This is a genomic window from Nocardioides nanhaiensis, assembly GCF_039542785.1.
Classification (GTDB): domain Bacteria; phylum Actinomycetota; class Actinomycetes; order Propionibacteriales; family Nocardioidaceae; genus Nocardioides; species Nocardioides nanhaiensis.
The window spans coordinates 1,016,994-1,128,921 of record NZ_BAABIM010000002.1 but is presented as its reverse complement, the minus strand read 5'-3'; the positions used below and the strand labels follow the sequence as shown (position 1 = coordinate 1,128,921).

Below are 111,928 nucleotides of genomic sequence, written 5' to 3'. Positions count from 1 at the left end.
GGGGGGTCCGCGTCGGGGAGGGGGAGCAGGCGCACACCGAGCTGTGGACCCACGTCGCCGCGCCGGTGATGACCCGGCTGCGCCAGCCGCAGCGGCAGGTGCTCGACACCCTGGTGGACGCCGGCGTCGCGCGCTCGCGCTCGGACGCCCTCGGGTGGTGCGTGCGCCTGGTGGGCCAGCACGAGGGCGACTGGCTCGCCGAGCTGCGCACCGCCATGGAGTCGGTGGACGACGTGCGCCGGCGCGGGCCCGCTGCCTGACCGGCTCCTTGCGCGGGCCCGACGCCGGCCTGACTCGGGCCTGACGCGGGCCTGACGCGGGCCTGCGCTCAGCCCTCGCAGGCCCGGCGCAGCTCGGCGTCGCAGTCGTCGCGGCCGGCGCCGCCGTCGGCGCGGTCACGGCCCGTGCCGCCGAGCAGGTGGTCGGGACCGCGGCCGCCGACGAGTCGGTCGTTGCCGCCCTCGCCGAGGACCCACTGCTCGCCGCCCCCGCCCACCAGCACGTCGTCGTCCTGCCCGCCGTAGAGGTAGGCGAAGGTCGTGCTGCTGTAGATCCGGTCGCGCCCCGCCTGGCCGCGCAGCTCGGCCTCGGCGTAGCCGGTGCGGAAGAAGGCGATCCGGTCGTCGCCGGTGCCGCCGTAGACGATGAAGGCGCCGCAGATGCGGTCGTCGCCGCCGCCGGCCTGCACCTCGGTGCCGGCGTCGCCGGCGACGATCACGTCGTCGCCGGGGGTGCCGCGCAGGAGTCCGGTGCCCCGGATCGTCGCGGTCTCGCCGAAGCACGTGGGGGCGGCCGCGGCGCTCGGTGCGCTGGTCGCGGCGTCGGTGGGGGCCTGGCCGGTGAGCACGGCCGCCACCGCGGCCGCGGCGACGGCGGCGGCGCCCAGGGTGCGGGGGAGCAACGAGCGGTGGGTGGCCAGGTGCGTGCGAGGGGTCATGGGTTTCCTTCCCGAGGGTGCGCCGAGGTGCGCTCACGAGTAGGACGCGCGGGGGTGCCTGGTGGTTCGCTCCCATCGTCGAGAGGTTGCCAGGGGGCAGTCGCCCAACTTCTCGGCCGAAGTATCGATCGGTGAGTTCCGCGTTCTCACGTGGTCGTGGGATCGCCCCGCCTCCCGTGCGCCCCATTCACCACAACAGTCACAACGGAACCTCCGGACCCACCACGCCTCCCCGGCGCACCGTCCCTGCGGAGGGCCGGCGCCGTCCGTCGGTGGCCGCTGGTAGACAGAGCGCATGCCCGATCCCGCCGGTCCCGCCGATCCCACGGTCACCGCCGACGCCACGACCGACGCCCCGGCGGTCGAGGTCGCGCGCGAGGAGGCCGAGCGGCACCTGCGCGCGCTGGTCGGCCGCGAGGAGGCGGTGCTGCGCGACGACCAGTGGGTGGCCATCGAGGCGCTGGTGGCGCACCGGCGCCGCGCCCTCGTCGTCCAGCGCACCGGGTGGGGCAAGTCGGCGGTGTACTTCGTGGCCACGCTGCTGCTGCGCGCCCGCGGCGCCGGCCCCACCGTCATCGTCAGCCCCCTGCTGGCCTTGATGCGCAACCAGATCGCGGCGGCCGAGCGCGCCGGCATCCGCGCGGTCACCATCAACTCCACCAACCTCGAGCAGTGGGAGCAGGCGCACGCGGCGATCGCCGGCGGTCAGGTCGACGTGCTGCTGGTCAGCCCCGAGCGGCTCAACAACCCCGGGTTCCGCGACGAGGTGCTGCCCCGCCTGGCCGCCACCTGCGGCCTGCTCGTCGTCGACGAGGCGCACTGCATCTCCGACTGGGGGCACGACTTCCGTCCCGACTACCGCCGCATCGCCACACTGCTGGACGAGCTGCCCACGGGCATCCCGGTGCTGGCCACCACCGCCACCGCCAACGCGCGGGTCACCGCCGACGTCGCCGAGCAGCTGGGCCACGAGGCGCTGGTGCTGCGCGGCTCGCTCGACCGGGAGTCGCTGCGGCTCGGCGTGGTGCGGCTGAGCACCGCCCAGCAGCGGCTCGCCTGGCTGGCCGACCACCTCACCGAGCAACCCGGCTCCGGCATCGTTTACTGCCTCACCGTGGCCGCCACCCAGGAGGTGGCCGACTACCTGCGCTCGCGCGGGCTCGACGTCGCCGCCTACTCCGGCCAGACCGAGCAGACCGAGCGGCTGCGCCTCGAGGAGGACCTTGCCGCCGGGCGGGTCAAGGCCCTGGTGGCCACCAGCGCGCTGGGGATGGGCTTCGACGCCGCGCTCGGCTTCGTCGTGAACCTCGGGGCACCCTCCTCGCCGGTGGCCTACTACCAGCAGGTCGGCCGCGCCGGTCGCGGTCTGCCGCCGGGCCAGAGCGCCACCGTGGTCCTGCTGCCCGCGACCGAGGACCGCGACATCTGGGCCTACTTCGCCTCGGTCGGCTTCCCGCGCGAGGAGCTGGTGCGCCAGACCCTCGAGGCGCTGGAGTCCTCCGGGCGGGTGATGAGCACCGCGGCGCTCGAGACCCACGTGGAGCTCAACCGCACCCGGCTCGAGACGATGCTCAAGGTGCTCGACGTCGACGGCGCGGTGCGCCGGGTGCGCGGCGGCTGGGAGGCCACCGGGCAGCCGTGGGTCTATGACGCCGAGCGCTACGCACGCCTGCGCGAGGCCCGCGAGCGCGAGCAGAGCGCCATGCTCGAGTACCTCTCCACCGACCGCTGCCGGATGCTCTTCCTGCGCGAGCAGCTCGACGACCCCGAGGCGCAGCCCTGTGGGCGCTGCGACAGCTGCGGCGGCCTGGAGCTGCCCGGCGAGGTCTCCGCGGAGTCGGTCGAGGCAGCCGAGCAGCGGCTCTCCCGCCCCGGCGTGCCCGTCGAGCCCCGGCGCCAGTGGCCCACCGCGTTGGGCGAGCTCGGCGTCAGCCTCAAGGGCAAGATCCGCACGCCGGCGCAGGAGGGGCGCGTGGTCGCCCGACTCACCGACCTGGGCTACGGCACCGCCCTGCGCGACCTGTTCCGCGAGGACGGCGAGGGCACCCCGCTCACCCCCGACGCCACCGTGCCCGTCGGCCTGGTGCGCGCGGTCGTCGAGGTGCTCCAGGAGTGGCAGCCGCGCGTCTCGGCGATCGTGCACGTGGAGTCGGTGCGCCGACCCACCCTGGTGGCCGACCTCGCCGCCGGGCTCTCGCGCTACCTGCAGGTGCCGGTGGCGGGGCGCTTCGCCGTCGTCGACCCGGGCGTCGCGCCCGGCCGCGGCGCCACCAACTCACCCCAGCGGATCGCCGCCGTGCGCCGTCGTCACGCCCTGCAGCTCGACGAGCCGTTGCCCGAGGGCGCCTCCGTGCTGCTGGTCGACGACCTCGTGGCCTCGGGCTGGACCCTCACCCTGGCCGCCCACGACCTCACCGAGGCCGGCGCCGACCAGGTGCTGCCGCTGGCGCTGGCCACCCGCGCCTGAGCGGTCGGCCCGCCGACCGGCTCAGTGACCCGCCACCAGGGCCGGGTCGATCTCCCGCGTGATCTTGCGGCGCGGCAGGAAGAACGCCGGCACCAGGCACAGCGCCACGAGTGCGGTGCCCACCCAGAAGGCGTCGCCGAAGGACTGTGACATGCCGGCCAGCGCGGAGGCCACGAAGTCGCCCATCTGCGCGGGGTCCTGGGGCAGGCCGCTCGGGTCGCCCTCGAGGCTCTGGCGCATCGCCTCGGCCTCGGCGCTGCGGTTGAAGCCGTTGGTGAGCAGCACCGAGAACAGCGCGGTGCCGATCGAGGCAGCCACCTGCTGGGTGATGTTCATCAGCGTCGAGCCGCGGGCGATCTCGGCGTCGGCCAGGCTGGCCAGCGCCGAGGTCATGATCGGCATCATCGTGCCGCCCATGCCCAGACCCATCACGAACAGCGCGGCCAGCAGGTAGAGCGTCGAGGGCTCGGTGGCCGTGGCCACCATCGCGCCGGCCGAGGAGGTGTCCACCGAGATCGCGCCGGCGCCGACGCCCACCCGGGTGAACATCCCCATGCCGACGACGATCAGACCGATGCCGGCCATCACGATCTTGCCGGGGCCGATCTTGTCGGTGAGCACGCCGGCGATCGGCATGGTGAGCATCGCGCCGATGCCCTGGGGCGCCAGCAGCAGGCCGGCCGAGAGCGTCGTCTCGTCGCGGATCAGCAGGAAGTACTGGGGGAACAGCAGGCTGGCGCCGAAGAACGCGATGGCGAACAGCGACATCGCCAGCACCGCGACCGTCAGGTTGCGGTTGCGGAACAGGTGCAGGTCCATCAGTGGGTGCTCCGGCGCAGCGAGCAGGGTGCGCAGCACGAACGCGACGATCAGCACCAGCCCGACAGCCGCGGTGGCGAGCACCTTGGCCGCCCACACGGTGCCCTCCTCGGGGATGCTGGAGACGCCGTAGAGGAACAGCGCCAGGCCCGGCGAGAGCAGCAGCATGCCGACGAAGTCGAAGGTCTCCGAGGGGCTGACCCGGTCCGGGGGCAGCACGACGGCGGCGTAGACCAGCGCGGCGACGCCGATGGGCAGGTTGATCAGGAAGATCCAGTGCCAGCTGGCGATGTCGATCAGCCAGCCGCCGAGGATCGGGCCGAAGATCGGGCCGAGCAGCATCGGAACACCGAGCACCGCCATCACGCGGCCCACTCGCTCGGGCCCGGCGGCGCGGGTCATGATCGTCATGCCCAGCGGCATCAGCATGCCGCCGCCGAGGCCCTGGACCACGCGGAAAGCGGTGAGCGTCTGGACGCTGTCGGCGGCCGCGCAGAGCACGGAGCCGGCGGTGAACAGCACCAGCGCCAGCATGTAGAGGCGCTTGGTGCCGAACCGGTCGGCGGCCCAGCCGCTGAGCGGGATCACGGTGGCCAGCGCCAGGGTGTAGCCCGTCATCGTCCACGCGGTCTGCGCGGGCGTGGCGGAGAAGTCGCGCTGGAACTCCTGCTGGGCGACGCTGACGACGGTGATGTCGAGGATCGACATGATGGCGCCGAGGACGACGACGCCGGCGACCATCAAGGTGGCGCGGTCGAGCTTGTCGGAGCCGGCGCCGGCGGGCGAGCCGGGCTCGGGCGTGGGGTCCACGGGGCGGGTCGGGGTGCTCACCGGGGAAGGCTAGGCGCCGATGGTTGCTCGAGTCATCCGACTTTGGTCGCTGCGGAGCGTGGGATCGACCACTCGACGACGCCGGTGGGCGGTTGTCGGTGCCGGTCGTTACCGTCGGGTGCTCGCCGTCGGAGGAGACGGTGGAGTCGCCAGGAGGGGGTCGGGTTGAGCTTCGTGCCGCTGACCGGCCCCGCCACGCTGCGCCCGGCCATGCCCCCGCGCGAGTCGGTCGTCGTCTTCACCGACGGCGAGCGCGGCCGGCGCTCGGTCGAGCTGCCGGTGCGCGCGGCGATCCCGGTGCTGACCCGTGCCCGGGCCACGGCGGCCGAGCAGCAGCACCCCAGCGTGGCCCTGCTGGCGGGCAGCGCCCTGCTGGCGCTGCAGGTGGTGGCCAGCGGCCGCTTCGAGCCCTCGGCCGACGGCGACTCGTGGCGCACCGGCCGGCTGCACCCGCACGACCAGGAGCGGGTGCTGCGGCTCGCGCAGGCGCGCCGCCCCGCCGAGCTCGACGACGCCGGCGCCGAGCGGGTGGTGCGTGCGATGCTCGAGGCCGTCGTCGACACCCTGCCCCGGGCCACCCCGGCGGCCTCCTCGCTCACCGCGGCGCCCGTCCCGCGGCCCCGCGACGCCGCCGGCGCCCGGCCCGACTTCCAGGAGCGGCTGGCCGCGCGGCTGCGCCGTCACCGCGCCGACCCGGCCGAGGCCGCCGAGGCCGGTGGCACGCCGGACGAGCTGCCGCAGCTGGTGCGCATCTCGTTGCGGGTCGAGGCCGCGGAGGAGGACTTGCGCCTGGGCGGGGTGCGAGTGGTGCTGCAGGTGCACGACGAGCGCGACCCGCTGCACGTGTGCGACGCCGCCGAGCTCTTCGCCGAGACCGGGTCGGAGGAGCCGGGCGGGCACGGGTTCGGGCCGCGTGCCCGCACCCACGCCGCCATCGCGCTGCGGGCGGCGGCCGAGGCGTGGCCGGTGCTGGAGCGGATGCTCGAGCTGCGGGTGCCCGACGAGCTCTCCCTCGACGGCGACGAGGTCGCCGGCCTGCTCGAGCACGGCGTCGGGGCGCTGCGCGAGCGCGGCGTCGACGTGCTGTGGCCGCGCAGCCTGGGGCGCGACCTGACGGCCTCCGCGGTCCTGGAGCGTCGGCCCTCGCCGGGTGGCCCGAGGCCCACGTCCGGTGTGCGCGAGGAGCCGCTGCAGGACCCGCTGCTCGGCACCGAGGCGATCTTCGGGTTCACCTGGCAGCTGGCGCTGCACGGCGAGCCGCTCACGCAGACCGAGATGGACCAGCTGGCGGCGGCCGCCTCGCCGGTGCTCAAGCTGCGCGGCAGCTGGACGGTCGTCGACCCCGCGCTCGCCCGCAAGGCGCGCAAGCGACTGCTGCGCACGGTCACCCCGGCCCAGGCGGTGGCCGCGGCACTGACCGGCGTCGTCGAGGTCGGGCCCTCGGCGGAGGCGGAGGAGGTGCCGGTCGTCGTGGGGGCCTCGGTGCTGCGGGTGCGCGAGCAGCTGCTGGCCGCCGCCACCCGCGAGCCGGTGCCGCCGCCGGCGGCGCTGCGGGCCGAGCTGCGGGAGTACCAGCGCCATGGCCTCACCTGGCTGGCCGACCTCACCGCGCTCGGGCTCGGCGCCTGCCTGGCCGACGACATGGGGCTGGGCAAGACCGTCACGGTGATCGCGCTGCACCTGCACCGGGCCGAGCTCGCGAGGGCCGAGGGAGGCGAGCCGGGCCCCACGCTCGTCGTGTGCCCGGCCAGCCTGCTGGGCAACTGGGAGGCGGAGGTCGAGAAGTTCGCCCCCGGCACCCCGGTGCGCCGCTTCCACGGCAGCGCCCGCGACCTCGCCGGCGTCGGTGAGGGCAGCGGGGGGTTCGTCCTCACCACCTACGGCACCATGCGGCGCGACGTCGAGGCGCTGGCGCAGGTGCCGTGGGACCTGGTGGTGGCCGACGAGGCCCAGCACGTGAAGAACCCGCGTGCCTCCACCGCGCGGATGCTGCGACGCATCCCCTCGCGGGCGCGCGTGGCCCTGACCGGCACCCCGGTGGAGAACGAGCTGGTCGAGCTGTGGGCGATCCTCGACTGGTGCATCCCGGGGCTGCTCGGCAGCCGCAACGCCTTCCGCAAGGCGTGGGCCCAGCCGATCGAGTCGGGCAAGGAGCCGGCCAAGGCCGCACAGTTCGCCGAGCTGGTCGGGCCGTTCCTGCTGCGCCGTCGCAAGTCCGATCCCGGCATCGCCCCCGAGCTGCCGCCGAAGACCGAGACCGACCACCTGCTGGGGCTCACGCGCGAGCAGGTGGTGCTCTACGAGGCGTTCGTGCGCGACACGATGGAGCGCATCGAGCGCGCCGACGAGGACGCGCGCCGCGGCATGGTGCTGGCGCTGCTCACCGGGCTCAAGCAGATCTGCAACCACCCCGCCCAGTTCCTGCGGCAGTCCGGTGCGGTCCGGCTGCGCGGTCGCTCCGAGAAGCTCGAGCTGCTCGACGAGCTGCTGGCCACGATCCTGGCCGAGGACGGCGCCGTGCTGGTCTTCACCCAGTACGTGGCGATGGCGCGCCTGCTGGTCGACCACCTGGCGGCCGCCGGCGTGCCCCACCAGCTGCTGCACGGCGGCACGCCGGTGCGCGAGCGCGAGCAGATGGTGGCGCGCTTCCAGGCCGGCGAGGTGCCGGTGTTCCTGCTCTCGCTGAAGGCGGGCGGCACCGGCCTCAACCTCACCCGGGCCGACCACGTGGTGCACGTGGACCGCTGGTGGAACCCGGCGGTCGAGGAGCAGGCCACCGACCGCGCCTACCGGATCGGGCAGACCCGGCCCGTGCAGGTGCACCGCCTGGTCACCCGCGGCACCGTCGAGGAGCGGGTCGCCCAGCTGCTGGCGCGCAAGCAGGCGCTGGCCGACGCCGTCCTGGGCCGCGGCGAGGCCGCGCTCACCGAGCTCAGCAACGAGGAGCTGCGCGACCTCGTGGCCCTGCGTCCGTCCGCCCGGCCCTCGGCACGTCCCGGCTCCGGCGAGTCGGGGTGAGTGCGTGGTGAGCCCGCTCGTGCACCCGCCGCTCGCCCCGCGACGAGGCGGCGCGCGCGCCGTCAGCTGGTGGGGCCGCGCGTGGGTGCGGGCGCTGGAGGAAGCCGCCTACGGCGAGCCCGACCTGCGACGCGGCCGCGCGCTGGCTCGGCAGGGCGGGGTGGGCGGCATCGCCGTCGAGGCAGGTTCGGCGGTCGCCGCCGTCACCGAGCGGGACCGGCTGCACACCGTCCAGCTGCGGCTGCCGGTGCTCGAGCAGGAGGGCCGGGCCTCGCTGGTCGAGGTGGTCGCAGCCCAGGTGGGGCGACTCGGGGCGCTGCTCGGCGGCGACCTGCCGCACGATCTCGTCGAGCACGCCGAGGAGCTCGGCGTCGAGCTGCTGCCGTTCGGCGGCGAGCTCGAGACGACGTGCACGTGCGAGGCGTGGACCGACCCGTGCCCGCACGCCCTCGCCCTGCTCAGCCAGCTGGCGTGGCTGGTCGACTCCGACCCCTTCGTGCTGCTGCACCTGCGCGGCGTGCCACGCGAGGAGCTGCTCGCCGCCCTGCACGCCCGCGGCGACCCGGGTCCGCGGCGCCCGGGTGCTGCCGCCGGATCCCACGGGTCCGAGGACCCGGCGCTCGACGTCGCCCTGGATGCCGCCGAGCGCGCCGCGCGCATCCTCGAGCTGACCGAGGACCCCACGGCCGGCGTCGAGCACCTGCTCTAGCTGCTCTGGCTGCTCTTGCGGCGGGCTGCGTGGCGGAGGCTAGAACTCGAGCACGCCGCAGACGTTCTCCACGAGCGTGCGCCAGGTGGGGGTGAGCACCGAGCCGTACTCGGTGGGCGAGATGTCGTTGTCCTCCTGCAGCAGCCGGATGCGCTGCTCGGTGGTCTCGTCGTAGCGGCCGGTGACGTCGCGGGCCTCGAAGTAGGGCCCCGGCTCGCCGCGCTCCTCGCGGTCGTCGTCGAGGTCGACCAGCAGGCCCTGCAGCGAGCGGACCCAGATGGCGTTGCCGGGGTCGACGAGCATGCCCGGCACCAGCTCGGGGAAGGTCACCACCGGCAGCACGCAGGGGCACCGCACGTAGCTGTCGTTCCCGCTGGTCAGGTTGGTGACGGCGTCACCCTTGTTGTTCTCCAGCATCCGCAGCTCGCACGGCTCGGGCATGGAGTCGTAGGGCCCGGCGTAGACGACGTACTCGGGCACGTCGTCGGGGCGGGACCCGTAGCGCGTCGGGCAGGAGTCGTCGGTGCGCAGGTAGCGCAGCCCCAGGTCGCCGGAGTTGGCGACGGCACTGGCCAGCGGGGGAGCGGAGTCGCCGCGGGCGACCACCAGCAGCGCCTCGCCGGTGCACTCGAGGTCGACCAGCGGGATGCCGAGGTGCAGGGGGTCGTTGAACGACTCCGCGGCCGGCGTCCCGCCCTGGTCGGGGGGCGCCACGAAAGCGGTGGCGATGCCCGCGGCCGCTCCGACCACGCCCGCCACCACCGGCAGCAGGACCCTGACCCGACGCCCGCCACCCATCGGGTCAGCCTACGTCCATCCCGGCGTCCAACCCGAGCGCCCGCTCGGCCATGCCGCGCAGCAGCGCGCGCATCTCGGGGCCGGGCAGCCGGGCGCTGTGCGGGGTGGAGTTGATCAGCCCGAAGACGGCGTGCGCGGTGGCTCGCGCCGTCGCCGGGGCGAGGTCGCCGTCGAGGCGGCGCAGCTGGTCGGCCCAGGTGTCGACGTAGGAGCGCTGCAGCCGCCGCACCTCCTCGCGGGCGTCGTCGGGCAGCGCGCTCCAGTCGCGGTCCTGCAGCACGATGGTGGCGCGGCGGGTGAGCGCGAACTCCACGTGCCAGGCCACCAGGGCGCGCAGCGCGGCGGCGGCGTCGGGCGCCTCCTCGACCCGCTCGCGCCCGACCGTGAGCAGCTCGCGGCTGACCGAGACCAGGATCTCGGCCAGCATCGCGTCCTTGGAGGCGAAGTGCTTGTAGAGGGCCGGCCCGGAGATCCCGCACGCCCGGCCGAGCTCGGCCACGCTGACGCCGTGGAAGCCGCGGGCCGCGAACAGGTCGGCCGCCGTCGCGAGCAGCTGCTCGCGCCGCGAGGGCTCGCTCCCCACCACCGGGGCCTCGCGGGTGCTCACCGGCTCAGGTTAACCCGCGTTAACGCCCACCCGGCTCTCGTGCGCACGGGTGGGACGCCGACCCGTGCGCAGTCAGGACGGGTCGGCGGTCGAGCCGTGCGTACTCGGGCCGGGTCGGCGGTCGAGCTGTGCGTACTCGGGCCGGGTCGGCGGTCGAGCCGTGCGTCGTCACGACGGGTCGGTGAGGAAGGCGCGGACGCGGTCGAGGTAGCCCGGGGGTGTGAGGAGGAAGGAGTCGTGGCCGTGGGGTGAGCTGAGCTCGGCGTGCTCGGCGCGGACGCCGAGGGCGCGCAGCTGCTCGAGCAGGCGCAGGCTCTGGGCGGTGTCGAAGCGCCAGTCGGAGTCGAAGGAGGTCAGCTGGAAGCGGGTGCGGGTGCGCCGCAGGGCCTCGGCGGTGCGGGGGTCGGCGAAGGGGTCGACGTAGTCGAGCATCCGGGTCAGGTAGACGTAGGTGAGGGCGTCGAAGCGCTCGACGAAGCCCTCACCCTGGTGGCGCAGGTAGTGCTCCACCTCGAAGTCGGGCTCGAGCGACGGCGGTCCGTCGGCGCGGCGGGTGCGACCGAACTTGCCCTCCAGCGTCTGCGCGGCGACGTAGGTGATGTGGGCGGCCATCCGCGCGACCCTCAGCCCGGTGCGGGGGAGCGTGCCGTGCTCGAGGTAGCGCCCGCCGTGCCAGTCGGGGTCGCTGGTGATGGCCTCGCGGCCCACGGCGGAGAAAGCGATGTTCTCGGCGCTCAGGCGCGAGGAGGCAGCCACCACCACGGCGCGGTCGATGAAGCCGGGGTCGTCGATCACCCACTGCAGCACCTGCATCCCGCCCAGCGACCCGCCGACGGCGGCGTGGAGCCGTGCGACGCCGAGGTGCGCGAGCAGCCGCCGCTGCACGGCCACCAGGTCGCCCAGCGTGAGCAGCGGGAAGTCCGGTCCGTAGGGGCGGCCGGTGCGCGGGTCGGTGGAGGAGGGCCCGGTGGTGCCGCGGCAGCCCCCGAGCAGGTTGCTGGAGACGACGAAGTAGCGGTCGGTGTCGACCGGCAGGCCCGGGCCCACCATGGTCCGCCACCAGCCGCCCTCGCCGGCCGCGCGCGCGTCGCCGGTGAGGGCGTGGCACACGACGACGGCGTTGCCGCCGTCGTCGTCGAGCCGGCCGTAGGTCTCGTAGGCCACCTCCACCGGGGCCAGCGTGCGCCCGGAGGCCAGCACCAGCGGGTCGTCGTCGGTGGCGACGACGACCCGCCGGGTGCTGGGGGGCAGCGGGGCACCGCTGACCCGCGCGTGCCAGCTGGTCAGCGCGAGGCCGCCAGCGCCTGCTCGAGGTCGGCGACCAGGTCGTCGACGTGCTCGATGCCGATCGAGAGCCGCACCATGTCCTCGGGGACGCCGGCCGCCGTCAGCTCCTCGGGCGTGAGCTGGCTGTGCGTGGTGGTGGCGTTGTGGATGGCCAGCGACTTGGCGTCACCGATGTTGGCCAGGTGGCTGAAGAGCTGCAGCGACTCGATGAACTTCTTGCCGCCCTCGCGCCCGGTCTTGAGGCCGAAGCTGAGCAGCCCGCCGTAGCCGCGGCCGGTGAGAATGCGGTCGGCGATTGCCTTGCTGGGGTCGTCCTCGAGGCCGGGGTAGGTGACCCACGCGACGTCGTCGTGCGCCTGCAGGTACTGCGCGACGGCGAGCGCGTTCTCGCTGTGCCGCTCCATGCGCAGGTGCAGGGTCTCCAGGCCCTGCAGGAACAGCCAGGAGTTCATCGGGGTGATCGCGGCGCCGGTGTTGCGCAGCATCACCGTGCGCGCGCGGATGATGTAGGCCAGGTTGCCGACGGCCTCGGTCCACACGACCCCGTGGTAGGCGCCGTCGGGCTGGGTCAGCCCGCGGAACCGGTCGCCGTGGGCGGCCCAGTCGAAGGTCCCGGCGTCGACGATGACGCCGCCGATGGAGGTTCCGTGGCCGCCGATGTACTTGGTGGCGGAGTGCACCGAGACGTCGGCGCCGTGGTCGAAGATCCGCGCGAGGTAGGGGGTGGGTGCGGTGTTGTCGACGATGAGCGGCAGGCCCTGCTCGTGCGCGGCGTCGGCCCAGGCGCGGATGTCGACGACGTTGATCCGCGGGTTGCCGACGGTCTCGGCGAAGACCAGCTTGGTGCGCTCGTCGACGTGGGCGGCGAGCCCGGCGGGGTCGTCGGGGTCGACGAAGCGCACCTCGATGCCGAACTGGGGGAGCGTGTGGGCGAACAGCGCGTAGGTGCCCCCGTAGAGGGTGGAGAGGGCGACGATGTTGTCGCCGGCGTAGGTCAGGTTGAGCACCGCGTAGGTGATCGCGCTGGAGCCGGAGGCCGTGGCGAGGGCACCGACGCCGCCCTCGAGCTGGGTCATCCGATCCTCGAAGACCGACTGGGTCGGGTTCATGATCCGCGTGTAGATGTTGCCGGGCTCGGCGAGCGCGAACAGGTTGGCCGCGTGCTCGGTGTCGTTGAAGACGTAGGACGTGGTCTGGTAGATCGGCACGGCACGGGCGTTGGTGGCCGGGTCGGCCTCCTCCTGCCCGGCGTGCACCGTCAGGGTCTCGGGGCGGTAGGTCATGCGGCGATCCTAAACTAGATCGAAGTTGTCGACTTAAGCCTTCCACGACGTGGCGCCCGTCACGCGTGGACGAATCAGGTTAATGATCGCTAACCTGACGGGGTGAGTGAGACGACGACCTCGGCAGCCCCGGGACCCGCTGGCCTGACCGACGTGGTCGCCGAGCTGCGCGAGCGCCTGGCGCAGGTGCGGCGCGGCGGCAGCGAGGCCGCCCGGGCCAAGCACACCGGCCGCGGCAAGCTGCTGGCGCGCGACCGCGTGGACCGGCTGCTCGACCCCGGCAGCCCGTTCCTCGAGCTCAGCCCGCTGGCCGCCACCGGCATGTACGGCGACGCCGTGCCCAGCGCCGGCATCGTCACCGGCATCGGCCGGGTCCACGGCCGCGAGGTGGTGGTCGTCGCCAACGACGCCACGGTCAAGGGCGGCACCTACTACCCGTTGACGGTCAAGAAGCACCTGCGCGCGCAGCAGGTGGCGGCCGAGAACCGGCTGCCGTGCGTCTACCTGGTCGACTCCGGCGGCGCCTTCCTGCCGATGCAGGACGAGGTCTTCCCCGACCGCGAGCACTTCGGGCGGATCTTCTTCAACCAGGCCAACCTGAGCGCCCGCGGCATCCCGCAGCTGGCCGCCGTGATGGGCTCGTGCACCGCCGGCGGGGCCTACGTGCCGGCGATGAGCGACGAGACCGTCATCGTCAAGGAGCAGGGCACGATCTTCCTCGGCGGCCCGCCGCTGGTGAAGGCCGCCACGGGCGAGGTCGTCAGCGCCGAGGACCTCGGCGGGGGCGAGGTGCACGCGCGCAGGTCCGGCGTCGTCGACCACCTCGCCGACGACGACCGCCACGCGCTGGCGATCCTGCGCGGCATCGTCGACACCCTCCCCGCCAAGTCACCGGCCCCGTGGGAGGTCCGTGAGCCCGAGGAGCCCGCCCTCGACCCCACCACCCTGACCGAGGTGGTGCCCGCCGACACGCGCACGCCGTACGACGTCCGCGAGGTGATCCGGCGCGTCGTCGACGGCAGCCGGTTCACCGAGTTCAAGGCCCTCTACGGCGAGACCCTGGTGTGCGCGTTCGCGCACGTGTGGGGTCACCCCGTGGGCATCGTGGCCAACAACGGCATCCTGTTCAGCGAGTCGGCGCTCAAGGGCGCGCACTTCATCGAGCTGTGCAACCAGCGCGGCATCCCGCTGGTCTTCCTGCAGAACATCAGCGGCTTCATGGTCGGCCGGGAGTACGAGAACGGCGGCATCGCCAAGGACGGCGCCAAGCTGGTCACCGCGGTCGCGTGCTCGGTGGTCCCCAAGCTCACCGTCGTGATCGGCGGCTCCTTCGGTGCCGGCAACTACGGCATGTGCGGGCGCGCCTACGACCCGCGCTTCCTGTGGATGTGGCCCAACGCCCGCATCTCGGTGATGGGCGGCGAGCAGGCCGCCTCGGTGCTGGCCACCGTGGCGGGTCGCGCCGAGGACCCCGACGTCGACGACTTCAAGGCGCCCATCCGCGAGCAGTACGAGACGCAGGGATCGCCCTACTACGCCACCGCTCGGCTGTGGGACGACGGCGTCATCGACCCCGCCGACACCCGCCGGGTGCTCGGCCTGGGGCTGGCCGCGGCTGCCAACGCCCCGGTGCCCGAGCCCTCCTACGGCATCTTCCGGATGTGATGACGATGGCTCTCCAGACCGTCCTGATCGCCAACCGCGGCGAGATCGCGCTGCGGGTGATGCGCACCGCGCACCGCTTGGGCCTGCGCACCGTCGCGGTCTTCACCGAGCTCGACGCCGACGCGCCGCACGTGCGCGCTGCCGACGAGGCCGTGCAGGTGCCCAGCTACCTCGACGTCGAGGCGGTCGTGAGCGCTGCTCTCGCGACGGGCGCCGACGTCGTGCACCCCGGTTACGGGTTCCTCTCCGAACGGTCGACCTTCGCCGCCGCTCTCGCCGAGGCAGGGGTGGCCCTGGCCGGCCCGAGCGCCGCGGTGATGGAGCTGATGGGTCGCAAGGACGCCGCCCGCGAGGTGGCGGTCGAGGCCGGTGTCCCGGTGGTGCCGACCGGCGAGCACGCCGACTTCCCGGTGCTGGTCAAGGCCGCCGCCGGCGGCGGCGGCAAGGGCATGCGGGTGGTGCGCTCGGCTGCCGAGATGGACGACGCCGTGGCCGCGGCCAGGCGCGAGGCGGCCGCCGCCTTCGGCGACGACACGATGCTGGTGGAGAAGTACGTGGAGTCGGGACGGCACGTCGAGGTGCAGGTGATGGCCGACGCGCACGGCACCGTGCTGCACCTCGGCGAGCGCGACTGCTCGGCGCAGCGCCGGCACCAGAAGGTGCTCGAGGAGTCCCCCGCCCCCACGGTCGACGACGCCACGCGCGCCCGTCTGCACGGAGCCGCCGTCGCGCTGGCGCGCCAGGTGGGCTACACCGGCGCCGGCACCGTCGAGTTCCTGCTCGACAACGCCACCGGGGAGTTCTACTTCCTGGAGATGAACACCCGCCTGCAGGTGGAGCACCCCGTCACCGAGGCGGTCACCGGCCTGGACCTCGTGGAGCTGCAGCTGCTCGTGGCCGACGGGCGGCCCCTCCCGATCACCCAGGACGACGTGCGCACCGAGGGCCACGCCATCGAGGCACGGGTCTACGCCGAGGACGCCTTCGGGGGCTTCCTGCCGCAGGCGGGCACCACCTCGATCGTCCGCTGGCCCTCCACCGCGCGGGTCGACCACGCGCTGGGGGCTAACCAGGTGGTGAGCACCGCCTACGACCCGATGCTCGGCAAGGTGGTGGCGCATGGACCCGACCGCGAGGCCGCCCGGCGGGCGCTGGTGCGCGCCCTCGACGACACCGCGATCCTCGGTCTCACCACCAACGCCGGCTTCCTGCGCGCGCTCGTGGCCTCCGAGGCGTTCCGCCAGAACCGCATCGACACGGCCTGGCTCGACCGGGTCGACCTCGACGTCGAGGTGCCCCGGCCCGACGACGCCCTGCCCCGGCAGCTGTGCGCCTGGGTCTCGGCCATGATCGCCGCCTCCGACACCGGGCACGCCTTCGCCGCCGACGGCTTCCGGCTCGGCGCGCCGCCGGCCCCGACGCTGGTGGAGCTCGACCGCGAGGTGGTGGTCGACCGTGCAGCAGGCACCGTCGACGGCGTGCCGGTGCGCGAGCTCGCCGCCGCCGACCACGTGCTCGAGGCCGTCGTCGACGGGCGCCGGGTGCGCGCCGTCGTCAACGTGCAGGCCGACGTCGTCGAGGTGGCCTGGCAGGGGCACCGGTTCACCTTCACCCGACCCGATCGCCTGGCGGGCACCGTCCAGGTGGGCGACGGCAGCATCACCGCACCCATGCCGGGCACCGTGCTGGACGTCCGGGTGGCGGTGGGCGACAGCGTCGCCGAGGGCGACGTGCTGGGAGTGCTGGAGGCGATGAAGATGGAGCTCTCGCTCACCGCGCCGTTCGCAGGCACCCTCACGACGGTCGAGGCCACCACGGGCGGCCAGGTGCCTCTGGGAGCAGTGCTCTTCGTCGTCGAGCCGGAGTCGGACGCGGGGCAGGAGCAGTCCGCGTGACCGCCCTGCCCATGGTCGAGCCGGAGGCCGGCATGCCGCAGCGCGTGACGATCTACGAGGTCGGCCCGCGCGACGGGCTGCAGAACGAGAAGGCGATCGTGCCGGTCGAGGTCAAGGCCGCGTTCGTGGGGCGGCTGCTCGACGCGGGGCTGCCGGTCGTGGAGGCCACCAGCTTCGTGCACCCGCGCTGGGTGCCCCAGCTCGCCGACGCCGAGGAGCTGATGACCGGGCTGACGGCGCAGCTGGGCGACGCGGCGGCCGGCCTGCCGGTGCTGGTGCCGAACGAGCGCGGCCTCGACCGCGCCCTGGCGCTGGGCCTGCGCCACGTCGCCGTCTTCGGCTCGGCCACCGAGACCTTCGCCCGCAAGAACCTCAACCGCGGCCTCGACGAGCAGTACGCGATGTTCGAGCCGGTCGTGGCGCGCGCCACCGACGCGGGACTGACCGTGCGCGCCTACCTCTCGATGTGCTTCGGCGACCCCTGGGAGGGAGCCGTGCCGGTGGCACAGGTGGTGGAGGCCGGACGACGCCTGCTCGACCTCGGGGCGGCGCAGCTGAGCCTCGGCGACACCATCGGCGTGGGCACCGCGGGTCACGTCGGCCGGCTGGTGGCTGCCTTCGACGACGCCGGAGTGGGCCCCGAGCGACTCGCGCTGCACTTCCACGACACCTACGGGCAGGCGCTCGCCAACGTGCACGCGGGGCTGCGCGCCGGCGTCACGACCTTCGACGCGAGCGCCGGCGGGCTCGGTGGGTGCCCCTACGCGAAGAGCGCCACGGGCAACCTCGCCACCGAGGACCTCGTCTGGATGCTCACCGGCCTCGGCGTCGAGCACGGGGTCGACCTGGCCGCCGTCGTGGAGGCCAGCACGTGGATGGCCGGCCACCTCGGCCGCCCCAGCCCCTCCGCCGTGGTGAGGGCGCTGGCACAATCGCCGGAGTGAGCCGTCGCGTCGTCCTGCACGTGGGTGCGCCGAAGACGGGCACCACCTACCTGCAGGACCGCCTGCAGCTCAACGCGCGCTCGCTGGCCGCGGCCGGCGTGCACGTGCCGGCCGGGTCGCCGCTGGTGCCGGCGCCCCTCTTCCACTTCCGCGCGGCCCTCGACCTGCTGGGCCAGGACTGGGGCGGCCCGCCCGGACACGCCGAGGGCAGCTGGGAGTCGCTGGTGCGCAAGGTGCGACGTCGCTCCGGGACCGTCGTGGTCAGCCACGAGATCCTGGCGCCCGCACCGGCGGACGCCATCGAGCGCGCCAAGGCCGAGCTGGGCGCCGGACGCTCCAGCGAGCTGCACGTCGTCTACACCGCGCGCGACCTCGCCCGGCAGATCCCCGCCGCCTGGCAGGAGAGCGTCAAGCAGGGCCGACGCTGGACCTACCAGGCCTTCCTGCGCAAGCTCGAGCACGGCAAGCCGTGGTTCTACCGCGCCCTCGACCTGCCCAGCGTGCTGGGCGCGTGGGGCGCCGGCCTGCCGCCCGAGCGCGTGCACGTGGTCACGGTGCCCCCGCGCGGTGCCGACCGCGGCGTGCTGTGGGAGCGCTTCTGTCGGACCCTCGAGGTGGACCCCGCGGCCGGCCCGCAGGAGAGCACCGAGGCCAACCGCTCGCTCGGCGTCGCCGAGACCACCATGCTGCGCCAGCTCAACCGCCGGATGAAGCGCGCCACCCGCCGCGAGGCCGTCTTCGACGAGCTGATCCGGGAGATGCTCGCGCAGGAGACGCTGGTGCGCACCCGCTCCCAGCCCGTGCGGCTGCCGCCGCGGCTGCTGCCCTGGGCCGAGGCGGAGACCGAGCGCTGGCTGGACTGGGTGCGGGGCAGCGGCGTCGATGTCGTCGGCGACCTTGCCGACCTGACCCCGCTGCCGCTCGCCGAGGACGAGCGCTACGCCGACCCCGACAACGTGGCCGCCAAGCGCCAGCTCGACGCCGCGCTCGACGCGCTGTCCGCCATGACGACGGAGGCGGCGCGGCGCAACGACCCCGACCGGCAGATCGTGGCGCGGGCCCGCTCGGCGGCCGCCCGCCGGCTCCAGGGCTGATCCGGGGGTGACCTCGTGACGCCGACCGCCCGCGCCTGGGTGGCCCACCTGACGGCGGGTGGCACGACGCCGTGGGCGCAGTGGCGCGCGGCCGCGGACCACGCGACGGCGGATACGGGCGGCGAGCCCGACCCGGGGGGGACGGCGCGCCATCTGCGCTACCTGCCCGGTGCCCAGCAGCTGGAGCTGCTACGGCGGCTCAACGAGGCCGGTCGCCCCGGGCCCGCGCTGGCGGAGCGGGTGCTGGCCACCAGCGCACCGGGGCGCGGCATCGCCGACCTGGAGCTCGTGGGCGCCGCCCGCGACACCCCCTTCGGCCCCCGCCCGGTGGACCCCGCCGACCTCCCGGACGCTGAGCTGGTGCGCGTCGCCACGGGCCTGCTGGCCGAGGACGTCGTCGCGGGCGGTCCGGCCGCGCCGGAGCCGGGACGCCGGGCGTGGCCCTGGCGGCGTCGCTACCGCCTGGTGGGGGACCCGTGGCTCGCGGACCCCGCGCGCGCCGAGCTGGTGCGACGCCGACGTCCCCCCGGCGGGCAGCAGCCGACCGTGCACGTGGTGGGTGCCGACCTCGCCTCGATGCTCGAGCACGTCTGGAGCGCGCGTGCCCTGGTGGGTGCCGCCCCGGCGTGGCGCGACTGGCTGGACCCGCTGGTGCGACGACGCCGCGTGCCGCCGCGCATCGACCTGCCCGCCGTCGCCGGCGCCTGGGCGACCCGGGTGGGTCCCGTGCGGGTGCGGGTGGTGCTCGACCCCGCGCTCCTCCCGGGCCTGCTGGGCACGCGCGCACCGCTGCCGGGGCCGCTCCCGCTGAGCGCCGACGCGCTGGAGCTGAGCCGCCGGGTCGGTGCAGCACTGGGCCTGCTGGTGCTGCCCGAGCAGCGCACGCGCCTGCTGCAGCAGGCCTGGGCTCCGGCGCTGGCCGACCTCCCGGCGGCGCGCGGCACCGGGGTCGCGGTGCCGCAGCGCCGCCTGGCCCGTCTGACCGAGGTGGCCACGCGGATGCGCGAGGAGCTGTGCCGCGCCGACTACCCCGTGCTCGGCGACCCCGACCTGCTGCTGCCCGCGGCGACACGCCGCAGCGACGTCGAGCCCACCGACGCCGGGGTCCTGGCGCTCGCGCTGGCTATGGTGCTGGGACCCACGCCGGGAGCCAGCCCAGGATCCAGCGCGGGACCCAGCCCGGGGAACGGCCCGGCACCGGACGAGGAGGAGCGATGACGCGGCGCGTGCTGCTGCACGTCGGCACCCCCAAGACCGGCACCAGCTACCTGCAGGACGTGCTGTTCCGCAACACCCGGGCGCTCGCCGAGGCAGGCATCAGCTATCCCGCCCACCGCTTCGACGCGCACTTCCTGGCCGCGCTCGACCTGATGCGGATGCCGTGGGGGGGCCTGGAGGCCGAGGCGATCGGCGCCTGGGACGCGCTGGCCGCGCGGGTCCGCGCCCACGAGGGCACCAGCATCGTCAGCCACGAGATCCTCGCCACCGCCTCGCGCACCCAGGTGGGCCGCGCCCTCGCGTCGCTCGGCCACGGCGACGGCGCCGAGGTGCACGTGCTGCTCTCGGTGCGCGACCTGGTGCGCCAGATCCCGGCCGAGTGGCAGGAGAACGTCAAGCACCGCAGCCGGATCCGCTACGCGGAGTTCCTCGAGCAGATCCGCGACCCCGACCGGGCCACCCGCATCGGCAGCTGGTTCTGGGGCGTGCAGGAGGTGCCCGACATCCTGGACCGGTGGGGCCACGACCTGCCGCCCGAGCGGGTGCACCTGATCACGGTGCCGCCACCCGGCGGCGGCCCCGAGCTGCTGTGGCGGCGCTTCAGCCACGCCTTCGGGCTCGACGAGGTCGACCTCGACCTGCACGCCGAGCGCAGCAACCCCTCGCTCGGGGTGCCCGAGACCGCCCTGCTGCGCCGGATCAACGCCGCCGCCCACCGCGAGCTCGCGCCGGCCGACTACCGGCCGCTGGTGCGCGAGCTGCTGGCCCACCAGACCCTCTCGCAGCGCACCGGCTCTCCGCGCCTCTCGCTGCCGCCGGACCTGCACCCCTGGGTGGCCGAGCTGACCGAGCAGTGGCTCGCAGAGCTGCGCCGTCGCCGCTACGACGTCGTCGGCGACCTCGAGGACCTCGTGGGCGCGGTCCCGGACCCGCGGCGCTGGGCCGACCCCGACAAGCCGGTCGAGGCACAGGTGGCGCGCGCCGGAGTCGCCGCGGTCACGGCGCTGCTGCTGGACAACGCGCGGCTGCGGCACGAGGAGGAGCGGCTGGCCGGTGAGCTGGCGCAGGCGCACGAGGCGCTGCACCGGGCCTACCTGCGCCCCACCTACCGGCTGCGCGAGAAGCTGGTGGCCCGCCTGCAGGGCGGGCGCGCGGGCCGGGCGCTGCTGAAGGTCTACCGCGTGGCGCGGGGCAGGAGCTCCTTGGCGGCGTAGTGGCCGACCTTGCGAGTGCTCCAGCCGTCGGCGCCCAGACCCACCAGGCCCCCGACCACCGGCACCCGACGCCCCACCGTGCTGGCCAGTCGCTTGCCGGCCACGCGCGAGATGAGCTCCTGGGCCACCACCTGCGAGATCACGGTCTCCAGCGCCGTGTCGTGGCGCGGCGCGGTGGCCAGCGCCATCGGAGGTGCAGGGATCTTGCGCTGCTTGACCAGCTGGCTGACGGCGTCCTCGCCGAGCAGGCTGACCAGCACGGCGTTGCGGGTGCGCGGGTCGGCGAGGTCGTAGCCGCGCAGGTGCGCGATGCCGGCGATCATCCGGCACTGGATCAGGGTCAGGCCCGTGATGTTGGCGGGCACCGTGACCGTCATCGTGACCAGGCCGCCGATGTTGGTGAGGAAGCCCTGCGCGCCGGCGTAGCGCACGTGGTGGTCGATCACCGCGCGCACCGCCTTGTCGACGTCGTCGTCCTGCTCGCGCAGGTGGGCCTCGGCGCCGGAGGCGGCTGGAGCCAGCGGCCCGACGCCGGCGATGGCCCGCTGCAGCGCCTGGCGGACGAACCCCGTGGTGACCCCGGGGGCGACCTGGGTGAGGCGCGGGGCCAGTGCCCCGCCGATCTGGCGCCCGACACGCTGCTTGATGCTCATGGGCCCGATCCTAGGGAGGTCGCCCCAATCATGTGGCGCGCGACGGAGTGCCCCGTGCGGCCGTGATCAGCCGTGATCGGTGTCGCCGGCACGCCGTAGCCTGCCCGGGTGTCCGTCCCCTTCCCGCCGGTCGAGCCGCCCGCCACGGGCTGGCGCTTCGGCCCACCCGAGCGCTGGGATCCCGAGGACGACCTCGTGGGTGCCGGGGCCGACCTCGAGCCGGGGACCGTGCTGGAGGCCTACCGCCACGGCGTCTTCCCGATGCCGCTCGGCGGCCGCCGCGACCCGCTCGGGTGGTGGAGCCCGGTCGAGCGGGGCGTGCTCGAGCCGGGGGCGCTGAAGGTCAGCCGCTCCCTGCGCCGGGCGGCCCGCGACTACGAGATCCGGGTGGACTGCGCCTTCGAGGAGGTGCTGGGCGCGTGCGCCGACCCGCGCCGCCCCGGTGGCTGGATCGATGCGCGCATCCGCGCCACCTACGGACGGCTGCACCGTGACGGCTGGGTGCACTCGGTGGAGGCGTGGCGCGAAGGCCGCCTGGCCGGCGGGCTGTACGGCGTGGGCGTGGGTGCGCTGTTCGCGGGCGAGTCGATGTTCCACCGCGAGCGCGACGCCTCGAAGGTGGCGCTGCTCGGGCTGGTGCGGCTGCTCGAGCAGGCCCGCGGCGCGGACTGGTTGGTCGACGTGCAGTGGGTCACACCCCACCTGGCGTCGCTGGGCGTGCGCGAGGTGCCGCGGGAGGCCTACCTGCGGCGCCTTCCGCCGCTGCTGGCGGCGCCACCGGTGCCCTGGCGGCCCCCGTCGTCGCCGGTCTCCGGGCCCGCTGGTCCGGTCAGCCCGCGCCCGGAGGATTGAACCGGGGCCCGGATGGGCAAGGAGAGCCGAACGCACCTCCCCACCCGGGCCCGACGTCCCGGACCCACGAAAGGGCTCCCCATGAAGCTCACCCGTTCCCTCGCCGCCGCGGCCACCGCGGCCCTGGCCTTCTCCCTCACCGCCTGCGGCGGCGACGACGGCGCCTCCGCCCCGGACAGCGCCTCGGTCGAGGACTTCTGCGACGCCTACACCAGCTACATCGAGGACCTGCTCGACGACATCGACATGAGCGACCCCTCTGCCATCGAGACGCCCTCCGCCGAGGAGGCCGTCGACGGCATCAAGGAGTGGGCCGACGAGCTGGCCGAGACCGGCACCCCCGAGGACATGCCCGACGAGGCCCGCCAGGGCTTCGAGGACTTCATCGACGGCGCGCAGGAGATCACCGCCGACGACCTCGAGGACCCCTCCAACCTGGAGGCGCTGGAGGAGGAGTTCGGTGGTGACCCGGAGGCCGCGCAGGCGCTGACCGAGTACACGAACGAGAACTGCGGCAACCCGATGGAGGACATGATGGGCGAGATGATGGAGGAGATGCCCGACATGCCCGAGATGCCCTCGGACCTGCCCAGCGACCTCGAGCTGCCGAGCGACTTCCCCTCCGAGCTGCTCACCGAGGTCCCCACCGAGTGACGGTGCCGGACCTGCGGTAGCAACCAGCCTCGCGAGCCCCTCGGGTCACACGACCCGGGGGGCTTCGCCGTCCTCGGAGACCATCGGGCGCCCGGCGCCCTCCCACTCCAGCATCCCGCCGTCGAGGTTGACGGCCTCCACCCCGCGCTGCGCCAGCCAGCCCGTGGCGCGCGCCGAGCGCCCGCCCACCTTGCAGACCACCAGCACCTGCTGGTCGGTGGGCACCTCCGCGACCCGCTCGCCGAGGTCGCCGAGCGGGATGTGGACGGCGCCCTCCACGTGCCCGGCACGCCACTCGTCGTCCTCGCGGACGTCGAGCACGACGAGACCCTCGGGCAGCGGGTCGGGCACTCCGGTGATGGCGACGGTGGGGATGTTCACGCCGATCACCGTAGCCACCCGGCCCACCCGGCGCTGACCTGGCGCGGATGCGCACGGGTGGGGCGCTGACCTGGCGCGGGTGCGCACGGGTGGGGTGCTGACCTGGCGCTGGTGCGCACGGGTGGGGTGCTGACCTGGCGCGGGTGCGCACGGGTGGGGCGCTGACCTGGCGCGACTGCGCACGGGTGGGGCGCTGACCCGGCGCGACTGCGCACGGGTGGGGCGCTGACCCGGCGCGACGAGAGACGGGTCGGTGGTGGAGGGTTGGCTGTAACCCCCTGGGGGGTTGTACGATCAGGAGCATGAGCACCTTCACCCTGAGCCGCACGCTGCCCACCGGCTACGACGACGCCGTCGCCCAGGTGCGCGCGGCCCTGGCCGAGCAGGGCTTCGGCATCATCAGCGAGATCGACCTGGCCGCGACCCTGCACGCCAAGCTCGGCGTCGAGGTGGCCCCGCAGGTGATCCTGGGGGCCTGCCGCCCCCAGCTGGCGCACGAGGCGCTGCAGGCCGACCCCTCGATCGCGGCGGTGCTGCCCTGCAACGTGGTGGTGCGCGGCGTCGACGCCACCACCAGCGTCGTCGAGGCGTTCGACCCCGACGCGATGATGGCGTTGGCCGGAGCCGGAGCCGGAGCCGGAGCCGGAGCCGGAGCTGGTGCCGACGGCGACACCGAGTCACCGCTGGCGCGGGTGGCAGGTGACGCGCGGACCCGCCTGTCCGCCGCGCTCGACGCCCTCGCCCCCACCGACTGACACCCTCACCCCACCACCCGCGGCACCCAGAGCACCCAGAGCAGGAGCACCCCATGGACCTCGAGCCCACCGAGATCAAGGCGATCATCACGCGCATGAAGCGCGCCCACGGCCACCTCGGCAGCGTCATCCGGATGCTGGAGGAGGGCTCGGACTGCGAGGCCGTGCTGACCCAGCTCGCGGCGGTCAACAAGGCGATCGCGCGCAGCGGCTACGCCATCGTCGCCACCGGGCTGCAGCAGTGCCTGGCCGAGAGCGAGGACGGCCTGGAGAGCGTCGACGTCGCGAAGATGGAGAAGCTCTTCCTCGCGCTGGCCTGACCCGAGCCGAGCACCCGGCGCGGTGAGCCCCCGCGCGGACCCACCACGCCGGTGACGCGTCAGCCGAGCAGGCCCTGCATGGTCTCGATCTCGGCGGTCTGGCTCTCGACGATCGTGCCGGCGAGCTCGACGGCGTCCTGGTATCGGCCGTCCTCCTGCTCGGTCTCGGCCATCTCGACGGCGCCCGTGTGGTGCTCGATCATCATCTCCAGCCACAGGGCCTGGAAGTCGGCGTCCGAGGCGTCCTCCAGGGCGGTCATGTCCTCGGCCGACATCATCCCGGGCATGTCGGCGTCCATGCCCTCCATGCCCTCCATCGACTCGGCGGCCCCGCCGTGGTCGTGACCGGCGTTGACGTGGTCACGCATGGTCTCCGGGACGTCCTCGCCCCACCCGGTGAGCCAGTCGGCCATCAGCTCGATCTCGGGTGCCTGGGCCTCGCGGATCTGCTCGGCCAGGTCCTGCACCTCCGGGTCGAGGGTCCGCCCGAGGGTCAGGTCGACCATCGACAGCGCCTGGGCGTGGTGCTGGATCATGTCGGAGGCGAAGGCGACGTCGGCCTCGTTGTGCTCGGTCGCCGACACCTCGCTGGTGGTGTCGCCAGCGCCGTCGTCGGCCCCGCAGGCGACGGTCGCCGCGAGGGTGAGGGCCGCCAGCGCGGCCGCAGCGGCCGTACGCGCTCGCGAGGGGTGGGTCGGGTTCTGCCGGAAGGTGCGCATCAGTGGGTTCTCCTGGTGTCAGGTCGGGGGTGGGCGGATGACGACGTGCCCGTCCACGCGACGTCGCGAGGGCGACGGGTCGCGCGGGTGGGGCAGTCAGCCGCTCAGCACCTGACGACGGAGAAGCGCCAGACCACCGGAGGCCCGGTGGGGAGGTAGGCAGCGACGCGCCGCGCGCGGAGGGTGGTGGGGCGCGGGACCCGGGCGAGGAACCCGACCCGAGAGGTTCGGCGCAGGTGCAGGAGGACGAGCAGGAGCGCGGACGTGGCGGTCAGCATCGCCAGGCACAGCATCACCATGCCGCCGGCGTCGTGGCTGCCGCCGGTCGGTGGGTCGGGCTGGGTCGAGGCCGGAGCAGGCACGGCGCCGGTGGACGCGGCCGCGTCGACCAGGTCTCCCGGGTGGCCGTGCGCGACGAGGCCGGCGGTCGCGGCCGGAGCGCCCACGTGGTCGGGTGGGTGGGCGCCGCTGCCGGCGTGCACGGAGTGCAGGTTCAGGGCGTGCATGCCCAGGATGCCCAGCACGATCGCCGCGACCGCCGCCGTCAGCGCGAGGGCGCGCACCCTCCTCGCCGGACGCGGGGAGCGCGTCGGCACGGAGCGGATCGCCGTCGTCCTCATCGCCGCCATCCTAGGAAGGCCGCCGATCCCAGGAAAGGGCGGTCGCGCGAGCCCGGAGCGCCGGGCGCCTACTTGAGCAGCCGGCTCATCCGACGGTCGGCGAGCGGCTTGCCGCCGGTCTGGCAGGTGGGGCAGTACTGCAGGCTGGAGTCGGCGAAGGAGACCTCGCGCACCGTGTCGCCGCACACCGGGCACGGCAAGCCGGTGCGGCCGTGCACGGCCAGGTTGCTCTTCTTCTCGCCCTTGAGCTGGCTCGCGGCCAGGCCGCGCGAGCGCTCGACGGCGGCGCCGACCGTGTCGCGGATCGCGGCGTGCAGCAGCGCGACCTCGTCGTCGTCCAGGCTGCTGGCCGGCTTGTAGGGCGACATGCGGGCGGCGTGCAGCACCTCGTCGGAGTAGGCGTTGCCGATGCCGGCGATCGTGCCCTGGTGGCGCAGCACCCCCTTGAGCTGCTTGCGCCCCTCGCGCCGGAGGATCTCGCCGAGCACCGCGGGGGTGAACTCGTCCACGAGCGGGTCGGGGCCCAGGCTGGCGATGCCCCGCACCTCCTGGGGGTCGCGCACCAGGTAGAGCGCCAGGCTCTTCTTGGTGCCCGCCTCGGTGACGTCGAGCCCGGTGCCGTCGTCGAGCACGACCCGCACGGCCAGCGGTGACTTGGCCGACGGCTTCGGCGGGAGCGCCGGCACCTCCTCCTTCCACCGCACCCACCCGGCGCGGGCCAGGTGCAGCACCAGGTGCAGGCCGCCGGCGGAGACGTCGAGGAACTTGCCGTGCCGGGTGACGTCGTCGACCAGGGCGCCCTCGACCGCGGAGATCGGCGGGTCGTAGGTCTTCAGCGCGCTGAAGGCGGCCACGTGGACCTTCGCGATGGCGCGCCCGGCGAGGCGCCCCCGCAGGTCGAGGGCCAGCGCCTCCACCTCGGGCAGCTCCGGCATGCGGTGAGTCTAGGCAGAAGCCATGGACGGCGGAGGGTGGTCGGGGCGATGATGGGGCATGCCTGGTGTGCGGCCGCTGCCCCGCACGGGTGCGATCTTCACCGACGCCCGTGGGGTCGACCGCGCGCTCCGGCTCACCTGGCACGACGACGAGGGCCTGGTCGTCGTCTCGCTGTGGCGCGAGAACACCTGCACCGCCTCGTTCCGGCTCGCCGTCGACGAGGTGCCCGCGCTGATCGAGGTGCTGCGCGCGGGCCTGGACGACGCCTACGCCACCGCCCTCTCCGAGCACGTGCACCGGTTGCGGGGCCAGCGGGCCGGCTGACCGCGCTGGGGCGGTGGGTGCGGCTGGGGGGTGATCCCACGTCCACGTGGGATCACGGAACAGGAGGGCCGGAACTCTGGCCCCCCGGTTCCGTGACAAGCCCCCCGCGCCGCGCGGGAGTGGCAGGTGGGACGCGTGTGGTACCCCAGCGCACCGCCACGTGCCGCACTCCGGCGCGCCGGCAGATGTCTACGGCCAGCGCTAGACAGCCCGATACCGTCCTGACGTGGACCCGATCCGTAACCCCTACGCCCCCGGGGCCGGGCAGCGCCCGCCCGAGCTGGCCGGTCGCGACCGCGAGCTGCAGCAGTTCGAGGTGACCCTGGAGCGGGTGGCCGCCGGGCGTCCCGAGCGCAGCATGGTGCTGAGCGGGCTGCGCGGCGTCGGCAAGACCGTGCTGCTCAACGCCCTGCGCGGCCAGGCGGTGGGTCGAGCGTGGGGCACGGGCAAGATCGAGGCGCGACCCGACCAGGGCGTCCGGATCCCGATCGCCCAGGCCGTGCACGCGGCGCTGCGCGAGGTGGCGCACCGCCACCGCGACCCCGAGCGGGTCGAGGAGGCCACCGGGGTGCTGAAGTCCTTCGCCCTGCGCACCAGCCAGGCCGACCGCAAGGGCCTGCGCTGGACGCCGCCGGTCGACGCCGTCGCGGTGCGCGGCCGCGCCGACTCCGGCGACCTCGAGCTCGACCTGGTCGAGCTGTTCACCGACGTCGCGGCCCTGGCGCGCGACCTCGGGGTCGGCGTGGGGCTGTTCATCGACGAGATGCAGGACATCGCCACCGACGAGCTCGCCGCGCTGTGCGGCGCCTGCCACGAGATCAGCCAGCAGGGTGCGCCGCTGGTGGTGGTGGGCGCCGGTCTGCCGCACCTGCCGGTGGCGCTGGCGGCGTCGAAGTCCTACGCCGAGCGGCTCTTCCGCTACGTCACCGTCGACCGGCTGCCGCGCGAGATGGCCGAGCGGGCCTGGCGGGTGCCGGCCTCCACCGAGGGCGTCACCTTCACCACCGAGGCGCTCGACGAGCTCTACCGGCTCACCGACGGCTACCCCTACTTCGTGCAGGCCTACGGCAAGGTCACCTGGGACGCCGCCCTGGCCGACCCCATCGGGCCGGCCGACGTCGAGGCCGCCGCCCCCGAGGCCGAGGCCGAGCTGGCGGTCGGCTTCTTCGGGGCCCGGTTCGAGCGCGCCACCCCCGCCGAGCGCGACTACATGACGGCGATGGCCGAGCTGGGCAGCGAGACCGGCGACGAGCCGGTGGCCACTGCCGACGTCGCCCGCCACCTCGAGCGCAAGCCCCAGTCGCTCTCTCCGGCCCGTGACGGCCTGATCAAGAAAGGGCTCGTCTACTCCGCCGAGCGCGGCCGGGTGGCCTTCACCGTCCCGCACTTCGGGCGCTTCCTGCGCACCCGCGCCTGAGCAGCCGGGGACGAGCGGCCGGGGGATGAGCAGCCGGGACTCGAGAGCGCCGCTCTGAGGTAACGATCGGCCCGGATCGTTCGCGGACCGTTGCGGTCGGCGTCGTCGTCGGGTTGGCTGACCCGATGCCGACCGCCCTCGCCGTCCTCGCGGCCGACGAACCCGCGCAGACCTGGGGGTGGCTCTCGAAGACCGAGGACGTCATCAACGGCGCCTTCGAGCCGATCTCCGACGCCGTGGGCTCGGTGGTCTTCGCCACCGTCCCGATCGGCGGCACCGACGCCCCGCTGATCGTCTTCTGGCTGGTGGCCGCCGGCGTCATCTTCACCATCTACTTCCACGGCATCCAGGCCACCGGGCTCAAGACCTCCAAGGACCTGGTACAGGGCAAGTACTCCCGCGCCAGCGACCCCGGCGAGGTCAGCCACTTCGCGGCGCTCTCCTCCGCCGTCTCCGGCACGGTCGGCCTCGGCAACATCGCGGGCGTCGGCGCGGCCGTGGTCATCGGCGGCCCCGGGGCCACCTTCTGGATGATCCTGGCCGGGCTGCTCGGCATGTGCACCAAGTTCGTGGAGTGCACGCTCGGCGTGAAGTACCGCCAGGTGCACGAGGACGGCACCGTCACCGGCGGCCCGTTCACCTACCTGCCGGTCGCCTTCGCACGCTTCGGTGCCGGCGTCAGCAAGGGCATGGTCGGCCTCTTCGCCGTCGCGCTGTTCCTCTTCGGCGCCATCGGCGGCAACATGTTCCAGGCCAACCAGACCATGGCGCAGGCCCGTGAGGTCACCGGCGGCGAGGACGGCTTCCTGGGCTCCTCGGGCTCCGCGCTGGTCTTCGGCATCGTGCTGGCCCTGCTGGTCGGCGCGGTGATCCTGGGCGGCATCAACTCCATCGCCAAGGTCACCAGCCGCCTGGTCCCGACGATGGCCTTCATCTACCTCGCCGCCTGCACCCTGGTGATCCTCGGCAGCTTCGGCAACATCCCCGGCGCGATCGGCACCATCATCTCCGAGGCCTTCGCCCCGACGGCGGCCGCGGGCGGCGTGGTCGGCGTGCTGATCGTCGGGTTCCAGCGCGCGGCGTTCTCCAACGAGGCGGGCGTGGGCTCCTCGCCGATCGTGCACTCGGCGGTCAAGACCAAGCACCCGGTCAGCGAGGGCTTCGTCGCGATGCTCGAGCCGTTCATCGACACCGTCGTGGTGTGCACGATGACCGCGCTGACCATCGTCATCGCCGACACCGCCTACTACAACGACGCCGTCACGGCGGTCGCCGGCGGCGCCGACGCCCCCGACGGCGTGGTCGTCACCTCGCGCGCCTTCGAGACCTTCCTGCCGCAGTTCCCGGTGGTGCTCGCGATCGCGGTGGCGCTGTTCGCGTTCTCGACGCTCATCACGTGGAGCTACTACACGCTCAAGGCCTGGACGACGCTGTTCGGCCGCAGCACCACCAGCGAGATGATCTTCAAGGTCATCTTCTGCCTCTTCGTGGTCATCGGCTCGGTGGTCAACTTCTCCGAGGTGCTCAGCTTCGCCGACGCGATGCTCTTCGTCTGCGCCGTGCCCAACCTGCTGGCCTGCTACCTGCTGCTGCCCAAGGTCCGCCAGGAGCTGCGCGACTTCCGGGAGGGACGCCGCAACGGCACGATCACGGTCGTGCCCGAGGAGGAGCGCGCCACGACCTGAGTCCGCACGGGTCTGGACGGCGACTGCTGGGGGAGGATGTGCACATGTCGTTGCCCTTCTCGCGTCGCGTGCTGGCGCCCGCCCCCGTGCTGTGGGACCTGCTGACGACCGTGGAGGCCTGGCCGCACTGGGGTCCCTCGGTCCTGGGCGCCCGGCTCGACGACGGCTCCGCGCGCATCGGCCCGGGCAGCACCGGTCAGGTGCGGGTGCCGCCGGGTGTGTGGATCCCGTTCCGGGTCACCTCCTACGAGGAGGGTGTCTCGTGGTCCTGGTCGGTGGCCGGTGTGCCGGCGACCGGTCACACGGTCGCGACGACGCGCAAGGGCTGCCGGGTCACCTTCCACGTGCCGTGGTGGGCGCCGGCCTACGGCGTCGTCTGCCTGGCGGCGCTCGTGCGTCTCGAGCGTCTGGCCGCCGAGGACTGAGCCATGACGCCCTACCGGCCGCAGGTCGTCGCCCACCGGGGCGCCAGCCACGACAACGCCGAGCACACGCTGGGCGCGTACCTGGCCGCGCTGGAGGCAGGTGCCGACGGGCTGGAGTGCGACGTCCGGCTGACCGCCGACGGCCACCTGGTCTGCGTGCACGACGGCGACCTGCGACGCACGGCGAGCGCGCGCGGCCGCGTCTCGACGATGGAGCTCGCGGACCTCTCCGAGCTCGACTTCGCCTCGTGGAAGAACCCCTGGACCGACCTCGACGACGAGGCGCCCGACCGCGACGAGTCGCTCGACCGGGTGCTGACGCTGCGGCGCCTGCTCGAGACCGTGGCCGACCTGGACCGCCGGGTCGAGATCGCCATCGAGACCAAGCACCCCACCCGCTACGGCGGCCTGGTGGAGAAGCGGCTGGTGGCGATGCTGCGCGACTTCGGCTGGGACCGGCCCGGCTCCCCGGTGCGGGTGATGAGCTTCTCCTTCACCGCGCTGCAGCGCGTCGAACGGCTCGCGCCCGACGTGCGGCTGGTGCAGCTGGTCGACAAGGTGGCCACCTGGCGGCTGCTGCGCCGCACCGTGGGCAGGCACTGGATCATCGGGCCCGGCATCGACGAGCTCACCGAGCACCCCCGGTTGGGGCAGAGCATCGTGCGCCGCGGTCACGAGATCCACGTGTGGACCGTCAACACCCCCGAGCAGCTCGAGCTGTGCCGCTCGCTGGGGGTCACGGCCTGCATCACCGACCGGCCGGCCTACCTGCTCGACCTCGTCGACGGGCTGGAGCCGGGGTCCCGGTAGGTTCGCGCCATGGCCAAGCGATCGCGCACGAAGCCCAGCACGCAGCCCGGCACCGGTGACGGCACCGGCACCGACGCGCCCGAGGGCGCCGTCGGCCCGCGCCAGCCCTGCCCCTGCGGCTCCGGCAAGCGCTACAAGGCCTGCCACGGCGGCAAGGACGGCGGTGCCTCGGCCTTCGTGAGCCGGCCCTTCGAGGGGCTGCCCGGCGAGTGCGACATCATCGCGCTGCGCGAGCTGGTCCCGGCCGCCAGCGCGCCGCTGCAGGTCAAGGACTCCGACCGCACCGTGCGCCTGTGCTCGCTGCTGCCCGGTGCCGCGCCCGCCATGTCGCGCGACAGCGGCGAGGTGTGGGTCGGCCTCCAGGTGCAGCACCAGTTCGGCGACCCCTCCCGCGACCTCGCCGCCGTGCTGCAGAAGGCGCTCGACGCCGAGCCCGGCGTCGTCGGTCTCACCAGCGACCCCGGCCCCGGCCCGCGGCTGCAGGACCTCGTGACCAACGAGACCCTCGACGTCACGGTGCACGAGGGCTTCGACTACTGGCTCGACGACGTCGACGAGGAGGACCGCGAGGGGCTGGCGGCCGCCCTCGAGCAGGCCAACGGCAGCATCACGCCGACCCGGCGGCTGACCTCGGTCGAGGCCGCCTACTGGACCGACGTGGGCACCAAGGAGCACCTGCGCTGGGTGATGCCGGAGCCCGAGGACGCGCTGCTCGACGCGCTCTCCCGCCTGCACGTCTCCGGCGCCGACGTGATCGTGCCCGAGGCGCGCCTGGTGGGCATGTTCCGCGCCCACGGACTGCTCTGCCCGGTGTGGGACCTGCCCGTCGGCACCGGTGCCGAGGTGCTGGAGGAGCCTGCCGCGGCGTTCAAGACCGCGCTCGACGAGGCGCTCGCCGACACCTCGGAGCTCACCGCCGAGCAGCGTTCCGCACGCTCGGGCCTGGCCAACCGCCAGGTCACGATCCGCTGACGCCTCGACCACGGCGCGAGCCCGCTCGGCGCGCCTGCGCCGGCGGGCCTCGCCCGACCCCCTAGGTTCGTGGGTGTCCGGCCGCCGCACGTCCCCCCACGTCGGCGGCCGGGCTCCCCTCGCCGACCGTGCCTGGCCGGGTCATCCGCCGGGTCATCCGCCGGGTCAGCCGCTCGAGGGTCCCCGCACGGCCCAGGCACGCAGCCGCGGGTAGCCCTTCACCGAGAGCCGCCGGATCCGTCGGAAGTCGAGATCGCCGCTCTCGTCCTGGCGTGAGTCGTCGTCCTGCTCGCCGCCGGCCGAGCCGTGCAGCGTGTCGTACACCCCCTCGTCGACCACGACGGTGCCGGGCCGGGCCACCGACGTCAGCCGAGAGGCGACGTTGACCGTGGGGCCGAAGACGTCGCCGAGCCGACTCACCACCTCGCCGTGGGCCACCCCGGCCCGCACGCGGGGGAAGTCGTCGTCCTCGCTCTCGCCCCACGCCGTCAGGGTGAGCGCGATGGTGACGGCGGCCGCGGGGTCGTCGGCGACCAGGAGCACCTCGTCGCCGATGTTCTTGATCACGCGGGCGCCGTGCTCGACCGCGAGGTCGGTGGTGCGGCTCTCGAAGTGCTCGAGCCAGGCCACCAGCTCGTGCTCGCCGAGCTCCTTGCTGCGCGAGGTGTAGCCGACGATGTCGGCGAAGACGACCGAGAGCCGGTTCGTGGCACCGCCGGCGTGGTCCTCGACGCCGAGCAGGCGCGCGCCCGCGCCGGCCAGGTGGCGCCGCCACACGTAGCCCTGCAGGCGCTCGACGCGGGGGAGCACCTCGCCCGAGAGCTCGGCGAACGTGCCGGCCGGGTCGTCGCGCTCCAGGGCGACGCTGGCCAGCAGCTCGGTCTGCCACTCCGCCAGCCGCGCGAACGAGCGGCCCCAGGTGCGCACCAGCGCGGCCTGCCGCTCCGGGCTCAGGACGCCCAGCTGCTGGAGCTCGCTGGCCAGCCGCAGCGCCTCGACGTCGGCCTCGGTGAAGGCGACGTCGTCGTCGGCGGCCTGCGCGAAGCCCAGCAGCCGCCACAGCTCGGTCGCGAGCTCCAGCGGCACCTCGGCCTGCGCGGCCACCTGCGCGCGGGTGAGCGACGGAGCCGCGCCGAGCAGCCGGTGCTCGACGACGCCGGCGGCGTCGGCGAGGTCGTTCCGGTCGCTCAGGTCGGTCTGGTCGCCCAGGGCCTCGCTCACTCCGGGGCTCAGCTCTTGCGGGACTCGGTCACCTTCTCGATGGCCTCCTTGAAGGAGGGCATCTCGGCCACGAGCTCGCGCACGGCGTCGTCGGTGAGGTGGATGACCTCGAGGGGGGTCAGCGCCACGATCGAGGCGGTGCGCAGCGAGTGACCCATGATCGCGGCCTCGCCGAAGATCTCGCCGGCGCCGACCTGCGCGATCTCCTCGCCGCCCTTGCGCACCGAGACGGTGCCGTCGAGCAGGATGTAGGCCTTGTCGGCCGGGGTGCGCTCCCAGATCGGCGACCAGCCCTCGGGCAGCTTGAGGCGTCGGCCGTGGGCGCTGATGCGGGCCACCTCCGCGGGGGAGAAGGAGTCGAAGAACGATGCCATGGGGATCGTGACCAGCCTTTCGAGGGGTGATGCGGGGTCGTGCGGGGGTGCCGCGCGGTGGGAGCGTCCCGAGCCGCATGATGGCGGCTCGGTGTGCAGGTGTCCACCGTGTCAACGGCTGGGTCCCGCCGAGGTTCCGGTTCCCCGGCCGCGTCCGTCGTCACACTGCCGTGGCTGACGGCGGTCGCGCCGTGACCGGGGCTAGACGACCAGCGGCTCCCGGCTGATCGGGCAGCTCATGCAGCGCGGGCCGCCGCGGCCCGAGCCCAGCTCGGACCCCGCGATCCGCACCACCTCGATGCCGGCGGCCTCCAGCCGGTCGTTGGTCTCGTCGTTGCGCTCGTAGGCCACCGCCACCCGCGGCGCGAGGGCCAGGGTGTTGTTGCCGTCGTCCCACTGCTCGCGCTCGGCGGTCACGGGGTCCAGACCGGTGTCGATCTGGTGCAGCGCGTCGATGCCCATCGCCGCGGCGGCGGCCAGCAGGAACGGCTGCGGCTCCGCGACGTCGAGCAGCAGGTGCCCGTCGGCCTCGGGGCCGCGGTGGGTGACCGTGTGCGCCACCAGGGAGTCGGCGACGTTGGGGTAGACCACCATCTTGTCGACGTCGACCAGGGTGCAGATCGTGTCCAGGTGCATGGTGGCGCGCTCCTGGGCGATCGGGACCGCGAGCACGGTGTGCGCCAGGTCGGCCTCGAAGACCTGCCGGGCCAGCCGCTCCACGCCGGCGGGCGTCGTCCGCTCCCCCACACCGACGGCGATGACGCCGGGCGCGAGCAGCAGCACGTCGCCACCCTCGACGTGCTCGTAGTGCGAGCCGTGGATGCGCGGGCTGCCCACGAAGCGCGGGTGGCGGGTGTAGATCAGCTCGGTCAGCTCGGTCTCGCGCTTGCGCGCGGGCATGGCCAGCGAGGTGATCGCCACCCGGTCGCGCACCCACACCGAGGAGTCGCGGGTGAACAGCAGGTTGGGCAGCGGGTCGATGAGGAAGTCGTCGGGCGCCAGCAGCGAGGTGACCAGGCCGAACCCGCCGCGCACCTCGTCGTTGCGCACGCCGGCGGTGAGGATGGTCGTCAGCTCCTCGGGGGAGGCCTCGCCCAGCATCCCGTGCAGGTACCGCGCCATCGTGTCGCCGAGGTCGAGCTCGTCGAGGGCCTCCTCGATGGCGGCCGCCCGCGCGTCGGCGTCGGCCAGGGTCTCGGTGAGCAGGTCGGTCAGGTAGAGCACCTCCACGTCGCGCGCGGTCAGGGCCTCGGCGAACGCGTCGTGCTCCTCCTGCGCCCGCGCGACCCACGGGATGCCGTCGAAGAGCAGCTTGTCGTTGTTGCGCGGGGTGAGGCGCTTCAGCTCGGGCCCGGGGCGGTGCAGCATCACCGTGCGCAGCCGCCCCACCTCGCTGTCGGCGCCGTGGGGTGCGTGGTCCGGCCCGGTGCCCGGGGTGCTCGTCGTGCTCATGGCGGCAGCCTAGGGGCTGGGGGAGGGTGCCCCCGCGCCGCTCAGCCGGCGGCGGTGCGGAACGGGTCGGCGGGGTAGACGCCAAGCACCTTGACGTCGGTGGTGAAGAACGCCAGCTCCTCGAGCGCGCGGGCCAGGCCGGGGTCGTCGGGGTGGCCGTCGACCTCGGCGAGGAACTGGGTGCCGGTGAAGGAGCCGTCGACCATGTAGCTCTCCAGCTTGGTCATGTTGACGCCGTTGGTGGCGAAGCCGCCGAGCGCCTTGTACAGCGCGGCCGGCAGGTTGCGCACGTTGAAGATGAACGAGGTGACGACGGGGCCCTGACCTGCGGGCGCCTGCACGAGGTCGCGCGAGAGCACCACGAAGCGGGTGGTGTTGTGGTCCTCGTCCTCCACGTCCTCGGCGAGGATCTCCAGGCCGTAGATCTGCGCGGCCAGCGGCGGGGAGATCGCGGCCTGGGTGGGGTCGCCGGCCTCGGCCACCTCGCGGGCGGCGCCGGCGGTGTCACCGGAGATGATCGGCCGCAGCCCGCGCTCGCGGATGATCTTGCGGCACTGGCCCAGCGCGTGCACGTGGCTGTGCGCGGTGGTGATGGACTCCAGCGTCGCGCCGGGCACGCCCATCAGGTGGAAGCGGATGCGCAGGAACTTCTCGGCCACGATGTGCAGCGTCGAGGCGGGCAGGAAGTGGTGGATGTCGGCCACGCGCCCGGCGATCGAGTTGTCGATCGGGATCATCGCGAGGTCCGCCTCGCCGCCCTCCACCAGGGCGAAGACGTCCTCGAACGAGGCGCAGGGCACGGCCTCCCAGTCGGGGTAGTGCTGCACGCACACCGTGTGGGAGTTGGCGCCCGGCTCGCCCTGGTAGGCAATCCGCTGCTTCGTCACCCGCGCAGTCTAGGTTTGGGCGGTGGCCGCCCTCGCCGTCGTCTCGCTCGTGCTCGCGCTGGCCGCCCTGGCCGGGGCGCTCGTGGCGCTGCGCCGCACCGCGCGCCGGCCCGTCGGCGACGTCGACGCGCTCCCCGAGGACGTGCTGGGCCTGCGCCAGGAGGTGGCGGCGCTGACCCGCGACGCCGGGCAGGCGCTGCGCCGCCTCGCCGTCGTCCGCTACGACGCCTTCGACGACATGGGCGGGCACCTCTCGTGGTCGCTCGCGCTCCTCGACGACGCCGGCAGCGGCGTGGTGGTCACCTCGATCCACGGCCGCAGCGAGGCCCGCACCTACGCCAAGGCGATCACCGACTGGCGCTGCGAGCAGCAGCTCTCGCCCGAGGAGTCCGAGGCGATCGACCACGCCAAGCCGGCCTGACGCCTCAGCCAGCGCTCACCCCTCGCGGGGGCGCACCGACAGCAGGTCGCCCGGCTGGCAGTCCAGCACCTCGCAGATCGCCGTCAGGGTGCTGAACCGGACGGCGCGCGCTCGCCCGTTCTTGAGGACCGAGAGGTTGACGACGGTGACGCCGACCCGGTCGGCCAGCTCGGTGAGCGTCATCCCACGCTCGGCGAGCACGCGGTCCAGGTGCACCTGGACGCGGTGGTCGTCGCCCTCGTCCGTCGCGGCCTGTGTCCGCCGCGCTCCGCGCGCCACTAGCCGGCCACTAGATGGTGGCGTCGACGTCGGCCTGCAGCCGCACCGCGTGGCGCAGCAGCCCGGCGGTGGTCAGCACGCCGAGGGACATGATGGCCATGCCGAGGTGGCCGGGCGGCTCCAGCAGGATGTCGGCCCACGTGGACTCGGCGCCGACGGGGCCCAGGGCCACCTGGCGGGCGACGGCGGCCAGCACCGGCCACGCGATGGTCATGACCACCAGGAACCACCCCGTCAGCCGGACGGCGTTCGCCAGCGCGAGGCTGGAGAAACCCTCACGCCGGCCTGCCCGGATCGCCCGACGGGCCAGGAAGAGGCCGCCGAGGCCGAGGACGAGCGAGCCCACCGGGGCCACGGCGGCGGCGGCCTCCTGGGTGGGCGTCGCGTCGTCGAGGCAGACGCGCAGCTCCTCAGCGGTCACCGAGATGCCGGCGTTCTCGGCGCGGGGGGTGCGCCGGGTGTCGGTGAAGGGCACGTACCGGTTGTTGTTCGGCACCTCCAGGCAGGTCTCGCCGTCACCGAGCCCGGCGACGTGCACCTGGGCTCGCCCGCCGTCGAGCAGGCCGATGAGCCCCAGAGCGAGGAAGACGGCGAAGGAGGCAAGGGCGAAGAAGAACAGTACGGACACCACGGCGTCGAGTGCTCCGAAGGGGTCCCGCTGGCGGATCCTCAGCACGGCACGCTCCATATCGTTGGTCGATGGTATCGAGAAACGATAAGTCATCTCGTGCCCGCTGTCACGTGACTTGGGGGGCTGGGGCACCGTTGAGCCTGTGATGACCACGCTGCCGCGCCCCCGTCGCACCCTGCTCCGCCCCCTCGCCGCGCTGATCCCGCTCGGGATGGTCGCCGGCCTGCTCGCCGCGGGTCCGGGCGCCGGCGCCGCCGACCCCGAGCCCGCCCCGGCGGCCGGGGGCGTGACGCGCGGCTACGTCGTCGTCCTCGACGACGCCGGCGTCGGACGCCTGGGCACGACGGCGAAGACGCTGGTGGCCCCGCTGGCCGGCACGGTCACCGAGACCTTCGGCACCGCGCTCGACGGGTTCGCCGCGGAGCTGACGCCGGCCGCCGCCCTGGCCCTGGCCGCCGTCCCCGGCGTCGCCTCGGTCGAGCCGGACGCGACCATGACGATCGCCCGCACCCAGCGCAAGCCGATCTGGAGCCTCGACCGGGTCGACCAGGCCGAGCGCAGACTCGACGGCCGCTTCAGCTACCCGAACAAGGCCGGCCGCGGGGCGCACGTCTACGTGGTCGACACCGGGCTCTCGGGCCACTCCGAGTTCCGCGGACGCGTCGGCGAGGGGCGCAACTTCGTGGGCGGCCTGCTCCGCCGTCCCAACCCGAACGCCTGGGCCGACTGCAACGGCCACGGCACGCACGTGGCCAGCACCGCCGTCGGCACCCGCTGGGGCGTGGCCAAGCGCGCGACGATCCACGGCGTCCGCGTGCTCGACTGCCGGGGCTCGGGCAGCGTCTCCGGCGTCGTCGCCGGCCTCGACTGGGTCGCGCGCACAGCCCGCAAGCCCGCCGTCGTCAACCTCTCCCTCTCGGGTCCGCGCTCGAGCGCGATCGAGAACGCCGTGCGCGGCCTCGTGCGTCGTGGCGTCTCCGTGGTCGCGGCGGCCGGCAACAGCGGACGCGACGCGTGCCGCGAGTCGCCCGCAGCGGTGCCCGCCGCGCTCACCGTCGGCGCCACCAACCGCAGCGACGGCCGCGCGCCGTTCTCGAACTTCGGTCGTTGCGTCGACGTGTTCGCACCCGGCGTCGACATCACCGGCGCCCGCGCCGGCACCGCGAGCGGATCCCGCAACATCAGCGGCACCTCGATGGCCTCCCCGCTGGTGGCCGGCGCCCTGGCCCTGGTGCGCGCCGCCCGTCCCAGGCTCTCGGTCGCGGCCGCCGAGCAGAAGGTGCTCGCCGCCGCCACCCCCGGCACGGTGCGCAACCGCGGCGCCGGCTCGCCCGACCGCCTGCTGCGACTGGTCGACGAGCCCCCGCGTGCCGCGTTCGCATTCGACTGCCGGGCCACCCGGTGCACCTTCACCGCCAAGCCCGCCGACGACACCGGCATCCGCTCCTACAGCTGGAGCTTCACCGCCGCCAACGGTCGGACCACCCAGGCCAAGGGTCGCACCGTGACGCGGACCCTGGCCGCAGGCACCGCCCGGGCCACCCTGACCGTCGTCGACACCTCCGGCCAGCGCGCCACCCGCACCCGCAGCGTCGCCGTCGGCTGATCCGGGCCGGCCGTTCCCGGCGCCCCGGCGCAGCTCCTCCGGGCAGCGAGCAACCTTCTGGCCGAGGTCGACGTAGGTCAGGGTGTGAGCACACTGCTGCCCCTGGGAGCGAGGGACGGGATGGACGAGGACGCGTTCGCCCGACTGTTCTTCGCCCACGCCGCGAGGTTGGTCCGTCTCGCTGGCTTCCTCGGTGCCGCCGACCCCGAGGACGTCGTCCAGGAGGTCTGCTGCAACGTCCTCGGTGGCCGGGCCAGGCTGCGCGGTGAGGAGTCCGACGCCGCGCGCTACCTGACGCGCAGCGTGGTCAACGAGGTGCGCGACCGCCACCGCCGGCACCGGGTCGCGGCCGGCAAGGCGCACCTGGTGCAGCAGGACCAGGTGGTCGTGCCCTCGGGCAGCGAGGACCGCCTCGGGGTGCGGGAGGCCGTGGCCGCGCTCCCCCCGCGCCAGCGCGAGGCGGTGGTGCTGCGCTTCTGGCTCGACCTGTCCTACGAGGAGGTCGCGGCCGCGATGGGTGTCCGTACCGGGACGGCGAAGTCCCAGGTGTCGCGGGCGCTGGAGGCGCTGCGCTCCTGGTCCGCGGAGATCGACGACGAGAGGGGCACCTCGTGACCAGCGTGACGGACGACCATCACCGCGAGGAGCGGCTGCGCGCAGCCCTGGCGCGGGAGGGGGAGGCTCACGAGGTCGACGTCGCGGCGCTGTACGCGGCCACGCTGGCACGCGCGTCGGCGGGTGGGAGGCCCGCGGAGGTGCCCACCGGGGCCGGACGGCGGCGTGCCTGGCGCGTAGCCGCCGCAGCGGTGGCGGTGGCGGCCGCGGCGGCCGTGGCCGTCGTCGTGGCGCCGATCACCTCCGAGGACCGATCGGGCGAGGACCCGTCGTCACCGTCGGACGGCGTCGAGCAGGAGTTCTCCTGCCCGGTGCAGCAGCGGACCGACTTCCCCTCCGACGACGACTCCTTCCTCCCCGAGCTCAGCCCCGAGGGGCGGCCCGCGGGCGAGGCCGCGGGTGCGCCCCGGCACGAGGTCGTCCTGCGCGGCGACCGTGCGACCCTGCGCCTGGGCAACGCGGACGGGACCCTGGCCAGTCGGTCCTCCTTCGAGCGGAGCGGGGGGAGCTACCGGCTCCTGACGGTGACCAGGTGCAGCAACGATCCCGCGGCGGGCTCGTCGTCCGTGCCGCTGGTGGTCGAGGGGCTGGAGCCCGGCGCCGACGACCTGCGCGCCGAGGACGTCTCACCCACCGCGGTGCTGGTCGCCGACCGGCCGACCTACGACGTCTCGGGCCTGGAGAAGCGGACCACCGCCTACGCCGACTCCTGCGGGGCCCGCGTCTGCGTGACCGCGGGGAGCCGGACGGGCACCAGGACGGTGTCCACCCTCCCCTCGGCGCCGGTCCCCATGGACCTCACCAGCCAGCTGACCGACCCCGACGACGTGGTCGGCGTCGAGTCCGCCCAGCTGCTGGTCGCCCTGCACGACCGCGCGGGCGAGGTCAGCGAGGTGGCGTGGCGGGACACCTCCGGCGCCAGCACCGCCGTGCCCGCCGTCGCCGGCGGCCCCTGGCAGGGATCGCTCTACCTCGTGCTCGTGCCGGCCGCCAGGTTCGACGCGCTGCAGGTCGAGGGGCGTGGTGGGCGGACCGACTACGCGGTCGGGGACCTGCGCGGCTAGCTGTGGCGTCCGGGATCGACGCACCCGCGCCCGACACGCCGCCGCAGGCAACCTGAGGCGCCGCCAGGCGTCTCAGGGGTATGACGACGGACGTGAGACGACGCGGTCGGGGTGCGCTTGATCCCGGAGGAGCGCCGGAGGGGATCGGGGGCCAGGAGCTCGCCGAGCTCTACGCCGCCCACCGGCTCTCCCTGACCCGGCTGGCGATCCTGCTGGTCGACGACTGGGCCTCGGCCGAGGACGTCGTGCAGGACGCCTTCGCCGCGCTGACCACCAGGCGCGGGGGGCTGCGCGACCGCTCGGCGGCCGTGGCCTACCTGCGCACCTCGGTGGTCAACGGTGCCCGCTCGGCGCTGCGTCGTCGTCGCACCGCCCGCGCCTACACGCCGCCGCACGAGCCCGACCACGACGCGCCCGACGCCGTCGCGGTGCTGGCCGAGGAGCACCGCGAGGTGCTGGCCGCGCTCGGCACCCTCGCCCCCCGCCAGCGCGAGGTGATCGTGCTGCGCTACTGGTCCGACCTCTCCGAGGCCGAGATCGCCGCCGCGCTCGGGATCTCCCGCGGCACCGTCAAGTCCACCGCCAGCCGCGCGATGACCGCGCTGGAGACCGCCCTCACCTCCCAGGAGACCCGATGAGCACCCTGACGCCGCTGGAGGAGCGGCTCACCGCAGCCCTCGCGGCGCGTGCCGAGCAGGTGCACCCGCACCACCTGCGTGACGCCCCCGCGCCCACCCCCGAGCGCGGCGCCGAGGTGGTCCCGCTGCGCCGCCGCCGCGTCGCGATCGCGCTCGCCGCGGCCGCCGCCTGCGCCGCCGTCGCGGCGGGCGTGGTGTGGAGCGACCTGGGCGAGGACGGCCAGGACGTGCCGCAGCCCGCCCCCAGCCCCACCGTCCCCGCCGAGGTGCCCGACGACGTCGGCGCCGACTGGGGCGTCGTCGATCGCACCCGACTGGACCTCGACGGCGACGGAACGCCCGAGGAGCTGCGACTGCGTGACTCCTCTGCGGGCACCGAGGGACTCCCCGACAACCCGGCGCGGGTCGACGCTGTGCTCAGCAGCACCGGGCAGCTGGCGTACGGGACCTTCGACAACAACGGCACCTTCACCAACTTCTTCTCCCCGGCCACGATCGACGCCGACAGTGACGGCTCCGACGAGGTTGTGGTCTACCGGCCGGACGCCGAGGGCGTCGGCGGCGGGGACCTCCTGGTCGTGGACCTGGTGGGCGGCTACCTGGTGGAGGTGCCGCGGGAGGAGTCCGCCCCGCTGAGCGTCGACGCGATCACCGACGAGAGCAAGCCGCAGCGACGAGGTGAGTTCTTCGCCTTCGCCACCAACCGGTGGGTGCAGGACGGCACGCTCTACTCCTCACGCTCGGTGGAGAGCTACGCCACGGGTGGCGTCGCCACCTACTTCAACGTCCCCCGCACCTACCGCTCGCTGGCCTGGGCCTGGCGTATCGAGGAGGGCCGGCTCGTGCCGGAGCCGGTCCCCGAGGTGTGCATCGACGCGCTCGAGGACGGCGGTGGCACCCCCGCGGGCCGGGCCTGCGCCGACGGCGAGACCGACGCGGTGCCGGGGTTCTTCCCCGAGCGGCCGGCCACGGTCGGGGTGGGGCAGAGCGCCGCGTTCGACGACGTCGACTTCGACCAGCGGCCCGACACCCTGGGCATCGAGGGCCCCGGGGGCGACGTCGAGGAGGGCGAGGCAGAGCTGGTGCTCGACCTCAGCGCGGCAGGGGAGCAGCGGGTGCCGCTGCCGGCCGGCGGCACGCCCGTGCTCTACCCCCGGACGATCCAGGTCGGCATGCTCGACGGCGTCTCGCTGCTGGTGCAGCAGGAGTCCGGCGACGGCACGCAGATGAGCTACCTGGCCACCGGCGCGGCCGGGTTCGCCGAGCCGCCGACCGTGCGGCCCACGCGGGGCGCGCCCTTCGGCAGCGGCGTGCGCGCCGACGGCACGGCCTGGCGCACCTGGGTGGGCCCCGACGACGCCCTCTACACCCGCGTGGGCACCGTCGACGACGACGCCGACACCCCCGTCGTGGTGTTCACCTGGCGCTTCGACGGCGAGGCGCTCGTGGCCTCCCCGCTCGGCACGTTCTGCGTCGACGACGCCGCTGGCACGGCGCGCCGCTGCTGACCGGGCAGGGCGTATGCCGACTCGGGCCCGTGTGAGCGCGCAGTGGCGCCGACTCGGCACCGACCGGGGGGCGCTCAGCCGGTGACGAGCTGCACCAGCAGCCGTCGCAGCCGCTGCCGCGACCGCGCGGGCAGCGCGGCGCTCCAGGGCTCGCTGGCGCCCCGGGCGGCGGCGTGCGCGGCGGTGAGCAGCCGTGCCGAGGCCGGCAGTGGGTGCAGCAGCTGGGTGCGCCGGTCCTCGGGTGCGCGACGACGCTCGACGGCGCCGACCCGCTCGAGGTCGTCGGCGATCTGCACCAGGTGCGCACCGCTGACGCCGAGCGCGCGCGCCAGCTCGGTCTGCGGCACGGGGCCCAGGGCGTCGAGTGCGGTGAGGGCCCCCAGGTCGCGCGGCTCGAGGTCGAGCGGCGCCACCGCCTCGGCGACCACCCGGTGGTGCAGGGCGTGGGTGCGGGTGAGCAGGAACGCGAGACTGGCGAGCAACCGGTCGGGAGGCTGCGCCCCCGCCTCGGCGAGGTGGGGGCGCAGCAGGCGCGGCAGCAGCGCGAGCAGCTCGCTCGCACCGTTCGGGCCCAGGGGCTCACCCAGCTCGGCGTCCGCGGCGCCGAGCCTGCGGTGCCCGGCGGCGAGCGTCCGCCTCCCTGCTGGGGTGGGGGTCATCAGGTAGGCCCGACGGTCCTCGGGGTTGCGCACCCGCTCCACCAGGCCGTGAGCCAGCAGCTGGGCCGCCACGGTGGTGAGGGTCGTGCGGCTCAGCAGCAGCCGGTCAGCGACCGCCTGCTGCGAGAGCGGTGCTCCCTCATCGACCAGCGTCGTGAGCACGGCGTGGCCGTGGGCGTCCAGCGGCGGAGGGAGGTGTGCGGTGAGCACGGCGACGGCGCGTGCGTTGCCGCGCCAGAACAGGTGACCCAGGACGTCGGCCAGCTCGGGCAGCAGCACCGACGGCTCGTGCTGTTGCGACACGTGACCTGCCTCCCACCGGCAACGGCGACCTTGACGATTGCGGTCTCCAGCGTATCGTACCGAGGGTGATCGTTAAGTACGTGACGATTCACTTGATGACGAACCGCAGGGGGATCCCATGACGACAGGCACCCACGCCGCCGAGCCCACGCACCACGCCGCCGCCGGCGACACCAAGTGGTGGACGCTCGCTGCCGTCTGCACCGGCGTCTTCATGCTGCTGCTCGACATCACGATCGTGAACGTGGCGCTGCCCGACATCCAGCGCGAGCTCGACGCCACGCTCTCGGACCTGCAGTGGGTGATCGACGCCTACGCGCTCTCGCTCGCGGCGCTCCTGCTCACGGCCGGCTCCCTGGCCGACCTCTACGGCCGGCGACGGGTCTTCGCCATCGGCACCGTGCTGTTCACCGTCGGCTCCGTGGCGTGCGGTGCCGCCCAGGACATCACGCTGCTCTCGGTGGCGCGGGCCTTCCAGGGCATCGGCGGCGCCGCCATGTTCGCCACGGCGCTCGCCCTGCTGGCCTCCGCGTTCACCGGCAAGGACCGCGGCGTCGCCTTCGGAGCCTTCGGGGCCACCACCGGTGTGGCCGTCGCGATCGGCCCGGTGCTGGGCGGCGTGCTCACCAGCGGCCTGTCGTGGCGCTGGATCTTCTTCGTCAACATCCCCATCTGCCTGGTGGCGCTGGCGATCACGCTCCTGAAGGTGCGCGAGTCCGCCGACCCGCGCGCCGGTCGCCCCGACTGGCTGGGCTTCCTCACCTTCAGCATCGCGCTCGGTGCGCTCGTGTACGGCCTGATCGAGGCCGGCAAGGAGGGCTGGGGCGCCACCCGCGTCGTCGCCTGCCTGGCCGCCGCCGTGGTGCTGCTCGTCGCCTTCGTCGTCGTGCAGGTGCGACGACGCGACCCGATGTTCGACCTGACCCTGCTGCGCAAGCCCACCTTCGTGGGTGGGCTGGTGGCGGCCTTCGCCATCTCCGCCTCGATCTTCTCGCTGCTCACCTACCTGGTGATCTACGTGCAGAACGTGCTCGGCTACTCCGCGGTGGGCACCGGCGTCCGGTTCCTGTTCCTCTCCGGCGCCTCGTTCGTGGCGGCCGTGATCGCCGGCCGCCTGACCTCGCACGTGCCCACCCGCTGGCTGATCGGGCCCGGGTTCCTCGTGCTCGGGGTGGGCCTGCTGCTGATCCACGGCATCGAGCCGGGCAGCTCCTGGACGCACCTGATCCCCGGCCTCACCGTCGCCGGCGTCGCGATCGGCATGATCAACCCGCCGCTGGCCTCCACCGCCGTCGGCGTGGTGACGCCGGAGCGCTCCGGCATGGCCTCCGGCGTCAACAGCACGTTCCGCCAGGTCGGCATCGCCACGGGCATCGCGGCGCTCGGCTCGATCTTCGCGAACGAGGTGGCCGACGGCATCCGCTCCGGGCTGGCCGGAACCCCGGCCGCGGGCCAGGCCGAGCAGGTGGCCGACGCCGTCACGGGCGGTCAGCTGGCGCGGGTGCTGGAGGCGGCGCCCGCCCAGGCCCGGGCGCAGCTCTCCGACGTCGCCACCGCCAGCTTCGTGGACGCGCTCAACCACATCACGCTGATCAGCGCGGTGATCGCCTTCGCCGCCGCGGCGCTGACCCTGGTGCTGATCCGCCAGCGCGACTTCGTGCCGCAGGGCCCGCCGCCGACTCCGGCCCCGCCGGCCACGGATCAGGATCAGGGCTCCAGCACGTAGCCCAGCCCGGGGGAGGTGACCAGGTGCCTCGGCTGCGCGGGGTCCTCCTCCAGCTTGCGGCGCAGCTGCGCCGCGTAGACGCGCAGGTAGTGCCCCTCGTGCTCGTACCCGGGGCCCCACACCTCGCGCAGCAGCTGCTCGCGGGTCACCAGCTTGCCCACGTTGCGAGCCAGCAGCTCCAGGAAGTGCCACTCCGTGGGGGTCAGGCGCACCTCGGCGCCCCGGCGGGTCACCCGCTTGCGCGCCAGGTCGACCACCAGCTCGCCCACCTCCACCACGGCGGGCGCGGACTCGACGGCGGCGCCGCGGCGCGCGGCGGCCCGCAGGCGCGCCATCAGCTCGTTCATCGCGAAGGGCTTGGTCACGTAGTCGTCGGCGCCCAGGTCGAGCGCCGCCACCTTGTCCTCGCCGTGCTGGCGCGCGGAGAGCACCACGATCGGCACGGGGCTCCAGCCGCGCAGCCCCGCGATCACCTCGGTGCCGTCCAGGTCGGGCAGCCCCAGGTCGAGCAGGACGACGTCGGGGTGCTCCGCGGCGGCGGCACGCAGCGCGCCGCGCCCGTCGGCGGCCGTGACGACCTCCCAGCCGTGGGCGCGCAGGTTGATGGCCAGGGCGCGGGCCAGCGCCGGCTCGTCGTCGACCACCAGCACCTTCACGCGCGCGGCACCCCCAGCACCATCGTCAGGCCGCCGCCCGGCGTGTCCTCGGCGTCCAGCGTGGCACCCACCGACTCCGCCAGGCCCCGCGCGACCGCCAGACCGAGACCCAGCCCGCCGGGGGAGGTGTCGTCGAGTCGCTGGAACGGCTCGAACATCCGCTCGCGCCGCGCCGGAGCCACCCCGGGCCCGCGGTCCACGACCAGGATCTCCACCGTCTCGGACAGCACGTGCGCGAGCACGCGCACCGGCTCGCCCGCCGAGACCCGCACCGCGTTGCCCACCAGGTTGGCCACCACGCGTTCCAGGAGGCCGGCGTCGGTGCGCACCAGCGGCACCGACTCGGCGACGTCGAGCTCCACCGCCCCCGGTGGGTGACCGGAGACCGCCAGCGGCAGCACCTCCTCCAGGGAGAGCGCCCGCAGCGCCGGCGTCAGCAGACCGGCCTGCACCCGGCTGAGGTCCAGCAGGTTGTCGATCAGGCGCTCCAGCTGGTGGGTGGCGTCGTCGAGGGAGCCGACGAGCTCCTCGCGGTCACCGGGGGCCAGCAGCTCGAGCCCGCCGACGAGGCCGTCCACGGAGGCGCGCATGGTGGCCAGCGGGGTGCGCAGGTCGTGGCTGACGGCGCGCAGCAGCGAGGTGGAGGTGGCCTCGGCCGACTCCAGCGCGACGGCGCGGTCCTCCCGGGTGCGCAGCCGGCGGTACTCGAGCACCAGCGAGCACTGGACGGCGAAGGCCTCGAGCACGCGCCGGTCCGTGGCGCGCAGCGGTTCGCCGCAGAGCACCAGCTCGCGGTCGTCGTCGACCCGCACCCGGGTGTCGCCCTCCTCCGGGGTGGTGGCGCACGGTCCGCCGGGGCCCGGGCTGGCGGCGAGCACCGTCCACCCCGCGGGGCTGCGTTCCAGCAGCGCCACCGACTCCTGACCGAACATCTCGCGCACCCGCTCGACGACGGCCTCGGCGGTGTCCTGGCCGGTGAGCACCGAGCGCGAGAGACCGCCCAGGGTGGCGGCCTCGGTGCGTGCCCGCAGGGCCTCGCCGGCACGGCGCGAGGCGCGGTCGACCACCGAGGCGACGCCGGCGGCCACGGCGACGAACACCACCAGGGCGACCACGTCCGAGCCCCGGCTGACGCTCAGACCGCCGGTCGGTTGCGTGAACCAGTAGTTGAGGCACAGGAAGCTGGAGAGCGCCGCCAGCAGGGCCGGCAGCAGCCCACCCACGAGCGCCACGAGCACCGTGGCCGCCAGCAGCAGCAGCTCGACGACGGCCAGCTGGTCGGTCTCGGCGGTGTCGCGCAGCAGCAGCGCGAGCAGCAGCGGCAGCACCACCGCGCCCGCCCAGCCGACCACCTGCCGGCGCGGCGAGAGCGGCGAGAACAGCGCGGGCCGCACGCGGCCGGTGCGCGCCACCTGGTCGTGGGTCACCAGGTGCACGTCGATGCTGCCGGCCAGCTGCGCCACGCGGTCGCCGGTGCTGCCCGCGAACAGCCGGCGCAGGCGGGAGTGCCGGGAGACGCCGACGACGACCATGGTCGCGTTGGCGCCCGAGGCGAAGTCGACGACGGCGGCGGGCACGTCCTCGCCCACCACGGTGTGGAAGCTGCCGTCCAGGGAGTCCACCAGCTGCTGGGCGCGGGCCAGGCGGCGCTCGTCGGGGGCGCCCAGGCCGTCCGTGGCGAGCACGTGCACCGCCAGCAGCTCCGAGCCGGCGGCGCGCTGGGCCAGGCGCGCGCCGCGGCGCAGCAGCGTCTCGCTCTCGGGGCCGCCCGTGAGCGCGACGACGATCCGCTCCTTGGTGGGCCAGGGGTGCTCGATGCGGTGCGCGCGGCGGTAGTCGCCCAGCGCGTCGTCCACGCGGTCGGCCAGCCACAGCAGGGCCAGCTCGCGCAGCGCCGTCAGGTTGCCGACGCGGAAGTAGGAGGTGAGCGAGGCGTCGACGTTCTCGGCGCGGTAGACGTTGCCGTGCGCCATCCGCCGGCGCAGCGCCTCGGGCGACATGTCCACCAGCTCGATCTGCTCGGCGGTGCGCACCACCTGGTCGGGCACGGTCTCGCGCTGGCGCACGCCGGTGATGCGCTCGACCTCGTCGTTGAGCGACTCCAGGTGCTGGATGTTGACGGTCGTGATGACGTCGATGCCGGCCGCGCGGATGACCTCCACGTCCTCGGCCCGCTTCTCCCGCGCGCTGCCCGGCACGTTGGTGTGGGCCAGCTCGTCGATGCACACCACGGCCGGGGCGCGCTCCAGCACCGCCTCGACATCGAGCTCGGTCAGCTGCGCACCGCGGTGCTCCACGTGCCGCCGCGGCAGCACCTCCAGCCCCTGCAGCGCCTGCTCGGTGTACGGTCGGCCGTGGGTCTCCACGTAGCCGACCACCACGTCGGTGCCGCGCTCGCAGCGACGCCGTGCCTCGCCGAGCATGGCGTAGGTCTTGCCCACGCCGGGCGCGGCGCCCAGGTAGACCGTCAGCCGGCCGCGGCGGGGACGTGGTGGCTCCACGCCCCCGATCGTCTCACCCGGCATCCGGGCTGCCCGCCTGCGCTGCCGCCAGCGCCCGGTCGAGTGCCAGGTTGAGGGGCAGCACGTGCACCCGCGGCTCGCCGAGCACCCCGAGCGTGCGGCCGTCGGTGTGCTCGGCGACCAGCTCGCGGACGCGGTCCTCGGAGAGCCCGGTCTCGCGGGCGACCCGCGGCACCTGCAGTGCGGCGTAGGCCGGCGAGATGTCGGGGTCCAGGCCCGATGCCGAGGCGGTGACGGCGTCCGGCGGCACGTCGCCGGGGTCGACGCCCTCCCGCTCGGCCACCTCGGCGCGACGCTCCTCGATGGCGGCCACCAGGTCGGGGCTCTCCGGCCCGAGGTTGGAGCCGTAGGTGGAGAGGGTGTCCCAGCCCTCGCCGGCGGCGGAGGGCCGCGGCTGGAACTGCGCGGGGTCGGTGGTGCCCTGCCCGACCAGCTCCGAGCCGACGGCCAGCTCGGGGTCGGTGGTGTGCTCGCCCTCGGCGGTGAGCAGCGAGCCCTCGGAGCGCCAGGGTGCGGCCACCTGGGCGATGCCCGTGATCGCGAGCGGGTAGAGCAGGCCGAGCACGAGCGTGGCGGCCAGCAGCAGCCGCAGCCCCGCCCAGGTGGTGCGGGCGAGCAGCAACAGGTCCTTCACGGTGGTCCTTCTTCCGGGTGCGGTGCGGGTCGGGTGTGGTCGTGTCCGGGGGCTCAGAGGCCGGGCAGGGTGGAGACCACGAGGTCGATGAGCTTGATGCCGAGGAACGGCGTCACGAGGCCGCCGAGGCCGTAGACGAGCAGGTTGCGCCGCAGCAGCGCCTGCGCGGAGCCGGGCGAGTAGCCGACACCGCGCAGGGCCAGCGGGATCAGCGCCACGATCACCAGGGCGTTGAACACCACAGCCGAGACGATCGCCGACTCCGGTGAGGCCAGCCGCATCACGTTGAGCACCTCCAGCTGCGGGAAGGCCACCACGAACATGGCCGGCAGGATCGCGAAGTACTTGGCCACGTCGTTGGCGATCGAGAACGTGGTGAGCGCACCCCGAGTGATGAGCAGCTGCTTGCCGATCTCGACGACCTCGATGAGCTTGGTGGGGTCGGAGTCGAGGTCGACCATGTTGCCGGCCTCCTTGGCCGCCACCGTGCCGGTGTTCATGGCTACGCCGACGTCGGCCTGCGCGAGCGCCGGTGCGTCGTTGGTGCCGTCGCCGCACATGGCGACCATCCGGCCGCCCTCCTGCTCCTTGCGGATCAGCGCCAGCTTGTCCTCCGGCGTCGCCTCGGCCAGCACGTCGTCGACGCCCGCCTCCTCGGCGATCGCGTGCGCGGTGACCGCGTTGTCGCCGGTGATCATCACCGTGCGGATCCCCAGCGCCCGCATCTCAACGAAGCGCTCGCGCATCCCCGGCTTGACCACGTCCTTGAGGTGGATGACGCCGAGAAGCCGACCGTCCTCGGCCACCACCAGCGGCGTGCCACCGGTGCTGCTGACCTGCTGCACCAGCGCGTCCAGCCCGGGGTCGCTGCGGCCCACCCACGCGGTGACCGCGGAGGCGGCGCCCTTGCGCACCTGGCGCCCGTCGACGTCGACGCCGCTCATCCTGGTCGTGGCGCTGAACTCCACCAGCTCCGCGCCCGCGGGCACGGCCGGCACGGTTCCCTCTCCGGCCACCAACGTGACGACGGAGCGCCCCTCGGGGGTCTCGTCGGCCAGCGAGGAGAGCAGCGCCGCCTGTGCCAGCTCGTCGGGGTCGACGCCCTCGAGCGCCAGCAGCTCGGTGGCCTGCCGGTTGCCGAGCGTGATGGTGCCGGTCTTGTCGAGCAGCAGCACGTCGACGTCGCCGGCGGCCTCGACGGCGCGGCCCGACATGGCCAGCACGTTGCGTCGCACCAGCCGGTCCATGCCGGCGATGCCGATGGCCGAGAGCAGTGCTCCGATCGTGGTGGGGATGAGGCAGACGAGCAGGGCGGTGAGCACGAGCACCGACTGGGGCGCGTTGCTGTAGTCGGCCACGAAGTAGAGCGAGACGACCACCGCTGCGAAGACCACGGTGAGCGAGCCGAGCAGCACGCTCAGCGCGATCTCGTTGGGCGTGCGCTGCCGCTCGGAGCCCTCGACCAGCCCGATCATCCGGTCCACGAACGACTGCCCGGGCTCCGAGGTGATCCGCACGACGATCCGGTCCGAGAGCACCGTGGTGCCGCCGGTGACGGCGCTGCGGTCGCCACCGGACTCCCGGATGACGGGGGCGGACTCGCCGGTGACGGCCGACTCGTCCACCGAGGCGACGCCCTGCACCACCTCGCCGTCGCCGGGGATGCGCTCGCCGGCCTCGACGACGACCAGGTCGCCGGTGCGCAGCGTGGTGCTGGGCACCTGCTCCTCCTGCGCGCCCTCGCCGTCGGGCTTGCCGCCGGTGAGGCGTCGCGCGGTGGTCTCGGTCTGCAGCGCGCGCAGGCTGGCGGCCTGCGCCTTGCCGCGCCCCTCGGCCACGGACTCGGCCAGGTTGCCGAACAGCACGGTCAGCCAGAGCCAGACGGTGACCATCCAGCCGAGCGTGCTGGGGTCCAGGATCGAGAGCACGGTGGTGAGCACTGCTCCCAGCTCCACCACGAGCAGGACGGGGGTGGCCAGCAGCAGGCGGGGGTCCAGCTTGCGGAGGGCGCCGGGGAGGGCGGTGCGCAGCTGGGTGAGGTCGAGCATCATGCGAGGGACTCCACGATCGGGCCGAGGGTGAGGACGGGCACGTAGGTCAGGCCCACGAGCACCAGCGCCACACCGGCGAGAAGGACGACGAACAGGGGGCGGTGGGTGGGGAGCGTGCCGGCGCCGGGAGGTGCCGGCTGCTGGGTGGCGAAGCGGCCCGCCAGCGCCAGCACCAGCACGATCGGCAGGAACCGACCCAGGAGCATGCACAGGCCGAGCAGGGTGTTCCAGAACGGCGTCCCGGTGGTCAGCCCGCCGAACGCCGAACCGTTGTTGTTCGACGCCGAGGTGACGGCGTAGACGATCTCGGAGAGCCCGTGCGGCCCGGTCTCCTGCAACCCGGCCAGGCCGGCGGGCGCCGTCACGGCGACGGCGACGCCGGTGAGCAGCACCAGGGGAGTCGCCAGCACGTAGCCGGCCACCAGCACGATCTCGCGCTGCCCGATCTTCTTGCCCAGGTACTCCGGGGTGCGGCCGACCATCAGGCCGCAGAGGAAGACGGTGACGACGGCGAGCACGAGCATGCCGTAGAGCCCCGAGCCGACGCCGCCGGGCGCGATCTCGCCCAGCTGCATCAGTAACATCGCGACGCCGCCGCCGGGCGCCGTGAGCGAGTCGTGCATGGCGTTGACGGCTCCCGTGGAGGTACCGGTGGTCGCTGCCGCGAACAGGGCCGAGCCCGCCGTCCCGAACCGGGTCTCCTTGCCCTCCAGCGCCCCACCCGCCAGCTGGGGCGCCGTGCCGGGCCCCGCCATCTCGGCCCACGTGAGCAGGCCGACGCCGACGAGGAGCAGCACCGCCATCACGGCGAGCACGGCCGCACCCTGGCGGCGGTCGCCCACGAGGTGGCCGAAGGCCCACGCCATCGCGAAGGGGATGAGCAGGAGCAGGAAGATCGCCAGCAGGTTGGTGAGCGGGGTCGGGTTCTCGAAGGGGTGGGCGGAGTTGACGTTGAAGAAGCCGCCGCCGTTGGTGCCGAGCTGCTTGATGGCCTCCTGGCTGGCCACGGGACCGCCGGTCAGCATCTGGGTGCCGCCGTCGAGGGTGCGCATCGCGACCGGCGCCAGGAAGTTCTGGACGACGCCGGCCAGCGCCATCAGCACCGCGGAGACCGCGGCGATCGGCAGCAGGACCCGCACCACGCCCCGCACCAGGTCGACGAAGAAGTTGCCCACCCGGCCCTCGGCGCGGCTGCGTGCGAGACCGCGCGCCAGCGCTGCGGCCACCGCCATGCCGGTGGCGGCGGAGACGAAGTTCTGGACCGTCAGCCCGCTCATCTGCATCAGGTGACCCAGCGCCACCTCACCGGAGTACCACTGCCAGTTGGTGTTGGTGACGAAGCTGACCGCGGTGTTCCAGGCGCCGTCGGCCGGCAGACCGGCGCGGCCGAGCGAGAGGGGCAGCAGCTCTTGGAGGCGGCCGAGGGCGTACAGGGCCACGATGCCGACCAGGGAGAACCCCAGGACGCTCAGCGCGTAGACGCGCCAGGTCTGGTCGGCGTCGGGGTCCAGGCGCAGCACCCGGTAGGTACCGCGCTCCACGCGCCAGTGCGCGGGCGAGGAGTAGGTGTGGGCCAGGTGGCGGCCCAGAGGCGGCACGGCCGCCACCAGCAGCAGCACCAGCAGCAGGATCTGGCCCAGGGCGGGCAGGAGCTCGCTCACTTGTCGAGAACCCCCACGAGCAGCGCGAGCAGCGCGAAGGAGGCGACGGTGATCAGCAGGTAGAGGACATCGGTCACGAGAGTCAGGTCTAGGCCCGGCGCGGCTCCGGGCACGAACCTCTTGACGCGTCCTTGACGGGTGCCCCGCGGGCCTTGACGGGATCTGCGCGGAGGGCGCTCGGGGAGCGGTCGGGGGCGGGAAGGGCCCTCAGCCCGCCCGACGGGCCTCGCTGGCGAGCACGGCGCCCACCAGGTCGGCCAGCACGCCGTCGAGCAGGCTGCCGAGGGCGGCGGCACCCACCACCACGAGCACCACCACTAGGGCGGCGTCACCGGGGCCCACCGTGTCGCGCACGGTGGCCAGGGCGCCGCAGACGGGCGCCGGCAGCAGTGCCGCGAGCGGCGTCCACCGGCTCATCCCACGACCACCCGCATCAGCACGGCCAGGCCGTCGCGGCAGCCAGGGCCAGCAGGCCGGTGCCGCCGTTCATGCGACCTGGTCCCCGAGAGCGGCCCGTGCCGCGTGGCGCGAGGCGTCGAGCAGGGTTGCGGTCAAGGCCGCGGCGGTACGGCGCAGGGGCTCGTCGTCCCCCGGCTCCGGGGAGGGCGTATCGAAGGCGCCGAGCAGCCCGAGCAGGGTCTGCCCGCAACGGTGGTGGTCGCGGGTCATCGAGGGACCGCACGGGCGGGTGGCCAGGTGGTGCAACCGCTCGACGCCGCAGGCGCGCAGCCGCTCGAGGGCGGCGCGGGTGTCGCCGTCCGGGTCGGCGGCGTCACCGGCCACCACCACGCGGGCCAGCTGCTCCAGCACCACCTCGAGCCGCTGCAGGTCCCCTGCCAGCAGCACCCGGTCCGTGGTGGCGCGCCGCTGCCGGGAGGTGCCGGCCGGCAGCCCGAGCCCGGCGATCGTCGTCGCACGGCCCAGCCGGGCCCGGCGGCGACGTCCGGTGCGCAGCACTGCGCGGGCGCCCGCGACGTCGCCTGCGAGGGCGGCGGCCACGGCGTCGTCGAAGGCCCGGGCGAGCGCGAGGAGCACGAGATCGGCTGCCTCGCGGGTCAGCGTGGGCGTGGGGGCGAGGCGGCGAGGGCCGGACCCGGCTGCGGTGGCTGTCATGCACCCGGTCTAGGCGCGACGCCGGCGCCGCTCCAGGCTCCTTGACGACTCCCTGACGCCGGCCGCCGCGATGCTGACGTGCTCGCCCCGGGCGGGGCGGGGCGGGGCAGCGGCGTGCGGACGGCGGACTTGCGGGCCTGTTGTCCCCGCCCGCCTCAGCGAGGCACCCGCACCAGCAACCGCCCGTGGATGCACTCCATGTGCAGCTCCCGGCCCGGGCCGATGGAGTCGCCGTCGAGCTGGCGGGGTGTGTCGGCGCCGGCACGGATGGAGACGGTGCGGCCGGTCATCCGGTTGACGGTGTCGTCGGTGCGGCGGCGCTTGGCGAGCACCCGGAAGGCGACGGGGATCCAGGAGAGGAAGCGCCGCGGGTAGATCAGCACGACGTCGAGCTGGCCGTCGTCGATCGAGGCGTCGGGCAGCAGCGGCATGCCGGCCTGCAGCGAGCCCACGTTGCCGACCACGATCGTGCGGGCGCGGTGCTTGGTGTACTCCCCGCCGTCGATGGAGACCTCGACCTTGACCACCGGCGACATCAGCGACTTCAGCGCCGAGACCACGTAGGCGATCCAGCCCACGCGCTTCTTCAGGTCCTCGTTGACGCCCTCCATGATGGCGGCGTCGAAGCCCATGCCGGCCATCACCAGGAAGTGGCTCTCGAAGCCGCCGGGCGCCGGCTCGCCGTGGTCCTCGGCCTCGGGCTCGCCGCGGTCGCCGCGCACCGAGACCATGTCGATGGCGCGGTCCTGGCCGGTGAGGGCGATGTCGAGGGCGGCGCGGATGTAGAGCGGGATGCCCAGGTTGCGCGCCAGCAGGTTGCCGGTGCCGGCGGGCACGATGCCGACGGGGATGCCGGTGCCGGCCAGCTCGGCGCACACCTCGCGGACGGTGCCGTCGCCGCCGCACACGATCACCAGGTCGGCGCCCTCGATGGAGGCGCGCTCGGCCTGGCCGGTGCCGGAGTCCTCGACCGTCGTGAGGTGCCAGCGCGGTGCCGACCAGCCCGCGCCCGTGGCCATCTGGTCGACGATCGACTGGAACGCCTCGACGTCCTCGACCTTGATCGGGTTGAGCACGACCGCGAGCCGCTTCGCCGAGGGGATCGCCTCGGGCAGCGGGTCGATCTTGAGGGCGTGGCTCCGCGGCAGCGGGCTGTAGACCACCAGGCCGAGCAGGCCCAGGCCGACGCCCAGCAGCACCCCGCCGACGGCGTCGGAGGGGTAGTGGCGGCCGAGCAGCACCCGGTCCAGGCACACCACGAGCACCACCAGCGCCGCGAGCGTCACCGCCAGGCGTCGCACGACGGCGCGGCGCACGAGCATGACGACGAGCACGATCACGACCATCGCCAGCGCCGTCACCATGGTGGCGTGGCCGGAGGGGAACGACTCGGTCTCGTGCAGGCTCGTGGTCAGCTGCCACGGGGGTCGCTCGCGGTCGACGAGGATCTTGAGCCCACGGAACCCCGCGAAGGCGGCGACGGCCATGCCGACCGTGTAGACCGCGGCGCGGCGGTGGCCGCGGCTGAGCATCAGCAGCGCGGTGGCGGCCATGGCCAGCAGCACCCACTGGGCGTGGAAGACCTCCTCGACGACGCGCAGGAAGCCGCCGAGGCCGGCGTCGTCGAGCGCCCAGTCACGCAGGCCCTGGCCCTCGTCGTCGATCTCGGCCAGCCACACCCAGCCCTGGCTGACGCCGAGGGCCAGCACACCGAAGCCGGCGAGGCAGGCCAGGGCCCAACCGAGCAGCACGCGGCGCGAGCGGTCGAGCACGGGCGCTCCTCGGGTCGGGGGTGGTCGGGGTGGTCGGGGGTGCCGCGGGGGACCCGGGACAGTATGGCCAACCAGTGCCCCGCGGCCGGGATCGTGAGCCTCCCCGGCGGCGGATAGCCTCGTCACATGATCGACCCCCGCGTGCTGCGCGACGACCCCGACCGCGTGCGAGCAGCCCAGGCCAAGCGTGGGCTCTCCGACGAGGTGGTGGACCGCGCCCTGGCCGCCGACGGCGCGCGGCGCGCCGCCATCGCCGAGTACGAGGCCAAGCGGAGCCAGCAGAAGTCGATGGGCAAGCAGGTCGCGCAGGCGCAGGGTGAGGAGAAGCAGGAGCTGCTGGCGCGCACCAAGGAGCTCTCCGCCGAGGTCAAGGCCGCCGAGGCCGCGCAGGGCGAGGCGGAGGCCGCCTGGCAGGAGGCACTGCTCTCGATCCCCAACCTGGCCGCCGAGGAGGCGCCCGCCGGTGGTGAGGACGACTACGTGGTGCTCGAGCACGTGGGCACCCCGCGCGACCTGCAGGCGGAGGGCATCACCCCCCGCGACCACGTGGAGCTGGGTCGGATGCTGGGCGCCATCGACCTGGAGCGCGGCGCCAAGGTCTCCGGCTCGCGCTTCTACTTCCTCACCGGCGTCGGCGCCGAGCTGGAGTTCGCGCTCGTCAACCTGGCCAACGCCACCGCCCGCGAGCACGGGTTCACCCAGGTGGTGGCGCCCTCGATGGTCAAGCCGCGCGCCATGGAGGGCACCGGCTTCCTGGGCCAGGCCGCCGACGACGTCTACCGCATCGAGGGCCAGGACATGTACCTCGTGGGCACCTCCGAGGTGCCGATGGCGGCGTTCCACTCCGAGGAGATCCTCGACGGCGCCTCGCTGCCGCTGCGCTACGCCGCCTTCAGCCCGTGCTTCCGCAAGGAGGCCGGCTCGCACGGCACGGACACCCGCGGCATCATCCGGGTGCACTGGTTCGACAAGGTCGAGATGTTCGTCTACACCACCGTGGAGGAGTCCTTCGCCGAGCACCAGCGGCTGCTCGACATCGAGAAGTCCTTCCTGGAGAAGCTCGAGCTGGCCTACCGCGTCATCGACACCGCGGCCGGCGACCTCGGCCTCTCGGCGCAGCGCAAGTTCGACTGCGAGGCCTGGATCCCCACCCAGGGCCGCTACCGCGAGCTCACCTCCACCTCCAACTGCACCGAGTTCCAGACCCGGCGGCTCGACACCCGCGGCCGCTTCGGGCAGGAGATCCGGCCGGTGGCCACGCTCAACGGCACCCTGTGCGCCATCCCGCGCACCATCGTCGCGATCCTCGAGACCCACCAGCAGGCCGACGGGTCGGTGCGCGTGCCCGAGGCGCTGCGGCCCTACCTGGGCCGCGACGTGCTGGAGCCGGTGACCGCGTGAGCACCTCGGTCGACGGCGGTTCGCCCGCGCCCGGCTGGCGTCCCCGACTCATCGCGCTCGACATCGACGGCACCCTGCTGAAGTGGGTCGAGGGGGCCGGTTCCACCTACGAGCAGGTCGAGCCGCGACTGCGCGACGCCATCCACCGCGCGCTCGCCGCCGGTGCCCACGTGGTGCTCTCCTCCGGGCGCTCCCCGCACGGCATGACGACGATCGCCGACCTCCTGGAGCTGCGCGGCCAGCCCGACGGCGAGCCGCTGTGGATCGTGGCCAGCAACGGCGCCGTCGTCTTCCGCTACACCGCCGGCCAGCCCGCCGAGCAGCCCCTCGAAGTCGTGCACGAGGAGACCTTCGACGCCGCCCCGGCGGTGCGCGCGGTGCTCGAGCAGCACCCGGAGGCGCTCGTGGCCGTCGAGGAGCGCGGGGTCGGCTACCGCGTCTCCGCGCCCTTCCCCGACGGTGAGCTCTCCGGCGTCATGGTCGACGGGGTGCTGGAGGAGATGGTGGCCGAGCCGGTCAGCCGCGTGATCATCCGCGACCCGCAGGCCGAGGTCGACGACTTCGTCCGGCTGGCCGAGACGCTGGGCCTGCACGGCACCGACTACGTCGTCGGCTGGACCGCGTGGCTCGACCTCACACCGAAGGGCGTCAGCAAGGCCTCGGGCCTGGAGCACGTGTGCGCCACCCTCGGCCTGACCGCCGACGACGTCCTCGCCGTCGGCGACGGCCGCAACGACCTCGAGATGCTGCGCTGGGCCGGCCGCGGCGTGGCCATGGGCCAGGCCGTCCAGGAGGTGCTCGACGCCGCCGACGACGTCGCGCCCACCGTGTACGACGACGGGTGCGCCGTCGAGCTGGAGCGGTGGTTCCCGGCGTGAGCGACGCCGTGCCCGCCCTCCCCCCACTCATCAGCACCGCACGGCTGCGCCTCATCCCGATCTCGGCCACCGACGCCGCCGACATGACCGCGGGGCGGCACCAGGAGCGGTGGCACGCCGACTACCCGCGCCCCGACGACGTCGCCGTGGCAGCGCTGGTCCGCGCCGACGCCGAGCCGGCGGCTGCCAGCTGGGGTCCGCGGCACGTGGTCCTGGGCGTCCACGCCGTCGGGATGATCGGCTGCTTCGCGCCGCCGGTCGACGGCGAGGCCGACGTCGCCGTCGGTCTGGTGGAGGCCGTGCGTGGGCAGGGCGTGGCCGCCGAGGCGCTGGCGGCCCTGACGGCGGCCGCCGAGCAGGTGGGCGTGCGGCTGCGGGCCGCCACCGAGCCGGGCGACGCCGCCGGGCTGCGGCTGCTGGCGGGCTGCGGCTACACGCGACTGCGCGGCGCCACCGAGGACGGTCAGCTCGTGATGGTGCGCCCGTGACGGGCGAATCGGGGCTGCAGCGACTGCCGCGACTGGTCGCCACCGACCTGGACGGCACGCTGGTGCGCTCCGACGGCAGCGTCTCGCCCCTCACGCGCACGGTGCTGGCCCAGCTCGAGGAGCGGGGCGTGCCGGTGGTGTTCGTGACCGGCCGGCCGCTGCGGTGGGCGCGCGAGGTCTTCGAGCACGTCGGCGACCACGGGCTCGCCGTCGTCGCCAACGGGGCCCTGGTCTGGGACGTCGCTCGCGACCGCCCCCGCCTCGAGCGTGCCGTGCCGGCGCAGGTGGGGCTCGCGGTGTGCGAGGAGGTCCGTGCGGCCGTGCCCGGCACCGCGTTCGCCGTCGAGACGCTCGAGGGCATCGGCCTCGAACCCGCCTTCCGCGAGCGCTACCCGGTGCCCGGGGGCAGCGCACGGCGGCCGCTGGCCGAGCTGTTCGAGCGCCCGGTGCTCAAGGTGCTGGCCCGGCACGAAGAGCTCGAGCCGCAGGAGTTCTGGGACGCCGCCGCGGCGGTCGCGGGCGAGCGGCTGACCATCACCTGGTCCTCGGCCAGCCCGCTGCTGGAGATCAGCGCCGCGGAGGTGACCAAGGCCAGCACGCTCGCGCTGCTGTGCGCCGAGATGGGCATCGGCCCCGAGGAGGTGATCGCCTTCGGCGACATGCCCAACGACCTGCCGATGCTCGGCTGGGCGGGCACCTCCTACGCCATGGCCGAGGCGCACCCGACCGTGCTCGAGGCGGCCGACCACGTGGCCGGCTCGCACGAGGCCGACGGCGTCGCCGAGGTGCTGCGGGCCACCTTCGGCCTGGTCTGAGCCCGCCCGGTGGCCGGAGTCACCGGGCATCTGTTTGCATGGGCACCGTGACGACCCATGCTCCCGTGAGTGGTCCGCCCTCCCCGGCGACCCCGCATCCTCCGGTCCGGTGCGCCGCCGCCGGCCTCCTCGTCGCCCTGCTGGTGCTGCTCGTCGTCGGCCTCGGCGCGCCTGCCGGCGCGCAGGAGACGCCCACCGCGCCGGCCGACCCCGGCACGGGCTCCGGCTCCTCGGGCACGACCGAGACCTCGGTGGCCGACCGGGTCAAGAACGCCCGTGCGGTCTTCGTGGGCACCATCAGCACGATCAGCCGCACCGGGGAGGCGACGACGCCCTCGCCCTCGCTGGGCGGCACGGATGAGGGAGGCACCGGCAGCGCCGGCAGCGCCGCGCTGCAGCCCAGCAGCGTCACCTTCGACGCCGAGCAGGTCTACAAGCCGCGCGGCCCGCGGCTGATCACCTCCGACGAGGTGCAAGTGGCCATCGCCGGCGCCGCCACCGGGTGCACCGCAGACCTCCAGCCGGGCGAGCGGTACCTGGTCTTCGCGGACTCCAACGAGGGCCTGCAGGCACGGCCCTGCGACCTGGTGGTGGCCGACGACGCCACGCTGACCCGCGTCGAGGAGCTCACCGGCGGCTCGCGGCCGGCCGTGCCCGTCGAGCCCGAGACAGCGCCCACGGGGCTCGAGCGCGTCGAGTCCGCGGGCCCGGCCTCCTTCACCCGCAGTGCCGCCCCCGGCGTCGCGTTCGTGCTGGTGGGGGTGCTCGGCCTGCTCGGCCTCTCGGTGGTGCGCCGGGTGCGGCGCTGACGGGCGCTGACTCCTAGAGGTACATCCCGCCGCCGCTGCCGGGGCCGTCGTTGCCCTGGCCCGGCTGGGCGGGACCGCCCTGGCCCGGGGCGCCGGGCGCTCCCGGCTGACCGGGGCCACCCTGGCCCGGCATCATGCCCGGCGGCAGGGCGCGGCGGATCTGCTCGACCTGGGCGCGCGCGGCCATCTGCTGGGCGTAGATGGCGGTCTGGATGCCGTGGAAGAGGCCCTCGAGCCACCCCACCAGCTGGGCCTGCGCGATGCGCAGCTCGCCCTCGGTCGGGGTGGTGTCGTCGTCGAAGGGCAGCGTGAGGCGGTTGAGCTCCTCGACCAGCTCGGGGGCCAGGCCCTGCTCGAGCTCGTCGATGGAGGAGCGGTGGATCTCCTTGAGCCGGTTGCGGCTGGCCTCGTCGAGCGGGGAGGCCTTCACCTCCTCCAGCAGCTGGCGGATCATGCTGCCGATCCGCATCACCTTGGCCGGCTGCTCCACCAGGTCGGTGATGTTGCGCTCGCCGCCCTCGCCCTCGCCGTCCTCACCCTGCGTGGCCGCCGCCAGCGCCGAGGCCGGCATGGTGCCGATCGGCTGCCCGTCGGGCCCCACGATGACGACGTGCTGCTCGCCCTCGCCGCTCGCGGCGGGGGCGGGGGTCGGGGTGCTCTCCGGCTGCGGCTCGCTCATGGCGCCCACCCTAGCCAGCCGCACCGACTGCTCCTGAGGGGCGCGGTGCCGGTGCTGGAGTGTGCCGAGTGTGGCCTGGGAGGCGGGTGGGGCGGATGGGTCGCGACGTGTGCGCGATCGCCGAACTGACCGATCGATACGTCGCACGGTGAGCTCGGCGTCCCCACGACGACGTGGGATCGCCCCGCGTCCCCGGCCAGGCCAGAAACCCCCAGGGGTGTCCAGCGCGCGATCGGACCTCAGAGCGTGAGGACGATCTTGCCGCTGTGCGCTCCGGACTCCATCAGCTCGTGGGCGGCGACGACGTCGGTGAGCGGCATGGTGCGCTCGATGATCGGCCGCACCTCGCCCGCCCCCACCAGCGGCCACACGTGCTCGGCCACCGAGGCGCAGATCCGGGCCTTCTCGTCGGCGGGCCGGCCGCGCAGGGAGGTGGCGATCACGGCGCCGCGCTTGACGAGCAGCTTGCCGAGGTCGAGCTCGCCGCGGCTGCCGCCCTGCATGCCGATCACGACCAGGCGGCCCTCGGTGGCGAGCGCGGAGACGTTGCGGCCGAGGTACTTGGCGCCCATGTTGTCGAGGATCACGTCGGCGCCGTGCCCGTCGGTGGCGGCCTTGACCTCCTCCACGAAGTCCTGCTCGTGGTAGTCGATGGTCACCGCGGCACCGAGCTCGCGGCACAGCGCCAGCTTCTCGGCGGAGCCGGCGGTGGTGATCACCCGGGCCCCGGCGGCGGCCGCCACCTGGATGGCCATCGTGCCGATGCCACCGGCGCCGCCGTGCACGAGGAAGATGTCGCCGGCCTGCAACCCGGCCACCATGAAGACGTTGGACCACACGGTGCAGGCGGTCTCGGGGAGCGCGGCCGCGGTCACCAGGTCGGTGCCGGGCGGCAGCGGCATCAGCTGGCCCACGGGGCACACGACGCGACTGGCGTACCCACCGCCGGCCAGCAGCGCGCACGCCTCGTCGCCCACCTTCCAGTCGGTGACGCCCTCACCGACGGCGGCCACGGTGCCGCTGCACTCCAGGCCGATCACCTCGGTGACACCGGGCGGTGGCGGGTAGTGGCCCTGCCGCTGCAGCAGGTCGGCCCGGTTGACGGCGGTGGCCGCCACGTCGAGCGCCACCTCGCCGGGGCCGGGCTGCTCGTCGTCGGTCTCCATCAGGTGCAGCACCTCGGGGCCGCCGTCGGCGGTGCGCTGGACTGTCAGCATCGTGGGGCCTGACCTCTCAGTCGTCGAGTTCCTCACCGGCGTGGTCCACCCCGGCGTCGTCCGGGACGTCGTCGTCGACGTCGTCCGGATCAGGTGCCCCGGCCGGGCGATCCCAACCCTGCGCCAGGGTCTGGGCGCGCGCGGCGAGCGCCTCCACCTGGTCCGGGCGGGCGGCGGGTCCCGCGGCGACGCCGAGCAGGTAGGCGGTCACCGGCCCGGCGGCCGGCTCCACGTTCGTGCGGGCGGCCTCGACGAGGTCGGCCACGAGCGCCTCGTCCACCTCGACCTCCAGGTCGAGCACGTCACACAGCTCGTCGATCCAGTCGTGCAGGTTCACAGGCCCAGGCTGGCCTCGGACGGCGCGGCCCGCAAGCCCCTGGGCGAGGTGAGTCGGTGGGATCAGTCGGCGAGGTCGCGCAGGTCGGCCCACGTGTCGACGTCGCGGTGCTCCTCACCCTGCGCGGGCACCTCGGCGAGGTCGAGCGGTGCGAGCAGTGCTCGCAGCGCCAGGTCGTGCTGCTGCTCGCGGCCGGGGCGGACGGCGTCGAGCCGCGCGACCCGCAGCCACAGCGCCGCCTGACGGCGTCCGTCGGGCCCGACCAGCACCGCACCGTCGTGCTCGTGCGCGGCGGCGCCCAGGCGCGCGAGGGTCTGGGGCCCCAGCTGCGGCATGTCGACGGCGACGACGGCCAGCCACCGCGGTTGCCGCAGGAGCGCGTCGCGCCCGGTGAGCAGGCCGGCGACCGGGCCGCCGAACCGCGGCTCCTCGCGCACGAACGTCACGGGTCGGTCGGTGGGCACCTGCTCGCCCACCACGACCACCTCGGCGGCGTCGACGACCGTCTCGAGGGCGTGGTCGAGCAGGGTGCGGCCGCGCAGCTCGATGCCGGCCTTGTCGACGCCGCCCAGCCGCGCCGCCCGGCCACCGGCCAGCACGACGGCGCAGAAGCCGTCCCCCACGTCGTTGCTGTGCATCGCGCCCACACGGCCAGCCTGCCAGTCCGCGGGACCGGGTGGTCGGGTGCTGGCAGGGTGGCACCGTGAGCAGTGACCCGGAGCACGACCACGAGAGCCTCGAGACCGCGGACCGCGCACCCTTGCGGGTGACGCTGGTGCAGCAGCCGGCGTCGCTGGAGCCGGCCGAGAACCGCGCGGCGCTGGCGACGCACACGCCCGACGACGTCGACCTGGTGGTCTTCCCCGAGGCGTGGGCGCGCGACTTCGGCGAGGCCGGCTCCGACGTCGCGCCGTTCGCCGAGACGCGCGAGGGTGCCTTCGCCGCCGAGGTGGCCCGCGTGGCCACCGAGCACCGCACCACCGTGGTGGCCGGCATGTTCGAGCGCAGCGACGACCCGCAGCGCCCCTTCAACACCCTGGTGGCGCACGGACCCGACGGCGCGCCGTTGGCCGGCTACCGCAAGGTGCACCTCTACGACTCCTTCGGCTACCGCGAGTCCGACCGGCTGCGGGCGGGCCCGGTGGAGCCCACGGTGATCAGCGTCGGCGGCTGGCAGGTCGGCCTGATGACCTGCTACGACCTGCGCTTCCCCGAGCTGTCCCGGCTGCTGGTGCAGGCCGGCGCCGAGGTGCTGGTGGTGCCGGCCGCGTGGGTGGCCGGGGAGCGCAAGGTGACGCACTGGACGACGCTCGCACGGGCCCGCGCGATCGAGAACACCTGCTTCGTGGTGGCCGTCGGGCAGCCCGCCCCCCGCTACACCGGGCACTCCACCGTGGTCGACCCGCTCGGCGACGTGCTCGTGGAGGCCGGCCCCGAGCCCGCCGTCCTGCGTGCCGAGCTCGACCCCGAGATCCTGCTCACGGCCCGGCGCACGAACCCCTCCCTGGCCAATCGCCGGCTCTGAGCGCCGGTAGCCTTCCTCCCCGTGTCCAGCCCGTCCGAGCAGCCGCGTGCAGCCCGTCTGCACCGCGCGGTGGCGCTCGTGCTGGCGCTGGCGACCCTGCTCGCGACGGCGGTGCTGGTGGCCGCCATGGTCCCGGCGAGCCCGGCCTGGCTGACCCCCGCCTGGGCGGGGAGCGCCGGCGCGGTCACGATCTCCACGGTCTTCACCGTCGCGCTGGCCGCCCGCACCGGTGGGCGCCCCGTGGTCTTCGGCGGCCTGGCCCTCGCCCTGGGGCTGGCGGCCGTGCTGCTCGACGACGACCGGCTGAGCACCGGCGCCGCCGTCACCACCTGCGCCATCGCGGCCGTGCTGGGCGTGATGACCACCGTGCCCGCCCCACGCTTCCGCCACGCGGTACGCGAGTGCCTGCTGGCGATGCTGGTGGCGGCGGTGGGCGCGCTCGCCGTCGTCGGGTACGCGCCCGTCGTGGCGGTGGCGCGCTTCGAGTACGCCGCCTTCGCGCTGGCCCTGGCCGGCGCCTTCGTGCTCGTCTACCGACTCGGCGCCGGTCTGCACGGCCTGGGGCGCCGGGGCGTGCTCGTCGTCGTGGTGGGCGCGGTGGTGCTCACCGGCACGCTGCTCTACGCCGAGCTGCTGCGCCGCTACGGCACCCAGGACCTCGTGGAGTCGTTGCTCGACGGCGTCCGCTGGAGCCGCGAGGAGCTCGGGGCGTTCCCCCGGCCGGTGGAGTCGGTGCTCGGCGTCCCCGCGCTCGTCTGGGGATGCCACATGCGCGCGCGGCGTCGTCAGGGCTGGTGGTTGTGCGCCTTCGGCGTGGCCGCGACGGCGGCTGCGGCCAGCAGCCTGGTCAACCCGATGATCACGCTCACCGAGGCGGTGCTCTCGGTGGTCTACGGCGTCGTGGTGGGTCTGGTCATCGGCTTCCTGGTGATCCGCCTCGACCTCGCCCTCACCGGTCCCCGGGGCCGCCGCACGCGGGCCCGCGCGCCCGAGGGCGACGTCGCCGTGCGGCCCGAGCCGCCGCGTGGCGCCGCGCTGCTCTGAGCGTGCTCCTCACCGCGCGAGGCCGCGCGAGGGATCACCCGACGGTGATCTCCTCCCCGGGGTTGAACATCGCGACCTCCCCGTACTCGTTCACGGGGCAGGCGGCCAGCGGGTCGGCGAGGTCCGGACCCAGGTCCGCGAGGTAGAGGTAACCGCCGCCACCGCTGACCCGGTCACCCTCGCCGACGGCCTCGCCGTCGGGCAGCCGCACCCTGCCGGCCTCGGCGTCCCAGGTGGTGCCGTGCGGCCAGACCACGGGGTACCCACCCACCAGCAGGCAGTCGCCGGTGAGCTCCAGCGGTCCCTGGATGAGCGCGGCCATGCCGTCGCCGGCGCCGGGGGAGAGGTGCGCGACCACGGGTCCGGCCTCCGGTGCGCCCGTGTCGGCCCGCGGTCCCGTCGGCGGGTCGTCCGCCTGTCCGCACCCGGGGAGCAGGGCGGAGAGCAGACCGAGGAGCAGAACGGTGAGCAGCCTGCCCGGGAGGCTCGGCAGAGGGCGGCGTGTCGCGGCGACGGAGGTGGGACGACGGCGCATGCCGCATCGTGGCACCCCCGCGGCTGCGCCGCCCGGAGACTGCGCTGGCGGGGTACTGCGGGGTAACGGCTAGCGTGGCGGGGTGGCTCGTGAACAGGTGGTCGAGATCCGGGCCGAGATGGTCGCCAACGTCCTCTCGGTCGACGTCGAGGTGGGTGCGGCGGTCGCCGTCGGCGACACCGTCGCGCTGCTGGAGTCGATGAAGATGGAGATCCCCGTGATCGCCGAGCACCCCGGCACGGTGCGCTCGCTGGGCGTGGCGCCGGGCGACGTCGTCCAGGAGGGCGACCTGCTGGTCGAGCTGGTCTGACCCGCCGCGCAGCCCCGGGACCCTGGACGACAGGCCCCGGGACCGGCGACGGTCCGCGCAGAGGGGGCGGGATTCGAACCCGCGGTAGGTCTCCCTACGACCGCTTTCAAGGCGGTTCCGATCGGCCGCTCCGGCACCCCTCCCGGTGGTGCCAGCCTACGACGCCGGTGCGGTGGCGCGCACGGCTCGGCTACTCCGAGCCGCCCAGCTCCAGCTCGACCTCGTCGTAGGCCAGGTCGTGCACGCGCTGCAGGTGGTGGGCCACGTCGGCCAGCAACCGCTTGAGCTCCACGCGCACCGCCTCGGCGTCCGGGGCCTCGAGCACCTGGGTGCCGGCGGCGCCGAGCCGCAGCAGCAGACCCTCGCGCTCGCGGAACGCCGCACCGCCGCGGGCGGCCAACCAGCCGTCGCCGCCGGTGCCCTGGGGACCCACCTGCTCGTGGGCCAGCACGTCGCGCACGGCGGTCATCCGCTGGCGCACGGTCCAGCGCCAGTTGCCCAGCGCGACGCCGTCGCGACGCGGGGAGTCGAGTGCCCGGTCGAGCTGGGCGAGGGCGCCGTGGATGCCGGACTGCCGGGCGGGGGTGTCGGGGGGCACGGTTCACCTCCGGGGAGCCGTCGGGGAGTGCCGGCCGCGCGGCCGACTCCTCCCCGCAGCATGCCCGCGGCCCGGTCCGGCCACAAGTGGCAGCACGAAGGCGTGGGAGCGCATGTGCCGGTCGTCGGGTTGAATGGGGCCGTGGATCCCGCTGCCCCCGACGTCCCCGACGTCACCCACTACCGGCTGCCCGGCATCCTCGCCGCGCGCGTGGTCGGGGCGGCCCTGGTCGCGCTCGCCGCGCTCGTGCTGGTCGTCACGCTGCTGGTCGCCACGCTGGGTGCCACCCCGGACCTGCTGGTGCTCGTGGCGGGCCTCGGCGTGCTCGGACTGGCGGTGCTCGGCTGGTGGCTGCGCGCCCGTGCCTACCTGGTGCGCCTGGACGCCGAGGGCTACCGGGTCGGGCTGGCGTTCGGGGTCGGCGTCCGGTCCGCCGCGTGGCGCGAGGTCGCCGACGTCGGCACCACCACGCTCGCGGGGGCGCCGGTCGTGGTGCTCAACCTCGAGGCCGGCGGCCGCACGACGCTGCCGGTCGGCGCCCTGGGCGAGGAGCGCGAGCAGCTGGTGCGCGACCTGCAGCAGCGGCTGCGCCACGGGCACGGCCTGCGGCCCCTGCGTGAGTCCGGGTCGGACCGCGACGGCGGACCGGCCGCGTCGTAGTCCTGCCGCCCCGTCGTCGTCCTGCCGCCACGCCACTGCGCGCCACGCCGCGCCACGTCGCGCCACGCCCACCGGATTCGTGCACCCGGGCGCGGTGCTTGTAGCCTTACCGGCGCTGATGCTGCGCCGGCTCGCCGGAGCACGCCAGCGGGGAGGCGTCGCCTAGTCCGGTCTATGGCGCCCGCCTGCTAAGCGGGTTGAGGAGTGATCCTCCTCTCGCGGGTTCAAATCCCGCCGCCTCCGCCATCACACGACAACCTGCCGGCCGCCCTCGGGTGGCCGGCAGGTCTGTCGTAGAGCCCTCCCGTTGCATAAACTTGCAATGCAGAAAGATGAGCCAAGTGCTGGCTCGCCCCCCACCGCAGCCAGCACGCAGACTCGATCACGCGGCCTCACCAGGCCGGGGACACGCAGATCAGAGGCTGGGCCAGAGTCCGGCCGGACGAACAAACTCAAAGGTGGGAATCATGAACTTCGCTCGCAAGGTGTGCATCACGGTCGCCGCGACCGCCCTCTCCGTCGGCCTCCTGGGCGTGGCCACGCCCGCCGAGGCGCGCGACTCCAGCTGGGGTTGCGGCGGGGCCTGCAAGGTCGTGCGCTGAGCGCACCCCGCTGATCGGGGCCGGCCGGACACCGCGCCGGCGCCCGATCCCCGAACCGAGACCGGGACCCAACTTTCCCCCCACTTGTTCGGTCCCCGTGCCACCCCCCTGTGGCTGGTCTCAACAGTTGCGGGCGGTGACTCGAACCAGACTCGAGTCACCGCCCGCGACTCATTCCCACATCGACCGGGGTCCCCCGTCAAGGGGTGACCGCCGGTCACAGTCATGCCCGGGCCGGGGTCACCCGCCGTGGTCGTCCGGTTCGACGTCCTCGTGGCCCGAGAGGCCCTGCTGGCCCATCCGGTAGCCCAGCTGGAAGCGGGTGGCGGCCTCGAACTCCGTCTTCAGGTCGGCGATGTAGCCGGCGTAGGTGCGCGGGCTGACGCCCAGTCGCTTGGCCGAGACGGGGTCGGCGTGGCCCTCGATGAGCATCCGGATCGTCATCGCCCGCTGCTCGACGGCGATCTCGCGCATCATCGAGCTCTCCTTGTTGGTGAACGGCCGCGCGCGCTCCCAGGCGCGCTCGAAGACGTCCACCAGGTAGGCCACCACCGAGGGCTCGCGCACCGCCAGTGCGACGCTGAGGCTGTCGCCGGGGATGACGGCGACCCGGCGGTCGACCACGATCATCCGGTTGAAGAACTCGTCGAGGGTGCGCACCTGCGCGCCGCGCGAGGTGACGGCGGCGACGTACTTGTGCGTCACCGAGCTGCGCCGGGCGCTGTGCTGGTAGAGCGTGCGCATCGAGCAGCCGCGCTCGAGCATCGCCGTGTCACGCAGGGCAGCGGCGGCCAGGGTCTGGGGATCCCGGCCGGCCTGCGGCTGGGCGGTGAGCATCTCCTCCTCCGCCTCGGCCACGAGCGCGGTCAGGAACGGCCCGATGGCGCCCTCGTGCAGGTAGGTGAAGGGCCCGCGTGACTGCGCCATCGGCGAGCGCCGCCACGACTGCTGCAGCCCCGCGAAGGCGCGCGCCCACTCCGAGGACTCCTCGAGCAGCGTGGTGGCCCGCTGGGAGAGCGGCGAGACGACGCGGGAGGCGACGTTGCTGGGGTCCTCGGGCACCCAGGTCGCAGTCGTCTTGTCGAGCTGCAGCAGGCCCAGCTCGACGAGGAGGTCGAAGGCGGGGCGCAGCTCGTGCTCGGGCCGCAGCCGCGGGTCGTCCTCGGAGATGCCGGAGGTGCCCACGATGGTCTCGTAGAGCCCCGCGGCCTGGGTCTGGAACAGGTCGCGCTGCTCCGGCCCGTGCTCGGCCACCCCCACCCCTTCCACGGCGCGCTCCCGTGCCCGCCGGTCGGCTGGTGCTTGCGCCCGTGCCGACGATGCTCCCACACACGACCACACCCCCCACCGCATCGAGCGGTGAGGGGTGTGGTGAGTCGAACGGGGCGCTGGGAGGTCAGACGCCCAGGCGCTGCTTGAGGCCGTCGAGCTCGGTCCAGAGGACGGCCGGGAGGTCGTCGCCGAACTTCTCGAACCACTCCTGGATCTGCGGGATCTCGGCCTTCCACTCCTCGGGGTCGACGGCGAGGGCCGCCTCGAGCGCCTCCGGCGTCATGTCGAGACCGTCGGTGTCGAGCGAGCCCGGCGCCGGCACGTGACCCACGGGGGTCTCGACCGCGGCCGCCTGGCCCTCGATGCGCTCCACGACCCACTTGAGCACGCGGCTGTTCTCGCCGAAGCCCGGCCACAGGAAGCCGCCCTCGTCGTCGCGGCGGAACCAGTTGACGTAGAAGATGCGGGGCAGCTTCGCGGCGTCGTGGTCCTTGCCCATGTTGATCCAGTGGCTGAAGTAGTCACCGGCGTTGTAGCCGATGAAGGGCAGCATGGCCATGGGGTCGCGGCGCACCACGCCGACGGCGCCGACGGCGGCCGCGGTGGTCTCCGAGGAGAGCGTGGCGCCGAGGAAGGTGCCGTGGGTCCAGTCGCGGGCCTCGAAGACCAGGGGGACGGTGGTCTTGCGGCGCCCGCCGAAGAGGATCGCGTCGATGGGGACCCCGCGGGGGTCGTCGTACTCGGGAGCCAGGATGTCGCACTGCTTGATGGGCGTGCAGTAACGGCTGTTGGGGTGGCTGGACAGCTCGGGGGAGTCCGGCGTCCACGGCTCGCCCTTCCACGAGGTGGCCTTGGCCGGTGGGTTCTCCAGGCCTTCCCACCACACGTCGCCGTCCTCGGTGAGCGCGACGTTGGTGAAGACCGAGTTGCCCTTGTTGATGGTCTTCATGGCGTTGGGGTTGGTGTGCTCGTTGGTGCCGGGCGCCACGCCGAAGAAGCCGAACTCTGGGTTGACCGCCCACAGGCGGCCGTCCTCGCCGATGCGCATCCAGGCGATGTCGTCGCCCAGGGTCTCGACCTTCCAGCCCGGGATGGTGGGCTGCAGCATCGCGAGGTTGGTCTTGCCGCAGGCACTCGGGAAGGCCGCGGCCACGTACTTGACGACGTCCTGCGGGCTGGTGAGCTTGAGGATCAGCATGTGCTCGGCGAGCCAGCCCTCGTCGCGCGCCATCACGCTGGCGATGCGCAGCGCGTAGCACTTCTTGCCGAGCAGGGCGTTGCCGCCGTAGCCGGAGCCGAAGGACCAGATGGCCCGCTCCTCGGGGAACTGCACGATGTACTTGGTGTCGTTGCACGGCCAGGCGACGTCGTCCTGGCCCGGCTCGAGCGGGTGACCCACCGAGTGCAGCGCGGGCACGAAGTCGGCCTCGAGCTCGGTCATCCGGGCGAGCACGTCGCTGCCCATGCGCGCCATCACGCGCATGCTGGCGGTCACGTAGGCCGAGTCGGTGACCTCGATGCCGAACATCGGCTTCTCGGCGTCGAGGTGGCCCATCACGAACGGGATCACGTACATGGTGCGACCGCGCATGCAGCCGGCGTAGAGCCCGCGCATGAGCTCCTTCATCTTGCTGGGCTCCATCCAGTTGTTGGTGGGCCCGCAGTCCTTCTCGTCGACCGAGCAGATGTAGGTGCGGTCCTCGACGCGCGCGACGTCGATGGGGTCGGAGGCCGCGTAGAAGCTGTTCGGCTTGATCTCCGGGTTGAGCTGGGTGAAGGTGCCGGTGGAGACCAGCGCGTCGGTCAGCTCGGTCCACTCCTCGTCGGAGCCGGTGCACCAGTAGACGCGAGCCGGCTGCGTCAGGGCGGCCGCCTCGCGGACGAAGTCGAGGATGCCCTGGTGCGTCGTGGGGGCGTCGCCCACGGGATCGACGGGGGCCTGGAGGTCTGCGGTCATCAGCGGAAGTCCTTCTCGCGCGTTCGAGGTGAGGTGGATCGCGCGGCGTCGTTGTCGCGACTTGAGTGGAGTCCCGGCCCGGTGCAGCTGCGCCGCACGGCCCGCGAGTGGGCCGAGGCTAACCGGGTGGGAGAGGGCCGACATATTGGATCGATCCACGGTCCGTGGCGCGGATCACAGCGTGAAAACTCGTTCTCCGGGTTCGGTGTGGCGGCGGTCGGGACGGGCGAGGTCACCGCCGGGTGGCGGTGCGTCGGTGCCCGTTCACACGCCGCGAACGGTCACCCACGCACCCCGACCCCGGGTCGGCGGTGCCTGGGTGACCGTTGACCGCGCCTGATCGGTCACTGCGCCACCCCTGCCCCCCGGGGCGGCAGGCGGAACCGTGAAGCGGACCCAGTGGTCAGGGCCGTGCGCGCCCGCGGGGTCGAGCACCCAGCCGGCGGCGAACCTCGGCCAGAACGCCGCCGCCGCGGCGTTGCCGGGCGCGAAGGCGACCGCCCACCGGCCCGGATGACGGCCCACGGCGTGCCGGGCCAGCGTGACGCCCAGTCCGGTACGACGGGCGGCGGCGACGACGAAGAGCGCGGTGAGCACGTGCTCGGGTCGCTCGAGTGCCCGGTTGACGGCGAACGCCACCGGGTGCACCCCGGCGACGGCCAGGTGCGCCTCCCAGCCCGGCTCTCCGGCCAGCGCGGCATCGAGCCGCTCGTGGCGGAACAGCCCGTCGGCGTCCGGGAGGGCGCCGTTGCACAGGGAGACGTCGTGGCGGAAGAGGTTCCACAGCTGACGCAGCGGGCGCTCGTCGTCGGGGGTGGCTCGGCGGAGGTGGACGGGCCCGGGCGTCGCCCCGGGCGCTGATGGGTGGCACATGCACAAGAGCCTCGAGACGCCGGTGGGCGCTCGAGGCTCTGACGTCATTCTCCCACGCGCGCGGGGCGTCGGATCCGATTTCACCTCCGCCGAGCGCGTCGGCTAGTCTGCTCTGGTTGCTCGGTCAGCCCGAGCAGGCGCCTGTAGCTCAACGGATAGAGCATCTGACTACGGATCAGAAGGTTTGGGGTTCGAATCCCTACAGGCGCGCAGCACCCCGAAGGCCCAGGTCAGCTCGCTGACCTGGGCTTCGCTGATTTCGGCGTCGGTGGGCTGTGTCGGCGGTAGTTGCCACCGATGATGGTCAGTCGTCTGCGAGCACACTGTGGGCACCTCGGCTTCACCGCGTTCCTCAAGGGCGTGTGGACCAAGATCTGGTCCAACAACCCCGCCGAGCGGTCAACTGCGAGACCCGGCGTCGCACCGGCGCCGTCGGGTCTTCCTCACGCACGAGACGGTCGTGCGGCTCGTCGGCGCGCTCCTGGCCGAGCAGACCGACGACGACTGGGCCGAGACGACCGCGGCTACCTCGCGCTCGAGGTCGTGGTCCGCTGACGCGTCAACATCGTGCCGACCACCGACCCCGAGACAGGAACTGACGACCTGCCCCGCACTGACCGCCGCATCAGGCCGAGCGAAGAAACGCAGCGCTGCACCACTATCGGGGCTCCGGCCGATGCTCAGTGCAGTCCATTCGGAGCTGCTGATCGTCGAATCGGGTGTCGAGCAGGTTGCAGCGGTAGGGACCTTGCTGTTCTTCGCCCGGTTGAGCCTCCTGTGCGTCGAAGACGGGGGGCGTCGTCGAACCAATGACAGGTCAGACACGTTCAAGCGACGTTGATGACCCCGGCAGCCTGATGATTAGCGATGATGCCGAGCACGACGCGCAGGCCGTGCCCTTCAGGGCGGGGTCGATGCGGGTCATCGTCGCGGTCACGGAACGATCCCAGTGCAGCAGTCGATCACACAGGTCGCGCCCGTCGTCGGTCAGGGAGAAGAAGGCGTGACGGCGCTCAGCCGGGTCTGGCGCCTCGGCGACCAAGTTCTTGCGTCGCAACGTCGCCAGCGCGTCAGTGATGGTCGGTTGGGACGTGTCGAGCTCGGCCGCGAGGTCGCGCACCCGGGATCGTGTTGGAGTCGTGGTTCGACGGCGGGTCAGCAGGCTGAACTGCAATGCGCTGACTCCTTCTGCGTAGGCCTGCCGGGCGATGATCGTGCGCGTCAGATGACCTGGTCGCTCGAGCGCCGTGCGCGGCGGATCCTGGCTGGACGAGGCGGTCCCGTTCGCCCAGTGGCTCGAGGCCGACGGCACCTGCGATGCCCTGGAGATGACCGCTGGGTCATCCCTGCTCAACCCGATGTACCTCTTCAAGGGCGACGCTCCCGTCGAGGAGTTCGCACAGGTCATGCCGCCCGCGATCCGCCTCGGGGTCCGCACCGTCGGCAAGCGCCTGATCCGGACCTATCCCTACCGCGACTCCTACCTGCTCGAGGACGCCCGTCAGGTGCGCGCGGCGATCGGCTTGCCCATAGTGCTGCTGGGCGGCATCACCGACCGCGCCGGGATCGACCGTGCGGTTCGCGAGGGGTTCGAGTACGTCGCCATGGGCCGCGCCCTGCTCCGCGAGCCGGACCTGGTGGCACGCATGGAGGCCGACGCAACGACGCCGTCGCTGTGCATCCACTGCAACACGTGCATGCCGACGAAGTTCACAGGCACGCGCTGTGTGCTCGTCGATCGCGGGACCACCCGCAGCGCCGACTGGGGGCAGTCCTCCAGCCTCCTGTGTGCGACGGCGGTCCGAGCCTCGCCGGGCCGGGTGCCGGGGGCGGTCCCGGCGGCGGCAGGTGCGGATGCAGACTCCGGAGGGTGACATGAGTCCCGAATCCGGCTGGTGAGCTCTGGGGCATGCGACGCACCAGACGCGCCTTGAATCCCCTCGTCATCGTGAGGCGAGCCGGCCCGCCCGGGGCTGCCGGCACTCAGCATCGTGTCCCGGACGGCGACCACCGGGCCGGGCGCGGTGGAAGGGTTGCGCGGCGGCGCCGCCCCCGACGGACCCTGGTCACTCGCCCGCAGGCGACCTCACCGGAGCGGGTCGAACGGGCGCAGCTCGGGGGCGGTGGTGCCCTCGAGCACCTGCTGGGCGAGCAACCGCCCGGTCAGCGGGCCGAGCACGATGCCCCACATGCCGTGACCGCCGGCCACGTAGACGCGGCTGCTGCGGGTCCGGCCGATCAGCGGCATCCCGTCGGTCGTGCACGGGCGCGAGCCGACCCACTCGTCGTGACGGTCCTCGAAGTCGAGCCCGGTGTACAGGCTGCGGGTGGCTGCGACGATCGCGGCGATGCGACGGGGTCGAGCGGCTCGTCGGGGCGGCGGAACTCCATCATCCCGGCGACCCGCAGCCGTGGCTGCCCCGCGACGCGGACCGGCGTGCAGGCCACCCGTTGGGTCGGGAAGTACACGGGCCCGGTGGGGATCTGCTCGCCCGCGACGGTGAAGGAGTACCCGCGTCCGGCCTGGACGAGCCGGTGGACCCCGTGAGCTCGAGCCAGGTCGGCCAGATGAGCGCCGGTGGCGATGACGACGGCGTCGAAGCGGCGCCCCTCCCCGGTGCCGTCGGTCAGCAGCACCTGCTCTCCGTCACCTCGCACGCTCGTGACGGCGACACCCTCGGAGATCTCGACGCCGAGCGCACGCACGGCGTCGGCGAGGGCGCTCATGAAGGCCGGCGGGTCGATGTAGCGCTGTCCGTGCAGCGCGATCCCGGCGCGGGCCTCCTGCGACAGGCTCGGTTGAATCCTGCGGACCTCGTCACCGTCCAAGACCTCGTGGCCGGCAGCGTGTGCGCCAGGCGTGCGTGAGAGGTCGGCCAGGGCGGCGTCTCGCTCGGCCACGCTGCGGAAGACCATCAGGAAAGGGTCGGCCGAGTCCTGTGCTAGGCCGGGTGCTTGCTGGGCCAGCTCGTCGAAGGCATCGAGGGCGGCGGCGTTGACCGGCGCGTAGGCGGCCGTCGCGCGCGCCCAGGCGCGGTCGGTGCAGTGGCGGGCGAACCCGGCCAGGAACCGCAGCAGGCGGGGATCCGCGCGCACCGGCACGTACAGGGGGGACGAGGGACGGGCAAGGCTGCGCAGGCCGTAGCGCAGGACGGCCGGCTCGGGCAGTGGTGTGGTCTTGGCCGGGGTCAACCACCCGGCGTTGCCCCACGACGCGCCGGCCGCCACGTGCCGCGACTCCAGGACCGTGACCGTGGCGCCGCCGCGCGCGAGGTGCCAGGCGGTGGCCAGTCCGACCATGCCACCTCCGACGACGGCGACCGACCGGGGACGCGGGTGCGGGGCGTGACGGCGGCTCATGGCGCGGGGCACGCGACGCAGGTGGTCGTCCACGGGCGGACCTCCAGCCGTGCGACGGGGATGGGCCCCTGGCAGACCGAGCACCGGCCGAAGTCGTCGTCGTCGAGGTGGGCCTGTGCGGCGAGGACCTGCTGGAGCAGGTGCCGGACGGTGGCGCGCTGGGCGGATGCCACGGGATCGACGTCGACACCGGCGCCGGGTCCGTCAGTCAGGAGGGCGTCGAGCTGTCGGCGACGGTGAGCGGACGCCTCGTCCAGGTCGGCCCGGATGCGGGCGCGGACGTCGTCGGGGACACCGGCCTCCGGTGGGATGGCGTGAGCAGTCATGGAGATCTTCCTTGCGTGGGAGGGGTGCGGAGGGTGTCGACCAGCGACGACGCGAGCGACGGCGCCGTGTCGCGACGCGGTGTGCAGCGCAGGAGCGGGGCGAGCACGGTGCTGCCGTCACGACCTGGCCGCGAGCCGCGACGGCGTCGCGGCTCGCGGCGAGCGGGTTCAGTCGGCGGGGGAAGGCGCTCTTCCCGGCGAGAGGCCGGGAGGGCCGTGGACGCCGCGGGTCACGACGTCCTCGGGGTGCACGGCTCGCACCGGGCGACCCACGGTCGCGAGGTGAGCAGCTCGGGCGCCATTGCCGACCCACAGCGGGTGCAGCGTCCGTAGGCGCCGGAGTCCATGCGGTCGAGGGCCGCGTGAATGTCGCCGAGGATGCGGCGCACGCTGGCCCGGTGCTGGAGCGCGACCGTGTCGCCGGGCTGGATCGGCCGCAGCTCCAGCAGCTGCGTCCGGCGTACGGAGGCTGTGCGCAGCAGCTGGGTCCGCATCCTGGCAAGGTCGAGCTGGGGGTCGGATGACGACGAGCCCGGCCTGCGCGGGCGTCGGATGGTGCTGAACATGGTTGTCCCTCGGGTAGGCGAACATGCACACCGACGGAGTCGGTGTGCTGTGGACCGTGGACGCGGTGTGCGTCTAGGGACGACCAGGCGGGGCGCGGTCGACGCTGCGGCGCAGGACGTCGAGGCCTCGGATGCCGCGAGCCTCCTCCGTCAGCGCGATGGCGAGGAGGGCTGCTCCGCTCGGGACATGGGAAGGCGTGGCCGACGACGGCCTCTGCGACGCGTGTGCCTCACCCATGACGTGACCCTAGGACACCGCTCCCGGTAAGGCCAGTCACTTCCCGGAGGGTCGAAGAGAAGCGGTGGGATCCGCGGCGACCGCGCCGGATGGGGCTAGCCTGCTGGGGATGAGGACCAGTTGCTCTGTCGGTGCGCTGATGATCACCCTTGTCGCAACGTCCGGTGTCGGCGCCGCGGGCACCGCGCAGGCGCATGCGCCCACGGAGCGGGCGCCCGCGGCGTCGGTCGTCGTCGAGGACGCCGGCGACACCGCCGGTGACGCCGACCTGCGCGGTATTTCGGTCAAGGCCACGCGTGCCCGCCTGGTCGTCACAGCCACCTTCTCGCAGAACGAGAGCGGTGATCTCCTGCAGCTCTGGATCGACACCTCCAACAAGCCGCGCAACTACTACGGCGCCATCGCTCCTGAGAGCGGCTTCGACGCACTCCGGCTCGTGGGGGGCAAGCAGACCCGAGGGCCCCGCGGTGAGTGCGCCGGCTTCCGGGCCAGCTACCTCTCGGGCGCCACCACCGCGCGCATCGCCATCCCGACGCGCTGCCTGGGCAGCCCGGGCACGGTCCGCGTCTCCACCTCCGCGACGCTCCGCTCCGGCAGTGGGTCGGTCAGCGACGCTGCCCCGAACGGAGGCGCGTGGACGCCGCGGGTGCGGCTGGCTCGCTGACCCTCGGTCTCGCCCAGCGCGTGCTCGACCACCCAGAGGACGAGGCGAGACGTCTCGTGCGCACCTCTCTCGACCCGGACCAGCGGGGCGATCCGACTCTCGCCCGGCTGCCGCTTGGTGCGCTCAGTGTCGCTCACCCCGGCTCGCGGGACCGCTGGGGCTTCGCGCTGCCCCTGCCCGAGGCCGCGGGACGCACCACCTGTTGGTCGAGCACCTCGGTGACCCGGCTCGACATCACCTGCTCGAAGGCACCGACGAGCGTCTCGGTGGCCAGGCGGCGGACGTCGCGCAGCGCGTCCTCGACCTCGGCCCACTGCTGGGCGCGATGACCGTCCTCGAGGAAGGGGCGCCAGACGCGGTCGAGGAAGAGGTCGAGGTAGAGGGAGGCGACGGCGTGCCGCCGCAGCTGGGCGATCACGTCGAGCAGCTCGCCGACATCGAGCTGGAGCGCCGCCCGCGCCTGGTCGCCGGCGGAGAGAGGAGTGCGGGGCTGAGCTCCTCCAGGGTGCCGTCACCCAGGTCGCGCAGCAGGTCCAGGTCGAGGGCCCACTGCAGCACGTGCCCTGCGTCGTCGTCGACGCGCTCGATCAGCTGCTCGACCGAGGTGAGTGGCTCGGTGCGCTTGGCGTAGAGGCTCGAGACGGTCCGGGTGAAGCGCAGCAGGTCAGCTTCCGAGGCGGACTGCCTCGTCTAGCATCCGGGCGAACGGCGCGAGCGACGTGGTCTACCTGGGACCCGACGAGACCGTGCGGGCGCTGGTCATGCTCGAGATCCGCGACCCCGCCGAGCCGAGTGGAAGATCCCCAGGTAGGCCGCTCGGCCCGGCGACTCGTCGTAGGCGAGCCAGAAGCGGAGGAAGAGCGGGACGGCCACCATCGCCTCGACGGCGAGGCTCGTGCGGGCGTCGCCCAGGACCACGCTGCGCACCTCGCCGAGGTCGACGGCCTTGGTCTCGGCAGCGGCGGTGATCCGGGCCCGTAGCCCGAGCCGGCGCGAGATCGCGAGCCCGAGCAGGCTCGCCAGGGTCATCGTGCCGAGACCGCCGACCTGGATGAGCGCCAGGATCGCCACCTCGCCCAGTGTCGACCAGTAGCCGCCGGTGTCGACCACGACCAGACCGGTCACGCACACGGCGCTGGTGGCGGTGAACAGGGCCGTGAGCAGGTCGGTGCCGCCCTCGCCCGTGCTCGACGCCGGCACCATCGGCAGCACCGTGCCCGCGACGACGGCGGTCGCGAACCCGAGCACGGGGAGATCTCCGCCGCTGCGCGAGCCTCGTCAGAGGAGGGCGGTGAGCTCCTCCTCGGCACGGGCGACCTCCAGCCGCAGCTGCGAGGCCGCGGCCACGAGGTCGATGGTCTCCTCCGACGCGACCGCGGTCTCGATGGCCTGGCAGAACGCCGCCACCGACACGGCACCCAGGCTCGCGCTCGCCGAGCGCAGGCTGTGGGCGACGGCGGCGAGCACCTCTCCCTCACCCCGAACGGCTGCGAGGTCGGCTTCCTCGACCTGGCGCCGCGACTCGAGCACCCACGCCTGCACCAGCGTCACCCGCAGCTCGGCGCCGGCGGGCCCCAGGGCAGCCGTCAGGGCGTCGAGGGTCTGGACGTCCACCGCGGGCGGCACGACGCCTCCGACCGGCTGCGGGACGGTGGGCACGCGTGAGGCGGCGTGGGCAGCGCGCGCCACGGCCGCGGCGAGCTCCTCGGCGCGCACCGGCTTGGCGAGGTGGTCGTCCATGCCCGCGGCCATGCTGCGCTCCCGGTCCTCCGTCAGCGCGTTGGCGGTCATCGCGACGATGCGCGGCTGACGTGAGCCGGGTAGTCCGGCACGGATGAGCCGGGTCGCCTCGAGGCCGTCCATGACCGGCATGTGCACGTCCATCAGCACGAGGTCGAAGTCTTCGGCACGCACGGCCTCCACGGCCTCGCGCCCCTGCGAGACGACCACCGGCTCCTGCCCCAGCCGCTGCAGCATCAGCACGGCCACCTGCTGGTTGACCGGGTTGTCCTCCGCCAGCAGGATCCGCAGCGGTCTGGTCACCGTCGTGTCGGAGTGCGGCGTCGGGAGCGTCCGTGCGCCGAGGGCTCGCGCGACGGTGCTGCGCAGTGCGGCGGCCTTGACCGGCTTGGTGAGGTGCACGAGCCGCAGCTCCTCCGCCGCGGCGATGCGCTCGCCCAGCGAGGTCAGCAGGATCAGGGGCACGTCGTGCCAGTCGGATCGGGCTCGGAGTCGAGCCGCCAGCTCGGTGCCGTCCAACCCGGGCATGTGCATGTCGAGGATCGCGACGTCGTACGTCCCGTCGTCGGCGTCGAGGGCTGCCAGCACCTGCAGCGGGTCGCCCTCGTCGTGCACGGACATCCCCCACGCCTCGAGCTGGGCCCGCAGGATGCGCCGGTTGGTGGCGTTGTCGTCGACGACGAGTGCCGCGCGCCCGGGCAGCTCGGCCGGCGCCACCCGCACCTGGTCCTCGAGCTCACGGCCGGCGGTGAACGGGGCGACCAGGGTGAAGGTGGAGCCGGTGCCGACCTCGCTGACGACCTCGAGGCGGCCGGCCATGGCCTCGGCGAGGCGCTGGCTGATCGCCAGGCCCAGCCCCGATCCGCCGTGGAGGCGCGTGGTGCTGCTGTCCACCTGGCTGAAGCTGCGGAAGAGCCGGTCCATCCGATCCGCGGGGATGCCGATGCCGGTGTCGTGCACGGCGAAGGACAGGACGCTGCGATCGTCCGAGGGGCCACCCGCGGTGCCGTCCGAGGTCACGCTGAGCAGCACCTCACCCTGCTCGGTGAACTTGACGGCGTTGCTGAGCAGGTTGACCAGCACCTGCCGCACGCGCGTCACGTCGCCCTCGACGACCGGTGGCACCGTGGGATCGATCTGGGCGACCAGGTCGAGCCCCTTGGCCGTGGCCTGGGCCGCGACCAGGTCGAGCGCGGTCTCGACGCAGTCGCGCAGCACGAAGGGTTCCCGCTCCAGCTCCAGCTCGCCGGCCTCGATCTTCGAGAAGTCCAGGATGTCGTTGATGATCGTCAGCAGCGCGTCGCCGCTGTGACGCACGGTCTCGGTGAACTCGCGCTGCTCACGGTCGAGCGGGGTGTCCAGGAGCAGACCCGTCATCCCGATGACAGCGTTCATGGGTGTGCGGATCTCGTGGGACATGGTGGCGAGGAACGCCGACTTGGCGGCGTTGGCAGCGTCGGCCTCGCGTCGAGCGGCCTCCAGCTCTCGTCGACGGGCGTCCTCGGCCCGGCGGCTCTCGGCGATCGCGCCGGCCATCTCGTCCAACCCGTGGCCGATGGCCAGCAGCTCCTGGGGTCCCCGACCCGCGGCGCGGGCCGATAGGTCGCCGTCGCGCAGCCGGCTGATGGTGTCCAGCAGGTCCTGGACGGGCTCCACGACGGAGTCGCGGAGGTTGCGGGACTGGCGTCGCAGCACCAGCAGGCCGCCGGCGAGCAGCACCAGCTCGACGAGGACGGCGACCAGGAGGACTCTGCGCTGCAGGGTCTCGGCGTCGGCCCGCAGGTCGTCGGTGGCGTCCTGGAGGACTGCGTGAGCGGCACGGTAGTCGTCGAAGAGGCTTGTGCCGGCTGCCACGAACCCGCGCTTGGCTCCGTCGACGGGCGTCGTGGCCAGGGCAGGCCCCCGGATCAGCGCGTCGTCGGCCCAGTTGCGCGTCCAGGTCTCGGCTCGCTGCACCTTCTCGTCCAGGAGGGCGAGGACCTGCGCGTTGCCCTCCAGCGCCTCACGAGCGTTCGCGTCGTGCAACGCCACCTCGCGTCGACCCTGCTCGAAGGGCGCCAGCGCGCTCCGGTCGCCGCTCAGCAGGTAGGCGCGCAGCCCGGTCTCCTGGTCGACCATCGCCAGGTGTGCCAGCCGCGACTCCCGCCCGGCGTCGAACGCATTGGTCGTCACGCGCTCCACGTACAGCGCCAGGAAGACGAGGAGCCCCACGTTGAGCAGCGTCGCGGCAGCGACGACGGCGAGTCCCGTGCGCGTCACGCGACCGACCTGCCGTGCGAGTGTCACGGTCCAGGGTCCCACAGGGCGCGTCGTCAGGCAGCCGGACGAGCGGGCGCGCCGCGGCCGCCGACAGCCCCGCCGGTGGTCGTCACGCGGCTGGATGGCCCTCCAGCGACAGCGCGCGGAAGCCGACGTCGATCCGGCGCGGTGTGGGCGGTGGGCCAGCGCGCGGGGCGGCGCCGGGTGGTGCGGGCGCGCGGCTGGTGTAGGTGTGTCCGGTCGGGGTGCGGGTCCGGACGGTGTGGTGGCGTCGCGACCAGGGGTCGGGGTCGTCGGTGACGGTCTGTCGCCAGCCGGTGGCTTGCTTGGCGTGGTTGCGGGCCTGGCAGAGGCCTTGGAGGTGCTCGGCCTCGGTGGCGCCGTCGTGCTCGCGGGGTACGACGTGGTCGAGGTGGCGCTCGGGGGCGTCGCACCAGGGGGTGCGGCAGATGCCCTGGTCGCGGGGCGGCCAGGTAGGCCGCGAGGCCCTCGGTGGCGAGGCGCTGCTGGGTGGTGAGGGCGACCAGATCGCCCCCGGCGCTGGTGTACAGCTTCCGGATCCAGGCCTGGGTGGCGTCGACGGCGCGGGCGACGGCTTCGCGGGCTACCTGGGCGGGGACGCGTCCGTAGCCGGGGATGGTGACGGGTTCGCTACCGGCACCGAGAAGGGTGGCGTCCGACATCACCAGTGACACGGTGACGGGGACGTGGTCGGCGCGCTTCTGGCCGGTGAGCCACTCGACCATGAGGTCGGTCATCAGCTGTCCGGGGGACCGGGGCATGGCCGTCGGGTCGGCGGGGTCGGTGTTGTCGCCGGTGCCGATCATGGTGTCGGCGGTCTTCTTCAGCGCCGCGTAGGCGGCGACCGCTTGGGTCAGGGGCAGGAACCCGGTGAGGTAGGCCATCTTGTCGGCGGCGGGCCGGACGGTGACCGCCCGGTCGCTCACTGCCTTCTGGTGGCGGCGCAGGACGGCGGCGGGGTCGGCCTGGGCGACGCGGCGGCGGACCTCGCCGGCGAGCTGCTGGTTGCCGAGCCCGTCGAGGACGGCGGGGTCGCAGATCTCGGCCTCGACCTGACGGCGGTCGTCTGCGTCGAGGCAGCCGGTCTCGCGGGCGATGAGGGTGGCGCGGTACTCGTTGAGCCGACCTTCGCGGAGTGCCTGGCGGGTGGCGGGCAGGTCGCGTGCGAGGTCCTTGGCGAACCCGAGGAGCTGTTGACCGCGGTGGGGTGACTCCTGTCGTGCCAGCGCGACCTGGGAGGCGACACCACAGCCCGAGCGCTCACGAGGCACCCCAGCCGTCTCACGCTGGGTGCGGACGGACGTGTCGAGGCCGACGGCTAGGTCGGCCTGGGCGGCGCAGTGAGCAGCTCCATCTGGGTGATCAGCTCGACGCGTTCCCTGTCGGTGCCGGGGTCAGCTCCCACAGGGACAGGGCCCTCGAGCAGGTCGGCGCGAAGGCCGGCTACGTGCTCGAGACGGGAAGTCATGGGTGCATCCGATCAAACAGACGAGCGAAAAAGTCGAGATGCACTCGGATCTTCGGGTGTCGAGGTCGTGGGTGTGATGACGCCGTGCGTGCGACCTCGGTCGGCGAAGTCGCAGGTCGGATCCGGACGTCGCCATCGGGTCGTGAGGTCCGGAGAGTGACGCGCTCGAAGGGGGAGCATGCTGCGATCGGGCAGTGAGTGGAGCGCGGAGGGCGACGTGAGGCGTGAGGTCTGACGTTGCTCGTGGGTCCGGCCGCTCACGTCGATGAGCGGGCAGATCGCTACTCGGTGGTCAGAGACCTGATCACAAGGAGGAAGGCGACGAGGAGTGGGACGCCGATGAGAAGACCCTGACACGTCTTCGACGACGACGGGACCGGCGAGGAGGAGGGCGCGGTGAGCTAAAGGAGTGGAGCTTGCTCGGCTTCGACACCGCCGCAAGCTCCGGTGAAACGGTCGGTACTGGTCGGTCGTCGTCGGTCACCACCGGATGGCGGCGTCCCCCACGCTCGGCGTTTGCGCAGGTCAGCGACTCGTTCGCCCAGTGGGCGCATCAAGCGATAGACGCAAAGCCGACGTGATTAGGTCGTCGGTTCGATTCCGACAGGCGGCTCCGGCGAACAGCCCCTGACCTGCGGAAACGCAGGGCAGGGCGGTTCGGTCCTGGTGGTCGCGCGATGCGCTGGCCTCACGGCTCTGCTCGACACCGACGTCGCTCTCCTCTGCGACGGACCCCTCGCCGGCTGAGCGCTCGCGGCCGGCATCCTGTCCGTGTGTCGATAGGCCTCGCACCGCGCGGCAACGCAGCGTGGCGTTGCGTTGCGTTGCGACCTGGCGACGGCTCGGCGGGGCGCGATCGTCTCGTGCGTTGGCGGACTACGGGAGCTTGGACGCGAGCACGTCGGCCGCCAGGATCTCGGGTGCTGCGCCGAGGAGGTGCTGGTTGGCCATCAGGGCTGCGACGATGGCGCCGTTGGCGTGGGCGTCGCGAGCGGCCTCGTCGGGGAATGCATCGAAGATCCAGAAGGTGTCGGCGTGGGTCCTGACCGCGAACCAGACAATCGTTCCTACCTCTTCGTTGGCGAGCGCGACAGCGCCGGCGAGCAGATCGGCGAGCGCGTCGTGCTGTCCATCGGCCGCGACGATCTTGGCGACGAAGGCATACGGAAGTGATGCGGGTGTGGACATGAGGGGTTCTCCTAGGTGTCGAGGTTTCTTGGTGAAGCGAGTTCAGCGTATGACGAGCAAGGGCATGTGAGAAGTGGCGTATACGGCAGTATTGCTATTGTTCGCGCCATGCGTATCGGACTGATCGCGATCGACGGCTGCTTCGGTTCGGCTGTCGCGTCGGTCATCGACGTCGTGCGGGTGGCCGACGGAGCCCGCGGCGATGTCGACCCGCGGATCGACCCGATCGAACTCGCCATCCTCGGACCGAAACGGAGAGTGACCACGACGGCATCGATGACCCTGTCGGTGGACCACCCGCTGTCGGAGTCCGCGGAGTTCGACGTGGTCGTCGTCCCTGCGCTTGGAACCCTCACGGCCGCCGCTACCAACGACGCCCTCCAGAGCCGAGATGCTCGTTCGGTCATCGCCTCGCTCGGGCGCCTCGACGACGCGACCACCCGGATCGCCGCGGCGTGCACCGGCGTGTTCGCCGTCGCCGAGACCGGACGGATGCATCATCGGCGGGCTACGACCAGCTGGTTCCTGGGGCCGGAGTTCCTGAAGCGCTATCCGACCGTCGCCCTCGATCTCGACACCATGGTCGTGGTCGACGGGAACCTCGTCACCGCCGGCGCCGCGTTCGCCCACATCGACCTCGCGCTCTCACTCGTGCGATCGATCAGCCCCGACCTGGCCCAACATGTCGCCAAGCTCCTCATCATCGACGAGCGTCCGTCGCAGGCGGCCTTCGTCGCCTACGAACATCTCCGGCACGAGGACCCGATCGTCGTCGAGTTCGAACGCTTCGTGCGCGCCCGCCTGGACGAACCGTTCAACGTCGCCTTCGTCGCGCAGTCGCTCGGCACCAGCCGGCGCACCCTCGAACGACGAGTTCGTGCGGCGCTCAACCTCACTCCGCTCGGCTTCGTCCAACGGCTTCGCATCGAACGAGCTCGGCACCTCTCAGCAACCACGGACCTTACCTCCGCCGAGATCGCGCTACGGGTCGGCTACGCGAACGCCGAGACTCTGCGCTCCCTCCTGCGTAGGGAGCGACGCCGTTCCTGACCTATCGCCATGCCTGTAGCCGGTGTCCTAGTGCTCGGCTGGAACCACCTCTCAGCACGTCGCGTCGACGCTCCTGCGTCGCCCCTGGACGACCCACTCGACAGACTTGCGGCGAACTGACGCAGGTCTGTGCGACACAAATCTGGGCAGCGGTCCCGATGAGGTCGGACCGCCCTCCCCCGATCCATCATGGCGTCGCGCAGGCGAACCACCGGCCAGTTCGGGGTGACCAGATTCAGCGGCGTTGGCAGAGGTCCGAGCCTGCGGACAGATTTGAATCGCCCCGGGTCTGGTGGAGGCTCTCAATCCATGGAGGGTGAGAGTCATGGCAGCACCCAGGAAGTAGCCCGACGAGCTGCGTGAGCGGGCGACCCGGATGGCGGTCGAGTGGCGGCAGGACCCGGCCACCAAGAACGGCGCGATCCAGCGCGTGGCCGAGCAGCTCGGCATGCATCCCGAGACCTTGCGCAACTGGGTTCGTCAGGCCGAGATCGATGGCGGGGTCCGGGCGGGCACCACGACGAGTGACGCTCAGCGGCTGGCTGAGCTCGAGCGGGAGAACCGTGAGCTGCGGCGGGCCAATCACATCTTGAAGACAACCTCGGCTTTCTTTGCGGCGGAGCTCGACCGCCCCACCAGCAGGTAGTGGCCTACCTCGACGCCCATCGTTACGACGTGGTCGATGGGCGCGAGGTCGGGGTCGAGCCGATCTGCGCGGTGTTGAAGGACGCCGGCGTGCAGATCGCCCCGAGCAGCTACTACGCCGCCCGGACCAGGCCGCCCTCGGCGCGGGCTGTGCGTGACGCTGAGCTGATCACCGACATCACGACAGCCCACCGGGCCAACCTGGGTGTCTACGGCGCGAGGAAGATCCACGCCGAGCTCAACCGCGAAGGTATCCGGGTCGCTCGGTGCGCTGTGGAGCGCCTGATGAGGGCCCAGGGGCTGCGCGGGATACCGCGGGAGAAGACCCGCCGCACCACGCTCGGTGACGGCGCTGAGACCGAGCGGCCCGAGGACTTGGTGCGACGCAAGTTCATCGCCACGGGCCCGAACCAGCTGGGGGTCGCGGACCTGACCTACGTCAGGACGCACGCCGGCTGGAGCTACGTCGCGTTCGTCCTCGACGTGTTCAGCCGGATGATCGTCGGCTGGCAGGTGTCCACCTCGCTGCGCACCGATCTGGCCTCGGACGCCCTGGACATGGGGCTGTGGACCCGGCGCCGGGCCGCCCACGACGTCACCGGCCTGATCCATCACAGCGACAGGGGCGTGCAGTACCGAGCGATCCGCTACACCGAGCGGCTCGCCGAAGCCGAGGCCGTCGCATCGGTCGGGAGCCGGGGCGACAGCTACGACAACGCGATGGCCGAAGCACTGAACTCGCTGTTCAAGGCCGAGTGCTTCCGCAACCCGCTCATGCGACCCAAGGGCGGCTGGAAGTCCGTGCGGGACGTGGAGATCGCGGTCGCCGAGTACGTCGACTGGTTCAACCACAAACGGCTACACGGCGAGATCGGGCTCGTCCCACCCGCCGAGTACGAAGCCCACCACTGGGCCACCATCAGGCCCCAGCACTACCCTGAGACACCCACCCCGAGCGGGGCTGGTTCCAACTAACTGAGCCTCTACAAAACCCGGGGCGATTCACTCACCCTCTCGCCGCAGCGCAGGGAGAGCAACGCGACAGCGGCATCCCATCCGCCCTTCCCATGCGGGACAGCGGACGGCGACGAGAGTCCCCCCACAACCGCGTGTCAGCCCTCCGCAGGCGGCCAGGTCTTCGCCACCAACGTCAGCACGTCGTAGGTCGCCACGGGCGCGCCGTCCTGGTTCGCGACGACGGCGTCCCAGCGCACCTCGCCGTAGTCGGCGCTGCGGCGCGGGGTGATCTGCTTGACCGTGAGGGTCACCGCGACGGAGTCACCGGCCTTGACGGGGGTGAGGAAGCGCAGGTCGTCGACGCCGAAGTTGGCCAGCACCGGGCCGGGGTCGGGGTGCACGAACAGGCCGGCGGCCAGCGAGACCACCAGGTAGCCGTGGGCGACGATGCCGCCGAACAACGGGTTGGCCGCGGCGGCCTCGGGGTCGGTGTGGGCGTAGAAGGTGTCGCCGGTGAACTCCGCGAAGTGCTCGATGTCCTCCAGCGTGACCGTGCGCGCCTCGGAGCGGATCGTGTCGCCGATCCGCAGCTCGGCCAGGCTCTTGCGGAAGGGGTGCACCTCGTCGGTGCGCTGCGCGGCGCCCTTCTGCCAGCGCCCTGTGACGGCGGTCAGCACGTCGGGCGACCCCTGGATCGCCGTGCGCTGCAGGTGGTGGCGCACGGCCCGCAGGCCGCCGAGCTCCTCGCCGCCGCCGGCGCGGCCGGGGCCGCCGTGCACCAGCACCGGGAGGGGCGAGCCGTGCCCGCCGGCGGCGGTGGCCTCCTGGGCGTCGTCGCGGTCGAGCACCAGCACCCGGCCGTTCCAGGGCGCCAGGCCGAGCACCAGCTCACGGGCCACGGCGGGGTCCTGCGTGACGACGGAGGTGACCAGGCTGCCGCGCCCCCGCGCGGCCAGCGCGACCGCCTCGGGGACCGTGTCGTACCCGATCACGGTGCTGACCGGTCCGAACGGCTCCACCGCGTGCGGCGCGGCGGCGTCGCCGTCGACGCGCAGCAGCACGGGTGAGACGAAAGCGCCGCGCTCAGCGTCGCCCTCCACCAGCTGCACGTGGTCGGGGTCCCCGAACACGACCTCACCCGCACGGCGCAGCTGTGCGACGGCGTCGCGCAGCGCCTCGCGCTGCTCGAGGCTCACCAGGGCGCCCATCCGCGCGTCGGGGTGGCGCGGGTCGCCCACCGTGACCTTCGCCAGTCGCGCCGCGACCGCCTCGACGACGGTGTCGACCAGGTGGTGGGGCACGAGTGCGCGCCGGATGGCCGTGCACTTCTGCCCGGCCTTGACGGTCATCTCGGTGACCAGGCCCTTGACGAACAGGTCGAGCTCGGGGCCGTCGGCGGTGACGTCGGGTCCGAGCACCGAGGCGTTCAGCGAGTCGGCCTCGACGCTCAGCCGCACGCCGCCGTGCACCACCTGCGGGTGCGCGCGCAGCACCTGCCCGGTGGCCGCCGAGCCGGTGAACGCCACGTGGTCGTGCACACCCAGCTGGTCGACCAGACCCTCGGGACTGCCGGCCAGCAGCTGCAGGCTGCCCTCCGGCAGCAGCCCGGCCTCGATCACCAGCCGCACGGCGGCCTCGGTGAGCTGCGCCGTCTGCGGCGCCGGCTTCACGATCGAGGGCATCCCGGCCAGGAACGCGGGCCCCAGCTTCTCGAGCATCCCCCAGACCGGGAAGTTGAAGGCGTTGACCTGCACCGCGACACCGGGGCGGGAGGTGTAGACGTGCTGACCGAGGAAGGTGCCGCCACGGCCCAGCGGCTCGGCGGGCCCGTCGAGCAGCACCGTGTCGTCGGGCAGCTCGCGAGCGCCCTTCGAGGCGTAGGAGAGCAGCGTGCCGAACCCGCCGTCGACGTCGACCGCGGAGTCGCGGCGCGTCGCACCGGTCTGGAAGGAGATCTCGTAGAGCTCCTCGGCGTGCTCGCGCAGGTGCAGCGCGGTGGCCTTGAGCAGCGCCGCCCGCTCGGGGAAGGTCAGTGCGCGCAGGGCCGGACCGCCCACCTCGCGGCCGTGCCGCACCATCGCGGCGAGGTCGGGGCCGCCGGTGGAGAACCGCGCCACTTCCTCGCCGGTGGCGGCGTCGCGCACCGACTGCCCCTCGTCGTCGGCGCGGAACCAGGTGCCGCTCGCGTAGCTCTCGATCATGCGTGCCATGGCGGGGCTCCCGGGTGTCGACGCTGACGGTGGCGTGCTGCTTGCGCGGTGGCCGCGCGCATGTCACCGTATAACAGACCGATCGGTCAGGAAAGGGTCCAGGGAGGCGCCGATGACGCAGACGACGGCACGAGACGAGCACGTCGAGCACGAGCTGGAGGCGGGCTTCGACGCGGTGCTCGCCCGCCACGACCGGATCGAGCCGCGCGACTGGATGCCCGAGGGCTACCGCAAGACGCTGGTGCGCCAGGTGGCCCAGCACGCGCACTCCGAGATCATCGGCATGCAGCCGGAGGGCAACTGGCTCACCCGCGCGCCCTCCCTGCGCCGCAAGGCGATCCTGCTGGCCAAGGTGCAGGACGAGGCCGGCCACGGTCTCTACCTCTACTCCGCGGCCGAGACCCTCGGTGCCTCGCGCGCCGACCTCACCGAGAAGCTGATCTCGGGGGCGCAGAAGTACTCCTCGATCTTCAACTACCCCACGCTCTCCTACGCCGACGTCGGCACGATCGGCTGGCTGGTCGACGGCGCCGCGATCTGCAACCAGGTGCCGCTGTGCCGCACCTCCTACGGCCCCTACGGCCGCGCGATGATCCGCATCTGCAAGGAGGAGTCGTTCCACCAGCGCCAGGGCTACGAGCTGCTGATGACGATGATGCGCGGCACGCCCGAGCAGCGGGAGATGGTGCAGGAGTCGGTGAACCGGTTCTGGTGGCCGGCGCTGATGATGTTCGGCCCGCCCGACGACGAGAGCCCCAACACCGCGCAGTCGATGGCCTGGGGCATCAAGCGCGACACCAACGACGAGCTGCGCCAGAAGTTCGTGGACATGTCGGTGCCGCAGGCACAGCGCCTCGGCGTCACCTTCCCCGACCCCGAGCTGCGCTGGAACGCCGAGCGCGGCCACCACGACTTCGGCCAGCCCGACTGGGAGGAGTTCGCCGCGGTGGTGCGCGGTGAGGGGCCGTGCAACGCCCAGCGGCTGGCGCACCGGCGCCGCGCCCACGAGGAGGGCGCCTGGGTGCGCGAGGCCGCCAGCGCGTTCGCCCGGCGTCAGGCGTCCGAGGTGCGGGCGTGAGCGGGCAGGGCGGCGACTTCAGCGCCGACGGCGGCCACGGCGCCGTCCCCCTGACCGGGGTGCCCAGCGGGCTCGACGCGCCCGACCGCGGCGAGTGGCCGCTCTACGAGGTGTTCGTGCGCGGCAAGCGCGGCCTCAACCACGTGCACGTCGGCTCCCTGCACGCGGCCGACGACCAGATGGCGGTGCGGCACGCGCGCGACGTGTACACCCGTCGCAACGAGGGCGTGAGCATCTGGGTGGTGCGCGCGGAGGCGATCACCGCCTCGAGCCCCGACGAGAAGGACCCGCTGTTCGCGCCCGCCGGCGACAAGGTCTACCGGCACCCCACGTTCTACGACCTGCCCGACGACGTCCCGCACATGTGAGGCCGGCACCCATGAACCCCGAGACCCACGAGACCCACCAGACCGACCCGCACGAGTCCGTCTACGACGGACTCCTCGGCGGTGACGACGCCCACTGGGCCTTCGGCACCGACTTCGAGGACCCGCTCGCCGGCGTCGACACCACCCTGCCCGCGGGCGCCGACGCCCACGCGCTGGCCCGGTACTGCCTGATGCTCGGCGACGACGCGCTCGTGGCCAGCCACCGACTCTCGGAGTGGTGCAGCAACGCGCCCGACCTCGAGGACGATATCGCGCTCGCCAACATCGCGCTCGACCTGCTCGGTCAGGCGCGGCTGCTGCTCGCCCGTGCCGCGGCCGCCGACCCCGAGGTCGTGCCCGCACTGCCCGAGGACTCCCCGGTGCCGCCCGAGGACGCGCTCGCGTTCTTCCGCGACGACCTGGCCTTCCGCAACGTGCGCCTGGTGGAGATCCAGAACGGCGACTTCGGCCAGACGATCGCCCGACTGCTCGTGCTGAGCACGCACCGTCTGGCGCTGCTCGAGCGGCTACGCGAGAGCACTGATCCGGTGCTCGCCGCGATCGCGGCCAAGGGCGTGGCGGAGGTGACCTACCACCGCGACTACGCGGGCCGCTGGTTCCTCACCCTCGCCCAGGGCACCGAGCAGTCCCGCACGCGCGTCGTCGCCGGGCTCGAGGTGGTGCTGCCCCACTACGACGAGCTGTTCGCCACCCACCCCGTCGAGGCCACGGGCGCCCAGCAGGGCTGGGGCGTCGACCCGGCCGCGCTGCGCGCCGAGGTCGACGTCGTGCTCGACCAGGTGCTGGCTACCAGCGGCGTCGAGCGGCCGCAGGCCAAGCAGGTCGGGCGCGTGGCCGGCGGCGCGGGTCGCGACGGCCGGCACACCGAGGCGCTGAGCAAGCTGTTGGCGCAGATGCAGTCCGTGGCCCGCGCGCACCCGAGGGGTCAGTGGTGAGCACGACGACGGCGGCTGGCCCGGCGGCGACCCGTGAGCAGGTCTGGCAGGTGGCCGCCACCGTCACCGACCCCGAGCTGCCGGTGCTGACGCTGGAGGACCTGGGGGTGCTCCGCGAGGTGGAGGTCGTCGACGACGGGGGCGTCGTCGTCACGATCACGCCGACCTACTCCGGCTGCCCGGCCATGGCGGCGATGCGCGACGACCTGGTGCGCGTGCTGCGTGCGGCCGGGCACGATCGGGTCGAGGTGCGCACCGCGCTGCACCCGGCGTGGTCCAGCGACTGGATCAGCGAGGCGGGCCGCGCCAAGCTGCGTCGGCACGGCATCTCGCCGCCTGGCGCCCGCGGACCCGCCGCCGCAGGACCCGTGCCGCTGACCCTGCTGCCGCGGCAGCGCGCCGTGGCCTGCCCCCGCTGCGAGGCGGTGCCGGCCGAGCTGGTCTCGGAGTTCGGGCCCACCGCGTGCACTGCCCTCTACCGCTGCGGCGCCTGCCTCGAGCCGTTCGAGCACCTCAAGGAGATCTGATGACCACCTCCGAGCTCGAGCGACCTGTCTCCGACCAGGGGGCGCGCGCCGCGCGCAAGGCGTTCCACCCGCTCACCGTCGCCGCCGTCACCCCGCTGTGCGACGACGCCGCCGCGGTCACCTTCGCGGTGCCCGAGCACCTGCGCGAGCTCTTCGACTTCGCCGCCGGGCAGTCGCTCACCCTGCGCCGGGTGGTCGACGGCATCGAGCACCGCCGCTCCTACTCCATCTGCTCGCCCGCCGGCAGCGCGCCGCGCATCGGCGTCCGCGAGATTCCAGACGGTCTCTTCTCGCGCTGGCTGACCCGCGAGGTGCGGCCCGGCGACGTCGTCGAGGTGCAGCCGCCCACCGGATCCTTCCGCGCCGACCCCACCGAGGGTGGCCGGCACCTGTGCATCGCAGCGGGCTCGGGCATCACGCCGATGCTCTCGATCGCCAGCACCGTGCTCACCCACCCCGAGGCGCGCGTGACCCTGCTGTACGGCAACCGCACCACCGCCTCGGTGATGTTCGCCGAGGAGCTGGCGGACCTGAAGAACCGTCACACCGGGCGGTTCGAGCTGGTGCACGCGCTCTCCCGGGAGCCGCGCGACGTCGAGCTGTTCTCGGGCCGGCTCGACGCCCCGCGGCTGCGCCGGATGCTCGACGTGCTGGTGCCGCTGCAGGTCGTCGACCACGTGTGGCTGTGCGGCCCGTTCGAGATGATCACCGCGGCGCGCGAGCTGCTGACCGAGCTGGGCGTCCCGGCCGACCGCGTGCACGCCGAGCTGTTCTACGTCGACGAGCCGCCGCCCGAGGTGCACCGCCCCGACCCCGGTGCCGCCGCCGACGGCGAGACCAGCGCCGTCACCCTGACCGTCGACGGCCGCACCACCACCGCTGCCCACCCGCGTGACCGGACCATCCTCGACGCCGCCGCAGCCACCCGTGGCGACCTGCCGTTCGCCTGCAAGGGCGGGGTGTGCGGCACCTGCCGCGCGCTGGTGCGCACCGGCGAGGTGGACATGCGCCGCAACTACGCCCTGGGCGACGACGAGGTGGAGCGCGGGTTCGTGCTCACCTGCCAGACCCACCCGGTCAGCGACACCGTCGAGATCGACTTCGATGCCTGAGCCGTCGGTGCCCGCGACCGACGATCCGGGCCAGGGCGTCGCCGAGCGCAGCACCGCGCAGATGATGCGCGGCGACCTCGCCAGCGCTGCGCTCGGCATCGAGGTGCTCGCCGTCTCCCCGGGCGCCGCGACCGTGGCGATGGCGGTGCGTGACGACATGGTCAACGGCTGGGGCCTGTGCCACGGCGGTCTGGTGGCCACGCTGGCCGACACCGCCTTCGCGGTGGCCTGCAACAGCCGCGGCCGTGTCACCGTGGCTGCCGGCTTCGACGTCAGCTTCCTCGAGCCCGGCCGTGCGGGCGACCGGCTGGTCGCTGACGCCCGGGAGGTCGCGCTGCGCGGCCGTTCGGGCCTCTACGACGTCACCGTCCGCCGGGAGGCCGACGGCGCGGTGCTCGCCGAGTTCCGAGGCCGCAGCCGCGCCACCGGCGAGGTCAACCCGGCTGCGGCCGACTGAGCTCGGCCAGCCGCGGGAAGCGCCACAGACCGACGACGCCGGCGCCCACCAGGCTGGTCAGCACGCACGCCGCCGCGACGCGCAGGGCCCATGCGGTGCCGGCGGTCTCGGCCAGCACCCCACCGAGCGCGGCCCCCAGCGGTGCACCGCCCCAGGCGATCAGCCGTGCGGTGGTGCCCACCCGTGACTGCAGCCGGTCCGGCGTCACCACCTGGCGGGTCACGATGCCGTTGACGATCAGCGTCGTCATGGCCAGGTTCATCAGCAGCAGGACCGGGAGCGCGTGCGCCACCGAGCCGGCCCCGGCCAGCAGCAGCAGGCAGCCGCCTGCCGTCGCGTAGCCGGCGGTGGTGATCAGGCCGACCCCGAGGTGCCGTTGGAGGCGCGGGAGCAGCAGGCTGCCCAGGAAGGTTCCGAGCGCACCGGCGGCGAAGAGCCACCCCAGCGCGGGTGAGTCGGCGTCCAGGCCGAGCTGCTCGACACCCACCACCACCAGGAGGCCGGCGGCGGCGCCACCTGCCAGGCTGTTGCCGACGCCGAGCACCGTCAGCCAGCGCACCACCCGGTGCCGCCACACGAAGCGCAGGCCCTCGGCCACCTCGCTGCGCAACCGCCGCGTCGCGCCTCTCGACCCCTGCCGCTCCTCGCTGCCGGGCCACCGCAGCCGCGCCAGCACCGCGGCCGAGACCAGGGAGGCGGCGGCGTCGACGCCGAGCACGAGCGCCGGCGAGGTCAGCGTCACCGCCACACCCGCGACCAGCGGCCCCGCGACGCCGATCGCGGTCCCCACGCTCACCAGGGTCGAGGTCGCCGAGGCGACGCGGGCTCTGCCGACCATCTGGGGAACCACCCCGAAGGTGGCGGCGTCGGCGAAGACGAACATGGTGGCGGTGGTCGCGGCGACGACGAGCAGCTGCGCCGTCGTCAGCAGCCCGAGCACCTCCGCCAGGGGCACGCTGAGCATCGCCGCGCCGCTGAGGCAGCCGGTGAGCACCAGCACACGACGCCGGCGCCAGCGGTCCGCCAGCGCGCCGGCCGGCAGCCCCAGCAGCAGGTACGGAGCGGTCTCCAGCACGGTCACCAGTGCGGTGAGCGCCGCGCTGCCGCTGCGCTGGTAGACGAGCAGCGGCAACGCCACCAGGGTGAGTGTGGCTCCGGCCATGCCGACGGCGCGTGCCGCGAGGTAGCGACGGAAGACCGGGTCCACGAGCGCGCTCGCTGGCTGTGCGGCGGCGTCGCTCATCAGGAGCCGGCCAGCTCCGCCTGGACCTGGTCGAGCACGATGCCGAGCGAGATCGTGCCGCGGCCGGTGGCCCACACGTCGGCCTCGACCTCGACCACCCGGCCCTCCCGCGCCGCCGTCATGCCTGCCCAGGTGGGGTCGGTGGCCAGGCGCTCGGAGAGCGGCTGGTCGTCGTCGGAGGCGGAGAACGCCTGGGCGAAGACGACGTCGGGATCCACCTCGGCGATCTGCTCCACCGCGACGCTGGCGAACGGGTCGTCGCCGGCGGGCCACGGGTACTCGCTCACCTCGGCGAGCAGCGACCCCACCGGCGTCTCCACGGAGTCGACGCCCAGCGAGCCCGGCTCGCCGAACATCGAGAGCGTCGTGAGCGGGCTCCTCTCACCGGCCGCCTCCTCGACGCGGGCGGTGAACGCGTCGGCTGCCTGGTCGGCCTCCTCACGGGTACCGGTCAGGTCTCCCAGGGTGCGCAGGAACTCCACCGAGTCCTCCCACGAGCGCGGGTCCACCAGGTACAGGGGCGCGGCCCGCTCGACGGCGTCACGCAGCCCGTCCTGGGCGCCGGCCAGCCCGATCACCAGGTCGGGCGTGGCCAGGACGACGTCCTCCACGTTCTCCTCGCCGAACCCGCCGGTGACCTCGCGCATCTCGGCGTCCGGCCCGGCGTAGCGCTCGTCGAGGCTGAGGGCGTCGCGGTAGGCCACCGGCGTGATGCCCACCTCGGTCAGGGCGTCGACGCAGATCATCGTCAGGCAGGCCACCCGCTGGGCGGGCTGCTCGAGGGTGATCTCGGCGCCGGTGTCGTCCTGCACGGTCACGGGGCCGGACTCGACCTCCGCAGGAGCGCTGCTCTCCCCGGCGCCGGGGGTGCCGGCGGCGTCGCCGTCGTCACCGGCGCACCCGGAGAGTGCGAGCGGGACGAGCAGTCCCAGGGCGAGGGCGGTGGCGCGGGCGCGCCGGGCTGGGTTGCGCATGGGTTCTCCTGTGCTGGACGATGGAGACGAAATGATAATCATTCGCATGTGCGCCTCAGTGGTGGGTCTCACGGTCGGGCTGTGCGCCCTCGTCTGGCTCACGCTCTGGGTCGGCTCGCCGTCCGTGCGCCCGGGCGAGGCGCTGGCGGCGCTCACCGATCCCGGCCACCCGGCACGTGTCCCCGTGTGGGAGGTGCGCCTGCCGCGCACCCTGCTCGGAGTCCTGTGCGGCGGCGCGCTCGCGGTCTCGGGGCTGCTGCTCCAGGACGTGCTGCGCAACCCGATCGCGGGGCCCGAGCTCCTCGGTGTCTCCTCCGGCGCGGCGGTGGTGATGGCCGCCGTCGTCGTCCTGGGCCTGGGGGTGCCCGTCGCGGTGCTGCCCACCGCGGCGCTGGTGGGCGCCCTCGCGGCCGGGGCCCTGGTGCTGCTGGCCATCGGTCGCACCCGTGCGCCCGACCACGTCGCGCTGGTGGGCGCGGCGGTCTCGGCGGCGTGCGGCGGCCTGGTCGTGGCCGTGGTGGGGCTGGGCACCCAGGGCAACGTCGTGGTGCTCTTCCGCTACCTGCTGGGCAGCCTGGCCGCACGCACCTGGGTGCACGTCGAGGCGGTGCTGCCGTGGGTCGTGGCCGGGGTGCTGGTGGCCGCGCTGCTGCGGCGTCGGGTTGAGACCCTCACGCTGGGCGACGACGTCGCGGCCGGCCTCGGCGTCGCGGTGGCGCGCAGCCGCGTCCTCGCGGTGCTCGTCGCGGCGGTGCTCGCCGCCGCGGTGGCCTCGGTGTGCGGCCCGATCGCCTTCGTGGCACTGCTCGCCCCGCACCTGGCTCGCCGCCTGCTCGACAGCGTGAGCACCCGGGAGGTCTTCTGGACGACGACGGCGCTCGGCGCCGTGCTGCTGGTGCTGGCCGACCTGGTCTCGCGCACGCTGCTCTACCCCGTGGAGCTGCCCGTGGGCATCGCCACCACCCTCGTGGGGGTGCCGGCGCTGCTGCTGGTGCTGCGGAGCCGGGTGCGCGTCGCATGAGGGCCGCGCGGTCGCTCCCGGTGGTGCTCGGCGTGAGCGTGCTCCTGGCGGTCGCCCTCGTGCTGGCCCACCTGCTGCTGGGGCGCAGCGAGATCCCGGCCCGCGACGTGCTGCGCGTGCTCGTCGGCGACGCCGAGCAGCCCGCCCACCGGATCATCGTGCTCGACTACCGGCTGCCCCGCGTGCTGGTGGGGCTCGGTGCCGGTGCCCTGCTCGCCGTCTCAGGGGTCCTGGTGCAGGCCGTCGTGCGCAACCCCCTGGCCGAGCCGGCCACGACCGGCGTGGGCGCCGGGGCGGCGCTGGCCGTGGTGGCCACGCTGGTCGTGTGGCCCGGCCACGCCTGGACCTACGCGGCTGCCTTCGGCGGGGCGGTGCTCACCGGAGCACTGCTCTTCGTCCTCGGTCGCGGCGCCCTGGCCCTGGCCGGGGTGCTGCTGGGCGCGGTGCTCGCGGCCGGCACCTCGCTCCTGCTCGTCGTCGACTCCGCGCCCATCGCCACGGTGCTGCGCTGGCTCGTCGGCTCGCTCAACGCGCGCACGCCGTCGGACTGGATGCAGCTGTGGCCGTGGGTGGTGGTGCTGGTGCCGGCGGCGTTGCTGCTTGCATCGCGGCTCAACGTCTTCGCCCTCGGCGAGGTGCCGGCTGCGGGGCTCGGCGTGCGTGCCGCACCCCTGGTGGCGACGGTCCTGCTGGTGGCGGTGGCCGCCGCCGCCGCTGCCATCGCCGCGGCGGGCGCCGTCGCCTTCGTGGGGCTGGTGGCGCCGCACGTCGCGCGTCTGCTGGTCGGTGGCGACCACCGGGTGCTCATCGCGGTGAGCGCTGCTCTCGGCGCGCTGCTGCTGAGCCTCGCCGACCTGGTCGCCTTCTCGATCTCGGTCCAGGTTCCCGGGGTCGCGCCCGACGTCTCCGGCGTCCCCGTGGGGGCCGTCACCGCCCTGATCGGGGCGCCCGTCCTGGTCAGCCTGATCCGCAAGGAGAGTCACCCGTGACCCCCAGTCCCCCGTCCCCGCTCGCCGCGCACCGGCTGGCGGCCGGCCACGGGCGTCGCGCCGTCGTCGCACCGCTCGACCTCGCGCTGGAGCCGGGCACGATCACCGTGCTGGTCGGTCCCAACGGCTCGGGCAAGTCCACGTTGCTGATGACCATGGCCCGGGTGCTGCGACCCCTGGGAGGCGAGGTGCTGCTCGACGGCGAGCCCATCGGCGCGCGCTCCTCGGTGGAGGTGGCGCGGCGCGTGGCGGTGCTGCCGCAGACCGCCGTGACCCCGCCCGGTGCCACGGTGCGCGCCCTGGTGGAGCAGGGGCGCTACCCCCAGCTGGGCCCCTGGGCCATGCTGCGGCGCCGTGACGATGCCGCCCTGCGGCGCGCGCTGGCGCTGACCGGCCTCGAGGGGCTGGCCGACCGGCGGTTGGACCAGCTCTCGGGCGGTGAGCGCCAGCGCGCCTGGATCGCGATGGCCCTCGCCCAGGAGACCGGTGTGCTGCTGCTCGACGAGCCCACCACCTACCTCGACGTGCGCCACCAGGTCGACCTGATGCGACTGGTCGAGCAGCTGCGCGACGAGCAGGGCATGACGGTCGTGATGGTGCTGCACGACCTCAACCAGGCGGCCCGGCACGCCGACCGGGTGGTGGCGCTCCGCGAGGGGCGCGTGGTCGCCGACGGCGCACCGCACGAGGTGGTGACCCCAGCGGTGCTGCGCGAGGTGTTCGACCTCGCGGCGGTCGTCGTCGAGGACCCGGTGACGGGACGTCCGCTGTTCGTCCCCTGCTGAGCGACCCGTGGGCGACCGTCGGTGTGTCGCGGTTTGCGCGGGGACGCCGCCGGGTAGTCCAGGGGAGCCCGCACTGCCTCGAGGAGCTGCCATGGCCGACCCGGCCGACACCACCGTTCCCGACCACCCCTCCGTGGCCGGCCGTGACCACGCCAGCGAGCAGGTGGGCGCCGCGTCGCACCCCGCCCCGGGCACGGAGACCGGCGACCCCGCGTCGACGACCACTCCCGTGGTTCCGGTGACGGGCGCCGCGCCCCCGCTCCCCGGCGGCCCGCTGGGTGGCAGCCCCGTCGTCACGCCGGAGGAGGTCAGCCTGGCCGAGGCCCAGGTGGCCGACCTGCAGCTGCAGGAGGAGACCGTCCGTCAGCTGCTGACCCTGCTGGCCGACGCCGCCACCAGCGTGCGCCAGGGCTACCCCGAGGGGGTCGACCTCGGCGCGTTCGGCGGTTCGCGCCGCGGTTCCCGGATGGCGCGGCACACCGCGGGCGCGCAGGAGCGCGTCATGCGGGCGCTCGACATGGCGTCCGAGGCCCTGGCGCAGCACCAGACCGCCATCACGGTCTTCCGCGACGACCTCGAGCAGGTCGAGTCCGAGGCGGCCGACCTCCTGGCCATCCTCAAGCAGCGCAGCGAAGACGTCGTCGTCTCGGTCGAACGGAGTGTGGACTGATGGCCGGTCGCGAGGAAGCCCGCCTGGTCGAGCTGGTCGACCAGGCGCGCCCGCGTGCCATCGACCGTGAGGCCGACGAGTGGGAGCGGCGCGCCCACACGCTCGAGGAGGCGGTGCGGGCCATCGAGGCCGCCGCCGCGCGGCACCCCGAGATCGGTGGTCAGACCGGACCGGCGATGGCGCAGGCACTCGCGGTGGCTGCGGACGCGCTCTCGGTCAAGGCACGCGACCTCCACCGCGGCTCCCAGGCGCTGCGCGACGTCGCGCACGCCACCCAGGAGGCGAAGCAGGAGCGCGAGCGCGTCGACCAGCGCCACCCCCGCCAAGGGGGCGGTGAGGTGGTGCTGCGCGAGGAGGAGTCGCGCAGGGCCGCCGACGACCACGAGAACGCCTTCCGGCGTGGCATCGCCGTCATGAAGGAGATCCAGGTGGGCAAGGACCCACGCACCGCCACCATCCCGGTCGAGACGCCCGTGGTGGAGGAGCCGACCCGCTGGCGCTCGACCGAGAACGAGGAGAAGGGCGAGGTCGGGCTGCACCCCGGCGACCCCGAGTGGGACGACCCCGAGGACATGGTGGGTGGATCGGCCGGCTACGGCATGGGCACCGTCGCCCTCGGCGGCGCCGGGGCCCTCGGTCTGGCCGCTGGTGCCGCGGGCGCGGCGCGCGCCGCGGCCTCCGCGGCCTCCGCGGCTCCGGCCGCAGCCCTGGGGCGGATGGGCGGCATGGCCGCGAGCGCCCCGGCCGTGCTGGGCGGTGCCGGAGCCATGGGCGGCGGCCGCGGCGGGAGTGAGATGGCCGGCGGCGCGCCGGGTCGCACCCACCGCGCGGCCCGCGGCGGCGGGGGTGGCCTGCTGGGCGGGCGGCGCGGCGGCAAGCGCGACGACGAGGCCCCCGCGAAGGACCGCGACCTGCACGACGACGGCGAGGGCTGGCTCGACGACGAGGGTGGGCCCGGGATCCTGCGCTGACGGGCCGACCGGCCGGCGCCTACCCGCGCGTGGCCAGCAGCAGCACCACGCACACTGCTAGGCCCACCAGGCCGACCCCGGCCAGGGTGAGCGCGAGGTAGGCGACGTTGCGCATGCCGGGGGTGTGGTCGACCTGCCCCGAGCGGTAGGCCAGCAGTCGCCACGCACCCACCGGCAGGGTGACCGCGGTCCAGACGATGAACAGGACCGTCAGGGCAGGGAGCAACGTCATGGAGGTCAGTCCCCGAAGCGGCCGGCGGCTACACGGCCGGCAGCCGGCAGCCGGCAGCCGGCAGCCGGTGTGGTGGCCGCCGCCCGCCCGGGGGGCTCAGGAAGCGCAGGCGTCCTGCAGCTCGGAGGCCACGCGCTGCTCGGCGTTGACCAGCGTGGAGATGTCGTCCGGGGAGGGGTCCGCGACGACGTCGACGGGGCGGGTGATCGCGGCCAGGGAGCGCGAGTAGGCGGCGACCACGGTCAGCAGGCGCTCCTCGACCTGCTCGTCGAGCGTGCCGGGGTCGGCGACGGCGGTGCCGAGCCGGTCGATGGCGGCGGCGTAGCTGCTCGCGGCGGTCGGGGGAAGGTCCGCGTCGTCGATGACGGCCCGTCGCACACCCTCCAGCGAGGCGTCGGCCACGGCGGCCTGCCGGCAGACCTGTGCGGTGACGTCATCGGACTCCTCGGCCGCGCAGCCGACGACGGGGAGCAGGAGGAGCGCGGGGATCAGCCGCAGCGGTCGGAGCACGGGCACATCCTCACCCGGGCCGCGGTGGGGGCCAGGCCCGCCACGCCGGGCACCTAGTCTCGTCGGCATGCGAAGCCCCGTGCAGCAGTACCTGCAGGACATCGCCGACCGCTGCGGCGGCACCGCCGGTGAGGTCGCCTCCTACATCCCCGAGCTGGCGGCGGCCGACCCGGACCGCTTCGCGCTGGCGCTGGCCACGGTCGACGGCCACGTGTACACCGTGGGCGACGCCGAGGTTCGCTACAGCATCCAGTCGATCTCGAAGCCCTTCACCTACGCCCTGGCGCTGGCCGACCAGGGGGCCGAGGCGGTCGCGGAGAAGGTCGACGTCGAACCCTCCGGCGAGGCGTTCAACGAGATCAGCCTGGCGGCGCAGACCGGCCGGCCGCGCAACCCGATGATCAACGCGGGCGCGATCACCGCGGCCTCGCTGGTCCGGGGCGCAACGGGTGAGGAACGCTTCAACCGCGTGCTCGAATGGTACGGCGCCTTCGCGGGCCGTGATCTCGACGTCGACGAGGGTGTGTACGGCTCGGAGCTCGGCACCGCCCACCGCAACCGCGCCATCGCCCACATGCTCCGCGAGTACGAGATCCTGGAGGGCGACCCGGAGGAGACGCTGGCGCAGTACATCCGGCAGTGCGCCATCGCCGTCGACACCCGCGACCTCGCGCTCATGGCCGCCACGCTGGCCAACGGCGGCGTCCAGCCGGTCACCGGGGAGCGGGTGCTGGAGACCGGCAGCGTCGAGCGGGTGCTGAGCGTGATGGCCACCTGCGGCATGTACGACGCGGCCGGCGACTGGATCTCGACCGTCGGCATGCCGGCCAAGAGCGGGGTCAGCGGCGGCATCATCGCGGTGCTGCCCGGCCAGGTGGGCGTGGCCGTGTTCTCGCCCCGGCTGGACGCCCACGGCAACAGCGCCCGTGGCGTGCAGCTGTGCGAGCGGATGTCGCGCGACATGGAGATGCACCTGATGCACGTGGGTCGCAGCTCGCACACGGCCGTGCGTGCCAGCTACCCGCTCTCGCACCTGGCCTCGCGCCGACGCCGGCCGGACGCCGACCAGGCCGTGCTGGCCGAGCACGCCGAGAGGTCGCGGGTCTACGAGCTGCACGGCGACCTGCTGTTCGCCGGAGCGGAGCGGGTGGTCCGGGCGGTGGTGGACGACGAGCCCGAGCTGGCCGTCGTCGACCTGCGCCGCGTCGACGACGTCGCCGAGGTGGCGGGCGTGACGCTGCTCGGGTTGCGGGCGCTGCTGCGCGAGGCGGACAGCGAGGCCGTCGTCGTCGACCCGCAGGGTGTGCTGCCCGACCCGGATGCCGGCACCGAGCTGGCCACCCCGCGCTTCGACGACCTCGACGCCGCCGTGCGCTGGTGCGAGGACGAGCTGCTGCGCCGTCACGGCGGCGCGCCCACCACCGAGCAGCAGCTGGTCGACGAGCACCCGCTGCTGCGCGACCTCAGCGCCGGGGCGCGCGCGGTGCTCGACGGCGAGCTGGAGCGCCTCGAGGTCGAGGAGGGGTCGGTGGTGCTGGAGGCGGGCGGCGGCTTCGCCGGCGTCCACGTGATCGTGAGCGGGGAGGCGGTCGCGACCGTCGACGGGCCCGACGGCGAGCCGGTGCGCCTGGTGACGATGAGTCCCGGCACCTCCTTCGGCGAGCTGGCGCTCGGCACCGGTGACGTGCAGGAGACCTGCATCCGCGCGGCCACGGACCTGGTGCTGCTGCGGCTCTCCAGCGAGGCGATCGAGCGGGTCACCCGCGAGCGTCCTGACGTCGCTCTGGAGATGTGGCAGGCGATGACGCGCGACGGCTACCGGGTGGCGGACCGGGCTCTGCGCGCGGGTCTCTCACGCGGATGAGTCTCCTCGCGGCCTGACCAGAGGACGGCGCCGATCGCAAGGAGCCAGACGGCCGCATTGACGAGCATCGCGGTCACGAACCCTCGCTCGTCCGGAACCGGACCACCGGCCAGGGTCAGCACCGTGACACCGACGGCACTACCGGTCGCGAAGCCGACATAGCGCAGGACCAGGTTGAAGGCGAGGGCACTGGCAGTCTGTTCGGGCGGCACGGCGCGGACCAGCAGCACCGGGAGCGTGGCGAAGGTGCCTCCGCTCCCGAGGCCGGCCAGGGCCATGGCGACCGCGGCCTGCCACACGTGGTCGTGGGCGACCGCCAGCAGCAGGCTGGACAGCAGGTAGACGCCGCACCCCAACGGCAGCACGCGGGCCGGGTGGACTCGCCGCCCCCACCGGAGCGAGAGACGAGACCCGATCACGCTCATGAGCGAGTAGGGGATCAGCATCATGCCGGCCACCAGCACCGGCTGGTCGAGCCCCCATCCGTCCGGGGAGTCGGCCTGCACCAGCACCATCACCAGCGTGAGACCGAAGTACATGCCCGTGCCCGCGAGCAGTCCGGTGACGTGCGGTCCCCGAGCGGGTCCGCCGAAAGCCAGCCGGAGGTCGACCAGCGGAGCATCGCTGCGGAGGGCCAGCTGGGTCCACGCAGCGAGGGTCACCAGCCCGAACGCGAGGAGTCCGAGCGTGCCGGGGTGACCCCAGCCCCACGAGGTCGACTGGGAGACGCCGAGCAGCACGGACAGCGTCGATACGGCGAGCAGCGCCACCTCGCCCGGCGGCACCGGCAAGCGAGCCGCGTGGGGCTCGCGGGCCAAGCACGCCCAGGACGCGGCCATCGTGATGAAGGTGAGGGCTGCGCCGAGCCAGAAGGCGGCTGCCAGCCCACCGACCTGGGCCACGAGCGCCGTCAGTGGAAAGCCGAGGCCGGCGCCGGCGACACCCCCGACGGAGAGCAGGGCCACTGCAGGCCCGAGCCGGTCGGCGGGCAGATGGTCGCGGGCGATGCTCATGACCAGGGGGGCCAGGGCCATGCCCACGCCCTGCAGCACCCTGCCAGCGAGCAGCAGGCCCAGTCCGACGTCGCTCGGAAGAGGCAGCGCCGCGCCCAGGGCAGACAGGAGGGTGCCGAGCAGCACGACGGCCAGCCCTGCGAGCACCACTCGTCGGCGGCGGTGGGCGACCGCCACCCTGCCCACCAGGGGTGTGGCCACGGCGGCGGTCAGCATCGTGGCGGTGAGGGTCCACTGCGCACTGCTCAGCGACACGTCCAGATCGGCAGCGATGGTCGGTACCAACGGCGCTCCCAGGCTGCTGACCACGCCGGTGACCGTGGTGAGCAGCAGCAGCGAGGGGACCAGGAACCGGGGCGGTGGTGCCGCGTCGCCCGTCATCCTCAGGACGTGCCGGAGTGGCCCAGGCGCGCTGAAAGGGTGTGGGTCTGCTCGAGCAACGACGCCGCGAGCTCCTCGATGCGTCCCTGGATGCGTCCCGCCGGGCCACAGACGCTGATGACGGCCACGGGGCGGTTCTCGAAGTCCAGCAGGGGTGCCGCGACGGCTCCGGCGCCGGCCTGTCGCTCGCCGAACGAGAATGCGTAGCCGCGTTCGCGGATGACGCGCAGCTCGCTCACGAGCGCGGGGCGGTCGACGAGAGTCTGATCGGTGACCTGGACCAGCTCGACGCTGTCGAGGTAGTCGTCCTGCTCCTCGGGCGTCAAGAACGCGAGGAACGCCTTGCTCGAGCTCCCGGCGTGCAGGGGGAAGCGCGCACCGACCTGCACCGACATGATGACCTCACGCGCAGGGGTGACCTGGTCGAGGTACACGCGATGGTTGCCGTGCCGGATGGACAGCGTGGTGGTCTCGGCGGTGTCGTCGCTCAAGCGCCGCAGGGTGTCGCGCGCGAGGTCCCGGACGTCGACGCGCTGGCTGTAGGTGCTGCCCATCACCAGCCACGAGGGACCGAGGACGTAGCGCCGCGTAGCCGGCTCGATCTCCAGGAAGTCGCGGCTGCACAGCGTCGTGACGATGCGGTGCACCACGGCCTTCGGCAGGTCGAGGGCACGAGAGATCTCCGAGATGCCCAGGCTCGAGGTGCCGGGGCGCGCGAAGAGCATCAGGACGTCGAGGGCTCGCTCGAGCCCTTCGAGGGTGCGGCCTCCGCGGGCGGCAGGCGCGGTGTCGGTGGACGGCACGGCGGTGGGCTCCAGGTGGTCGTGGCAGGTCGTCGTGGCTGTTCGTCGGGCGGCATGTCGATCGGCAGCGGGGTGCGCAAGCGCTCTTTGACAGGGTCCGCGCTCGGATCCTAGTCTTCCGATCAGCGAAATGTCGATCCTCTGAACGAAACGGGTAGTGCTCACGTGAGGTTCCAGGACCATCATGGCAGCGCTGCGTGCGGTCCTACGGCGAACCGATGATGCAGCCCGGGGTTCGCGCGCTCGAGCCGTTCTCGATCGGTGGCGTGCAGCTGCGCAACCGTGTGGTCTTCCCCGGTCACACCACCAACTTCGGGGTCGACTCCCTGCCGACGCCTCGACACCGGGCCTACCTGGCGCGCCGGGCGGAGGGCGGCGCGGGACTGGTGATCACCGAGGCGGTGCGTGTCCACCCCACGAGTGCCGGTCGGGACAGCACCCTCGGCTCCTACCACCCGGACGCGGTGCCGGCGTTCGCGGCGCTGGCCGACGCCGTGCGTGGTGCCGGCGCTCCGCTGCTGGCCCAGCTGATGCACGCCGGTCGCCAGGCCGCCGGAGATGCGACCCGTACCGCGTCCTGGGCGCCGTCCCCCATCAGCTGGACGCAGGGCGGCCCCGTCCCGCACGCGATGACGGTGCGCGACATCAGGACCGTCGTGGACGCCTTCGCCGACGGCGCCCGAGCGATGGCGGCCGCCGGGCTCGACGGTGTCGAGGTGCACCTCGGGCACGGGCACCTGCTGCAGCAGTTCCTGTCGCCGGTCACCAACGCCCGCACCGACGCCTACGGCGGCTCGTTCGCGCGCCGATTGCGGCTGGCGCGGGAGGTGCTGGAGTCGGTGGCCGGGGCGCTCCCGTCCTCGATGCTGCTGGGTGTCCGGGTCAGTGCCGATGAGTTCCTGCCCGGCGGACTCGAGCCTGACGATGTTCTCGAGGCGCTCTCGGTGCTGCGCGAGGTGGTGCCGATCGACCTGCTGCACGTCAGTCACTCCGCCTACGTCGGTCAGGCCTCGCTCGCCACGCAGATCGCCGACATGAGCCACGGGCCGGCGCCCTACCGACGCTTCCCCCGGCGCTTCAAGCAGGAGATGCCGGACCTTCCCGTGGTCGCGGTCTGCAGGATCGACGACCTCGCGGTGGCTGACGAGCTGCTCGCCGCCGGTGACGCCGACCTGGTCGCGATGGCGCGAGCCCAGATCGCCGACCCGGACCTGGTGGTCAAGACAGGCGCTGGGAGATCGCACGAGGTGCGCTCGTGCCTGGCGTGCAACCAAGCGTGCATCGGACGCATCGAGCTCAACCTCCCGCTGTCGTGCGTGGTCAACCCGGCGGCCGGTGAGGAGGAGGCCGACGCGGCGTCGCGGCGTGACGTCTCGCCGGGTCGATCCGTCCTGGTGATCGGAGGGGGGCCGGCCGGTCTGACAGCGGCGGTCACTGCGGCCGAGGCCGGCGCGGCCGTGGTGCTGCTCGAGGCGGGTGCCCCGGGTGGTCAGGTGCAGCACGCCCGGCGCCTCGCCGGTCGCGAGCGACTGGGGCTCCTCGTGGACGACCTGGTAGCTGCGGCCGATCGTGCGGGGGTAGACCTGCGCACCGGGGTTGCGTGGACCGGGACACCGGAGGCGCGGCCGGGAAGGCCGGCCGGAGGCTCCGTCGACGCCGCCGCGTTCGACCACGTCGTACTTGCGACCGGAGCGGTGCCCGCTCGGACAAGCCTGCCCGGCACCACGGTCCTCGACCCCCTGCAGGCGATCGCGCTCGCCGAACCGGGCGTCGAGCATCGGCGGCTGGCGGTGGTGGACCACGAGGGCTCCTGGGTCGCCGCCGGCCTGGTGGAGGCGTTGGCGCGCGCCGGTCACCGCGTGCACGTCGTCTCTCCCGGTGCGCAGCTCTTCGGGCGGGTGACCCTCTACAGCCGGGTGGGGCTGCTTGACCGTCTCCAGGCGTTACCCGTCTCGACCCACCTGGGACGTCGGCCGGTGCGGGGTGTCGACGACGGGCTGGTGCTGTCCGACGTCGTCGGGGCTCACGAGGAGGTTCTGCCCGGCGTCGACCTGGTGGTCGACGTCGCGCCGCGCCGGGCTCACGACTCGCCGCTGGCTGCCCTCGAGGCCCTCGGGCTGGGTGGCCGGACCGTGGTCGTGGGCGACGCACTGGCGCCGCGCTCGCTCGTCGAGGCCACCCACGAGGCGCGCCGGGCAGTGCTGTCCGCGCTCGGTCGCCCCACGACTCCGGGCGATCCCCGCGCCTGACCGACCACCCGCCACCACCAGTCCCGAGCACCAGGAGGCCCCATGTCCGAGCCGACCGTCGACCACGATCCCATCCGGCTGGACGGCCTGGTGGCGCTGGTCACCGGCGCCGCGGGGGGCATCGGTTCCGGCGTGGCGTCGTTGCTCGCTCGGCGTGGTGCCACGGTCGCCCTCGCCGATCGTTCCGTCGACTCCCTGCTCACTGGGAGCCGCGCCGACGCAGGCAGTGAGCACGAGCTCGACCTCCTCGACGCAGACGCGCCCGGGAGGGTGGTGGCCGAGGTGCTCGAGCGGCACGGACGCCTCGACGTGCTGGTCAACGCCGCCGGCATCAACGCTCGCTCGCCCGCGGCCGACACCAGTGCGGCCGAGTGGAACCGAGTCATGGACGTCAACCTGACCGGGACCTACCGGATGGTCCAGGCGGCATACCCGCCCCTGTGCGACTCGCGGGCCGCCTCGATCGTCAGCCTCACCTCGACCGCGGCTGCCGTGGCGGTCCCGCACAACACGGCGTACTCGACCTCGAAGGCAGCACTGGTCCACCTCACACGCCAGCTGGCCTCCGAGTGGGGGAGCGACGCGATCCGCGTCAACAGCGTGGCGCCCACCATCGTGGCGACGGCCATGACCGCCGCAGTGCGACAGGACCCGGTCTACATGGCGGACAAGCTGGCCAGCATCCCCCTGGGGCGGATGGCCGAGGTGGACGACGTCGCGCACGCAGTCGCCTTCCTGGCCTCGCCGGCGGCCGCGATGGTCACCGGCCAGACGCTCTACGTGGACGGGGGCGTGACCACCCGGTGATGCGCGTCGGGACATCGGCTCGTGTTACGGCCCGATGAAACCCGGCCCTAACCCTTGACGGGGTCGACGAGACGCGGTTCAGTAGAACGGTAAGAGGAACACCGTTTCTTTGAACGGAACAACCTCTCGGGACTGAGCAAGGAGGCAGGGATGGGACGTGGACTGCGAGGTCACGTCGGGCGCATCGCCATCGCCGTGGCGATGGTGTCGGCGACCGCCGCGTGCGGGGCGTCGAACCCGACAGATGCAGACGGCGGCGGGGGCGATGACGACACGCTCATCATCGCCGCGCTGAACGTGCCCGGAGGTTTCGACGGCGACGTCATCACCCCGGGCACGCAGCACACCGTCACCCAGATGTACGAGCCGCTCACGAACTATGGGGTCAAGGACGCCGAGGGCGGTGCCCGTGAGGTCGACCCTGAGAACATCGAGCCGGGACTGGCTGAGTCGTGGGAGGTCGCCGAGGACGAGCTGAGCGTGACCTTCACCCTCCGCGAGGGTGTCGAGAGCAACTGGGGCAACGAGCTCACGGCCGAGGACGTCAAGTGGAGCTGGGACAAGTCCCTTGACCAGGAGCGCACCGGTGCCTTCATCGCCAGTGTCTCGAACGTCGAGAGCGTCGAGGTGGTCGACACCTACGAGGTGCGGTTCAACCTGACAGACCCCAGCCCGATCCTGCTGACGGCGCTGACCCTGTACACACCCTCGATCTACGACTCGACCGAGATGAAGAAGCACGCCACGGACGAGGACCCCTGGGCACTGGAGTGGCTGGAGACCAACAGCGCGGGCTTCGGTCCTTACTACGTCGAGTCGGTGTCCGCCGGGTCGGAGGCGGTCTTCCAGGCCAACCCGAACTACTTCGGTGACGAGCCCTACTTCAAGACGGTCGTCTACCGCTCGGTCCCCGATGCCTCGACCCGGGTCCAGCTGCTGCAGGCCGGCTCGGTCGACTGGATCGAGGAGCTGACCTTCCAGCAGCTCAACGAGCTCGAGGAGAGCGACGGCGTCAAGGTTCAGTCGGTCGCCGGCAACTTCCAGGCCCGGGCGCTGATGAACCCCAACTACGAGCCGTTCGACGACAAGCGTGTGCGCCAGGCGATCAACCTGGCCACCCCGCACGAGCAGATCCTCGAGAACGTCTTCGCCGGCCGGGCCCAGCAGAGCCTCGGCCCGCTGCCCTCCACGATCCCCTGCGTCAACCCCGACCTGTGGTCCTACGAGACCGACGTCGACCGCGCCCGGGAGCTGCTGACCGAGGCCGGCTATCCCGATGGCGTCGACATCACACTGGAGTACTCGGGCCTGAACTGGTGGGAGGAGCCGCTCGGCGTGCAGCTGCAGGCCGGCCTGGCCGAGGCGGGCATCCGCGTCGAGCTGCAGCGCATCCCCGACGCCGACATGCAGGCCCGCGCCGCGATCACGGAGCGGGACCTGCCCTTCTTCACCTTCTACGAGCAGTCCATCGTGCTGGACCCGGGATACAGCATGCTGCTCACCTCGACGCCCGACGGATCGGCTGACCGCAACGCCTACGACAACCCGGAGGTGACGCGCCTGATCCAGGAGGCCAACGTCATCACCGACCAGGAGCAGCGCTGCGACCTGATCAACCAGGCGCAGCAGATCCACCTCGAGGATGCCTCCTGGCTGTACTCGGCGGAGATCGGTGGTCACGAGGCGATGGCCGAGGACATCGAGGGCTGGGTCTGGCACCCCGACAACCACGAGCGCTGGGCCGACCTGAGCCGGTGACCTCCAGGCCGTCTGCCAGGCGGCCGACCCGGCGGTGACGCCGCGGGGCCGACGACGACCTCGTCGGTCCCGCGGCCCAGCCTGCCCACAACCTCCAGTCCAGCAAGACCCCTCGAGAAAGGTGACGTGGCGCATGGGAAAGGGACTCGGCCGCTACCTGGCCTACCGGATCCTCCTGCTCTTCCCCCTGCTGTTCGGGGTCTCGGTGCTCACCTTCCTCCTCGTGCGGCTCGGTGACTCGAGCCCGGCGGTCATGGTGGCGGGTCCGACCGCCACCGAGGCGCAGATCCGTGACATCGAGGCAGACATGGGCCTCGACCGTTCGGTGCCCGTGCAGTACTGGACGTGGCTGACGGACGCGCTGCGCGGAGACCTCGGTACCTCCTGGATGTCCAACCGGCCGGTCACCGAGGAGCTGTGGGAGAAGCTGCCCATCACGCTCGAGCTGATCGGCTTCGGCATCCTCGGCGCCATCCTCTTCGGCGTGCTCGTCGGGGTCGCCTCCGCGGTGCGACAGCGTGGAGTGGTCGACCAGGTGCTGCGCATCATCACCCTGGCCGGAGTCTCCATCCCCTTGTTCTGGGGGGCGCTGCTGATGATCACGCTGTTCTTCACCGTGCTGGGCTGGGCCCCCGCCCCCCTCGGTCGGGTCGACCGCGGCATGGCCATGCCACCGCACCTGACCGGCATGCTCGTGCTCGACAGCGTCCTCAGCGGCTACCTGGCCACTGCGGTCTCCGCGCTTGCACACCTGGCACTACCGGTGCTCACGATCACGCTGATCACCGGCGCCACCATCGCCAAGCAGGCAAGGGCCGCGATGGTCGAGACGCTGGGGAGCCCCGCGGTCCGCTACGCCCGGGCCTGCGGGATGTCTGAGCGCGGAGTCGTGTGGCTGGCCTTCCGCAACGCCGTCCCCGACCTGATCGGGTACTTCGGCATCACGTTCAGCCTGGCGCTCGGCGGAGCAGCCATCACCGAGCTGATCTTCTCGTGGGGAGGACTCGGCCAGCTCGGGCTCGAGGCCATCACCAACGCCGACTTCGCCGTCGTCCAAGGGTTCATCCTCGTCATGGGCGTCCTGACCGCACTCATCTACCTGGTCGCCGACCTGCTGGTGGCCGCGATCGACCCGAGGGTGAAGCTCCAGTGACCGTACCGACGACCCCCGACGCCAGCGCCGGCCTGCCGATCGGCGGCCCGCCAGCCCACGTCGACCACGACCAGCCCGGTGCTGCCCGGGCCGCCGCTCGAGGGTTCTGGCGTTTCGTCCGTTCCAGTCCCGCGGCGTTCACCGGCACCACCATCGTGCTGGCATTCGTGGTGCTGGCCGCCCTCGCCGACGTGCTCATCGCCACTGACCCGTTGCAGGTGTTCGGTCGCGACCTGTTGGTGGCACCGAACAGCGAGCACTGGTTCGGGACCGATGGCAACGGCATGGACGTCTTCGCGCGCACCGTGCACGCCATCCGCATCGACCTGCTGATCTCCGTGAGCGCCGTGGGGCTCTCGATCGTCGTCGGGGTGGCGCTCGGGCTGATCGCGGGTTACCGCGGCGGATGGTTCGAGATGATCCTGCTGCGCGTCATGGACGTGCTGCAGGCGTTCCCGGCGCTGATCCTCGCCCTGGCCGTGGTGGCCGCTGCCCAGGAGTCCATCACCGCGGTCATCGCCGTGATCGCCTTCCTCGACACCCCCGTCTTCATCCGGATGACCCGGGGCCAGGTGCTGAGCCTGCGCGAGGCGATGTACGTCGAAGCGGCCCGCTCCACCGGCAACAAGCCCTGGCGGATCATGTGGCGCCACATCATGCCCAACACGCTCCCGCCGCTGATCATCCAGACCGCCGTACGGCTGGCGTGGTCGGTGATGATCGTCTCCTCGCTCGCCTTCGTGGGCGTCGGCATCCAGGTCCCGACCCCCGAGTGGGGAGCGATGATCCGGCACGGCTCGGCGTACGTGACCTCCGGACAGTGGTGGCCCTCGGTGTTCCCCGGCCTCGCGCTGATGCTCCTCGTGCTCGGCTTCAACTTGCTCGCCGATGCCATCCAGGACCACCTCGACCCGCGGAAGGACTGACCATGCCCTCCCTGCTCTCCGTCAAGGGGCTCCGCGTCCACATCGAGACGCCCGACGGCACCGCGCACGCGCTCAACGGGGTCGACCTCGAGGTCGCCGAGCACGAGATCGTCGGACTGATCGGCGAGACCGGTGCGGGCAAGTCGCTGACCGCCTGGTCGGTCCTGGGTTTGCTCGGCCCCCGGGCGTCGGTGGTCGCGGGGACCGCCGAGTTCGAGGGGAGCGACCTCGTGACGATGCCTGAGCGCCGCCGACGGCGGCTGCGGGGCCGTGACCTCGCGGTGATC

The 111,928-nt window shown here is 73.5% G+C and carries 109 protein-coding genes, 3 tRNA genes and 4 pseudogenes (2 of these 116 only partly in view); 62 read left to right on the top strand and 54 right to left on the bottom strand.

Annotation, left to right across the window (positions count from 1 at the left end; genetic code table 11):
- On the top strand, positions 1-260 hold the end of the coding sequence (locus ABD948_RS13535; RefSeq protein WP_345266615.1) for a hypothetical protein. 271 nt of this gene lie to the left of the window's left edge; 260 of the gene's 531 nt are visible here — the last part of the coding sequence; its start codon lies off the left edge, out of view; the stop codon is at positions 258-260.
- 68 nt (positions 261-328) lie between these two features.
- On the opposite strand, the gene ABD948_RS13530 is transcribed toward ABD948_RS13535, so the two are convergent.
- The gene (locus tag ABD948_RS13530; RefSeq protein ID WP_345266613.1) at positions 329-937 is read right to left on the bottom strand and encodes a calcium-binding protein; all 609 of its coding nucleotides are present in this window, start codon (positions 935-937) and stop codon (positions 329-331) included.
- Positions 938-1,232: 295 nt separating this feature from the next.
- On the opposite strand from ABD948_RS13530, the gene ABD948_RS13525 reads away from it, so the two are divergent.
- Positions 1,233-3,404: a RecQ family ATP-dependent DNA helicase gene (locus ABD948_RS13525; RefSeq protein WP_345266611.1), complete on the top strand. Its 2,172-nt coding sequence runs from the start codon at positions 1,233-1,235 to the stop codon at positions 3,402-3,404.
- Between the two features lie 21 nt (positions 3,405-3,425).
- Here ABD948_RS13525 and ABD948_RS13520 read toward each other — a convergent pair whose 3' ends face one another.
- The gene (locus tag ABD948_RS13520) at positions 3,426-5,054 is read right to left on the bottom strand and encodes a DHA2 family efflux MFS transporter permease subunit (RefSeq protein ID WP_345266609.1); all 1,629 of its coding nucleotides are present in this window, start codon (positions 5,052-5,054) and stop codon (positions 3,426-3,428) included.
- 210 nt (positions 5,055-5,264) lie between these two features.
- Between ABD948_RS13520 and ABD948_RS13515 the strand changes: the two genes are divergently transcribed.
- Positions 5,265-8,072, top strand: a complete 2,808-nt coding sequence (locus ABD948_RS13515) for a DEAD/DEAH box helicase (protein WP_425576597.1) — start codon at positions 5,265-5,267, stop codon at positions 8,070-8,072.
- 4 nt (positions 8,073-8,076) lie between these two features.
- Complete coding sequence (locus ABD948_RS13510; RefSeq protein WP_345266607.1) at positions 8,077-8,781, top strand: SWIM zinc finger family protein; 705 nt, start codon at positions 8,077-8,079, stop codon at positions 8,779-8,781.
- 39 nt (positions 8,782-8,820) lie between these two features.
- Here the strand turns inward: ABD948_RS13510 and ABD948_RS13505 are convergent, their stop codons facing one another.
- The 4 genes from ABD948_RS13505 to ABD948_RS13490 form a co-directional block, all read right to left on the bottom strand.
- Positions 8,821-9,579 carry a hypothetical protein gene (locus ABD948_RS13505; RefSeq protein ID WP_345266605.1) on the bottom strand — a complete coding sequence of 253 codons (759 nt, stop codon included), beginning with the start codon at positions 9,577-9,579 and terminating at the stop codon, positions 8,821-8,823.
- Positions 9,580-9,583: 4 nt separating this feature from the next.
- Entirely contained in the window at positions 9,584-10,186 is a 603-nt protein-coding gene (locus tag ABD948_RS13500; protein ID WP_345266603.1) for an SACE_7040 family transcriptional regulator, read from the bottom strand.
- A gap of 168 nt (positions 10,187-10,354) precedes the next feature.
- Positions 10,355-11,437, bottom strand: a complete 1,083-nt coding sequence (gene metX, locus ABD948_RS13495; RefSeq protein ID WP_345266810.1) for a homoserine O-acetyltransferase MetX — start codon at positions 11,435-11,437, stop codon at positions 10,355-10,357.
- Positions 11,438-11,469: 32 nt separating this feature from the next.
- Positions 11,470-12,756, bottom strand: a complete 1,287-nt coding sequence (locus ABD948_RS13490) for an O-acetylhomoserine aminocarboxypropyltransferase/cysteine synthase family protein (RefSeq protein WP_345266601.1) — start codon at positions 12,754-12,756, stop codon at positions 11,470-11,472.
- 102 nt (positions 12,757-12,858) lie between these two features.
- Between ABD948_RS13490 and ABD948_RS13485 the strand changes: the two genes are divergently transcribed.
- From ABD948_RS13485 to ABD948_RS13460, 6 genes are read left to right on the top strand one after another with little or no spacing between them, the layout of a single operon-like run.
- Positions 12,859-14,421: a carboxyl transferase domain-containing protein gene (locus tag ABD948_RS13485; RefSeq protein ID WP_345266599.1), complete on the top strand. Its 1,563-nt coding sequence runs from the start codon at positions 12,859-12,861 to the stop codon at positions 14,419-14,421.
- Between the two features lie 5 nt (positions 14,422-14,426).
- Complete coding sequence (locus tag ABD948_RS13480; RefSeq protein WP_345266598.1) at positions 14,427-16,316, top strand: ATP-binding protein; 1,890 nt, start codon at positions 14,427-14,429, stop codon at positions 16,314-16,316.
- The gene (locus ABD948_RS13475) at positions 16,313-17,260 is read left to right on the top strand and encodes a hydroxymethylglutaryl-CoA lyase (RefSeq protein ID WP_425576583.1); all 948 of its coding nucleotides are present in this window, start codon (positions 16,313-16,315) and stop codon (positions 17,258-17,260) included. The genes ABD948_RS13480 and ABD948_RS13475 overlap by 4 nt, the downstream gene beginning before the upstream one ends.
- The gene (locus tag ABD948_RS13470; RefSeq protein WP_345266596.1) at positions 17,257-18,354 is read left to right on the top strand and encodes a hypothetical protein; all 1,098 of its coding nucleotides are present in this window, start codon (positions 17,257-17,259) and stop codon (positions 18,352-18,354) included. The genes ABD948_RS13475 and ABD948_RS13470 overlap by 4 nt, the downstream gene beginning before the upstream one ends.
- 15 nt (positions 18,355-18,369) lie before the next feature.
- Complete coding sequence (locus tag ABD948_RS13465; RefSeq protein WP_345266594.1) at positions 18,370-19,572, top strand: hypothetical protein; 1,203 nt, start codon at positions 18,370-18,372, stop codon at positions 19,570-19,572.
- Complete coding sequence (locus tag ABD948_RS13460; RefSeq protein ID WP_345266592.1) at positions 19,569-20,786, top strand: hypothetical protein; 1,218 nt, start codon at positions 19,569-19,571, stop codon at positions 20,784-20,786. The genes ABD948_RS13465 and ABD948_RS13460 overlap by 4 nt, the downstream gene beginning before the upstream one ends.
- Here the strand turns inward: ABD948_RS13460 and ABD948_RS13455 are convergent.
- Positions 20,747-21,439 (bottom strand): EcsC family protein, encoded by a 693-nt coding sequence (locus tag ABD948_RS13455; RefSeq protein WP_345266590.1) that lies wholly within the window; start codon positions 21,437-21,439, stop codon positions 20,747-20,749. The two genes, ABD948_RS13460 and ABD948_RS13455, sit on opposite strands and share 40 nt — an antisense overlap.
- Before the next feature lie 108 nt (positions 21,440-21,547).
- Here ABD948_RS13455 and aat point away from each other — a divergent pair, with 108 nt between their 5' ends.
- Both aat and ABD948_RS13445 read left to right on the top strand, forming a co-directional pair.
- Positions 21,548-22,291: a leucyl/phenylalanyl-tRNA--protein transferase gene (gene aat, locus ABD948_RS13450; RefSeq protein WP_345266588.1), complete on the top strand. Its 744-nt coding sequence runs from the start codon at positions 21,548-21,550 to the stop codon at positions 22,289-22,291.
- An 81-nt stretch (positions 22,292-22,372) separates the two neighbouring features.
- Positions 22,373-22,945, top strand: a complete 573-nt coding sequence (locus ABD948_RS13445; protein ID WP_345266586.1) for a hypothetical protein — start codon at positions 22,373-22,375, stop codon at positions 22,943-22,945.
- Positions 22,946-22,990: 45 nt separating this feature from the next.
- Here ABD948_RS13445 and ABD948_RS13440 read toward each other — a convergent pair whose 3' ends face one another.
- On the bottom strand, positions 22,991-23,326 hold the full coding sequence (locus ABD948_RS13440) for a rhodanese-like domain-containing protein (RefSeq protein ID WP_345266584.1): 336 nt from the start codon (positions 23,324-23,326) through the stop codon (positions 22,991-22,993).
- Positions 23,327-23,628: 302 nt separating this feature from the next.
- Between ABD948_RS13440 and ABD948_RS13435 the strand changes: the two genes are divergently transcribed.
- On the top strand, positions 23,629-24,081 hold the full coding sequence (locus ABD948_RS13435) for a DUF302 domain-containing protein (RefSeq protein WP_345266582.1): 453 nt from the start codon (positions 23,629-23,631) through the stop codon (positions 24,079-24,081).
- A 53-nt stretch (positions 24,082-24,134) separates the two neighbouring features.
- Positions 24,135-24,401: a metal-sensitive transcriptional regulator gene (locus ABD948_RS13430; protein ID WP_345266580.1), complete on the top strand. Its 267-nt coding sequence runs from the start codon at positions 24,135-24,137 to the stop codon at positions 24,399-24,401.
- Positions 24,402-24,460: 59 nt separating this feature from the next.
- Here the strand turns inward: ABD948_RS13430 and ABD948_RS13425 are convergent, their stop codons facing one another.
- The 3 genes from ABD948_RS13425 to ABD948_RS13415 form a co-directional block, all read right to left on the bottom strand.
- The gene (locus tag ABD948_RS13425) at positions 24,461-25,120 is read right to left on the bottom strand and encodes a DUF305 domain-containing protein (protein ID WP_345266578.1); all 660 of its coding nucleotides are present in this window, start codon (positions 25,118-25,120) and stop codon (positions 24,461-24,463) included.
- A 104-nt stretch (positions 25,121-25,224) separates the two neighbouring features.
- A complete protein-coding gene (locus tag ABD948_RS13420) occupies positions 25,225-25,740 on the bottom strand; it encodes a hypothetical protein (protein ID WP_345266576.1) in 516 nt (171 codons plus the stop codon).
- A gap of 68 nt (positions 25,741-25,808) precedes the next feature.
- A complete protein-coding gene (locus tag ABD948_RS13415) occupies positions 25,809-26,675 on the bottom strand; it encodes an Fpg/Nei family DNA glycosylase (RefSeq protein ID WP_345266574.1) in 867 nt (288 codons plus the stop codon).
- 58 nt (positions 26,676-26,733) lie between these two features.
- Here ABD948_RS13415 and ABD948_RS13410 point away from each other — a divergent pair, with 58 nt between their 5' ends.
- The 6 genes from ABD948_RS13410 to ABD948_RS13385 all read left to right on the top strand — a co-directional run bounded on the left by ABD948_RS13410 (position 26,734) and on the right by ABD948_RS13385 (position 32,309).
- Complete coding sequence (locus ABD948_RS13410) at positions 26,734-27,000, top strand: hypothetical protein (RefSeq protein WP_345266572.1); 267 nt, start codon at positions 26,734-26,736, stop codon at positions 26,998-27,000.
- A 226-nt stretch (positions 27,001-27,226) separates the two neighbouring features.
- Positions 27,227-28,417, top strand: coding sequence for an ATP-binding protein (locus ABD948_RS13405; RefSeq protein WP_345266570.1), 1,191 nt, complete (start codon positions 27,227-27,229; stop codon positions 28,415-28,417).
- A gap of 125 nt (positions 28,418-28,542) precedes the next feature.
- Positions 28,543-30,102 carry an alanine/glycine:cation symporter family protein gene (locus ABD948_RS13400; protein WP_345266568.1) on the top strand — a complete coding sequence of 520 codons (1,560 nt, stop codon included), beginning with the start codon at positions 28,543-28,545 and terminating at the stop codon, positions 30,100-30,102.
- 44 nt (positions 30,103-30,146) lie between these two features.
- Positions 30,147-30,527, top strand: a complete 381-nt coding sequence (locus tag ABD948_RS13395) for an SRPBCC family protein (protein WP_345266566.1) — start codon at positions 30,147-30,149, stop codon at positions 30,525-30,527.
- 3 nt (positions 30,528-30,530) lie between these two features.
- Positions 30,531-31,337: a glycerophosphodiester phosphodiesterase family protein gene (locus ABD948_RS13390; protein ID WP_345266564.1), complete on the top strand. Its 807-nt coding sequence runs from the start codon at positions 30,531-30,533 to the stop codon at positions 31,335-31,337.
- 9 nt (positions 31,338-31,346) lie between these two features.
- A complete protein-coding gene (locus tag ABD948_RS13385) occupies positions 31,347-32,309 on the top strand; it encodes a DUF5926 family protein (protein WP_345266562.1) in 963 nt (320 codons plus the stop codon).
- A 165-nt stretch (positions 32,310-32,474) separates the two neighbouring features.
- On the opposite strand, the gene ABD948_RS13380 is transcribed toward ABD948_RS13385, so the two are convergent.
- From ABD948_RS13380 to ABD948_RS13365, 4 genes are all read right to left on the bottom strand, one after another.
- Positions 32,475-33,530 carry an adenylate/guanylate cyclase domain-containing protein gene (locus ABD948_RS13380; RefSeq protein WP_345266560.1) on the bottom strand — a complete coding sequence of 352 codons (1,056 nt, stop codon included), beginning with the start codon at positions 33,528-33,530 and terminating at the stop codon, positions 32,475-32,477.
- Between the two features lie 8 nt (positions 33,531-33,538).
- Positions 33,539-33,904, bottom strand: a complete 366-nt coding sequence (locus tag ABD948_RS13375; protein WP_345266558.1) for a Crp/Fnr family transcriptional regulator — start codon at positions 33,902-33,904, stop codon at positions 33,539-33,541.
- A 201-nt stretch (positions 33,905-34,105) separates the two neighbouring features.
- Complete coding sequence (locus tag ABD948_RS13370) at positions 34,106-35,356, bottom strand: arginine deiminase (RefSeq protein WP_345266556.1); 1,251 nt, start codon at positions 35,354-35,356, stop codon at positions 34,106-34,108.
- Between the two features lie 41 nt (positions 35,357-35,397).
- Entirely contained in the window at positions 35,398-36,243 is an 846-nt protein-coding gene (locus ABD948_RS13365) for a prephenate dehydratase (RefSeq protein ID WP_345266554.1), read from the bottom strand.
- Between the two features lie 22 nt (positions 36,244-36,265).
- On the opposite strand from ABD948_RS13365, the gene ABD948_RS13360 reads away from it, so the two are divergent.
- Positions 36,266-36,664, top strand: a complete 399-nt coding sequence (locus ABD948_RS13360) for a DUF4446 family protein (protein ID WP_345266552.1) — start codon at positions 36,266-36,268, stop codon at positions 36,662-36,664.
- A 15-nt stretch (positions 36,665-36,679) separates the two neighbouring features.
- On the opposite strand, the gene ABD948_RS13355 is transcribed toward ABD948_RS13360, so the two are convergent.
- Together ABD948_RS13355 and ABD948_RS13350 are read right to left on the bottom strand one after the other, a co-directional pair.
- The gene (locus tag ABD948_RS13355) at positions 36,680-36,880 is read right to left on the bottom strand and encodes a helix-turn-helix domain-containing protein (protein ID WP_345266550.1); all 201 of its coding nucleotides are present in this window, start codon (positions 36,878-36,880) and stop codon (positions 36,680-36,682) included.
- 73 nt (positions 36,881-36,953) lie between these two features.
- Positions 36,954-37,619 (bottom strand): hypothetical protein, encoded by a 666-nt coding sequence (locus tag ABD948_RS13350; protein ID WP_345266548.1) that lies wholly within the window; start codon positions 37,617-37,619, stop codon positions 36,954-36,956.
- Between the two features lie 100 nt (positions 37,620-37,719).
- Between ABD948_RS13350 and ABD948_RS13345 the strand changes: the two genes are divergently transcribed.
- The 5 genes from ABD948_RS13345 to ABD948_RS13325 all read left to right on the top strand — a co-directional run bounded on the left by ABD948_RS13345 (position 37,720) and on the right by ABD948_RS13325 (position 43,005).
- Positions 37,720-39,180 carry a S8 family peptidase gene (locus ABD948_RS13345; RefSeq protein WP_345266546.1) on the top strand — a complete coding sequence of 487 codons (1,461 nt, stop codon included), beginning with the start codon at positions 37,720-37,722 and terminating at the stop codon, positions 39,178-39,180.
- An 84-nt stretch (positions 39,181-39,264) separates the two neighbouring features.
- The gene (locus ABD948_RS13340) at positions 39,265-39,795 is read left to right on the top strand and encodes an RNA polymerase sigma factor (RefSeq protein ID WP_345266544.1); all 531 of its coding nucleotides are present in this window, start codon (positions 39,265-39,267) and stop codon (positions 39,793-39,795) included.
- Positions 39,792-40,859, top strand: coding sequence for a hypothetical protein (locus ABD948_RS13335; RefSeq protein WP_345266542.1), 1,068 nt, complete (start codon positions 39,792-39,794; stop codon positions 40,857-40,859). Before ABD948_RS13340 ends, ABD948_RS13335 begins: the two co-directional genes overlap by 4 nt.
- A 92-nt stretch (positions 40,860-40,951) precedes the next feature.
- Complete coding sequence (locus ABD948_RS13330) at positions 40,952-41,497, top strand: RNA polymerase sigma factor (protein WP_345266539.1); 546 nt, start codon at positions 40,952-40,954, stop codon at positions 41,495-41,497.
- Entirely contained in the window at positions 41,494-43,005 is a 1,512-nt protein-coding gene (locus ABD948_RS13325) for a hypothetical protein (RefSeq protein ID WP_345266537.1), read from the top strand. Before ABD948_RS13330 ends, ABD948_RS13325 begins: the two co-directional genes overlap by 4 nt.
- A 74-nt stretch (positions 43,006-43,079) precedes the next feature.
- Here the strand turns inward: ABD948_RS13325 and ABD948_RS13320 are convergent, their stop codons facing one another.
- The gene (locus ABD948_RS13320) at positions 43,080-43,967 is read right to left on the bottom strand and encodes a MarR family winged helix-turn-helix transcriptional regulator (RefSeq protein WP_345266535.1); all 888 of its coding nucleotides are present in this window, start codon (positions 43,965-43,967) and stop codon (positions 43,080-43,082) included.
- Between the two features lie 118 nt (positions 43,968-44,085).
- Between ABD948_RS13320 and ABD948_RS13315 the strand changes: the two genes are divergently transcribed.
- Positions 44,086-45,693, top strand: coding sequence for an MFS transporter (locus ABD948_RS13315; protein WP_345266533.1), 1,608 nt, complete (start codon positions 44,086-44,088; stop codon positions 45,691-45,693).
- Here the strand turns inward: ABD948_RS13315 and ABD948_RS13310 are convergent.
- The 8 genes from ABD948_RS13310 to ABD948_RS13275 all read right to left on the bottom strand — a co-directional run bounded on the left by ABD948_RS13310 (position 45,675) and on the right by ABD948_RS13275 (position 56,102).
- Positions 45,675-46,349, bottom strand: a complete 675-nt coding sequence (locus ABD948_RS13310) for a response regulator (RefSeq protein ID WP_345266531.1) — start codon at positions 46,347-46,349, stop codon at positions 45,675-45,677. The genes ABD948_RS13315 and ABD948_RS13310 overlap by 19 nt on opposite strands.
- Entirely contained in the window at positions 46,346-48,850 is a 2,505-nt protein-coding gene (locus ABD948_RS13305; RefSeq protein WP_345266529.1) for a sensor histidine kinase, read from the bottom strand. Before ABD948_RS13305 ends, ABD948_RS13310 begins: the two co-directional genes overlap by 4 nt.
- 13 nt (positions 48,851-48,863) lie before the next feature.
- A complete protein-coding gene (gene kdpC, locus ABD948_RS13300; RefSeq protein WP_425576596.1) occupies positions 48,864-49,496 on the bottom strand; it encodes a K(+)-transporting ATPase subunit C in 633 nt (210 codons plus the stop codon).
- 62 nt (positions 49,497-49,558) lie between these two features.
- Entirely contained in the window at positions 49,559-51,556 is a 1,998-nt protein-coding gene (gene kdpB / locus ABD948_RS13295) for a potassium-transporting ATPase subunit KdpB (protein WP_345266527.1), read from the bottom strand.
- Positions 51,553-53,217: a potassium-transporting ATPase subunit KdpA gene (gene kdpA / locus ABD948_RS13290; protein WP_345266525.1), complete on the bottom strand. Its 1,665-nt coding sequence runs from the start codon at positions 53,215-53,217 to the stop codon at positions 51,553-51,555. The genes kdpB and kdpA overlap by 4 nt, the downstream gene beginning before the upstream one ends.
- A 207-nt stretch (positions 53,218-53,424) precedes the next feature.
- Positions 53,425-53,634 carry a hypothetical protein gene (locus tag ABD948_RS13285; protein ID WP_345266523.1) on the bottom strand — a complete coding sequence of 70 codons (210 nt, stop codon included), beginning with the start codon at positions 53,632-53,634 and terminating at the stop codon, positions 53,425-53,427.
- A gap of 69 nt (positions 53,635-53,703) precedes the next feature.
- Entirely contained in the window at positions 53,704-54,330 is a 627-nt protein-coding gene (locus tag ABD948_RS13280) for a hypothetical protein (protein ID WP_345266521.1), read from the bottom strand.
- A 155-nt stretch (positions 54,331-54,485) separates the two neighbouring features.
- The gene (locus tag ABD948_RS13275; RefSeq protein ID WP_345266519.1) at positions 54,486-56,102 is read right to left on the bottom strand and encodes a bifunctional phosphatase PAP2/diacylglycerol kinase family protein; all 1,617 of its coding nucleotides are present in this window, start codon (positions 56,100-56,102) and stop codon (positions 54,486-54,488) included.
- Between the two features lie 126 nt (positions 56,103-56,228).
- Here ABD948_RS13275 and serS point away from each other — a divergent pair, with 126 nt between their 5' ends.
- The 5 genes from serS (at position 56,229) to ABD948_RS13250 (ending at position 60,493) form a co-directional block, all read left to right on the top strand.
- Positions 56,229-57,503, top strand: a complete 1,275-nt coding sequence (serS, locus tag ABD948_RS13270; protein WP_345266517.1) for a serine--tRNA ligase — start codon at positions 56,229-56,231, stop codon at positions 57,501-57,503.
- A complete protein-coding gene (locus ABD948_RS13265) occupies positions 57,500-58,381 on the top strand; it encodes an HAD family hydrolase (RefSeq protein ID WP_345266515.1) in 882 nt (293 codons plus the stop codon). Before serS ends, ABD948_RS13265 begins: the two co-directional genes overlap by 4 nt.
- The gene (locus ABD948_RS13260; protein ID WP_345266513.1) at positions 58,378-58,869 is read left to right on the top strand and encodes a GNAT family N-acetyltransferase; all 492 of its coding nucleotides are present in this window, start codon (positions 58,378-58,380) and stop codon (positions 58,867-58,869) included. The genes ABD948_RS13265 and ABD948_RS13260 overlap by 4 nt, the downstream gene beginning before the upstream one ends.
- Positions 58,866-59,684 carry an HAD family hydrolase gene (locus ABD948_RS13255; RefSeq protein WP_345266512.1) on the top strand — a complete coding sequence of 273 codons (819 nt, stop codon included), beginning with the start codon at positions 58,866-58,868 and terminating at the stop codon, positions 59,682-59,684. Before ABD948_RS13260 ends, ABD948_RS13255 begins: the two co-directional genes overlap by 4 nt.
- A gap of 65 nt (positions 59,685-59,749) precedes the next feature.
- The gene (locus ABD948_RS13250) at positions 59,750-60,493 is read left to right on the top strand and encodes a hypothetical protein (RefSeq protein WP_345266510.1); all 744 of its coding nucleotides are present in this window, start codon (positions 59,750-59,752) and stop codon (positions 60,491-60,493) included.
- 13 nt (positions 60,494-60,506) lie between these two features.
- On the opposite strand, the gene ABD948_RS13245 is transcribed toward ABD948_RS13250, so the two are convergent.
- The 4 genes from ABD948_RS13245 to ABD948_RS13230 all read right to left on the bottom strand — a co-directional run bounded on the left by ABD948_RS13245 (position 60,507) and on the right by ABD948_RS13230 (position 63,364).
- Complete coding sequence (locus ABD948_RS13245; RefSeq protein WP_345266508.1) at positions 60,507-61,172, bottom strand: bacterial proteasome activator family protein; 666 nt, start codon at positions 61,170-61,172, stop codon at positions 60,507-60,509.
- Positions 61,173-61,411: 239 nt separating this feature from the next.
- Positions 61,412-62,389, bottom strand: coding sequence for an NAD(P)H-quinone oxidoreductase (locus ABD948_RS13240; RefSeq protein WP_345266506.1), 978 nt, complete (start codon positions 62,387-62,389; stop codon positions 61,412-61,414).
- Between the two features lie 16 nt (positions 62,390-62,405).
- Positions 62,406-62,726, bottom strand: a complete 321-nt coding sequence (locus ABD948_RS13235) for a DUF6457 domain-containing protein (protein WP_345266504.1) — start codon at positions 62,724-62,726, stop codon at positions 62,406-62,408.
- Between the two features lie 62 nt (positions 62,727-62,788).
- Positions 62,789-63,364, bottom strand: coding sequence for an NTP transferase domain-containing protein (locus ABD948_RS13230; protein WP_345266805.1), 576 nt, complete (start codon positions 63,362-63,364; stop codon positions 62,789-62,791).
- A 65-nt stretch (positions 63,365-63,429) separates the two neighbouring features.
- Here ABD948_RS13230 and ABD948_RS13225 point away from each other — a divergent pair, with 65 nt between their 5' ends.
- Both ABD948_RS13225 and ABD948_RS13220 read left to right on the top strand, forming a co-directional pair.
- Positions 63,430-64,251, top strand: coding sequence for a carbon-nitrogen hydrolase family protein (locus tag ABD948_RS13225; protein ID WP_345266502.1), 822 nt, complete (start codon positions 63,430-63,432; stop codon positions 64,249-64,251).
- Positions 64,252-64,272: 21 nt separating this feature from the next.
- Positions 64,273-65,295 carry a hypothetical protein gene (locus ABD948_RS13220; RefSeq protein ID WP_345266500.1) on the top strand — a complete coding sequence of 341 codons (1,023 nt, stop codon included), beginning with the start codon at positions 64,273-64,275 and terminating at the stop codon, positions 65,293-65,295.
- Between the two features lie 34 nt (positions 65,296-65,329).
- Here the strand turns inward: ABD948_RS13220 and ABD948_RS13215 are convergent, their stop codons facing one another.
- The gene (locus ABD948_RS13215) at positions 65,330-65,830 is read right to left on the bottom strand and encodes a hypothetical protein (protein ID WP_345266498.1); all 501 of its coding nucleotides are present in this window, start codon (positions 65,828-65,830) and stop codon (positions 65,330-65,332) included.
- A gap of 82 nt (positions 65,831-65,912) precedes the next feature.
- Here ABD948_RS13215 and ABD948_RS13210 point away from each other — a divergent pair, with 82 nt between their 5' ends.
- A complete protein-coding gene (locus tag ABD948_RS13210; protein WP_345266496.1) occupies positions 65,913-66,140 on the top strand; it encodes a biotin/lipoyl-binding carrier protein in 228 nt (75 codons plus the stop codon).
- A gap of 58 nt (positions 66,141-66,198) precedes the next feature.
- Here the strand turns inward: ABD948_RS13210 and ABD948_RS13205 are convergent.
- Together ABD948_RS13205 and ABD948_RS13200 are read right to left on the bottom strand one after the other, a co-directional pair.
- Positions 66,199-66,283 (bottom strand) — tRNA-Ser (locus ABD948_RS13205).
- 47 nt (positions 66,284-66,330) lie between these two features.
- Positions 66,331-66,738 (bottom strand): hypothetical protein, encoded by a 408-nt coding sequence (locus ABD948_RS13200; protein WP_345266494.1) that lies wholly within the window; start codon positions 66,736-66,738, stop codon positions 66,331-66,333.
- Positions 66,739-66,879: 141 nt separating this feature from the next.
- Between ABD948_RS13200 and ABD948_RS13195 the strand changes: the two genes are divergently transcribed.
- The 3 genes from ABD948_RS13195 (at position 66,880) to ABD948_RS13185 (ending at position 68,000) form a co-directional block, all read left to right on the top strand.
- Positions 66,880-67,398: a hypothetical protein gene (locus ABD948_RS13195; RefSeq protein WP_345266492.1), complete on the top strand. Its 519-nt coding sequence runs from the start codon at positions 66,880-66,882 to the stop codon at positions 67,396-67,398.
- A 151-nt stretch (positions 67,399-67,549) separates the two neighbouring features.
- Positions 67,550-67,644, top strand: a tRNA-Ser gene (locus ABD948_RS13190).
- Between the two features lie 221 nt (positions 67,645-67,865).
- Positions 67,866-68,000 carry a hypothetical protein gene (locus tag ABD948_RS13185; protein WP_345266490.1) on the top strand — a complete coding sequence of 45 codons (135 nt, stop codon included), beginning with the start codon at positions 67,866-67,868 and terminating at the stop codon, positions 67,998-68,000.
- A gap of 240 nt (positions 68,001-68,240) precedes the next feature.
- Here the strand turns inward: ABD948_RS13185 and ABD948_RS13180 are convergent, their stop codons facing one another.
- The 3 genes from ABD948_RS13180 to ABD948_RS13170 form a co-directional block, all read right to left on the bottom strand.
- Positions 68,241-69,269 (bottom strand): LuxR family transcriptional regulator, encoded by a 1,029-nt coding sequence (locus ABD948_RS13180; RefSeq protein WP_345266488.1) that lies wholly within the window; start codon positions 69,267-69,269, stop codon positions 68,241-68,243.
- Positions 69,270-69,396: 127 nt separating this feature from the next.
- Positions 69,397-71,229 (bottom strand): phosphoenolpyruvate carboxykinase (GTP), encoded by a 1,833-nt coding sequence (locus ABD948_RS13175; protein ID WP_345266486.1) that lies wholly within the window; start codon positions 71,227-71,229, stop codon positions 69,397-69,399.
- Positions 71,230-71,493: 264 nt separating this feature from the next.
- Positions 71,494-72,102, bottom strand: coding sequence for a GNAT family N-acetyltransferase (locus tag ABD948_RS13170; protein ID WP_345266484.1), 609 nt, complete (start codon positions 72,100-72,102; stop codon positions 71,494-71,496).
- A gap of 137 nt (positions 72,103-72,239) precedes the next feature.
- On the opposite strand from ABD948_RS13170, the gene ABD948_RS13165 reads away from it, so the two are divergent.
- A tRNA-Arg gene (locus tag ABD948_RS13165) sits at positions 72,240-72,312 on the top strand.
- A gap of 123 nt (positions 72,313-72,435) precedes the next feature.
- A pseudogene (locus tag ABD948_RS13160) lies at positions 72,436-72,657 on the top strand (transposase); the annotation flags it as partial.
- 262 nt (positions 72,658-72,919) lie between these two features.
- Here the strand turns inward: ABD948_RS13160 and ABD948_RS13155 are convergent.
- Positions 72,920-73,222 (bottom strand): winged helix DNA-binding protein, encoded by a 303-nt coding sequence (locus tag ABD948_RS13155; RefSeq protein ID WP_345266482.1) that lies wholly within the window; start codon positions 73,220-73,222, stop codon positions 72,920-72,922.
- Positions 73,223-73,349: 127 nt separating this feature from the next.
- Here ABD948_RS13155 and ABD948_RS13150 point away from each other — a divergent pair, with 127 nt between their 5' ends.
- A complete protein-coding gene (locus ABD948_RS13150; RefSeq protein WP_345266480.1) occupies positions 73,350-73,976 on the top strand; it encodes a hypothetical protein in 627 nt (208 codons plus the stop codon).
- A 212-nt stretch (positions 73,977-74,188) separates the two neighbouring features.
- On the opposite strand, the pseudogene ABD948_RS13145 reads toward ABD948_RS13150, so the two are convergent.
- The 4 genes and pseudogenes from ABD948_RS13145 to ABD948_RS13130 form a co-directional block, all read right to left on the bottom strand.
- Positions 74,189-74,581 (bottom strand): annotated as a pseudogene (locus tag ABD948_RS13145) (NAD(P)/FAD-dependent oxidoreductase); the annotation flags it as partial.
- A 131-nt stretch (positions 74,582-74,712) separates the two neighbouring features.
- A pseudogene (locus ABD948_RS13140) lies at positions 74,713-75,402 on the bottom strand (NAD(P)/FAD-dependent oxidoreductase); the annotation flags it as partial.
- A gap of 56 nt (positions 75,403-75,458) precedes the next feature.
- Positions 75,459-75,788, bottom strand: a complete 330-nt coding sequence (locus ABD948_RS13135; RefSeq protein ID WP_345266478.1) for a TraR/DksA family transcriptional regulator — start codon at positions 75,786-75,788, stop codon at positions 75,459-75,461.
- A gap of 230 nt (positions 75,789-76,018) precedes the next feature.
- Positions 76,019-76,282: a TraR/DksA family transcriptional regulator gene (locus tag ABD948_RS13130; protein WP_345266476.1), complete on the bottom strand. Its 264-nt coding sequence runs from the start codon at positions 76,280-76,282 to the stop codon at positions 76,019-76,021.
- Between the two features lie 449 nt (positions 76,283-76,731).
- Between ABD948_RS13130 and ABD948_RS13125 the strand changes: the two genes are divergently transcribed.
- Positions 76,732-77,256, top strand: coding sequence for a hypothetical protein (locus tag ABD948_RS13125; RefSeq protein ID WP_345266474.1), 525 nt, complete (start codon positions 76,732-76,734; stop codon positions 77,254-77,256).
- Between the two features lie 133 nt (positions 77,257-77,389).
- Here the strand turns inward: ABD948_RS13125 and ABD948_RS13120 are convergent, their stop codons facing one another.
- The 6 genes and pseudogenes from ABD948_RS13120 to ABD948_RS13095 form a co-directional block, all read right to left on the bottom strand.
- Positions 77,390-77,674 (bottom strand): hypothetical protein, encoded by a 285-nt coding sequence (locus ABD948_RS13120; RefSeq protein WP_345266472.1) that lies wholly within the window; start codon positions 77,672-77,674, stop codon positions 77,390-77,392.
- Positions 77,671-77,814, bottom strand: a complete 144-nt coding sequence (locus ABD948_RS13115; protein WP_345266470.1) for a hypothetical protein — start codon at positions 77,812-77,814, stop codon at positions 77,671-77,673. The genes ABD948_RS13120 and ABD948_RS13115 overlap by 4 nt, the downstream gene beginning before the upstream one ends.
- A 201-nt stretch (positions 77,815-78,015) precedes the next feature.
- Positions 78,016-78,504: a hypothetical protein gene (locus ABD948_RS13110; RefSeq protein ID WP_345266468.1), complete on the bottom strand. Its 489-nt coding sequence runs from the start codon at positions 78,502-78,504 to the stop codon at positions 78,016-78,018.
- 30 nt (positions 78,505-78,534) lie between these two features.
- Entirely contained in the window at positions 78,535-81,255 is a 2,721-nt protein-coding gene (locus ABD948_RS13105) for a hybrid sensor histidine kinase/response regulator (RefSeq protein ID WP_345266466.1), read from the bottom strand.
- A gap of 53 nt (positions 81,256-81,308) precedes the next feature.
- Positions 81,309-82,562 (bottom strand): annotated as a pseudogene (locus tag ABD948_RS22135) (DUF222 domain-containing protein); the annotation flags it as partial.
- A 1,058-nt stretch (positions 82,563-83,620) separates the two neighbouring features.
- Positions 83,621-83,932, bottom strand: coding sequence for a putative quinol monooxygenase (locus tag ABD948_RS13095; RefSeq protein WP_003941073.1), 312 nt, complete (start codon positions 83,930-83,932; stop codon positions 83,621-83,623).
- A gap of 108 nt (positions 83,933-84,040) precedes the next feature.
- Here ABD948_RS13095 and ABD948_RS13090 point away from each other — a divergent pair, with 108 nt between their 5' ends.
- Both ABD948_RS13090 and ABD948_RS13085 read left to right on the top strand, forming a co-directional pair.
- Complete coding sequence (locus ABD948_RS13090; RefSeq protein ID WP_345266462.1) at positions 84,041-84,982, top strand: GlxA family transcriptional regulator; 942 nt, start codon at positions 84,041-84,043, stop codon at positions 84,980-84,982.
- 376 nt (positions 84,983-85,358) lie between these two features.
- Positions 85,359-86,602, top strand: a protein-coding gene (locus tag ABD948_RS13085; protein WP_425576581.1) for an IS3 family transposase whose coding sequence is annotated in 2 segments (ribosomal slippage) — positions 85,359-85,587 and positions 85,587-86,602 — 1,245 coding nt in all. Because the reading frame shifts where the segments join, the coding sequence is not laid out codon by codon here.
- Between the two features lie 137 nt (positions 86,603-86,739).
- Here ABD948_RS13085 and paaZ read toward each other — a convergent pair.
- Positions 86,740-88,794, bottom strand: coding sequence for a phenylacetic acid degradation bifunctional protein PaaZ (gene paaZ, locus ABD948_RS13080; RefSeq protein ID WP_345266458.1), 2,055 nt, complete (start codon positions 88,792-88,794; stop codon positions 86,740-86,742).
- A 112-nt stretch (positions 88,795-88,906) separates the two neighbouring features.
- Between paaZ and paaA the strand changes: the two genes are divergently transcribed.
- From paaA to paaI, 6 genes are read left to right on the top strand one after another with little or no spacing between them, the layout of a single operon-like run.
- Positions 88,907-89,872, top strand: a complete 966-nt coding sequence (gene paaA, locus ABD948_RS13075; RefSeq protein ID WP_345266456.1) for a 1,2-phenylacetyl-CoA epoxidase subunit PaaA — start codon at positions 88,907-88,909, stop codon at positions 89,870-89,872.
- Positions 89,869-90,240 carry a 1,2-phenylacetyl-CoA epoxidase subunit PaaB gene (gene paaB / locus ABD948_RS13070; RefSeq protein ID WP_425576580.1) on the top strand — a complete coding sequence of 124 codons (372 nt, stop codon included), beginning with the start codon at positions 89,869-89,871 and terminating at the stop codon, positions 90,238-90,240. The genes paaA and paaB overlap by 4 nt, the downstream gene beginning before the upstream one ends.
- Before the next feature lie 11 nt (positions 90,241-90,251).
- Positions 90,252-91,196, top strand: coding sequence for a 1,2-phenylacetyl-CoA epoxidase subunit PaaC (gene paaC, locus ABD948_RS13065; RefSeq protein WP_345266454.1), 945 nt, complete (start codon positions 90,252-90,254; stop codon positions 91,194-91,196).
- Complete coding sequence (paaD, locus tag ABD948_RS13060) at positions 91,193-91,723, top strand: 1,2-phenylacetyl-CoA epoxidase subunit PaaD (protein ID WP_345266452.1); 531 nt, start codon at positions 91,193-91,195, stop codon at positions 91,721-91,723. Before paaC ends, paaD begins: the two co-directional genes overlap by 4 nt.
- Complete coding sequence (gene paaE / locus ABD948_RS13055) at positions 91,723-92,835, top strand: 1,2-phenylacetyl-CoA epoxidase subunit PaaE (RefSeq protein ID WP_345266450.1); 1,113 nt, start codon at positions 91,723-91,725, stop codon at positions 92,833-92,835. Before paaD ends, paaE begins: the two co-directional genes overlap by 1 nt.
- On the top strand, positions 92,828-93,292 hold the full coding sequence (gene paaI, locus ABD948_RS13050; RefSeq protein WP_345266448.1) for a hydroxyphenylacetyl-CoA thioesterase PaaI: 465 nt from the start codon (positions 92,828-92,830) through the stop codon (positions 93,290-93,292). Before paaE ends, paaI begins: the two co-directional genes overlap by 8 nt.
- Here paaI and ABD948_RS13045 read toward each other — a convergent pair.
- Entirely contained in the window at positions 93,270-94,535 is a 1,266-nt protein-coding gene (locus ABD948_RS13045; protein WP_345266446.1) for an MFS transporter, read from the bottom strand. The genes paaI and ABD948_RS13045 overlap by 23 nt on opposite strands.
- A complete protein-coding gene (locus ABD948_RS13040) occupies positions 94,535-95,509 on the bottom strand; it encodes an ABC transporter substrate-binding protein (RefSeq protein ID WP_345266444.1) in 975 nt (324 codons plus the stop codon). Before ABD948_RS13040 ends, ABD948_RS13045 begins: the two co-directional genes overlap by 1 nt.
- Positions 95,510-95,555: 46 nt before the next feature.
- Between ABD948_RS13040 and ABD948_RS13035 the strand changes: the two genes are divergently transcribed.
- The 5 genes from ABD948_RS13035 (at position 95,556) to ABD948_RS13015 (ending at position 99,945) form a co-directional block, all read left to right on the top strand.
- Entirely contained in the window at positions 95,556-96,530 is a 975-nt protein-coding gene (locus ABD948_RS13035) for a FecCD family ABC transporter permease (protein WP_345266442.1), read from the top strand.
- Between the two features lie 32 nt (positions 96,531-96,562).
- On the top strand, positions 96,563-97,519 hold the full coding sequence (locus ABD948_RS13030; protein ID WP_345266440.1) for a FecCD family ABC transporter permease: 957 nt from the start codon (positions 96,563-96,565) through the stop codon (positions 97,517-97,519).
- On the top strand, positions 97,516-98,304 hold the full coding sequence (locus ABD948_RS13025) for an ABC transporter ATP-binding protein (RefSeq protein WP_345266438.1): 789 nt from the start codon (positions 97,516-97,518) through the stop codon (positions 98,302-98,304). The genes ABD948_RS13030 and ABD948_RS13025 overlap by 4 nt, the downstream gene beginning before the upstream one ends.
- Before the next feature lie 91 nt (positions 98,305-98,395).
- The gene (locus tag ABD948_RS13020) at positions 98,396-98,974 is read left to right on the top strand and encodes a hypothetical protein (protein ID WP_345266436.1); all 579 of its coding nucleotides are present in this window, start codon (positions 98,396-98,398) and stop codon (positions 98,972-98,974) included.
- Complete coding sequence (locus tag ABD948_RS13015; protein WP_345266434.1) at positions 98,974-99,945, top strand: hypothetical protein; 972 nt, start codon at positions 98,974-98,976, stop codon at positions 99,943-99,945. Before ABD948_RS13020 ends, ABD948_RS13015 begins: the two co-directional genes overlap by 1 nt.
- Positions 99,946-99,964: 19 nt before the next feature.
- Here ABD948_RS13015 and ABD948_RS13010 read toward each other — a convergent pair whose 3' ends face one another.
- Both ABD948_RS13010 and ABD948_RS13005 read right to left on the bottom strand, forming a co-directional pair.
- Entirely contained in the window at positions 99,965-100,177 is a 213-nt protein-coding gene (locus ABD948_RS13010) for a hypothetical protein (RefSeq protein WP_345266431.1), read from the bottom strand.
- A gap of 96 nt (positions 100,178-100,273) precedes the next feature.
- Positions 100,274-100,687 (bottom strand): hypothetical protein, encoded by a 414-nt coding sequence (locus ABD948_RS13005; protein ID WP_345266429.1) that lies wholly within the window; start codon positions 100,685-100,687, stop codon positions 100,274-100,276.
- Between the two features lie 67 nt (positions 100,688-100,754).
- Between ABD948_RS13005 and glsA the strand changes: the two genes are divergently transcribed.
- Positions 100,755-102,551 (top strand): glutaminase A, encoded by a 1,797-nt coding sequence (gene glsA, locus ABD948_RS13000; RefSeq protein WP_345266427.1) that lies wholly within the window; start codon positions 100,755-100,757, stop codon positions 102,549-102,551.
- On the opposite strand, the gene ABD948_RS12995 is transcribed toward glsA, so the two are convergent.
- Positions 102,503-103,945 (bottom strand): MFS transporter, encoded by a 1,443-nt coding sequence (locus tag ABD948_RS12995; protein WP_345266424.1) that lies wholly within the window; start codon positions 103,943-103,945, stop codon positions 102,503-102,505. The two genes, glsA and ABD948_RS12995, sit on opposite strands and share 49 nt — an antisense overlap.
- A gap of 2 nt (positions 103,946-103,947) precedes the next feature.
- Positions 103,948-104,748 carry an IclR family transcriptional regulator gene (locus ABD948_RS12990; protein ID WP_345266422.1) on the bottom strand — a complete coding sequence of 267 codons (801 nt, stop codon included), beginning with the start codon at positions 104,746-104,748 and terminating at the stop codon, positions 103,948-103,950.
- Between the two features lie 218 nt (positions 104,749-104,966).
- Between ABD948_RS12990 and ABD948_RS12985 the strand changes: the two genes are divergently transcribed.
- The 6 genes from ABD948_RS12985 to ABD948_RS12960 form a co-directional block, all read left to right on the top strand.
- Positions 104,967-106,997, top strand: coding sequence for an oxidoreductase (locus tag ABD948_RS12985; protein WP_345266420.1), 2,031 nt, complete (start codon positions 104,967-104,969; stop codon positions 106,995-106,997).
- A 42-nt stretch (positions 106,998-107,039) separates the two neighbouring features.
- Positions 107,040-107,804, top strand: coding sequence for an SDR family NAD(P)-dependent oxidoreductase (locus ABD948_RS12980; protein ID WP_345266418.1), 765 nt, complete (start codon positions 107,040-107,042; stop codon positions 107,802-107,804).
- A gap of 150 nt (positions 107,805-107,954) precedes the next feature.
- Positions 107,955-109,562 carry an ABC transporter substrate-binding protein gene (locus ABD948_RS12975; protein WP_345266416.1) on the top strand — a complete coding sequence of 536 codons (1,608 nt, stop codon included), beginning with the start codon at positions 107,955-107,957 and terminating at the stop codon, positions 109,560-109,562.
- A gap of 133 nt (positions 109,563-109,695) precedes the next feature.
- On the top strand, positions 109,696-110,715 hold the full coding sequence (locus ABD948_RS12970) for an ABC transporter permease (RefSeq protein ID WP_345266414.1): 1,020 nt from the start codon (positions 109,696-109,698) through the stop codon (positions 110,713-110,715).
- Positions 110,712-111,641, top strand: coding sequence for an ABC transporter permease (locus ABD948_RS12965; RefSeq protein WP_345266412.1), 930 nt, complete (start codon positions 110,712-110,714; stop codon positions 111,639-111,641). The genes ABD948_RS12970 and ABD948_RS12965 overlap by 4 nt, the downstream gene beginning before the upstream one ends.
- A 2-nt stretch (positions 111,642-111,643) precedes the next feature.
- Positions 111,644-111,928, top strand: partial view of an ABC transporter ATP-binding protein gene (locus ABD948_RS12960; RefSeq protein ID WP_345266410.1) — the 5' portion only. It continues 753 nt past the right edge of the window; only the first 285 of its 1,038 coding nucleotides appear in the window; it begins with the start codon at positions 111,644-111,646; its stop codon lies beyond the right edge, outside the window.

Excerpts from the sequence above, each read along its gene's own strand:
- ABD948_RS13215 (WP_345266498.1), bottom strand. The coding sequence starts at position 65,830 with ATGCGCCGTCGTCCCACCTCCGTCGCCGCGACACGCCGCCCTCTGCCG.
- ABD948_RS13425 (WP_345266578.1), bottom strand. The coding sequence starts at position 25,120 with ATGCGCACCTTCCGGCAGAACCCGACCCACCCCTCGCGAGCGCGTACG.
- ABD948_RS13455 (WP_345266590.1), bottom strand. The coding sequence starts at position 21,439 with ATGAGCATCAAGCAGCGTGTCGGGCGCCAGATCGGCGGGGCACTGGCC.
- ABD948_RS13035 (WP_345266442.1), top strand. The coding sequence starts at position 95,556 with ATGTGCGCCTCAGTGGTGGGTCTCACGGTCGGGCTGTGCGCCCTCGTC.
- kdpB (WP_345266527.1), bottom strand. The coding sequence starts at position 51,556 with ATGATGCTCGACCTCACCCAGCTGCGCACCGCCCTCCCCGGCGCCCTC.
- ABD948_RS13185 (WP_345266490.1), top strand. The coding sequence starts at position 67,866 with ATGAACTTCGCTCGCAAGGTGTGCATCACGGTCGCCGCGACCGCCCTC.
- ABD948_RS13390 (WP_345266564.1), top strand. The coding sequence starts at position 30,531 with ATGACGCCCTACCGGCCGCAGGTCGTCGCCCACCGGGGCGCCAGCCAC.
- ABD948_RS13435 (WP_345266582.1), top strand. The coding sequence starts at position 23,629 with ATGAGCACCTTCACCCTGAGCCGCACGCTGCCCACCGGCTACGACGAC.
- ABD948_RS13170 (WP_345266484.1), bottom strand. The coding sequence starts at position 72,102 with ATGTGCCACCCATCAGCGCCCGGGGCGACGCCCGGGCCCGTCCACCTC.
- ABD948_RS13490 (WP_345266601.1), bottom strand. The coding sequence starts at position 12,756 with ATGACCTACCGCCCCGAGACCCTGACGGTGCACGCCGGGCAGGAGGAG.
- ABD948_RS13400 (WP_345266568.1), top strand. The coding sequence starts at position 28,543 with ATGCCGACCGCCCTCGCCGTCCTCGCGGCCGACGAACCCGCGCAGACC.
- ABD948_RS13430 (WP_345266580.1), top strand. The coding sequence starts at position 24,135 with ATGGACCTCGAGCCCACCGAGATCAAGGCGATCATCACGCGCATGAAG.
- ABD948_RS13525 (WP_345266611.1), top strand. The coding sequence starts at position 1,233 with ATGCCCGATCCCGCCGGTCCCGCCGATCCCACGGTCACCGCCGACGCC.
- ABD948_RS12970 (WP_345266414.1), top strand. The coding sequence starts at position 109,696 with ATGGGAAAGGGACTCGGCCGCTACCTGGCCTACCGGATCCTCCTGCTC.
- serS (WP_345266517.1), top strand. The coding sequence starts at position 56,229 with ATGATCGACCCCCGCGTGCTGCGCGACGACCCCGACCGCGTGCGAGCA.
- paaE (WP_345266450.1), top strand. The coding sequence starts at position 91,723 with ATGACCACCTCCGAGCTCGAGCGACCTGTCTCCGACCAGGGGGCGCGC.
- ABD948_RS13460 (WP_345266592.1), top strand. The coding sequence starts at position 19,569 with ATGACGCGGCGCGTGCTGCTGCACGTCGGCACCCCCAAGACCGGCACC.
- ABD948_RS13480 (WP_345266598.1), top strand. The coding sequence starts at position 14,427 with ATGGCTCTCCAGACCGTCCTGATCGCCAACCGCGGCGAGATCGCGCTG.
- paaI (WP_345266448.1), top strand. The coding sequence starts at position 92,828 with ATGCCTGAGCCGTCGGTGCCCGCGACCGACGATCCGGGCCAGGGCGTC.
- paaZ (WP_345266458.1), bottom strand. The coding sequence starts at position 88,794 with ATGGCACGCATGATCGAGAGCTACGCGAGCGGCACCTGGTTCCGCGCC.
- ABD948_RS13420 (WP_345266576.1), bottom strand. The coding sequence starts at position 25,740 with ATGAGGACGACGGCGATCCGCTCCGTGCCGACGCGCTCCCCGCGTCCG.
- ABD948_RS13240 (WP_345266506.1), bottom strand. The coding sequence starts at position 62,389 with ATGCTGACAGTCCAGCGCACCGCCGACGGCGGCCCCGAGGTGCTGCAC.
- ABD948_RS13285 (WP_345266523.1), bottom strand. The coding sequence starts at position 53,634 with ATGAGCCGGTGGACGCCGCTCGCGGCACTGCTGCCGGCGCCCGTCTGC.
- paaC (WP_345266454.1), top strand. The coding sequence starts at position 90,252 with ATGAACCCCGAGACCCACGAGACCCACCAGACCGACCCGCACGAGTCC.
- ABD948_RS13010 (WP_345266431.1), bottom strand. The coding sequence starts at position 100,177 with ATGACGTTGCTCCCTGCCCTGACGGTCCTGTTCATCGTCTGGACCGCG.
- ABD948_RS13245 (WP_345266508.1), bottom strand. The coding sequence starts at position 61,172 with ATGAGCGAGCCGCAGCCGGAGAGCACCCCGACCCCCGCCCCCGCCGCG.
- ABD948_RS13090 (WP_345266462.1), top strand. The coding sequence starts at position 84,041 with ATGCGTATCGGACTGATCGCGATCGACGGCTGCTTCGGTTCGGCTGTC.
- ABD948_RS13325 (WP_345266537.1), top strand. The coding sequence starts at position 41,494 with ATGAGCACCCTGACGCCGCTGGAGGAGCGGCTCACCGCAGCCCTCGCG.
- ABD948_RS13175 (WP_345266486.1), bottom strand. The coding sequence starts at position 71,229 with ATGACCGCAGACCTCCAGGCCCCCGTCGATCCCGTGGGCGACGCCCCC.
- ABD948_RS13385 (WP_345266562.1), top strand. The coding sequence starts at position 31,347 with ATGGCCAAGCGATCGCGCACGAAGCCCAGCACGCAGCCCGGCACCGGT.
- ABD948_RS13020 (WP_345266436.1), top strand. The coding sequence starts at position 98,396 with ATGGCCGACCCGGCCGACACCACCGTTCCCGACCACCCCTCCGTGGCC.
- glsA (WP_345266427.1), top strand. The coding sequence starts at position 100,755 with ATGCGAAGCCCCGTGCAGCAGTACCTGCAGGACATCGCCGACCGCTGC.
- ABD948_RS13040 (WP_345266444.1), bottom strand. The coding sequence starts at position 95,509 with ATGCGCAACCCAGCCCGGCGCGCCCGCGCCACCGCCCTCGCCCTGGGA.
- ABD948_RS12985 (WP_345266420.1), top strand. The coding sequence starts at position 104,967 with ATGATGCAGCCCGGGGTTCGCGCGCTCGAGCCGTTCTCGATCGGTGGC.
- ABD948_RS13395 (WP_345266566.1), top strand. The coding sequence starts at position 30,147 with ATGTCGTTGCCCTTCTCGCGTCGCGTGCTGGCGCCCGCCCCCGTGCTG.
- ABD948_RS13135 (WP_345266478.1), bottom strand. The coding sequence starts at position 75,788 with ATGACTGCTCACGCCATCCCACCGGAGGCCGGTGTCCCCGACGACGTC.
- ABD948_RS13045 (WP_345266446.1), bottom strand. The coding sequence starts at position 94,535 with ATGAGCGACGCCGCCGCACAGCCAGCGAGCGCGCTCGTGGACCCGGTC.
- ABD948_RS12995 (WP_345266424.1), bottom strand. The coding sequence starts at position 103,945 with ATGACGGGCGACGCGGCACCACCGCCCCGGTTCCTGGTCCCCTCGCTG.
- ABD948_RS13315 (WP_345266533.1), top strand. The coding sequence starts at position 44,086 with ATGACGACAGGCACCCACGCCGCCGAGCCCACGCACCACGCCGCCGCC.
- ABD948_RS13505 (WP_345266605.1), bottom strand. The coding sequence starts at position 9,579 with ATGGGTGGCGGGCGTCGGGTCAGGGTCCTGCTGCCGGTGGTGGCGGGC.
- ABD948_RS13230 (WP_345266805.1), bottom strand. The coding sequence starts at position 63,364 with ATGCACAGCAACGACGTGGGGGACGGCTTCTGCGCCGTCGTGCTGGCC.
- ABD948_RS13345 (WP_345266546.1), top strand. The coding sequence starts at position 37,720 with ATGACCACGCTGCCGCGCCCCCGTCGCACCCTGCTCCGCCCCCTCGCC.
- ABD948_RS12975 (WP_345266416.1), top strand. The coding sequence starts at position 107,955 with ATGGGACGTGGACTGCGAGGTCACGTCGGGCGCATCGCCATCGCCGTG.
- ABD948_RS13445 (WP_345266586.1), top strand. The coding sequence starts at position 22,373 with ATGAAGCTCACCCGTTCCCTCGCCGCCGCGGCCACCGCGGCCCTGGCC.
- ABD948_RS13530 (WP_345266613.1), bottom strand. The coding sequence starts at position 937 with ATGACCCCTCGCACGCACCTGGCCACCCACCGCTCGTTGCTCCCCCGC.
- ABD948_RS13130 (WP_345266476.1), bottom strand. The coding sequence starts at position 76,282 with ATGCGGACCCAGCTGCTGCGCACAGCCTCCGTACGCCGGACGCAGCTG.
- ABD948_RS13415 (WP_345266574.1), bottom strand. The coding sequence starts at position 26,675 with ATGCCGGAGCTGCCCGAGGTGGAGGCGCTGGCCCTCGACCTGCGGGGG.
- ABD948_RS13410 (WP_345266572.1), top strand. The coding sequence starts at position 26,734 with ATGCCTGGTGTGCGGCCGCTGCCCCGCACGGGTGCGATCTTCACCGAC.
- ABD948_RS13095 (WP_003941073.1), bottom strand. The coding sequence starts at position 83,932 with ATGTCCACACCCGCATCACTTCCGTATGCCTTCGTCGCCAAGATCGTC.
- ABD948_RS12980 (WP_345266418.1), top strand. The coding sequence starts at position 107,040 with ATGTCCGAGCCGACCGTCGACCACGATCCCATCCGGCTGGACGGCCTG.
- paaA (WP_345266456.1), top strand. The coding sequence starts at position 88,907 with ATGACGCAGACGACGGCACGAGACGAGCACGTCGAGCACGAGCTGGAG.
- ABD948_RS13015 (WP_345266434.1), top strand. The coding sequence starts at position 98,974 with ATGGCCGGTCGCGAGGAAGCCCGCCTGGTCGAGCTGGTCGACCAGGCG.
- ABD948_RS13280 (WP_345266521.1), bottom strand. The coding sequence starts at position 54,330 with ATGACAGCCACCGCAGCCGGGTCCGGCCCTCGCCGCCTCGCCCCCACG.
- ABD948_RS13515 (WP_425576597.1), top strand. The coding sequence starts at position 5,265 with ATGCCCCCGCGCGAGTCGGTCGTCGTCTTCACCGACGGCGAGCGCGGC.
- ABD948_RS13125 (WP_345266474.1), top strand. The coding sequence starts at position 76,732 with ATGATCACCCTTGTCGCAACGTCCGGTGTCGGCGCCGCGGGCACCGCG.
- ABD948_RS13370 (WP_345266556.1), bottom strand. The coding sequence starts at position 35,356 with ATGAGCACGACGAGCACCCCGGGCACCGGGCCGGACCACGCACCCCAC.
- ABD948_RS13375 (WP_345266558.1), bottom strand. The coding sequence starts at position 33,904 with ATGGCATCGTTCTTCGACTCCTTCTCCCCCGCGGAGGTGGCCCGCATC.